Consider the following 114,403-nt stretch of genomic DNA (forward strand, 5'->3'; position numbering starts at 1 on the left):
AGCGCGGCCGATCCGGTCGCCCGCATGTCATGAACGGGTCGTTCACCTCGTCAGACGACATGAACGACCCTTTCATGACATCGCCGCGAGGCCGGGCAGACCGCGCGGCCACGACTTTGCCGGAGCAACCCCCACTCAAGCCGAGTTGTCCACAGCCCAACCCACCTGTGGACAACTCAGAGCAACTCCAGCAAGAACGGCAATTCCTGCGGCGCATACCAAGCCAATTCATGGTCCTCGGCATCCCCCAGAGTGAACTCCGCGTCCGGATCCCCCAGATCCGCCGCGTCGATCACCGCCGCGGCCGCCGCCACCGCGTCGGCCGCCTCCGCCGCGTCCACGTGGATCGCCGCCACCGCCGACAACGGGATCGGGCCGCCGATGCGGACCACCGGTGCGTCCAGATCCGGCCGCAGCGTCACCCCGGAAACGTCCGCCGAGATCACCACCCGCCGCGGCTCGCCCTTCTCCTCCGCCGCGATCAAGCGCAACGAGGCCCGGGCCGCGTCCAGCAACGCCGCGTACTCCAGCTCCTCGTCCGAACCGCTCACGTACGCCTCGCGCAACGCCGGCGTCAACGCGAACGCCGTTCCGCTGCGGGCGCGGAACTCCCCCGAGGATTCGAGGTCGCGAAGCATCGCGATGGTCGCAGGCAGATAGACCCTCACCAGTGCGCACCCTTCAGCTCTTCCAGGGACTCTTCGATCATCCCGGCCACGAGGTCCACGTCGAAGGCGGCCTTGCGGTCGCCGTTCAGTCCGAAGTAGACGCCACCGTGGTAGGACGTCACCCCGATCGCCAGCGCCTGGGTGCGCATCAGCGGCATGACCGGGAACATCTCGACCAGTCTGGCCTCTCCCGCGTACATCGGCACCTGCGGGCCCGGTGAATTCGTCACCATGACGTTGAAGATGCGCCCGGACAGCGACCCCGCCGCCCGCGCGCCGAGTGAATGGAGCGTCGCCGGGGCGAAGCCGCCCACCTTGAGCAGCCCGCGCGCCGTCACCGGACGGCCCGAGTCGAGGTGCTCGGCCATCGCGTGCCCGATGTGCTGCAGCCGCAGCACCGGGTTCGGCTCGCCGACCGGCAGGTCCACCAGGTACGCCGCCACCTGGTTGCCGACCAGCGCCGGGGTCGAGTACTCCGCCGTCTCCGCGTCGCGGACCGCCAGCGGCACCAGCGCGCGGATCGTCGTCGTCGGCGTCAGCTGCTCCTCGCGCGAAAGCAGCCACTCGCGCAGCGCGCCCGTGATCGCCGCGAGGACGACGTCGTTGACCGTGCCGCCGTGCGCCGCGCGGATCTTGCGGAAGTCCTCCAGCCGCGTGCGGACCACCGAGAACACGCGGCCGCCGGACACCCTGACGTTCAGCGGCCCGGTCGGCGCCGGCTTCACCAGCGTGCGCAGCGTCGTCGCGACCCCGCCGACGGTCTCGGCGAACTTGCCCGCCGCCGCGAACGCGTCGTTCGCCGCCGACCGGACGTTCTCCACGACCTCGCCCGGCCGCTGGACGCCCTCGCTGACCGCGTCCAGCACCAGCTGCGTGCGGCTCGGCTCGCGCCGCGGCGTCCAGATGTCCTCGAACGGCTCCGGCTCGGCCGGCGTCGGGTCGAGGATGAGCTGGCCGAGCTCGATCGTGCCGACACCGTCCACAACGGACTGGTGCGTCTTCGTCACCAGCGCGATCCGGTCGCCGGCCAGTCCCTCGATGAAGTACGCCTCCCAGAGCGGCCGCTCCGGCGCCAGCCGGCGGGACATCAGGCGCGCGACCAGGTCGAACAGCTGCTCGTCGCTGCCCGGCTGGGGCAGGGCCGAGCGCCGGACGTGGTAGTTCAGGTCGAAGTCGACGTCGTCCACCCAGACCGGCCGCGCCAGGTGACCCGGCACCTCCGCCACGCGCTGGCGGTAGCGCGGCAGGTACGCCAGCCGCGCGCCGACGAGGTCGAGCAGCTGCGCGTAGCTGAACCCGGAGCGCGGGCGCTCGAAGATCGCCACCCCGCCGACGTGCATCGGCGTCGCGTGGTCCTCGACGTAGAGGAACGAGGCGTCCAGCGCGGAAAGGCGGTCGGGCATGAGCCGATCGTCGCACAGTGCGAGACTGCCCGGTGTGGGTGATGAGTCGACGATCTCGCCGAAGGATCGCTTTCTTACGGTGTACGGCCGGAAGCCGGTGCTCGAAGCGCTGGCCGACGCCGGCCTGCGCGTGGACAAGGTGATCCTCGCCGACACCGCCCGCGGCCCCGGCGCCGCGGAGATCCAGCGCGCTGCGAAGGACGCCGGCGTGCCGGTGCAGCGCGCCAGCGCGCACCGGGTCAAGGTGCTCGCCGGCAACGGCAAGCAGGACCAGGGCGTGCTCGCCGACGTCGTCGCGCCACGGATGCGCGCGCTTTCGGCGGCGCTGGCCGACCGGCGGCCGCCGTCGCGGGTGCTGCTGCTCGACGGCATCACCACGCCCGCGAACGTCGGCATGATCCTGCGGACGGCGACCGCCGCCGGACTGGACGGCGTGATCGTGCCCCGGCGCGGGGTCGCGGCGCTGGACCCGCTGGTGGTCAAGGCTTCGGCCGGCGTCGCCTTCCGCGCGCCGGTGCTGCGGTGCGGCTCCGCGCGCGAAGCCGCCGAAATGCTCAGCGAAGCCGGCTACGGCCTTTACGCGCTGGGCGCGTCGGCCCGCACGACCGTGTTCGACGTCGACCTGCCGCAGCGCGCCGCGTTCGTGCTCGGCGGCGAGACGGCCGGGGTCGGCGCCGAAGTCGGCGAGCTCGTCACGGAATGGGTGTCGATTCCCATGCCGGGTGACGTCGAGTCGCTGAATGTCTCAGCCGCGGCGGCGGTCCTGTCGTTCGAACTGGTCCGCCGCGCCCGCTGACCCTCACCGGTCCGGGAAAAGCACGTCGAGCTCGGTGAGCGTTTCCCCGACCGACCGGTGGTGCACGCCGACCATGCCCGCCTGCACGGCGCCGCGGATGTTCGCGGCGGAGTCGTCGACGAACGCGCAGCGCACGGCGGGCAGGCCGAGCCGCTCGGCCGCGATGAGGTAGACCGCCGGATCCGGCTTGGCCACCCCGACCTCACCGGAAAACACGAGGGCGTCGAAATAGTCGAACATCGTGTTCTTGACCTCGTCCGACGCCCCGGGGGCGTTCGACAGCAGCGCGGTGCGGACGCCTCGCTCGCGCGCGGCCGCCAGGTAGTCGTAGAAGCGGCCGGCGTCGGGATCCGTGAGAACTCCGGCGAAATCGACCAATAACCCCTTCAGCACCCGGCACACCATAGCCGGGGCGGCGACGCGTTGTCTCGCATAGCGCAACAACGCGACCCGGCGCTTACCGCACGTACTCGGGCGAATCCACAGCTTCGGCGGTTCTTTGCCGAATCGGGCGATTCCCGTCGCCTTTCCGGCCGGTTCCCGCCTCTAAGCACCGGCGACGGCGAAATGCCGCGCCCGGGAGGGGAGGAAATGTCCGAGGAACACCGCGTGAGAACGCTGATCCACGCCGAAGTACCGCGCCGCGCCGAGCGGCCGCCGGCGGTGCCCCCGCACGGAAACCGCGGGGGTGACGCCCGGTGGCCGACGCCGAGGCAGTTCGAGGCGAGCGAGGTGGGCCGGCTGCTGGCCATGCTGCTGGAGGCGTACGACGGGCGCCGCCCGGTGCCGCAGATCCGCGGGCTGGTGGCCCCGGAGGTGTACGCGGGCCTGAGCGGGCCACGGGGGACGCGGCCGCGGCACCGGTTGTGCCGGGTCCACACGTGCACGCCGGCGCCGGAGGTGATCGAGGCGTGCACCCGCGTGGAGGCGGACGGCCGGTCGTTCGCACTGGCGGCCCGCTTCACGCGCACCCCGGCGGGGTGGCAGTGCGTGCGGTTCGCCCTGCTGAAGCCGAGCCGTCCGGACCGGCGGGCGAACCGCCAGGCGGCGGCGTGAGACCCGCCCGCTCGGCCCGCGCACCGCCGGACCCGAGCGCCCCAAGGCGGCCTTCGGTGCGTCTCACGCACCGAAGGCCGCCTTGGGTGCGTGAGACGCAACCAAGGCCACATTGGGGCGCTCGGGTCGTGAGTGGTGAGTGGGGGTTCCGGCCCTATTTTCCGCTCGCGACCGGCAGCGTTGCCAAGCCGCGCAGAGTCGTGGTCGCGTTCCAACTCGGGTCGCCCGCCAACCGCAACCCCGGCAACCGGTGCGCCAGCTCGCGGAACGCGATGCGGCCCTCCAGCCGCGCCAGGGGTGCGCCCAAGCAGAAGTGGATTCCCTGGCCGAACGCCAGATGCCGCCCCGGCACCCGCGCTGGGTCGAACGACTCCGGGGCCGGGCCGGTCGCCGGGTCGCGGTTGGCCGCTCCGATCAGGACGATCACCTGGCTGCCCGCCGGCACCGCGACGGACCCCAAAGACGTGTCCCGCAACGCTGTCCGGGCGGTCAGCTGGACCGGGGAGTCGTAGCGGAGCACTTCCTCCACCACCCGCGAGGGATCCGCCGCGTCGACACCGCCGTTGCGCAGCAGCGCCAGCACTCCGTTGCCGATCAGGTTCGTCGTCGTCTCGTGGCCGGCGATCAGCAGCAACGTCAACGTCACCAGCAGCTCGCCCTCGCTGAGCACGTCGCCCGCGTCCGACACCGCCACCAGCGCCGACAGCAGGTCCTCGCCGGGCTCGCGCCGCCGCTCGTCCGCCAGCTCACGGAAGTACGCGACGAACGACTGCCGCGCCTTCACCGCCGGCTCGATCGTGTCCGGGTGCTGCAGGAACGGCGGGTCCAGCGCCCGCGCCATCGCGTGCGACCACGCCGCGAACCGCTCGCGATCGTTCAACGGCACGCCCAGCAGTTCCGCGATCACCTCCACCGGCAGCGGCTTCGCCAGCGACGTCATCACGTCGAAGGACCCGCCCACGCCGTCGAGGAGCGACGCGGTGATCTGCTCGATCCGCGGTGTCAGCCGCTCGACCATCCGCGGCGTGAACGCCTTCGCCACCAGCCGCCGCAGCCGCGTGTGGTCGGGCGGGTTCAGCGACAGGAACGCCCGGACCACGCGTCCCGACTCGTCGACCGGCTGGTCCGGAAGCCGGTCCGCGGGATCCAGGTACTCCGGTTCGGGGTGGCCGAACGCCGGGTCGCGCAGCACCTGCGTCGCCTCGGCGAAGCCGCTGACCGCGAACATCCGCTCGGCCAGCTCCGCGACGGGAAAGCGTTCGCGCCAGCGCCGGTACGCCGGGTACGGGTCCGGCCGCCGCTCGGCGGCGAACAGCGCGAAGAACTCCTGCGGATCCACCAGCTTGCTCCCCGTCACACAAAGGGGCCGGGGTGCGTGCACCCCGGCCCCGGAAAACCACGTCAGCGACGCGGGCCCTTCTTGCCCTTCTTCTGGGCGTCACGCTGCGCGGCGCGACGGTCCCGGCGGGTCCCGCCGGCGCCACCGCCCGCGGCCTGCGCCCCGCCCTCGGCGTGGGACTCGACTTCGCCGTCTTCGCCCGGGCCGGACAGCGTCATGCCCGGCTGCTGGCCACCGCCGCCGAGGCCCTTGCCGCGCAGCGCTGCCGGGACGGAGTCGGTGTCGGTCGTCGGCGGCTGCGGCGGCGCCGGCCGCGCGTGCCGCCCTTCGGCCGCCTGGCCGTTGCCCGAAGCGACGCCCGTCGGCACCGCGGCCGCGGCCTCCGCCGGCGGCGCCTCCGCCCGCTCGACCTGCAGGTTGAACAGGAAGCCGACGGCCTCCTCCTTCAGCGAGTCGAGCATCGCGCGGAACATGTCGAAGCCCTCGCGCTGGTACTCGATCAGCGGGTCGCGCTGCGCCAGCGCCCGCATGCCGATGCCCTGCTTGAGGTAGTCCATCTCGTAGAGGTGCTCGCGCCACTTGCGGTCGAGGACCGTCAGCATCACCTGGTGCTCCAGGGTCCGCATGCCGTCCGGGCCGACGAGCGCGTTGATCTCCGCCTCACGCTTGTCGTAGGCGTCGCGCGCGTCCTGGACGAGCGCCTCGCGCAGCGAGTGCTCGTCGAGGTCGCCGTCCTCCATCAGGTCGTCCCACTCGATGCTGACCGGGTAGAGCTGCTTCAGCGCCGACCACAGCTTCTCGTGGTCCCAGTCCTCGGCGTACCCGTTGGCGGTCGCACCGTCCACATAGGCGTTGACGACGTCGACGAGCATGCCCTCGATCTGCTCGCGCAGGTTCTCGCCGGCGAGGACGCGGTGGCGCTCGGCGTAGATCACCTTGCGCTGCTCGTTCATGACCTCGTCGTACTTGAGGACGTCCTTGCGCTGCTCCATGTTGATCTGCTCGACCTGGGTCTGCGCGCTCTTGATGGCCTTGGAGACCATCTTGTGCTCGATCGGCACGTCGTCGGGCAGCCGCATGGTCGTCATGACGCGCTCGACCATGGTCGCGTTGAAGCGGCGCATGAGCTCGTCACCGAGCGAAAGGTAGAAGCGGGACTCGCCCGGGTCGCCCTGCCGGCCGGAACGACCGCGGAGCTGGTTGTCGATGCGGCGCGACTCGTGCCGCTCGGTGCCCAGCACGTAAAGCCCGCCCGCCTCGCGGACCTCCTCGGCCTCGGCCTTCGACTCCGCCTTGACCTGCTCCAGGACCTCCGGCCAGGCGGCCTCGTACTCCTCGGAGTGCTCGACCGGGTCCAGGCCGCGCTCGCGCAGCACCTGGTCGGCGATCAGGTCGGGGTTGCCGCCGAGCACGATGTCGGTACCGCGGCCGGCCATGTTCGTGGCGACCGTGACGGCGCCCTTCTGGCCGGCGCGCGCGACGATCAGCGCCTCGCGGTCGTGGTGCTTCGCGTTCAGCACCTCGTGCGGGACGCTCAGCTTGACCAGCAGCTTCGACAGGTGCTCGGACTTCTCGACGCTCGTGGTGCCGACGAGGACCGGCTGGCCCTTCTCGTGCCGCTCGGCGATGTCCTCGGCGACGGCCTCGAACTTGGCCTGCTCGGTCTTGTAGATCAGGTCCGCCTGGTCGACGCGGACCATCGGCCGGTTCGTCGGGATCGGCACCACACCCAGCTTGTAGGTCTGGTGGAACTCCGCGGCCTCGGTCTCGGCCGTACCGGTCATCCCGGCCAGCTTGTCGTAGAGGCGGAAGTAGTTCTGCAGCGTAATCGTGGCCAGCGTCTGGTTCTCGGCCTTGATCTCGACCTTTTCCTTGGCCTCGATCGCCTGGTGCATGCCCTCGTTGTAGCGGCGGCCGACCAGGATGCGGCCGGTGAACTCGTCGACGATCATGACTTCGCCGTTGCGGACGATGTAGTCCTTGTCGCGGTGGAAGAGCTCCTGGACCTTCAGCGCGTTGTTCAGGTACCCGACCAGCGGCGTGTTCGCGGCCTCGTACAGGTTCTCGATACCGAGCTGGTCCTCGACGAACCGGACGCCCTTCTCGGTGACGGCGACGGTGCGCTTCCGCTGGTCGACCTCGTAGTGGTACTTCGAGTTGATCAGGTTCGCCTTCTCGGTGCGCTCCCGCGACCCCATCGTGGTGGTGTCGATGCCCTGCATCAGCGGGGCGAGGCGGGCGAACTCGACGTACCAGCGCGACGACTGGTCGGCCGGGCCCGAGATGATCAGCGGCGTCCGGGCCTCGTCGATGAGGATCGAGTCGACCTCGTCGACGATGGCGAAGTTGTGCCCGCGCTGCACGCAGTCGTCGAGGCTCCACGCCATGTTGTCGCGCAGGTAGTCGAAGCCGAACTCGTTGTTCGTGCCGTAGGTGATGTCGGCGTTGTACTGGGAGCGCCGCACGTCCGGCTGCTGCTCCGACAGGATGACGCCGACCTCGAGGCCGAGGAAGCGGTGGATGCGGCCCATCCACTCCGAGTCGCGCTTGGCGAGGTAGTCGTTCGTCGTGACGACGTGGACGCCCTTGCCCGGGATGGCGTTGAGGTAGGCGGGGAGGACGCAGGTGAGCGTCTTGCCCTCACCGGTCTTCATCTCGGCCACCTGGCCGAGGTGCAGCGCCGCGCCGCCCATCAGCTGGACGTCGAAGTGGCGCTGGCCGAGCACCCGCTTGGCCGCCTCCCGGACGACCGCGAAGGCCTCCGGCAGCAGGTCGTCGAGGGATTCGCCATCGCCGTTCCGCTTGCGGAACTCGTCTGTCTTGGCCCGCAGCTCGGCGTCGGTCAGGTCCTTGACGTCGTCTTCGAGGGTGTTGATGTGATCGGCGATGTTGCGCAGCCGCTTCACCATCTTGCCCTCACCCGCGCGGAGCAGGCGGTTCAGCACCATCCGGTCGACCTCACTAGCTGAATATGAGCACGCCCAGGCCGGTCCCGGGCAGGTTCTCCCGCGGTGGCGGCCGTGTTCGGCGCCACCTTCCCACCCCCATCGTAGGGAACGGTGGCCGTCGTGTGCACACGCCGTACGTCCTGAGAACCTTATTCAGCCGTCGGCCGGCGCGAATGTCACCGCGGGCGGGCGGCCTGCGGTCCGTAGCGCCGACCTAACCAGAATAAGGTTCTGACATGCGGATGGCCCGCACGCGAGCCGCGTGCGGGCCATCCGGCGGGCCTCCTTGGACCGGCTCAGCCGAGCCGGATAACGCCGTAGTCGAAGCCTTTCCGCCGGTAGACCACGCTGGGCCGGCCCGCTTCGGAGTCGTTGAAGAGGTAGAAGTCGTGGCCGACCAGCTCCATCTCGTAGAGAGCCTGGTCCACCGTCATGGGCTCCGCGGTGTGCTGCTTCTCGCGAACGACGCGACCGGGCTGGTGACCCAGGTCGTCGTCGGCCCAGCTCTGCTGCTGGGGCAGGTGTATCTCGTCGGCGCTCGCGAAGCCGTTCGCCTGCGGTTCCGGTGCTTCGAGCACCGCGGTTCCCGCGACGGGACTGGCCGCGGCCGGGGCTGCGCCACCCGGCAGTGCCGAGGTCGCTTCGGCGACCGATTCCGGGCGGCTGCGGCCGTAGTGCACGCGCCGCCGGTCGTGTGTCCTCCGCAGCCGGTTTTCCAGCTTGGTGACTGCGGAATCGAGCGCTGCGTAGAAGTCGGCGGCACACGCTTCAGCGCGTACGGCCGGGCCCCGCCCCTTTCCGGTGATTTCGACGCGCTGGCAGCTCTTGGCCTGGCGCCGGTTGGGTTCGTGGAACAGCTCCACGTCGTACCGGATGACTTTCCTGTCGTAGCGCTCGAGCCGGGCCAGCTTTTCGCTGACAAGCGCCCGATAGTGGTCGGGCACCTCCACGTTGCGGCCCTTGACGACGATATCCATACACGACCTCCCTCGCTTCGATGACTGCGAGCTGTTGAGTTCACACACGGCGCCGGTATTGCGGGGACGTAAGCCCGATCGCGGGCTGAGAAGGAACTCGGGAGCGGTTCACGACGTCTCGTGCCGGGAGCCCGAGCGCGGACTCAGCGCACCTCCGGCGCCAGGGACATGGGCTCGTCACCTCCCTGCCTGCGGGGATTGCTGATTGCGGTGCACGTTAGCTTCCTCACGCCCGGAGCAACAGCCCCCGAGCCGGGGGATGTCGAGGAATGAGACTCCGTCACGCCACGCAGTGAGCGGAGGGTGAACACCGGAAAACACCCGCTGGTCGGAGGCGCCGCCGTTGTCGCGCTTTCACACGGACGGCGCAGCGCCGGCTGCTGGTGGACGCCGAGGGTGACGGCCAGGTTCCCGGTAGCCGCCACTCCGGTGGAGTGGTGTGGCGGCCAGGTGGTCTTGATCGACACCCTCATGCCCGGACAACGGCCGGGAGGCCGGGTGCGTTCCCGGCGGATGTCACTCGTGTAGGTGACGTGCCGGTTCACCCGGGGGCGGGTGAAGTGAGGGTTGGCCGGGCGCGGACGCGGGTGGTGGCTTCGGTTGCGGTTGTCGGGGTTGGGCGGCGGGCCGGTGAGTTCACACTGGGCAATTTCTGTTGGCGTGGGAGCACTTTTGCCGATCATGGCACGCCGGCCGAGCAGCGCGGGCCGGATGAGAACACCGCGACCAGCGCGGGCGCACTCCGCCGGACACGGCACGCCATCCGGGCCGGCACCGCGGGCAATCCGCGGCCGCAACCGCAGCCCGCCCGGAATTCACCCGGCCGCGAGCAAAGTCAAAACCGCCGCCACCTCGATCCCCTCCGCCGCCAGAGCCCGCACGCAAGCCGCGGCGGTGGCTCCCGTCGTGATCACGTCGTCCAGCACCACCACCGGCATCCCCGGCGGCGGCCGCCCCGCCTCGCGGAACCGCAGCCGCCCCGCCAAGTTCGCCGCCCGCGCCGCGCGGTCCAACCCGACCGCGTCCCGCGCGCCACCCGCCAGCTCCAACGCCGGAGCCACCGCGACCTCGAACCCCCACCCGGCCAGCACGGAAGCGGCCGCGGCAGCCAGCAGCTCGACGTGCGGACCTCCGCGCACCCGCGCCGCCGACCGGCGGCTCGGCGCCGGAACCAGACACAGCGCGGCACCCGGAACGGGCAACACCACCAAAGCCCGAGCCAACGCCAATCCCAATGGAACGGCCAAATCCCGCCGCCCGCGTTCCTTGAACGCGATCAGCAACCGGCGCCCCACCCCGCGGTACCGGGACAGCGCGAACACCCGCGCCAGCCCCGCCACCGGCACCCGCACGACTTCGGACACCGAACCCCACACCGCCGCGCACCGGTCACAGCACGGCACCCCACGGGCCCCGCAGCCGGCGCACCGGGCGGGGATCAGCAGATCGAGCAACACCACACGGACAGTGTCCCCGGCACCACCGACAGTTTCCGAAATCAGCCCGGGTAGAAGGGATCCGCGTCCTTCATCGAGTGGTTCTGCGGCCGCCACACCTCGCCCAGCACCGACGCCGTCCACAGGCCGCTCGCGTCCGCCACCACGATCGGGCGGCTCGGGGCCGCCGTCACGCCGTGGACCTGGGGCGTCAGGTTGGAGCTGTTGAACGCGTCCATCCGCTGGCCGTCCACCGTCACGCGGACCACCGGCTGGGACGTCGACTTCGTCGCCGCCACCAGCATGTCCTGGGCCAGCCAGTCCACGTCGACGACGTCCTTGAGGTCGTGCGGCTGCAGCAGCCTCGGCTCGCGCAGGGCCACCGAGTCACCACTGCCGGTCACCGACGCCACCCACAGCTGGCCGTTCACCACGGCCGCCACACGGGCGCCGTCGCGGGAAAACCGCAGCTCGGTGATGTCGCCCTGCTGGATCAGGTCCGTCGCGTTGACCGACAGCGCCGTCCACTGGTTGTTCTGGTTGACCACCATCCGGCCGATCGACGCCTGGTCGACGACCGTCCACACCTCGCCGGTGCCCGGCCGCCACGTCGGGCGGCTCAGCGTCGTCCCGCCCAGGTTGACCAGCGCCAGGTCGTGGCCCAGGTCGCCGATCCGGAGGCGGACCTTGTCGCCGTCGCGCTCCACCACCGCCAGGCGCTTGCCGTCGATCGACTGGGCCGCGCTCACGACGTCGTAGCCGCCGTTGCCCGCGGGGCCGCCGACCGGCGCGCCGTCGTCGAGCGACCGGACCCGGCCGCCGACCGTCATCAGCCCCGGCAGTTCCCGGCGCGGCGACAGCGTCGCGTCGTACGCGGGCAGCTCGTTCGCCCGCCAGTCCGGGTGGTTGGCGACCAGCGGGGCGCCGTCGGCGAGGATCCGGATCCGCGCCGACGTCACGTACTGCAGCGTGAGGACGATCTGCGCGGCGATCAGGTTCCGGATGTCGTCGGCCGCCCCGGACAGCCCGGTCAGGGGCACCACCAGCGTCCCGTCGTCCAGGCTCTTGACGTTCGTGTCGACCTCGATCGGCTCGGCGAGCAGGTTCTTCACCGACCCGGCCAGGCTCGTCGACGGCCCGCTGACCAGCAGGTTCACCACGCGGCTCGGCAACCCGGACTGCGGCTTCGCGACGACGTAGCGCCGGTCGGGGACGAACGTGGCCGACTGCTCCGAGTAGAAGTTCACCGGCACCGCGGTGTAGTTCTCGCTGAAGTCGGACTCGGTCGCGTACAGGTCGGGCGGCGGGTCCGTGATCCGCCACTGGCCGTTCGCCTGCTTGCGCACCTTGATCCGCAGCGCCGCCGCGCTGTAGTCCGGGACGAACGCGCTGCTCTGGTCCAGCGTGCCGACGTCGAACCCGCGCACGTTGACGACCAGCGTGTTCGGGTCGGGCTGCGGGGCCGGGTCGTAGACCGTGCCGAAGGTGTTCTGGATGATCGTCAAGCTGCGGTTCGGCCGCCAGGCCGCGCGGCTCTGGTCGTCCAGGTAGGCGCGGGCGGCCGCGTTGTTCTGGCCCGGTTTGAGCGTCGCGCCGATGAAGCCGCGGACCAGCGTCAGCGGGTCGATGTCCTTGTCCGGCTCGGGGACGACGTCGCCGGAGCCCTGGCCCTGACGTTCACCGGAGACGACGACGGGCTGGGATTCCAGGGGGACGTTCGCGCACCCCGCCACCAGAACCAGGCACAGCAAAGCCAGAAGAACGCGTTTCACTGCCCGATTTCCTCACGTTCCGCGAAGATCGCCTCCGGCGCCGGCGTGATCTCGATCAGCCCGAGCGGCACCTCGGCGGCGACGCGGTCGGGCGGGGGCAGCACGAGCGGCGGGTCGCCGGCCGGCACCTCCTGGCGGCGCGGCAGCACGAGCCGGAAGCAGGCGCCCTGCCCGGGCTCGCCCCACGCGTCGAGCTCGCCGCCGTGCAGGCGCGCGTCCTCCTGGCTGATCGCCAGGCCAAGTCCGGTCCCACCGGTGCGCCGGTTGCGCGACGGGTCGGCGCGCCAGAACCGGTTGAACACCAGGTCGGCCTCGCCGGGCCGCAGGCCGACGCCGTGGTCCCGCACGGTCACCGCGACCGCGGTTTCGTTGGCGGCGACGGTCAGCACCACCGGCTTGCCCTCGCTGTGGTCGACGGCGTTGCCGAGGAGGTTGCGCAGGATCCGTTCGACGCGCCGGGCGTCGACCTCGGCGACGACCTCCTCGTCCGGCAGCACGAGCTCCACGGAGCTCCCCGCGTTGCCGGCGATCACCCGCACCTGCTCGACCGCGCGGGTGGCGATCGGGCGGACGTCGATGAACTCCGCGGACAGGTCTTCGACACCGGCGTCGAGCCTGCTGATCTCCAGCAGGTCGCCGAGCAGCGCTTCGAACCGGTCGAGCTCGTCCACCAGCAGCTCGGTCGACCGGGCGAGCCCGGCCGGGAACTGCTCGCGGGACGCGTGCAGCACGTCCGCGGCCATCCGGACGGTGGTCAGCGGCGTGCGCAGCTCGTGCGAGACGTCGGAGGTGAACCGCCGCTGCAGCCCGCCGAAGTCCTCGAGCTGGCGGATCTGGCGCTGGATGCTGGCGGCCATCCCGTTGTAGGACACCGCGAGCTTCGCCAGGTCGTCCTCGCCGAGCACGGTGAGGCGCTGGTCGAGGTCGCCGCCGGCGAACTGCTCGGCCGCCGCGGCGGCCTGCCGGACCGGCCGGACCACCTGGCGCGTCACCAGGTTCGTGATGCCGGCCAGCAGGAGCAGCAGCACGAGCCCGCCGACGAGCAGCGTGTTCTGCACGGTCGCGACGGTGTTCTGCTCGGTCGTCAGCGGGAACAGCAAGTACAGCTGCAACGGGCTGGCGACGGTGTTGAGCGGCGTGCCGACGATCAGGTACGTCGTGCGGCCGCCGTCGGGGTCGGTGACCGTGTGCTCGAGCCAGCTCATCTCGTTGGCTTCGACGAACTGGCGCAGCCGCGGCGGCACGCTGTCGAACGGCCCGGCGGACGCGGGGTCCTCGCCGGACTGGTCGCGGCCGCCGCTGGCGAGCACCGGGACGAACGTGCCGGCCGCCGAGCCCGCGGCGTCCTGGCTGGTCGGGGTGATCGCGATCTTCTTCAGCGCGTTCTGCAGCCGGTTGCTCAGCGCTTCCGGCGTCTCGCCGCCGAGGCCGACCAGCTCACCGGCGGCGGTGTCCGCGGCCGCGCGGGTCTGCGCGATCGCGGCTTCGCGCTTGGTGTCCAGCAGGCGCTCGGTGATCTGGTTCTGCAGGACCATGCCCAGCACGAACACGACCGCCGAGGACAGCGCGAGCGTCGACACGGTGACGCGGAACTGCAGCGAGTGCTTCCACAGCTCGTTGAACGCGACCGCGCGGCGGCGCGCGAAAACGACGACACGCCGCACCAGGCGTGCCGTCGAACGCGCGAACGCGCGGAGCCCTCTCGGAGTCTCCGAGGTCATCGACTCATCACGGCGGGCCGGCCTTGTACCCGACACCGCGAACGGTCAACACCACCTCGGGGTGCTCCGGGTCCTTCTCCACCTTGGAACGCAGGCGCTGGACGTGCACGTTCACCAGCCGGGTGTCGGCCGCGTGCCGGTAGCCCCACACCTGCTCGAGCAGCACCTCGCGGGTGAACACCTGGCGCGGCTTGCGGGCCAGCGCCACCAGCAGGTCGAACTCCAGCGGGGTCAGCGGGATGGCCTTGCCCTCGCGCGTGACCTCGTGGCCCGGCACGTCGATCGCCAGGTCGCCGATGGTGAGCGACTCCGCGGGCTCGGCCTCGGTGCGGCGCATCCGGGCGCGGACCCGGGCGACCAGCTCCTTCGGCTTGAACGGCTTCACGACGTAGTCGTCCGCGCCGGACTCCAGGCCGAGGACGATGTCGACGGTGTCGCTCTTGGCGGTCAGCATGACGATCGGCACCCCGGACTCGGCGCGGATCGCCTTGCAGACGTCGATCCCGTTCATCCCGGGCAGCATCAGGTCGAGCAGGACGAGGTCGGGCTTCAGCTCGCGCAGCGCGGGGAGCGCGCGGGAACCGTCGGCGACCACGGCCGTGTCGAACCCCTCCCCGCGGAGCACGATGGTGAGCATCTCCGCGAGTGCGGGGTCGTCGTCGACCACGAGAACACGTGCCTTCATGTCCACATATTCGCACTAGTTCCGACGCCCGCACGCACGACCCGCGTGTTTGACCACCAGAAAGATCAAGATCGGGACGGGTGCCTGCTCCATCCGGGTGCCCCCGGACGGTCCGTGAAGGCCGCCTTCACCGGTGTCCGCGTCAAGAGATTCGCCCACTCAGCCGATAGGAACGGCGCGAAACGGATACCGTTGCGCTATGCGGAACCAGGACTCGGGCAACGCAACTCAAAGCCAGGTGCAGTCGGTCGACCGGGCGATCAGCGTGCTGGAGCTGCTCGCCCGCAACGGCGAAACCGGCATCACCGAGATCGCGGGCGAGCTGGGCGTCCACAAGTCGACGGCGTCGCGGCTGCTCAGCGTCCTGGAGGCGAGAGGCCTGGTCGAGCAGCTCGGCGAACGCGGGAAGTACGCGATCGGGTTCGGCATCGTGCGGCTGGCCGGCGCCGCGACCGGCCGGATGGACCTGGCCAAGCTGGGGCGCGCCAGCTGCCAGTCGCTCGCCGAGGAGCTGGGCGAGACGGTGAACATCGCCATCGCCGACGACGGCGTCGCGATCAACATCAGCCAGGCCCGCGGTTCGGCGGCGATCACGACGCAGAACTGGACCGGCCAGCGCACACCGCTGCACGCGACGTCCAGCGGCAAGATCTTGCTGGCGTACATGGGCGAAACCGAGCGCAAGCGGGTGCTCAAGCGGAAGCTCGAGCAGTACACGCCGCGCACGACGGTCGAGCCGGACGAGCTGATGACCGAGCTGGACCGGGTGCTCGCCGACGGGTGGGCCGCCTGCTACGAAGAACTCGAGCTCGGCATGCACGCGGTCGCGGTGCCGATCCACGGCCCGGGCGGCGACGTCGTCGCGGCGATGAGCGCGTCCGGTCCGTCGTACCGGCTTTCGAAGCAGCGGGTGAAGCAGATCGTGCGCCCGATGACCGAGGCGGCGGACGAGCTCTCCGCGCAGCTGGGCTACTTCCGGGAGTAGCCGTACATCCGGATATCCGGATATGTTGTCGGCATGCGTGTTCTCGTGGTCGGGCGCGGCCCGGTGGCCCGGGTGCTGGTGACGTCGATGGCGCCGGCCCACCGGGTGACGCTCGCGGTGCGCGAGCCGGCCGCCGATTCCCTGGTCGTCGCGACGAACCGGCTGCGTGGGTCCCGGCGCGTCGAGCGGCGGGTCGGCGTGACGCCGGTCGACGGCCCGGACCGGGACTGGGACGTGGTGATCAGCACGGCGTCGCCCGCCGAGCCCGGGGTGGCCCGGCTGCTCGGCGGGTCTTCCGCGATCGTCGCCGCGGTCACGCAGGTGCCGTCGGAGGTGACGCGGCTGCGTGAGCTGGCGGGTGGGCGGCCGTGGGGCCTGGTGGTCCCGGAGTTCTTCGCGGCGGCGGACTGGTGGTGGCAGCCGGGACGGTTCCGGTTCACGACCACCGGTCCCGCTTCGCTCCGCTCTCTGTTCGCCCGGTCGCGCGACGCGTCTTCGGCCGCACCGTTGGTCTCCGCCGCGGGCATGATGCCGGTGGTGGCCGGGCTGCAGGCCGCGGACTTCGACCTCGCGGCGGCTCGCCGGGCTGCGCGGCCGCTGGCGATCGCGGCGACCCAGGCTCGCAACGCGGTCGCGGCGGAGTTCGGAGGCCGTCGGCCGAAGGCTGTGCGCCCGGCCGCTGTCCGTGCCGCGCTGACGGTGTTGCCGCGCCTCGCTCCGTTCGACGTGCCGGAGTACCTGCGAAACCACTTCGGCGGGCACAGCGCGCAGACAGTCCGCATGCTGCGCGACTGGATCGAGCTGGGACACCGGCACGGCCTCCCGGTGGACGAACTCGAAGGACTGCTTTCCTCGACGGCGGTGGCCGGATGATCCACGACGCGCTCACGACCGCGCTGCCGGTCCTGCGGGCGATCGGCGAAGAGACGCGGGTGCGCATCATCGGCGTGTTCCTCGAACGCGGCGGCTCCGCGACGGTCGGCGAAATCCAGACGGCACTGGGGCTGCCGCAGTCCACGGTGTCGCGCCATTTGCGGATCCTCCTGGACGCGCACCTCGTGACGGTCAGCCGGGCGGGCGCGCAGCGGGTCTACCGCCTCGACGTCCCGGCCGATGCCCTCGACGCTCTCGACGACCTCGTCGCCGAAGTGCGCCGGTGCCAGGCGAAGCCGCACGCCTAGGGGTACAGCCGCATCATCGCGCGGATCGTGTTTCCCGGGAGGGAACGCACGGCACCGTCCTGCCTGAACTGTCCACAACGGACTCTTCGGCCGAGGAGACCTGTGTGGGCGCTGGCCCGGTCGCCGGCGTCGGCTTCACCAGCGAACACGACCCCTACGAGGCCGGGCTCGGGCAGCCGTCCGGCTACTGCCCCAGCAGCGTCGTCGCGAGGGCTTCCAGGTCGACGCCCGCGACGCCGTCCAGGACGTGCCACGGCGCCAGCCAGCCCGACGCCGCCAGCTCGTCGTACACCGCCGCGCACCGGCTCTGCAGGCCGTCGTCGGTCTCGAACGCGTCGCGCTCGCGGTCGGTCTCCGCCTCCGCGCGGCGCTCGGCCCGCTCGGCCGCCACCGCGGGTGCCACCCGCAGCAGCAGGTGCGCGTCCGGGCGCGGCAGGCCGAAGCGGTCGACCTCCAGCTCCCAAACCCACTTCACGACCTCGCCCGTCGCGTCCTGCCGCAGCCGCGCGGCCGCGTACGCGGCGTTGGACGCGACATAGCGGTCGAGCAGGACGACGTCGTGCGCCTCCCGCAGCGCGCGGATGTCGTCCGCCGCGCCGCTGCGGTCCAGCGCGTAGAGCACGGCCATGCCGTACACCGAGTCGGCGAGGTCACCGTGCCCGCGGTGCAGCGCCTCTTTGACGAGGTCCGCGTGCACGCTCTTGCCGTAGCGCGGGAACGCCAGCGACGCGACGCTCGCACCCTTCGCTCGCAGCTGCGCCGTCAGCCCGTCGGCGAGCGTGCGCTTGCCCGCGCCGTCGAGCCCTTCGATGACCACCAGTCGACCCACGGACGTCACAGTAACGGTGCCGTTGGTGGACCGGCGGGCTCGGTGGAAGGGGATCGACGCCGAGCCCGCCGGTTCGTCTTCAGGCGGAGACCCGCCGCAGGTGCAGCACGTAGCCGAGGCCGCTGACCGCCAGGACGCCGACGAGGATCAGCAGCGGCACCCAGCCGGTGTCGTGGCCGGCCGGGGCCGGGCCGCCGTCGCCGCGGGGCATCACCTGCGACGTCGAGTCGTAGCCGCCGGCCTCGCCTTCGCGGGCGTAGTCCGAGCCGGGGAGCTTGTCCGCGTACCGCTGCGAGACCGTGCGCTGGTAGGCGGCGACGTCGACGGTCGTTCGCTCCGACAGCGACGTGAGCCGGCCGTCCCGCACGGCGTACCACGCGTCGGCCTGCGGTTCGTGCAGCAGCTGGGCGCCCGCGGGCAGCGTGCGGGCGTAGCCGCCTTCGACGTCGCCCGAGGCGATGTTGCCGACCTGCCACGCACCGTCGTCGTCGCGGACCGACCAGAGCGTCGCGGTCCGGCCGTCGGACGCGCGGACGGGAACGGCGAAGTAGGCGAAGTCACCCGGCGCCGCGCCCGGCTTGCCCGCGACGAAGTCCGGCGACAGCTCGTAGACCGGGTACGCGTCCGGCGTGATCTCGACGGAGACCGGGCCGTGCGCGTCCGGGGCCTGCGCGAAGAACCGCACCAGCGTGTCCTGGAGACCGGGCGCGGCGGCTGCGGTGTGCGCCGCCACGGCGTCGGCGCTGCTGATGCCGGCGGCCTGGGCCGCGCCTGACACCGGAGCCGTCATCAGCAGCGCCGCGCCGGTCAGCACGGCGAGCGCCAGCACTCGCCTGCTCATCGGGCGATCCCGGTGAGCGTGTGCGTCCAGGTGAACGACGAGTTGTGGGTGTAGTAGCCGTAGGTCGACCAGTTGTAGCGCTTGGCCGGCCCCGGGTCACCCCAGAACACCCAGCTCCCGCGGGTGTCGTAGCCGTAGAGGACGTGTGCGTGGCCGCCGCCCGAGCGGTAGCCGACGCGGGTCTCGACCGGGCGGTTCGCCGCGGTCTGCGTCCGGACGTCGGCATAGGAGATGCGGCGGTCGAGGTAGCGGCCGGGCGAAGCGAACCCGAGTTCGGCGAAGGCGCGCTGCGGGCCGGCGAGGGTGCCGGGCAGGTTCGCGCAGGCTTGCCCGGTCTCACCGTGAGCAAGCTGACAGAACCGCGTCTGGTCGACGGCGACGCCGTGGACGGCCGCGATGGCGGCTCCGGCGGCGGCCCAGCACCACTGGGTCCGCTGCTGGGCCTGGATGGTGATCTGGGCCCGGTAGGTCGACGGCACTCCGGGCGCGGCTCCGGCGGTGACCGGCGCGACCAGGCACAACATCAGGCTCACGGCCAGTACGGCGTGCACCCGACTCGACTTCACCAGCACGAACGGCCTCCTGCTGAGGAGTGGGCGAACCAGCGGTGGTCACAACGGTGAACAACGCGGTCACAAGGAGCAAGAACGCCATCCGGCGGAACGGACCGTTCCGGGGCACAGCCGGAACGCGGAACAGTCACCATAACGAGGCCAACCACCCTGAACGGGGGTCGGCGTGGGCACTCTACGCTGCTAACGTGAACGTTCCGCGGTGTTCACGCCCAGCGCACACACTGGTCGGGTGAAGGGACGAGCGGTGGCACAAGACGGGAACCTCCCACTGATCATCGATGGCGCCCGCACGACCCGGGCATCGGTCGCCGAGCTGCCGAAAGAGCTGACCGAGGCACTCCGCACCGGCGAGTTCCACCACGCCCTCAGACTGGCGATCGCCTACCGCGGCCTCTCGCTCGCCCGGCTGCGCGCGCACCTCGCGCTGCGCGGGGTCCAAATCGGACAGTCCACGCTGAGTTACTGGCAACGCGGGCTGCGCCAGCCCGAGGTGCCGAAGGCGCTGCCCGCGGTCCGGGCCCTGGAATCGGTCCTCCAGCTGCCCGCGGACGCGTTGGTGGTGCTGATCGGCCCGCGACTGGTCCGCCGCGGCCACCAGCCGGCGGCGTCGTTCCACGACCTGCGTTCCGGTGACATGGGGTCGATCGTCGAGGATCTGCTGGCCGAGCTCGGCGCGTACCCGTCGTCGAACCACTACAACGCCGACCTCGAGCTGCTGTCGGTGCACGACACGATCACGTTCGACGCGGAGCACCGCCAGGTCAGCCTGCGCACGCGGCTGGTGACGCGCGCCCGGCGCCACGGGCCGGACCGGTACCTGACGGTGTACAACGGCGATCCGGGCTGCCGGATCGACGACGTCGAGCTGATCACGGACGAGGGCTGCCGCGTCGGGCGGATGCGCCGCAACCCGGACGCGGACACGATGGCGACCGAGCTGCTGTTCGACCGCAAGCTCGCCGAGGGCGACATCCACGTGTTCTGCTTCGAGGTCCGCGACGACTCCGGGTCGGCGTCGCCGGGGTACTACCGGATGCTGCGTGACCGGTGCGCGAGCTACCTGGTCCAGCTGCGGTTCGACCGCAACGCGCTGCCGGCGCGGTGCACCCGCCAGGTCCGGGCGCGCGACGACGCCCTGCCGGTGGTGGCGGAGGAGCTGGCGTGCGACATGGGCGGCGTGAGCAGCGCGTTCTTCAGCGACGCCGGACCGGGGCTGGCCGGCGTCGCCGTCGAGTGGAACTGAGTCAGCGCCCGCGGTGCTTGGCGCGCGACTGGGCGCCGACCCGGAACCGGCCGTCGTGGTACAGCGTGAACACCCCGTGCATCGGGAACCTCCAGGCGTGACGGATCAGCCTGACGCCACCGGTTTCCCTTGCCGGGACAACGAGCCCGCGCGAGAGGGCCGGCCGGACTACCTACCGGGCCGTGAGGTGCTAGAGGTCACGCGGGTCCGCCGCCGATGCCGAGTTCGTTTCCTTCGGGATCGCGGTAGATGATCTTGCGCACACCGTTGTCGTAGGTTTCGCGATCGGCGGGTTCGATGCCGCGCGCGGAGATGGCGGCGACGCGCTCGTCGAGGTCGTCGACGAAGAGGGTGTGGAAGGCGTGACCCGCCCGGTCCGGCCGCAGTTCGACGACGATCGAGCCGTGCCCGGTGACTTCCCAGAGGGCTTCGGTGTCGCTGACCACGTAGGTGGGCGGCGAGCCGAAGAGGCGTTCGTACCAGGCGAGAGCCCCGGCGTAGTCCCGGACGGCGATGCCGGCGAAGAGTTCGACGCTCACACCGAGCAGCTTATCGCCGCTGATCGGACAGTTCCGACATTCGCCGGAGGGGCCGCCCCGAACACCTTCGAGGCGGCCCCTGACCAGCGAAATCTCAGTACCGGTAGTGCTCCGGCTTGAACGGCCCTTCGACATCCACATCGATGTACTCGGCCTGCTCCTTGGTCAGCTTCGTCAGCTCACCGCCGAGCGCCTGGAGGTGGATCTTCGCGACCTTCTCGTCCAGCTTCTTGGGCAGCCGGAAGACCTCCTTGTCGTACTCCTCGTGCTTGGTGAACAGCTCGATCTGCGCGATCACCTGGTTGGAGAAGCTGTTCGACATCACGAACGACGGGTGCCCGGTCGCGTTGCCCAGGTTGAGCAGCCGGCCCTCCGACAGCACGATGATCGTGTTGCCGTTCGGGAAGATCCACTCGTCGACCTGCGGCTTGATGTTGATGCGGCGGATGCCCGGGTACCGCGCCAGCCCGGCCATGTCGAGCTCGTTGTCGAAGTGGCCGATGTTGCCCAGGATCGCCTGGTGCTTCATCTTCGCCATGTGCTCGACCAGCACGACGTCCTTGTTGCCGGTCGTCGTGATGACGATGTCGGCTTCCGGCAGCGCGTTCTCCAGCGTGCGGACCTGGTAGCCGTCCATCGCCGCCTGCAGGGCGCAGATCGGGTCGATCTCCGTGACGATCACGCGCGCGCCCTGGCCGCGCAGGGACTCCGCCGCGCCCTTGCCGACGTCGCCGTAGCCGCAGACCACCGCGACCTTGCCGCCGATCAGGACGTCCGTGCCGCGGTTGATGCCGTCGATCAGGGAGTGGCGGATGCCGTAGCGGTTGTCGAACTTCGACTTCGTCACCGCGTCGTTGACGTTGATCGCCGGGAACAGCAGCTCACCGGCCGCCGCCAGCTGGTACAGCCGCAGGACGCCGGTGGTCGTCTCCTCGGTGACGCCGCGGATGCCCTCGCCGATCTTCGTCCACTTGCCCGTGTCGGCCGCCACCGAGTCGCGCAGCAGCTCGAGGAACACGCGGAACTCGTCCGAGGTGTTCTCGTCCGGGGTCGGCACGACGCCCGACTTCTCGAACTCGGTCCCCTTGTGGACCAGCATGGTGGCGTCGCCGCCGTCGTCGAGGATCATGTTCGGGCCCTCGCCGTCCCAGGTGAGCATCCGCTCGGTGCACCACCAGTACTCCTCGAGCGACTCGCCCTTCCACGCGAAGACCGGGACGCCCTGGGGCTCCTCGGCCGTGCCGTGCGGGCCGACGACGACCGCGGCCGCCGCGTGGTCCTGCGTCGAGAAGATGTTGCAGGACGCCCAGCGCACCTCGGCACCCAGCGCGACCAGCGTCTCGATCAGGACCGCCGTCTGCACGGTCATGTGCAGCGAGCCGGAGACCCGCGCGCCGCGCAGCGGGTAGACCTCCGCGTATTCGCGCCGCAGCGCCATCAGCCCCGGCATCTCGTGCTCGGCGAGGCGGATCTCCTTGCGGCCGAACTCGGCGGCGTCGAGGTCGGCGACGGCGAACTCGATGCCGCCGCGGGTCTGGTGCCGCTTGGCAACGCTTTCGGGGGTCATAGTGGCGATTCCTCCAAGACTCGATGACGTCCGAACACTACCGTTGTCCGCTCGACCTTCCCTAGGATCGCGTAGGAGGCCTGCACCGTGCCCATGCCCGGCCCGGACACCCGCGTCGTCGAAATCCGCGTCGCCGGCCTGGTCGGCACCAGCGGGGAGACGCTGCTCGACGCGGTTTCGACCGTCGACGTCGCCGGCGACGGGCTGGGCCGCGTGATCCGCCCGGCGGACCGGCTGCGGCGGCCCGCGCCCGGGCCCGTGCTGCCGGCGCTGGGCCGGTCGATCCCGCGGACCCTCGAAGGCTACCTCTGGAGCGGCATGACGTCCGGGGGCGCCGCGAAGGCGACCTGGGCGCTCCTGTTCCCGTTCTCCCTGGCCAACGTCGCGTTCTGGATGCTGCCACCCGCCCCGCCGGACCGCCGCCTCGCGCACGTGCTCGGCGCCGTGTGCCGCGGCCTGCTGCGCGTGAGCGCGCTGCTGCTGACCATGCTGCTGATGGGCCAGCTCGCGACGATCGCGCTCGACCTGTTCGCCGCGCAGTGCCTCGCGCCCGGGTCGGGCTGCCTGCCCGCGATCCCCGACGTCCTGCGCTCGGTGCCCGCGCGGATCGCGGTCGGCGTGCTGCCCCTGCTGCTCGTGATCTTCGTCCTGCACCGGATTTCGAGTGCGACCTGGGCGGTGCACGCCGACGGCGACCTGACCGGGGGGCCGCTGCGGATGCGCGCCGACCCGGAGACGCCGGCGCTGCGCTGCCTGCACACCGTCGCGGCGCTGGCCTCGGTCGCCCTGCTGCTGCTCGGCGGGCCGTTCCGGGTGCCGGGGAACGGCTTCGACCTGGTGGTCTGGATCGTGACGCTGGCGCTGGTCGTCGCGACGGTCGTCGCCGCCGCGATCGGCGTCGACACCGGGCGGTTCGCCCGGCCCGGCGTGATCGGGCTGGCCGTGGTGCTCGTCGTCCTGGCCGCGGTCCGGTTGCGGCCCGGCACCGGCCCGCTGCCGGGCACCAACGGCGTCGTCGAAGGGCTCGGCGCGGCCCTGGTCGCCGTCACGGTCCTGTTCGCGCTGTTCCTGCTCCCGGCCGCGCTGCTGGCCCGGCCCGGCTGGGAGCACAAGCCGCGCCGGCTGCGGCCGTGGCTCGGCGGCTGGGCGGCCGCGCCGGTGCTCGCGCTGGCCGGGCTGCTCGGCGGCGGGTTCGGCGCCGGCCTCGCCGAAGCCGTCCGGCGGCTTTCCGGGGCCGAATTCCTGCGGGTGCCCGACACGTACCTGCTGGTCACCGTGCTGTGGGGCGCCGGGCTGGCGCTGGCGGCGGTGCTCGGCGTGCTGGGCTTCGCGGTCGCCGTCCCGCTGCGCCGGCTGCGGCGGGGCGTCCCGGAGATCGTCACGCTGATGGAGCACGACGAGCGGCAGGAAGCCCAGGCCGCGGCGGCGTGGGCGCGCTCGGCGTGGGAACGGCGGCACCTGCACCACCTGGCGCTGACGGTCGCCAGCGCGATGTCCGCGGGCGGCGCGGCGCTGCTGGTGCTGCGGTTCGGGTTCGGGCTGGTCCCCGGCTGGTTCGGGCCACTGTCCGCGATCGGCGTGGTCGCGCTCGGCGCGCTGGCCGCGGGCCTGCTGCGCGTCGTCTACACGGCCGCGCGGACGCCGCAGCGCAGCCGGCACCTCGGCGCGCTCGCCGACCTCGTCTGCTTCTGGCCGCGGGCCGCGCACCCGACCGTGCCGCCCTGCTACGCGCTGAAGGTCGTCCCGGAACTGGCCGCGCGGGCGCGCGAGCACCTCGCCGAACCGGGGACGCGGGTGGTGCTCTCCGGCTACAACCTCGGCAGCCTGCTGACGGTCATGGCCGCCGCGCGGCTCGCGGCCGAACTGCCGGAAGCGGACCTCGAACGCGTCGGCGTGCTCACCGCGGGCTCACCGCTGCAGTGGGGCTACCAGCGCGCCTTCCCGGCGCTGCTCCCCCAGGAAGCGCTCGAGACGCTCTTCGCCGACCTGGACGGCCGGTGGCGCGCCCTCTGCCGCGGCACCGACATCTTCGGCGGCGGCGTGACGACGTGGCGCCACGAGGTCTCCGACCGGCAGCTCTTCGGTGTCGGGTTCCAGCCCGAGGGCGGCTCCGGGCCGCTGAAGGCGCGGGCCGACGAGAACGGCGTCCTCATCCTCGGCGGCGACCACTGGCTGCCGGACCCGCTGCGCGGCCCGACCGGCCGGCACCGCTGGGCGCCGGGCGTGCTCAAGCACCAGGACTACGTGGTCGACGCGGAGTGGGACCACGCCGTCGCGATGGCGGCCGGGCTCGGCAAGCCGTCGGTCGGTGAGCAGGGCCTGCTCTTCGGGGACTTCCCCTCGAAACAGTGAAGGCCCCTCGCCGGAGCGAGGGGCCTTCGACCGCGAGCTAGCTCAGCTTCACTCGGAAGCCTTGCGACGGAACTTCAGCAGCGCGAGCAGGCCGCCGCCGCCGAGGATCAGCAGGGCCGCGATCCAGACGAGCCACATGTTGTCGAAACCGGTGTTGGCCAGGCCACCGCCGGTGCCGGACTCGTTGCCCGCCGGCACGACGGCCGCACCCGTGGTGCTGGTCGGCGCGACCGTGGTCTCCGAGGAGGCCGGAGCGCTCGGCTTCGTGGTCTCGGTCGGCTTGGTCGGCTTCGTCGTGACGGTGGACTCCGGCGGGGTCTCCGTCTTGCTGCCGCAGGCGAACCAGTGGCTGATGGCCGGCACGTTCTGGAAGTTCTTGCCGACCATCGGGGCGTGCAGCTTCTCCCACGGCGGGGTGGCCGGCAGGCCCTTCTTGCCCGGGCGGTACGTGTTGTACTCGTTGCCGCCCTTGACCACGATCGCGGCGACCGTGACGCCCTTGGGGACGCTCTTGACGGTCAGGTACTGGTCCTTGTTCGTGCCACCGGTGACCTCGAGGAGGTCGCTCACGTCGATGGCCTTGCCCAGACCGATGTCGGAGCACTTCGTGGCGTTGCCCACGGTGCCTTCGGCACGGTCGTCACCGGGGACGCACGCCAGCGCGGAGCCGGCGGTGCCGATGAGAGCAGCGGTGGTCAGCGCCATGATCGCGACGGCGCCGCGGAAGGTACGTCTGCGCATTCAGAACTCCTGTACCGGCGGGAAGAGAGCACTTGCGAAATCTGGGGGGTCGCGGCGCCACCGAACGTGCGAATCACGCTGCTGTAATTCACCCGTCAGTGGTGCGCGAAGGATCGAAAGGTATCGCACGTCACTTCCCCTGCTACACGGGGTCCCCTTATCGGCACGAACAGCAAGATCGCCTGGTGTGAAGTTCCCGCTAAAAAGCCCCGCCGACCTGCTGACCAGGTCGGCGGGGCGGTTGCGGGTTGCTACGCCTCGGGTGCCTTGACGGGCTCGTCGAGCCCTTCGGCCTGCCGCTTGCCGAGCAGCGAGTGCCGCCGGCTGTAGGCGAAGTAGATCAGCACGCCGACGACCATCCAGGCGACGAACCGCAGCCACGTCAGCACGGTCAGGTTCAGCATCAGCCACAGGCACGCGAGGATCGCCAGGATCGGGATCAGCGGCACCAGCGGCACCTTGAACGCGCGCGGCAGGTCGGGCCGCGTCCGGCGCAGGACCAGCACGCCCGCCGAGACCAGAACGAAAGCGAACAGCGTCCCGACGTTGACCATCTCTTCGAGCTTGTCCGCCGGGAAGAAGCCGGCCGCGAGGGCGACCAGGCCACCGACGATCAGCGTCGCGCGCTTCGGCGTGCCGTGCTCGCCGGTCTTGGCCAGGCCGCGCGGCATCAGGCCGTCGCGCGACATCGCGTAGATGATCCGGACCTGGCCGAGCATCAGCACCATGACGACGGTGGTCAGGCCGGCCAGCGCGCCGAAGGAGATGATGTTGGCCGCCCAGTCGACGCCGTTCGCGGCGAACGCCGTGGCGAGCGTCTTGTGGCTGCCGTCGCCCGCCGAGGTGGCCAGGTCCTTGTACGACGTCATGCCGACGACCACCAGCGACACCGCGACGTACAGCACGGTGACGATCGCCAGCGAGCCCATGATCCCGCGCGGGACGGCCTTCTGCGGGTTCTTCGTCTCTTCGGCGGTGGTCGCGACGATGTCGAAACCGATGAACGCGAAGAACACCAGCGAAGCACCGGCCAGCAGGCCGAAGACGCCGAACGAGCTGCTCGCCCCGCCCGCGATCAGCGAGAACAGCGACTGGTCGACGCCGGTCTCGCCCGAGCCGCCGGTCGAGCCCGGCGGGATGTACGGCGAGTAGTTGGCGCCCTTGATGTAGAAGATGCCGAGGATGATCACGAACAGCACGACGGCGACCTTGATGCCGGTGATCACCATCGAGACCCGCGAAGACAGCTTCGTGCCGACCGCCAGCAGCGTCGTCAGGACCGCCACGACGAGCAGCGCCCCCCAGTCGACGGTCACGCTGCCGATGTCGAACGTCGTCTTGGTGCCCTTGCCGAAGAGGTAGCCGAGCACCGTCTCGAGGTAGACCGACCAGCCCTTCGACACCGCGGCCGCGCCGACGGCGAGCTCCAGGATCAGGTCCCAGCCGATGATCCACGCCATGAACTCGCCGAAAGTGGCGTAGGAGAACGTGTACGCGCTGCCCGCGACCGGCACGGTCGACGCGAATTCCGCGTAGCACAGCGCCGCCAGTGCGCAGGCGATCGCGGCGAAGACGAAGGCCAGCGAGACCGACGGGCCGGCGTAGTCACCGGCCGTGCGCGCGGTGAGCGTGAAGATGCCGGCGCCGATGACGACCGCGACCCCGAAGACCGTGAGGTCCCACGCGCTCAGGTTCCGCCGGAGCTTGGTGTCCGGCTCATCGGTGTCCGAAATGGACTGCTCGATGGATTTAGTGCGCCACAATCCCGTTCCGGGCACCGTTGACCTCCCTGCGGCTGGCCTGCATGTATCGCGGTAGGTCACCCTATCGGGTCAGACGCGTGACGGCTCGCCGAGCGAGGAGACCTACTTGGCGAGGCTGCGGTCGAGGTCCGGTTCGAGGTAGATCAGCTTCGCGACGGGCACCTTGGCGCGGACGCGCGCTTCGGCGTCGTCGATGGCCGTGGCCAGCTCGGCGGTGTCGAGGCCGGGCACCATCGCGAGCTTCGCCGCGACGAGCAGCTCGTCCGGGCCCAGGTACTGGGTGCGGATGTGGATGACCCGCTCGACCTTGCCCGCGGCCAGTTCGTCGACGATCGTCGCGAGCATCGGCTCGTTGGCGCCTTCGCCGATGAGCAGGCTCTTCATCTCGACGATCAGGATGATCGCGATGACGCCGAGCAGCGCGCCGATGGCGAGGGTGCCGACGCCGTCCCAGACCGGGTCGCCGGTGACGACGGACAACCCGACGCCGAACAGCGCCAGTACCAGGCCGAGCAGCGCGCCGGCGTCCTCCAGGAGGACGACGGGGAGCTCGGGTTCCTTGGCCTGGCGGATGAAGCCCCACCAGGTGGCGTCGCCCTTGATCTTCTTCGACTCGCCGATGGCGGTGTAGAAGCTGTAGCCCTCGAGGCCGACGGCGACGAGGAGGATGATCACGGCGACGATCGGCGACTCGAGCGGCTCGGGGTGCCCGATCTTGTGGATGCCTTCGTAGATCGCGAACGCGGCGCCGAGCGTGAAGAGCATCAGGGCGACGATGAAGGAGTAGAAGTACCGGTCGCGGCCGTAGCCGAAGGGGTGTTCCTTGTCGGCCGCGCGCTTCGACGTCTTCTGGCCGAGCAGCAGCAGGCCCTGGTTCGTGGTGTCGGCCAGCGAGTGCACGGACTCCGCGAGCATCGACGACGACCCGGTGACGAGGAAGCCGACGAACTTCGCGGCCGCGATCCCGGCGTTCGCCCCGAGCGCGGCGATGATCGCCTTGGTTCCGCCTCCAGCTGACACGACCGCTCCCCTGGTAGGTCCTGTATGTCCGGGTGGAGCCTAATGGGGCGCGTCCGGCTTGGCCGTGCCCGCCCGGGTTACGGGCGAACCCCCCGGTTTCTGTCGGATCCCTTCGCTACGGTGACCGCTCCGGCACTGGGGAAGGTGGACATGGCTCACTTCGGCGTGCTCGGGCCGCTCGCCGTCGAGGGGCCGCCGGGGCACTGGGTCACGCTGCGCGGCGACCGGCAGCGCACGCTGCTGGCCGTGCTGCTGCTCAACGCCAACCAGCACGTCCACGTCGACGTGCTGGTCGAAGCGCTGTGGCCGGAGCAGCCGCCGAAGTCCTACGCGTCGAACCTGCACACCTACCTCTCGCGGCTGCGCGAGCGGATCGACGGCCTGCGCGTCGACCACGGGCCGCCCGGCTACCGGCTGCGCGTCGAACCGGACGAGCTCGACCTGCTCGCCTTCCGGGCGGCCGTCGCGGACGGGCAGCGGGCCGGGGACGCCGTCACCGCGTCGCGGCACTACCGGCGGGCGCTCGCGCAGTGGCGCGGGCCGGTGCTGGCCGGGCTGCACGTCCCGCGGCTCGACGCCGACGTCGCGCGGCTGGAGTCCGAGCGGCTCGCCGTGTTCGAGGACTGCGTCGACGCCGAGCTCACCGCGGGACGCCACGGCGAGCTGACCGGCGAACTGCAGGCCATGATCACCGAGCACCCGCTGCGCGAACGGCTGGCCGCGCAGCTGATGATCGCGCTGCACCGGGCCGGGCGGCAGGCCGACTCGCTGGAGATCTACCGGCGGCTGCGGACGACGCTGATCGAGGAGCTCGGCGTCGAACCGGGCGCCGAAGCCCGCCGGGTGCACGCCGCCGTCCTGCGCGGTGAGGATCCGGTGCCGCGGATGCCGCCGCCGGTCTGGCCGGTGTGCCAGCTGCCGCCGGACATCGCGGACTTCACCGGCCGCGACGCCGAACTGGCCGAGCTGACCGGCGTGCTGGGCCGCGACACCGGCGTCCCGGTGGCCGTGCTCACCGGCGAACCGGGCGCGGGCAAGAGCACCCTGGCCGTCCGCGCCGCGCACCGGCTGCGAGCGCGGTTCCCGGACGGCCAGCTGTACGTGCCGCTGAGCGGCCGCGAAATCGGCGAGGTGCTGGCCGACCTGCTGCGCGCGCTCGGCGTCCCCGGCCCGGCGGTCCCGGACGACGTCCGCGCCCGCGCGGCGGTGTTCCGCGGCAGGCTGGCCGACCGGCGGGTGCTGGTGGTGCTCGACGACGCCGGCGACCCCGAGCACGTCCGCGCCCTGCTGCCGGGTACGCCGGGCTGTGCGGTGCTGGTGACCAGCCGGCAGCGGCTGAGCGGGCTGGCGGGCGCGCACCGGCTGGCCCTCGGCCCGCTGTCCGACGACGAAGCGGCCGAGCTGCTGAACCGCCTCGCCGGGGCGCGCGTGACCCGCGAGCGCGCGGACGCGGGCCGGATCATCGCGGCGTGCGCGCGGCTGCCACTGGCCTTGCGGATCGCCGGCAGCAGGCTGGCGATCCGCCCGCACCTGCGGCTGGGCGAGCTGGCCGACCGGCTGGAGGACGAGGTCCGCCGGCTCGACGAGCTGACCGTGAGCGACCTGGCCGTCCGGAGCAGCATCGCGCTGAGCCACGAAGGGCTGCGGCCCCCGGCGCGGCGCGCGTTCCGGCTGCTGGGGCGGTGCCGGCTGGCCGACCTGCCGGCGTGGGCGGTCACGACGCTCATCGGCACCCCGGACGCCGACGAAGCGGTCGAAGAGCTCGTCGAAGCGAGTCTGCTGGAGGCGCGCGGACCGGACGCGACGGGCGAGGGCCGGTACCGGATGCACGACCTCGTCCGGCTTTACGCGGCGGAGGGGCCGGCTGTCGAAGGTGGCTCTTCGACGGTGCTGGCGGCGACCCTCGCGCTCGCCGACGCGGCCGCGGCCCGGCTGCCGCGCACGGTGCCGATGCCGGCGGTGGCGCATTCGCCGTTGCCGCAGCCGTTGCCGGACGCGTTGGTGTCACGGCTGCTGGAGCGTCCGGAGGACTGGTTTTCGGCCGAGCGCGCGAACCTCATGCGGCTGATCGGCTCGCTCGGTGCGCGGGAAGCGTTGCTGCTGCTGGACAAGCTGAGCGTGTACTTATACCTGCACGGGCACTACGCGGACATGCGCGCGGCGTGCGAAACGGTGCTGGCGGCCGCGGACGACCGCGCGACGGCGGTGATCGCGGAGGCGAACTTGGCCCTCCTGCGGCACGCGCGCGGGCAGTACCTGGAGGCGGCGTCGGCGTACCGCTCGTGCGCGAAGGAGCTCGAGGCGAGTGGCGACCGGCGTACGCACGCGTGGGTTTTGGCGAACCTGGCGCACTGCTTGATCGGGCTGGGCCGCGCCGAAGAGGCGTTGCAGACGGCGGCGGAGTCCCGCGAACTGTTCATTGTGGACGGTCAACAGGAAGCGCACCTGGTCCGGGCGGCGGAATCGGCGGCGCTGCTGCGGCTGGGCCGGGTGACGGACGCGCACGAGGTGGACGAGCTGGCGTTGGCGGCGGCCCGCGCGACGGGTGACCCGCGCCGGATCGGCATGGCACTGCACGGGTTCGCGTGGTCGTCGCTGCTGACGGGCTCGGACGTCGAGGCGGCGTCGGCGATCGCGGAGTCGGTGGAGCTGCTGCGCAGGACGGTGGCGCGGTCGGCGTTGGCGAAGTCGTTGCGGACGCTGGGAGCGATCGCGGCGGCAACGGGAGCCAGATCCCGCGCGACGGCGGCGTTCGAGGAAGCCCGGGCGCTGGCACGCGACCTCGACGAGCGTCCCCGCGAGTTGTCGTGCACGCGGGCGATCGCGGCGAGCTGGATCGGCGAAGGCCGCGCGGCGGAGGCGATCCCGGTGCTGCGAGGGTGTTTGACGGAGTTCCGTGCGATGGGCGGCCGGTCGGCGACGGGGTTGACGTGGCTGGTCCTCGCCCGGGCATGCGAAGCGGTGGGCGACACGGCTGGGGCGGTGGAGGCGACCGCGGAGGCGGACGAGCTGGCAGACCCACGAGACGCGAGCGCGGCGGCGGTGAGGCGGGCGTTGCTGGCGCTGACCGAGCCCGCTTGAGGCTTGGCTCACGGCTGCTTCGGTGAGTGCCCCTCGCCCTCACCGAACTTGGGTCTCCGCTGCCCTCCCTTTTTGACCGCCGCAGCTGCCGCCGCGTCCCTCCCAATCCACGCGCAGATCCAGTCACCGAAACGGGGTGGTGCCGCCCCCTCACGGCACCACCCCAAGCCCACGGACGCCGGGCCCCGCGACCGGCGTCACCCCCAGGGGGCCTACTGACCCTTGCGGGCCTTCGCGTACCGGTTGACCGCCGGCAGCCACGACAGCACCACGGCGACCAGCCCCGTCGCCAGCACCAGCCACGCCACTCCGCGGATCGCCGCCGTTCCGCCCTCGATGTCCGTCGCCAGCCGCAACGCCACCCCCGCGTTGGCCAGCGCCGCCAGCGTCAGCAGCACCCGCACCCACGCCGCTCCCCGCAGCGCCAGCAGTCCCCACACCAGCAGCACCACGCCGAAGAAGATGGCCAGCGCGCCGCGGACCTGGAGGGTGCTCTGCACCTCGTCCGCGGCCGCCTGCAGGAGGGCGCCGCCCTCGGCCTTCACCGAGTCCGCCGACGCTCCCGTGATCGACGCGATCGTCTGCGCCGAGACGTCCAGCGCCATGTCACGGCCGCCGACGAAGTACAGGACCCCGTCGACGATCGCCGCCAGCGCCGACAGCACGGCCACCCCCACCAGCGCCGGCAGCGCTCCGGGCCGGGACGGTGCCGCGACCGGGGCAGGCCGGGGCAGCCCGGTCGCGGCATCGGGATAGGAAGTCACAAGCTCGTTCTCCTCGAAAATCGACACGACGGGGCCTAACAACCACCCCTACGAGCGATAGTGGAGAAGAGCACCACACGGAACGCACACAGAACCGCGCGGAAGTCAGTCCTCGCAGGTTCCCGCGGTCGCCCGGAACAGCTGCGCCCGCTCGCCGCCCAGCGGGCGCACGTGGACGGGTGGGTCCGCCGCCGGCAGCCACACCGACTGACCCCGCCGCAGCTCGACCTTCTCGCCGTCGTCGGCCGTCACCAGCAGGTCGCCCGCCGTGCACAGCAGGATCTGCGGGCCCGCGCTGTCGACCGAGATCTCGTCGTCCTGGCCCGGTGCCCACTCGACGCGCGAAAGCTCGAACTCCGGCGCGTCCGTCCGGTACACCGAAAGGCGGTCGCCGCCGTCGCCGCACTGGACCGGCATCTCGCCGCACGCGAAGTCGACCACGCGCAGCAGCTCCGGCACGTCCACGTGCTTCGGCGTCAGCCCGCACCGCAGGATGTTGTCCGAGTTCGCCAGGATCTCCACGGCCGTGCCGTGCAGGTAGAGGTGCAGGTTGCCGGCCGGCAGGTAGATCGCCTCGCCCGCGCGCAGCGTCAGGCGGTTCAGCAGCAACGCCGCCAGCACGCCCGCGTCGCGCGGGTGCGCCTCGCCGAGCTCCAGGATCGTCCGGCACTCGACCGCGAATTCGCCGTGCTCCTGGACGTGCCGGACGCACGCGTCGAGCACCTCCGGCAGCAGCGAGTCCAGCGACGGCTGCGGCAGCGTGATCCACGTCGTGAACAGCGCCCGCAGCCCGTCCGGATCCGGCTGCGCCTCCAGCAGCCCCGTGTACTTCGCCAGCCCGGGCGTCTCGATCGCCTTCAGCAGCTTCACCGTGCGGTCCGGCTCGCGGAACCCGGCCAGCGCGTGGAACTCCGTCAGCGCGCAGACCAGCTCCGGCTTCGCCGTCGGGTCCGGGTAGTTGCGGTTGGCCGCGTCGCGCGGGATGCCCAGCTTCTCCTCGCGGGCGTGCCCCTCCGCGGCCTGCGCCGCCGACGGGTGCGCCTGCATCGACAGCGGCTCCTCGGCCGCGAGGATCTTCAGCAGGAACGGCAGCCGCCCGCCCCACCGCTTAGCGCACCGCTCGCCGAGCTGGGTCACCGGGTCGGCGTCCACCAGCTCGAGCAGGCTCCGCTCGGTCCCGTCGGGGCCGATGACGTGCGACGGGTCACCCGGGTGGGCGCCCATCCACAGCTCGGCCTCGGGGTGCGGCGCGGGTACCGGCCGGCCCAGCAGCTCGGGGATCGCCGTCCGCGATCCCCAGGCGTAGGGCCGCACCGCGTTGCGCAGCAGCTCCACTGTCACCTCAACTCCACTCCTTCGGCGCCGGCCGGGGCCGGTGCTCGGCGGGTCTCACGCCGTCGCGGGCGCGAAGCGGCCCGCGCCGCCGATGCTGCCCGCCGCCAGCCCGAGATAGACCGCCGCCAGTTCGAACCGCAGCGCCAGCACCGCGGCCCGCACGATTTCGTCCGCCTCGATCTCCTCAGCGGGTGCGATGACGTCCGCGCCCGGCAGCAGATCCTCGGCCTGGTAGCGCGCCGCGTCCGTGGCCGGACCGGTCCGCACCGAGAGGAGCAGCACCCGGGTCGGGATGTCACCTGATGGATCGTCCGGATCGGCGAAGATGTCACGCTCCGCGCCACTCGATTGCGCGGCCCGCCGCAACGCGGGACGCGCAAGAGCCTGACGATAGTCCTCGACGTCGCACACCGTAGCCGCATGGGCGGCGAACGCGTGCGCAGCGTGCTCGCCGACGGCGACCGCGACCGGGTCCAGGCCCCACAGCAGCGGCACGCGGTCGGCGACCCGCAGCGCGAGCGCCTTGGCCGGGTTCGCGAACGAGTCCCGGGCCAGATAGTCCTTCTCGGCCTCCAGGTCGAGCTGGTCGGCCAGCACCTGGACGTCGGAGATCAGCAGGCCCAGCGCGTTCGCGGTGAGCAGCCCGGCGGCCAGGCCACGCGGGAACGCCAGCTCCGGCGGCACCGGGATCCGCGGCGCGAGCAGCACACCCTTGCCCGCGACAGCGGCCGCGACCGGACCTTCCGCCGGCGCCGAGAGCACCACCGAGGCGCCGTAGCGCGCGGCGCGCTCCAGCGACGCGGCGAGCTCGCGGTCACCGGGGTCGTCGGTGTGCGCGAAGACGACGTCGAGCGCGCCGATCCAGCTCGGCACCACCTCGGCGACGACGACCGGGACCGGGCACGACGGCGCCAGCAGCGCCGCGAGCAGCCGGGTGAGCGTCCGGCTCACGCCCGGCCGGTCGATCAGCACGACGGCGCGCGGCCGGCCCATGTCGAGCCGCTCGGACAGCTCCAGCTCGGCGGCCAGTTCGGCGGTCGCGCGCACCTGGGCGCCCGCCATCGCGGCGGCCCGGAGCAGTCCCGCGCTGTCGGCCTCGGCCAGCCGCGCGGGGTCGTCCAGCAGGGTGTCGTCAAGCACTGTCGGCATCGGAGTTCCCGGGCACGGTGGCCTCGTCGAGGAGCAGGACCGGGATCCCGTCGCGGACCGGGTACACCCGGCCGCACTCGGTGCACGTCAGCGCGTCGGCCTCGGGGTCGTCCGGCGCTCCGGGACGCAGCGGGGCGTGATCGGGCGACGGGCACGCCAGGATCTCGAGGAGCTGGGCGTCGAGCGTGATGGCCATGGTTCCTCCATACCACGCAGAGGGGTGTGGTGAAGGGCACCTTCCGGACACGGTTGCGCCCTTCACCGTGGACGGTCAGTTGCGGATGATCGCGAGCACTTCGTCCACCAGGCCCTGCACGGCCTCGGCGTTCGCGGCTTCGACGTTCAGCCGGAGCAGCGGTTCGGTGTTCGACGGGCGCAGGTTGAACCAGGCGCCGCCCGGCAGCTGCACGGTCAGGCCGTCCAGCTCGTCGAGCTCGACGCCGGACCGGGTGCCGAAGGTGTCCTTGACGGCCATCATCTTCGCGACCTGGTCGTCGACTGTGGAGTTGATCTCACCCGAAGCCGCGTAGCGCGAGTACGCGCTGGTCAGCTCGCTCAGCGGACCGCTCTGCTCGCCGAGGGCGGCGAGCACGTGCAACGCCGCCAGCATGCCGGTGTCGGCGCGCCAGAAGTCGCGGAAGTAGTAGTGCGCGGAGTGCTCGCCGCCGAAGATGGCGCCGGTGCGGGCCATCTCGGCCTTGATGAACGAGTGGCCGACGCGGGTGCGGACCGGCTTGCCGCCGTGCTCGGCGACGATCTCCGGCACGCCCTTGGACGTGATCAGGTTGTGGATGATCGTGCCGCCCGGGTCCTTCGCCAGCTCGCGCACGGCGACCAGCGCGGTGATCGCGCTCGGCGAAACCGGCTCGCCGCGCTCGTCGACGATGAAGCAGCGGTCGGCGTCGCCGTCGAAGGCCACCCCGGCGTCGGCGCCGACCTCGCGCACCTTCGCCTGCAGGTCGACGATGTTCTTCGGGTCGAGCGGGTTGGCTTCGTGGTTCGGGAAGCTGCCGTCGAGCTCGAAGTACATCGGCACGACCTCGATCGGCAGCCCGTCGAAGACGGTCGGGACGGTGTGCCCGCCCATGCCGTTGCCGGCGTCGACGACGATCTTCAGCGGCCGGCTGCCCGACAGGTCGACGAGGTTGCGCAGGTAGGCGGCGTAGTCGGCGAGGACGTCCCGCTCGCTCACGGTGCCGCGCTGGCCTTCGAAGCTGGGCACCCCCTGCTCGACGGTGTCGCGGATCTCGGCGAGCCCGGTGTCCTGGCCGACCGGGGACGCGCCCGCGCGGCACATCTTGATGCCGTTGTACTTGGCCGGGTTGTGGCTCGCGGTGAACATCGCGCCCGGCAGGTTCAGCGAACCCGAGGCGAAGTACAGCTGGTCGGTGCTGGCCAGCCCGATGCTCACGACGTCGAGGCCCTGCGAGGTGACGCCCTCGGCGAAGGCCGCCGCCAGCCCCGGCGACGAGTCCCGCATGTCGTGCCCGATCACCACCGAGGGCGCTTCCGGCTTGATGAGCAGGGCGAACGCGGCGCCGAAGTCGCGGACGAGGTCCGCGTCGAGCTGCTCGCCGACCACGCCGCGAATGTCGTAGGCCTTCACGATGCCCGAAAGGTCTGGCACGCCGTCTCCCCGCGAATAGTCGTCCCGGCGCCCGCTGCGCCGCGCGGAAAGCCTACCGGCGGCGCAGGTGGGTTACGCGTTCAGGCGCGACCGGGGAGGACCCGCAGGTGGCCGCGGCGCCCGGACGGGCCCTCCGGCTCGGGCGCGGGGGCCGGTTTGCCGGGGCGGCCGGCCTCGCGCACGGCCTCGGCCAGCGCGGTCAGCTCGTCGGCCGACGGGTCCGGCGCGGCGAAGGCGCCTTCGTGCCGGACGACTTCCCAGCCCTTGGGGACGGTCAGCCGGAGCGCGTGGGCTTCGCAGAGGTCGTACGAGTGCGGCTCGGAAGCGGTGGCGAGGGGGCCGACGACGGCGGTGGAGTCGCTGTAGGCATACGTCAGCGTGGCCACAGCCGGCTCGAGGCAGCCGGTACGCGAACACTTCCGTACGTTCCGCACGATCCGAAACGATAGCGCGTCGCCGCAAGCTAGTAGGAGCGACACGCGCTTGGACGCGCCGACCGCATAGACTTCCGGGGTGGCGACGGCTCGTGACTACCGACAGCGGCGGCGTTCGCGACGGGACCGGCACGGCCGGGGCCTGCGCGGGACGCTGTACCCGGCGACCCTGCCCGCCGCCGCGAGCCGCGCGGAGCGGTTCGACGCGCTGGTGCTCGACGCGCTCGAGCCGATCGAAGCCCGCTGGCGCCACGAGCTGACGAAGCTGGACGTGGCGGTCGACGACGTGCCCGAGGTCCGCGAGAACGGCCGGGCGCCATCCGACGGCGTGCTGCACGACGGCGCGGTACCGCTGTCGCGCCTGGTCCCCGCCGGCGTGGACCGCACGGGGCTGCCGACGCGGGCCCGGATCGTGCTGTACCGGCGGCCGCTGGAGGCGCGCGCGAAGGACCCGTCGGAGCTGGCGGACCTGGTGCACGACGTGCTAGTGGAGCAGGTGGCCGGGTACCTCGGCGTGGAACCGGACGTCATCGAAGGCGAGTAGCACTGGGCTGCGGCTCACTGCGCACCGGAGGCCGGCAACGCAAGCCGACCAACGACGTCACCAGACCCGAACAGCCGGGTTTTCTGCCGCGGCTCAAAAGCAAAAGACTGTCCTCGCCGGACGGGCAGGCTCTGGGATGGCCACCCGTTTCGCTGCGGTCTCTCGTTTGGGACGTGGGCCGCGGGGTGGTCATCCCGTCGCCTGGACGAGGCCTATCACTTTGAGCCGGGCCCGCAAGCCTGGCATGCTCCCTCGCCTTGGGCAGTCCGTTGCGGGCCCGGCTCAAAGTGATTTGACGGCCTCAGGCGGCGGGATGACCACCTCGCTCCTCTATTGGGGCAAGCGGCGCCGGGCCGGGACCGCCGTCAGCAGCGTGAACAGCACCGCCGCCAGCTGGGCCAGCAGCAGCAGGTTCCGTTCCGTGCCCGGGAACTCCACCGTCACCTCGGACGACGTCGGGGGCACCGACACCGCCACCTGGTGCCCCCATGCCGGCACGATCGGCACGCTCTTTCCCGCCACCGAAGCCTTCCAGCCCGCTTCCTGCTCCGCCGCCAGGACCAGCAGCCGGCCGGTCGGGCCGTCGGACACCCGGACCCGCACGTCCGGCAGCCCCGCCTGGACCGGTGCCACGCCCGGCGCGTTCCCGGGCGCGCCGCCGCCCGTCACCGCCGCCTTGGCCTGCTCCGGCGAGATCAGGATCACCTGGCCGGCCGGCGGGAGCAGGCGCAGCACGCCCCGGCCGTCGGACGTCGGCGCGGCCACCGAGACCAGGTCCTTCGCCAGCGGTGGGTACGCCTGCGGGTCGACGCCCGCCGGGAGGACCACGAACTGCACCCCCGCGGCCGCGGCGGCGGCGAACGTCCGCTGGACCGCCGCCGCGTCGCCCTGGCCGAGGTCGCGGCGCCACGTCGCCAGCCGCGCCGGGGTGCCGGGGGTCGGCGCCAGTTCGTCGTCGCCGTAGTGGGGCAGGCGGCCGCCGAGCTGGCGGGTGGCGTCGGACTCCAGGTCGAGGATCGACCGGCCGGAAGCCGTGAGCTCGGCCGAAACCTCCGGCGCGAGCGAAGGCCGTTCGCCGGCGCGAAGCGGTCCCTGACCGCCGACGGCCACCGCGCCCGCCGCCAGCGCGAGGAACACCACGACCCCGGCGACCGCGAACACCTTCGGCAGCCACGGCGACGGCACCCCGGCCGAGCCGCCGCGCTGCCACGACCCGAGCACGACCCACAGCAGCCCGGCGCCGGCGATCAGCAGCGGCACGCCCGCGTAGCCGTGCGCCGCGGCGCCGCCCTGCATCGGCGTCGCCGTCACCAGCCGCACCAGGACCAGGCCGCCCGCGCCGAGCGCGGCCAGCGCGAGCCCGCCCGCGGCGAGCTTCGTCGGGCGGACGACGATCGCGATCAGCGCCGCCGCGATCACCGCGACGCCGATCGGCCACGCGCCCGGGCCGCCGGGATCGAGGCCGGCCAGGTCGGTGCCGGACACCGCCGCCGCCGCGCCGCCGAGCCCCTGCACCAACAGCTCCGGGTGCCGCAGCAGGACCGTCGGCCACGGCAGCAGCAGCGCCAGCGGCAGCAGCACCACGATGCCGACCGACGCGATGCGCCGCGCGAGCCCGGTCGGCGCCGGCAGCACGACGAAGCCGATCAGCAGCCCGGCGAGCGCGAGCCCGTGCGCGAGCGGGGAGAACGCGCCGAGCACGGCCACCCCGATCGCCGACAGCGCGGAGACGTGCAGCCAGCGCGTGTCCGCGCGGACCAGCAGCCCGGCGATGCCCGCGGCCACCAGCGGCAGCGCGAGGTGCACCACGACGACGTCGAGCCGGCCCTGCGCGACGCCGGCGGTCGCGGCGGGCAGGAGCGCGTACGTCGCGGCGACGACCGCGCGGACCCAGCGGCGCACGCGCAGCCGGCGCGTCGCCGCGTACGCGCTCAGCGCGGCCAGCGGGATGTCACCGAGGAGGAGGATCGCCACCAGCGCGGCCGGGCCGCCGATCGGCGCGAACACCGCGCCGAGCGTGCCGAGCACCGGGAGCGTCGCCGACGCGGGCGCGCCGGTGCCGCCCGCGACCGCGTGCCACGGCGCGAGGTACGACGACCACAGTTCGCCCAGCCCGCCGACCGGCAGCAGCTTGCCGCCGAAGAGGTCGAGGCCGAGCCGGGCCCGGTTGACGACCAGGCCCAGCGCGGTCATCACGACGAGCAGCACGACCGGCGGCGCGAAGACCGTCGCGGCGAGCACGCGCCGCCGGTTCACCTCGACGAAGACGAGTTCGGGTTCTTCCGCGGGCTCCTCGGTTTCGGCGGCCGCCTCGGGCGCCGGGGTTTCCGGCAGCGCGACGGCGACGAGCGTGCCGGGCTTGCGCAGCCCGGACCCGCGCGAGCTGAGCCCGCGCAGCGCGCCCGCCGGCAACGCGTCCGGCCCGACCGGCCGGGTCTCGCGCGCGTCGAGCGCCTCCGGCGTCACCCACGCGGATTCGGTTTCGACGGTCTCGGGCACGCGGCCGAGCGCGACGTCTTCCTCGACGCCCCGGCGGACCAGGCCGACGACGCCCGCGCGCACGGCGTTGCGCAAGCGCGTCCCGCGTCCGGTGAAGAGCCCGCGAACCGTGCCCGGCCGCGGATTCCGCCGTCGCCGGGCCCGGGCGGCGCGCAATCCGCCGCGTCCACTGAGGAGGTACGTCGCCGCGGCGAATTCGGCGCGGGCTTCGCCGGTGCGGCGCAGCAGGAAGAAGGCGAGCGCGCGTAAGAGGGACAGCAGCGGGAGCCGGATCATGCCCAGCCAGAAGGAAAAAGGCGAGCAGTTCACGAGGAAGACGCGCAGCCCGTGGGCGCGGTTCGCGGCCGCGAGCGGGGTGGCGACGGCGTCGGCCGCGCGCTGCCCGGTGGTGACGGCGCGCGCGTGCCGCACCCGCGCGGTCGGCACCGAGAGGACGAGCCCGCCGGCGGCGTTGGCGCGCCAGCCGAAGTCGAGATCCTCGCGCAGCAACGGGAATCCGGGGTCGAAGCCGCCGAGGTCGTCCCAGGCGTCGCGGCGCACGAGCGAGCCGGCGCTGGGCACGGCGAGCACCTCGGCGGGTTCCTCGCCGAGGGCGGCGATCTGCTGGCGGTGGCCGGAGGCGTCGGTGGAGAGGCCGGCTTCGACGATCAGCCGCGGGTCGGTCCAGTCGAGGCCCAGCGCGCCGAGCACGGTCGCCGACGGGGTTTTCGTGGCGACGCGCAGGAGTTCGTCGAGGCAGTCGGGTTCGGGGGCGCAGTCGTCGTGGAGCAGCCACAGCCATGAGCCGGGGTCGCCCCAGCGCTCGGTGGCGTGCGCGACGGCTTCGGCGACCGCGGCGGCGAAGCCGGTATCGCTCGAAAGTGTGATGACCCCGGAGAGTACGGGTGCCGAGTCCGGGCCGGGATCGGCGGCCGCTTCGGCGAGCAGCCGCGGGGTGGCGTCGGTGGATCCGGTGTCGACGGCGAGCACGTGCCGGGGCCGGACGGTGCTGCGGCGCAACGAAGAAAGCGCCAGCGGTAGCCAGTTTTCGCCGTTGTGACAGACCACAATGGCCAGAACGGGCGCGGTGCGCAGGACGGGCGGCGCGGCGGTGCGGGGCAACGAACACTCCGGTTCAGGCGGGGAGTCGGTGCGGCCACCCTACGGCCCCGGTCCGTCACCCGGTGGTGAACCCACGCGTGTTCACCTCGTGGAATCACCGGTGACGCCACGCATCACCGGTGACTCCCCCTCTAGATGGCCCGTTTCTTGAGCTTGCGGCGCTCCCGCTCGGACAGACCGCCCCAGATGCCGAAGCGCTCGTCGTGGGCCAGCGCGTACTCAAGGCACTCGTCCTTGACCTCGCAGCCCAGGCAGATCCGCTTGGCTTCGCGGGTGGAACCGCCCTTCTCGGGGAAGAACGCCTCCGGGTCCGTCTGCGCGCACAGAGCGCGTTCCTGCCAATCCTGCTCTTCTTCGGTGGCATCGATGAGCTCGGTGAGATCTCCCAGAGCCTGCTCCGGGATCTCGCCCCAACTCATGACGTGCCCCCATTCCTTACCATCGGCTTCCAACCGCACGTCCGCCTCCTCGCTCCCTAGCACTCCCCAGGCTGGCGGTGGTGAAACGACACTCGCCGTCCCCTCTAGGCGACGAATGACATCACTGTGATTACACCCGTGTAGTGCGGTCAGGTCAAGCGGAGTAGCGAGTTCGGGGGACCTTCGGGCCCGATCGCGCAAGGGGACACGCCGGTAACTTCACACCGGGCATACGGAAGACTGGAAGCGTGCAGAAGTCAGCAGTGCGCCCCAGCCCGGTCTTCCTCGGCATCCTCGCGCTCACCGTCGCCGGCGGCGCGATGGCCGCGTTCGGTGACATCAACACCGTTTTCGTCCGCGACCGCGACCCGCTGCTCATCGCCGGCGTCGTGATCTTCGTCGCCGCCGGCTGGGTGGCGTCGCTGTCGCTGCACGAGTTCGGCCACGCGATGGTCGCCTACCGCGGCGGTGACTACAGCGTCGCCCACAAGGGTTACCTGACGCTGGACGTGCGGAAGTACACCGACCCGGTCCTGTCGATCATCCTGCCGCTGATCTTCCTGATCATCGGCGGCATCCCGCTCCCCGGCGGCGCGGTCTGGATCAACCGGGGCGCGCTGCGCAACCGCGCGACGTCGTCGTGGGTGTCGCTGGCCGGGCCGCTGAGCAACCTCGCGGTCGGCGCGGCGCTGGCGCTGGTGGTGGCGCTGGTCCCGATGGCGGGCGGCCTGGTGATCGCGATGTCGTACCTGGCGCTGCTGCAGATCGTGACGTTCCTGTTGAACATCCTCCCGATCCCGGGCCTCGACGGCTGGGGCGCGATCGAGCCGTACCTGCCGCCGCAGGCGCGCGAGATCGGCGCCAAGGTCCGCCCGTGGGCGCCGATCATCCTGTTCGCGATCCTGTGGTTCTTCCGCCCGGCGAACGCGGCGTTGTGGGACGCGTCGTACTCGATCTTCGGCGCCTTCGGCGGCTATGTGGACGGTGCGCAGATCGGGTTCAGCGTCTTCCAGTTCTGGAACTGAGGTCCGCGCCGGGCACCGCGCGGGAAGATCACGTGCGGTGCTCGGTCAGCCAGGCGTGCGCCCGCTTCCAGACCACGCGCAACCCCGACCGCTCACTGAGGTAGTCACCCGCCGCACCCACGACCGGCAACATGCCGATCGCGCGATGCAGGAAGTTCCCGCGCGGCCGCTTCTCCAGCTCCTCGGTGATCCCGAGCAGTCCGCGGCCCAGCCGCCACAGCGTCCGGCCCGCCGCCTTGATCGTCGCCTTGCCGTGCTTCTTCTCCGACGCCGTCAAATCCTCGGTCAGGCGAGCCGCTTCGTCCGCCTCCGCCGCTTCGTCGTGCTCCGGGTGCTTACCCGCCGCCAGGTCCGCGTCGATGTCGCGCTCGAACAGCACCCACGCGATGAGCCGGACGCGGGTGCCGACGTCCGTCACGCCGTACTCGCCCGCGATCGCGCACAGCAGCAGCCCCTGCGACGCCGCCCCCAGCGTGTCCTGCACCGGGAGCCGGTCGGCCAGCGCGCCGCCCAAGCCCGGGATCGACGTCAGCAGCGCCGTGAAGCGCCCCACCCGGTTCATCCACCAGCTCGACCGGTCGTAGCCCGTCATCCGCGCCCACGCCGCCGTGCCCGGCACCTTCACCGACGTCACGCCGTGGATCAGCTTCGCCTTCAGACCGGACTCGACCTCGGCCAGGTCGTCGCTCGCGCGCGCCTGCAGGCCGAACGGGTCGGACTCGCGCAGCGCGTCGAGCATCGGCCCGCACGCCCGCACGAACGGCCGCAGCACCGCCACGACCTGCTTGTCGGAGATCGCCTCAGCCACGTCCCGGTTTCCTTCCCGCCGCCTGGCCCAGCCCGCCGCCGAGCACCAGCGCGCCCGGCAACGCGCTCGCGCCGAGCAGCACCAGAGCCCGCCAATCCTGGATCAGCACCAGGTCGCCGCCCGGGCCCAGCAGGCCGAGCCCGAACACGACGACCACCCACACCGCCAGGGGTACCCACGAAAGCCCGGGCCGCACCAGCTTCGCCGTCGTCGACACCAGCCACGGCGTGGTGACGGCGCCGACGACGACCGTCACCGGCAGCGGCACGACGCCGATCCGCAGCGGCAGGAAGAACAGCTCCAGCACGGCCAGCAGCACCGTGTCGAGCACGAGCAGCGACAGGAGCAGCCGCTGGTCCCAGGTCAGGGGCTCCGGCACGGTCACAGCCCGCCGAACAGGTCGTCCGCGGCGCCCTCGGCCGGGCCGTGCGCCAGGACGAACGAGTCGCGTGCCGGGATCGGCTGGGCCACCTCGTTCGTCAGCGCGAAGTACGGGACGGCGCCGTCGACCACGGCCAGCTGCGTCGCGTGCGCGCGCAGCGCCGCCAGCTTCGCCGGGACGTACGCGGCGACGTCGAGCGTCGTCGTGATCTCCTCGTCCGGCGTCGTGGGCAGCTCGTCGTCCGGCGGCACGGTGAACGCCGTGTCGCCCTGGGAACGCAGCGCGGCCAGGCCGGCCCGGACGGCGTCACGCGACGTCACCGTGTGGAACACCCGCGCGACCGACTCCGCGCGCGGCGCCGCGGCCATCGTGATCTCGTGGGCGCGGATGTGGTCGGGGTGGCCGTAGCCGCCGAAGGCGTCGTACGTGACGACGACCTGCGGCCGCACGTCGTCGAGGATCTCGGCCAGCTGTGCGGCCTGCTCCTCGGCGCTGCCGCCGGTGAACGCCCGCGGGTGCGACGCCGACGGCGTGCCCGCCATGCCCGAATCGCGCCACCGGCCGATCCCGCCCAGATAACGATGTCGTGACACCCCCAGCTCGGCGCACGCGCGCCGCAGCTCCGCGACGCGGTAGCCGCCCAGCTGGTCGGCGGCCCACGCGCCCAGCCCGGCCAGCTCGCCGAGGCCGGCCATGACCTCGCCTTCCTCACCGAGCGTGCAGGTCACCACGGTCACCTCGGCGCCTTCGGCGGCGTATCGTGCGATCGTGGCGCCGGTGGTGATGCTCTCGTCGTCGGGATGGGCGTGGACGAGCAGCAGCCTGCGCGGTACCGGGGAGATCACGGGTTGAGCGTAATTCCCGTGCTCCGACCTTAGTCGGGGACACCCTCGGTTATCCTCGCGCGAGTCGCGACCGCCGCGTCGCGATCGTCTGTACCCCCACGAAGGGCATCTTGGTGAGCACTGAAGCAACTTCGGCGGACGTCGCCGGCGTGTCCGGATCCGTTCTGTCGATCTCCGACCTCAGCGTGTCGTTCCGGACCGAAGACGGCGTCGTCGACGCGGTCAAGGGCATCGGCTTCGACGTCAAGCCCGGCGAGATCGTCGCCGTGGTCGGGGAATCGGGATCCGGCAAGTCCGTCACGTCGATGTCGGTGCTGGGCCTGCTGCCCAAGACCAGCAAGATCGCCGGCGAGCTGCGCCTCGGCGAGCGCAACCTGGCGGATCTCAAAGAGAAGGACATGCAGAAGATCCGCGGCAACCAGGTCGCGATGATCTTCCAGGAGCCGATGACCGCGCTGAACCCGGTCTACACGGTCGGCTGGCAGCTGCGCGAGGCCCTGCGCTCGCACCTGGACATCTCGAAGGCCGCCGCGGACAAGCGCGCGGTCGAGCTGCTGGACATGGTCGGCATCCCGAACCCGCCGCTGCGGTTCAAGCAGTACCCGCACCAGCTCTCCGGCGGTCTGCGCCAGCGCGTCGTCATCGCCATGGCGATCGCGTGCGACCCGAAGGTCATCATCGCCGACGAGCCGACCACCGCGCTCGACGTCACCGTCCAGGCGGAGATCCTGGGCCTGCTGCGCAAGCTGCGGGACACCCTCGACACCGCGATCGTGCTGATCACCCACGACATGGGCGTCGTCGCCGACATGGCCGACCGCGTCATCGTGATGTACCAGGGCGAGATCGTCGAAGAGGCGCCGGTGCGCGAGCTGTTCGCGTCGCCGAAGGAGGACTACACCCGGCGGCTGCTCGCCGCGGTGCCGGTGCTCGGCCAGCGTCCCGAGGGACGCCGCCTGCTCGACGACGCCGGGATCGCCTCCGACAGCACCGAGGCGGCCAAGATCGCCGAGGAGATCCGGCTGGCCGACGAGGAGCTCGAGGCCGTGATCGAGGAGGCCGCGCCGGCCCTCGAGATCAAGAACCTGGTGCTCGAGTACCCGGGCCGCCGCGGTCAGGGCAAGAACCGCGCGGTCGACGACGTCTCGCTGACCATCGCCAAGGGCGAGATCGTCGGCCTGGTGGGCGAGTCCGGCTCGGGCAAGACGACGGTCGGCCGCTGCGCCGTCGGTCTGCTCCGGGCGACCCAGGGCACGATCGCGATCGCGGGCAAGGACATCACGCAGATGTCGGCGAAGGAGCTTCGCCCGCTTCGCCGGTACTTCTCGATCGTGTTCCAGGACCCGGCGTCGACGCTGGACCCGAAGATGACGATCGGCGAGTCGATCGCCGAGCCGATGGTGCTGCACAAGGTGCTGTCCGGCAAGGAGCTGTCGGCCCGCGTGCGCTCGCTGCTCGACAAGGTCGAGCTGGGCGGGCACTACATGAACCGCTACCCGCACGAGCTGTCCGGCGGCCAGCGCCAGCGCGTGGCGATCGCCCGCGCGCTGTCGCTCGACCCGGCGCTGCTGATCGCGGACGAGCCGACGTCGGCGCTGGACGTGTCGGTGCAGGCCCGCGTGCTGGACCTGTTCCTCGACCTGCAGCAGTCGCTGCAGTTCGCGTGCCTGTTCATCAGCCACGACCTGGCGGTGGTCGACCTCCTGGCCGACCGCGTCGCGGTGATGCAGCACGGCAAGCTCGTCGAGGTCGGCACCCGCGACCAGGTGCTGCACTCGCCCCAGCAGGACTACACGCGCCGGCTCCTGTCGGCGGCGCCGGTGGCGGACCCGGTGCTGCAGGCCGAGCGCCGCGCGGCCTGGGAGGCCGGCAAGCTGGCCCCCGTGGCCGACTGAGGCACTGAAGACGCGGAAGGGCCCGCACCCGGCTGGGTGCGGGCCCTTCGCCAGTCCCGGACCGAAGCGCCCCAAGGCGGCCTTGGTTGCGTCTGACGCACCGAAGGCCACATTGGGGCGCTTCTAGCCCACGCGGATGCGGGGGTCGAGGATGCCGTACATCAGGTCCGCGACCAGGTTCGCGATCACCACGCTCGCCGCGATCACCACCAGCCAGCCCATCAGCACCTGCGGGTCGTTCTTGTTGACCGCCTCCACCAGCAGCGTGCCCATGCCGTGCCAGTTGAAGACCGTCTCCGTGATGATCGCGCCCGTCACCGTGGCGCCGAAGTTGACCGAGAACAGCGTCATCACCGGAATCAGCGCGTTGCGGAACGCGTGCCGCCAGATCACGCGGCTGTTCGAGACGCCCTTCGCCCGCGCTGTGCGGACGTAGTCCGCGCCCAGGACCTCCAGCATCGACGCCCGCTGGAACCGGCTGTACGCGGCGAACGTGATGGCCATGATCGACAGCGTCGGCAGCAGGAACGCGCCGACGTACTTCGCCAGCGCGTCGCCCACTCCGGTCGCCGAGAGGCTCTCCGGGCTCGTCGTGCGCAGCCACGGGTCGCCGAGGACGTCGGACAGGCCCAGCTGGCGCACCCAGCCGTTCAGGCGGATCGCGTAGCCCTTGAGGACGATGGCGATGCAGAAGATCGGCATCGAGAACATCAGGAACGCCAGCGTCGTCGCCAGGTAGTCCCAGATCGAGTACTGCTTGACGGCCGCGAGGACCCCGACCAGCACGCCGAAGACCAGGGCCAGGACCGACGCGGCCAGCACCAGCTCGAGCGTCACCTTGAACGCCGCCATCACCTTCGGCGCCACCGGCTGGAAGGCGTTGCCCTGCGCGATGGAGATGCCCCAGTCGCCGCTGAGGAAGTGGCCGAGCCAGGTGAAGTACCGCGCGACCACGCCCTGGTCCAGACCGAGCTTGTGCTCGGTGTCGGCGATCGCCTGGAGGTTGATCCCCGGCTTGTTGCGCAGCTCGCCGAGCGGGTCGCCGGTGTTGGCCACCATGACGAAGCAGAGGAAGGTGCCGACCAGCAGGACCGGGATGGAGATGGCCAGCCGGCGGAGCACGTAGAGCACGAGATTCATCCGAAACCCCCAGGTCCGGCGATCGTCGCGCGAAAACGGACGCGGGGGCGACCGGAACCGGTCACCCCCGCGTCGGCGTTCAGGCCTTCATTCTCCGCTGCCGCGGGTCGAAGGCGTCGCGAAGACCGTCACCGATGAAGTTGATCGTCAGTGAAATCAGCACGAGCACGATGAACGGCCCGAAGAACAACGCCGGCCGCGTCTGCAGCTGGGCGTAGTTCTCCAGGATGACGCGGCCGAGCGAGGTGTCCGGCAGCTGCACACCGAGGCCGATGAACGACAGCGCGGCTTCCGCCAGCACGGCCTGCGCGACCGCGAGGGTCGCGTTGACCGTGATGCTGCCGACCATGTTCGGCACCAGGTGCTTGAAGATGATCCGGAACGTGCCGGCACCCGAAGCGCGAGCCGCGTCGACGAACTCGCGCTGGGACAGCGACATCGCTTCGGCGCGGGTGATCCGGGCGATCTGCATCCAGCCGAACGCCGCCAGCACCAGCGCGACGATGTACCAGGAGCCGCTCCCGAACACCTTCGCCAGGATCGCCGCCGCGGCGATCTGCGGGATGATCAGGAACAGGTCCGTCACCCGTGAGACCGCCGAGTCGGTGAAGCTCCGCAGGTAGCCCGCCAGCGCACCCAGCACGACGCCGACCACGGTCGACAGGATCGACACCGTGAGCGCGATGAGCAGCGAGAACTGGGTGCCGCGCAGGATCTGCGACACCATGTCCTTGCCGACCTGCGTGGTGCCCAGCGGGAAGTCGCCACTCGGCTTGGCGAAGGACGGGAAGGAGCTGTCCTCGTAGCTGTGCTTCCAGAAGAGCGGCAGGATGATGCTGAGCAGCACGATCAGCACCAGCACCGCGGTCGACGCCATGGCCAGCTTGTGGTGCAGGAACTTCCGGAGCACCAGCTTGCCCTGGCTCCGGGGCTCGGGCAGCGCTTCCGGCGGGAGCGTGCCGTCCTTGGTGGCGGTTTCGCTCGCGAGGAGGGAGTTCAAGTCAGCCAACGCGAATCCTCGGGTCCAGGATGCCGTACACCAGGTCGGCGATCAGGTTGGCGATGATCACGCTGGTGGCGATGACCACGAGCCAGCCCATCATCACCTGAGTGTCGTTCTTGTTGACGGCTTCCACCAGCAATGTGCCCATACCGTGCCAGTTGAACACCGTCTCGGTGATGATCGCGCCGGCGAGGACCGAGCCGAAGTTCACCGAGAACAGCGTGGTCACGGGGATCAGGGCGTTGCGGAACGCGTGCCGGAAGATGACCCGGCCGTTCGCGAGACCCTTGGCGCGCGCGGTGCGCACGTAGTCCGAGCCCATCACTTCGAGCATCGAGGCCCGCTGGAACCGGCTGTACGCGGCGAAGCTGATCGCCATGATCGACAGCGTCGGGAGCAGGTAGGCGCCGATGGTGCTCGTTATGAAGTCGCCGACGCCGTCCGTTTTCAGCTGTTCCGGGCTGGTCGTGCGTAGCCACGGATTGCCGAGGACGTCCTGCAGGCCGAGGTCGCGGACCCAGCCGTTGATCTCGATCGCGTAGTTCTTCAGCACGATCGCGATGCAGAAGATCGGCATCGAGAACAGCAGGAAGGCCAGCGTGGTGGCCAGGTAGTCGACGATCGAGTACTGCTTCACCGCGGCGAGGACGCCGACGATGATGCCGATGATCAGCGCGAGGATCTCGGCTCCGACGACCAGCTTGAACGTGACGCCGAACGCCGCCATCACCTTCGGCGCGACCGGCTGCAGCGCGTTGCCCTGCGCGATGGACGTGCCCCAGTCGCCCTGGAGGAAGTCCCCGAGCCAGCTGAAGTACCGCGGCACGACACCCTGGTCCAGGCCCAGCTTGTGGGAGAGCGCGTCGATCGCGTCCTTGCTCAGCTGCGGGTTGTTGCGGAGCTCGCCCAGCGGGTCACCGGTGGCGGCGACCATCACGAACGACAAAAAGGTCCCGACCAGCAGGACGGGAATCGATATCGCCAGACGGCGAAGGATGTAGATCACCAGGTTCAACGAACTGCTCCTCATCCGGGCCTGGTCGTCAGAAGTGCGCTGGACCGCTACCCGGTTGTCTACCGTAGTGGGGGTAACCCTACGGTCAACAGCTACTTCCGGTGGGTACCGGGGCCCGGCTCGTGGCCGGGCCCCGGTACCTCCCAGGTCATCTGGAACGAGGGGAAAGAAGCCGCGGGGCTAGGCCCTGCTTACTTCTTCTCCCACTCGCCGGCGTTCCACAGGACACCGTTGTAGGACTGCATGTACACGCGGTCGATGCCCTTGAACGCCCACATGCTCGGCGTCTGGAACAGCGGGAGCGTCGCGTACTTGTCCGCGATGGCCTTGTCGGCGGCCTGGTAGCTCTGGAGCTTGACCTGCTCGTCCGTCGCCTTCACGGCCTCGGTGAAGGCCGCGTCGATCTTCGGGTCGCACAGGTTCTGGTAGTTCTGGTCGCCACCGTTGTTCGGGCAGACGTAGATCGAGCGCGACTGCGACTTGTACGGAGCCGACGACCAGCCGAACAGCGCGATGTCGTAGTCACCGGTCGAAACGCGGCCACCCTTGAGGAAGTTGGCGTCGGTCTCGTCCTTGACCTCGATACCGGCCGCCTTGGCCTGCGAGATGATGATCTCGACGGTCTGGCTGCGGCGGGCGTTCTGGTTGTGCGTGATCTTGAACGAAGCCCGCTGGCCACCCTTGGCGAAGATGCCGTCGGCACCCTTCGTCCAGCCCGCGTCGGTCAGCGTCTTCGCCGCCGCCTCGGCACCCAGGCCGGCCTTGCTGCCGTACAGGTCGGTGTAGCCCTCTTCACCCTGGAAGAACACGATCGAGTTCAGCGGGGCCGCGTCGGCCTGGACTTCCTTGAGCAGCTTGTCGGTGATCGCCTTGCGGTCGACGACCTCGAAGAACGCCTTGCGGAGCGCGTCGTCCTTGAACATGCGGTTGAACTGCAGGTCAAGGTGCTCGTAGGTCAGCTGCGGGGCCGAACCGTAGGTCACACCCTGCGCCGCGAGGCCCTTCATCGTGTTGGCCGCGGTGGCGTCCGGCTGGGTCGACGCCGCGACGTCGATCTCACCGTTCTGCAGCGCGGTCGCCATGGCCTTGGTGTCTTCCATGGCGCGGACCACGATCTTGGCCGGGCCGCCCTTGCCGCCCGCCCAGTTCGGGTTCTTCACCAGCGTGACGGACTTCTGGTTCGCGTCGAACGAGTCGATCATGTACGGCCCGGAAGCCGGCATGAGGGCCTTGTCGAAGCCCTTCCACTTGTTCGTCCAGAAGTCGCCGGCCTTGGACAGCAGGGCCGGGTCGCCGGTCGGCGCCAGCTTGGTGATGTCCGGGATGCCGGTCTGCTTCTCGAGGATGTGCGCCGGCAGGATCGAGACGCCGGAGAACAGGCCCTTGTAGTCGAGGTACGGCTCGCTGTAGTCCGTCTCGAAGGTCAGGTTGTCCTTGCAGGTGGCGGTCTTGATCTTGTCGTAACCGGTGGTCGAAGCGGCGTTGAACGGGTTCTTGCCGTCCGTGCCCTTCGCCTGGCCGCTCTGCGACAGCCAGTTCAGGTACAGGTCCTTGCAGTCGAAGGCCTCGTTGTCCGACCACTTGAGGTTCGGCCGGATCTTGTAGGTGACGACCTGCGGGTCCTTGGAGGTCACGTCGACCGAGTCGAACATGTCCTTGTTGAGCAGGATCTTGTTGTTGCCGTCGAGGACGAAGGAGTCTTCGAGGACAGCGGTCAAGATGTAGGTGTTGTACGAGCTGTTGGTGTCCGGGGTGTTGTTGTTGTACCCCGAGTACCCGTCGTCGATCCCGACCGTGACCGTGCCGTCCCAGCCCTTGACGTCCGCGAGCTTGAACGTGTCACCCTGCTCGGCCTTGCCGACCGCCATCGACTTGACGTCGGTCGACGACCCGTTCTGGTCCGTGCTGCCCGAGCCCGAGTCGCCACCGCTGCAGGCGCTCAGCAGCAGCGAGGCGCCTGCGACGAGCGACAAGGCGGAGACTGCTTTGGTTCTCCTCATGAAGTGTGCCCTCCTAGCACTGAGCCCTTGAATTGTGACAAGGACCCACACCGCTCCGGTTTGGTGCCGGAGCCTACGACACGCCAAGCGACACTCAACTGGCGCACTGCGGGAGCACGCTAGAAAGGAAAAGCACCGACAGTCACCAGTTCAGGGTCGATCGTGACCAAAGGGTGACTTCCAGCCGACATCCAGAAATACGACGGTTACCTCACGGATTCATCGGGTCCCACTCGAAGGCGTGCGTCAAGATCACCCGGTAGTACTGAATGCGTAGCCGAGCGATTACTTCGGGCCGCGAGTCCAGTTCACGGCGGACCCGAACGGGCCCACCATCGGTGGACCCGGGGTTACGCCCGAGATGCCCGAACCGATCGCCAGGGTGTCAGCCGATTGGAACAGCGGAATCACCACGTTCTGGCGCCAAAGTTCAGGCTCAAGGGTGGTGAGCGCTTCGGTGATCGGCGTCGAACCGGACAGCGCCGCGTCGATCGAGGGCTGCAGCGCCGGATCGCAGAACCCCGCGGAATTGCCCGGAACGACGGGTTTCGTCCGGTCGGCGCCCGCGGCGGTCTGCTCGGGGCGGCAGCCGAAGGTCGAGGCGAGCACCGACGCCGTGTCGCCGCCCACCGCCTGCGGCACGACCGCGATGTCGACGCCGACGATGCCCGCCGAGTCGCCGGTCGGCTGCTGGACCCCGGAGACGACCGGCATCGCGAGCAGGCCGCTGAACAGGTCCCGCGGCTGCGGCGTGATCGCGTTGACCTCGACGCCCTGCGCGGCCAGCTGGCCGGTGAGCTCCTTGGCGATCGTCGCGTACGGCTCCTGGGTGCCTGGTGAGGCGATGACCAGCGAAAGCGCCTTGCCGTTCTTGCGCCAGGTGCCCGCGGTCTTGGCGTAGCCCGCCGCCTTCAGCGACTGTTCGGCCTTCGCGACGTCGGGCGCGGTGGGCGGGCCGGGCGGGATGGTCGCCGTGTAGCCCTTCACCGACGGGGCCGTCACCTGCGCGTCCGCGTGCAGCTGCGACGACGGGCCGCCGTTGACGCCTTCGGTGATCAGCTTGGTCCGGTCGATCAGCGCGGCGATCCCGGCCCGCACCTGGGCGTCCTGCAGGGTGGCGCTGACCGGGCGCAGCAGCACGTCGGCCACCAGCGGCCGGGCCACGGTGTGCAGCTTGACGGCCGGGCCGAGGTCGCCGAGCCGCTTGAGCTGGTCGCCGGTGGTCCTGGCCAGCGCGAACTGGTCGTTGCCGCTCTGCAGCGCGGCCAGCAGCGTCTGCGGGTCCGAGCGGCGCAGCACGATCCGGTCGATCGCGGCGGGCTTCTCCCAGTAGCGCTCGTTGCGCTCGAGGATGACTTCGCCGCGTGCGGTGTCGAGGCTCTTGATCGAGAACGGGCCGGCGATGGCCGGGAAGTTCGACGCGAGCGCGCCGCGCCAGCCGTCGGGCGCGTCCTTGAGCAGGTGGGCGGGCAGCAGGTCGGAGAACAGCGTCTGCCAGCCGGGGTACGGCTTGGCGAAGGTGACCTCGACGCGCTTGCCGCCTTCGCGGGACTGCAGGTCGGTGATCTGCCGGTAGCCGGCGGGCTCGATCACGCCGGGCTGGTCGCGCATCTGGGTGCGCAGGTAGTCGAAGTCCTCGGCGGCGATGGGCGCGCCGTCGGACCAGGACGCGTCCGGCCGGATCTCGTAGGCGACCACGAACGGCTGCTGCGAGACCACCTCGGCGGACTTCATGAGGTTCTTGTCGAGCTGGGTGCTGCCGTCGTCCTTCTGGCGGAACACCGAGGGCAGCAGCAGCTGCGACAACGCCGAGGTGACCTGCGAGGAGTCGGCCAGGTTGTGCGGGTTGTACCCGCCGAGCACGTCGTCGACCCCGACGACGATCTGCGACGGCGTCTTCCCGGTGGTCGAGGCGGGGGGCACCGACGACGACACCACCGGTGGCGGCGGGGTGTTCGAGCAGGCGGTGACCAGCACGGTCGCGAGCGCCAGCACCGGCACCGCCTTGCGATTCACCCGCACGCCCCGTTCCTCCCCAGAATCTCCCCGATCGGGTCAGTCATGCTCCCACGACCGAGTCCGCCGCCGGAACCGAGATTCCCACACCCGGATCGGCCGGGTCCGGCACCCCTGGGTGCCGCTATGGGAAAGGACGCGCGGAGCACCGTCCGGGTTCCCGGACCGTTCCGGAACGGCGGAACGAACACGCGCGGGACACGGTGCGGGATTCACGCGGTGGTGCGCACCAGCCATCGACCCCTATAAAGATATAAGGAGAAGAACGGCGGAATTCGTGACGTCCCGTCGGCCTATTCTCCACCCACGGTGACGGATGGGCAACGAAAAAACCTCCCGGCGGGGAACACCGGGAGGTTTTTTCGCTATTCGCCGATCAGCCGTTGTCGCGGCTCTTCGCGCGCGAACGCTCCTTCGCGCGGGTATTGACGTCCAAAGTGACCTTCCGGACGCGGACGACGTCCGGCGCGACCTCGACGCACTCGTCGACCGAGCAGAACTCCAGCGCCTCTTCCAGGCCCATCTTGCGCGGGCGGGCCAGCGTCTCCATCACGTCGGCGGAGGACTGACGCATGTTGGTCAGCTTCTTCTCCTTGGTGATGTTGATGTCGAGGTCTTCGAAGCGCGGGTTCTCGCCCACGACCATGCCCTCGTACACCTCGGCGCCCGGCTCGACGAAGAACGTGCCGCGGTCGGCCAGCTGGATCATCGCGTACGCGGTGACCGGCCCGGTGCGGTCGGCGACCAAGGAGCCGCTGTGCCGGGTGCGGATCTCGCCCGCCCACGGAAAGTAGCCCTCGAACACGTGGTTCGCGATGCCGGTGCCGCGGGTCTCGGTGAGGAAGTCGGTGCGGAAGCTGATCAGGCCGCGCGACGGGAGCACGTACTCCAGCTTGATGCGGCCGGTGCCGTTGCCGCTCATGTCCTCCATGCGGCCCTTGCGCGCCGCCAGGAGCTGGGTGATCGCGCCGAGGTGCTCCTCGGGCGAGTCGATGTAGAGGCGCTCGAACGGCTCGTGCAGCTTGCCGTCGATCGTGCGCAGGACCACCTGCGGCTTGCCGACGGTCAGCTCGAAGCCCTCGCGGCGCATCTGCTCGACGAGGATGGCCAGCGCCAGCTCGCCACGGCCCTGGACCTCCCAGGTGTCGGGGCGCTCGGTCGGCAGCACGCGGATGCTGACGTTACCGATGAGCTCCTGGTCGAGGCGGGCCTTGACCAGCCGCGCGGTGACCTTGTCGCCGCCGTTGCGGCCGGCCAGCGGCGAGGTGTTCACGCCGATGGTCATCGAGATCGCGGGCTCGTCGACGGTGATCCGGGGCAGCGCCACCGGGTTCTCGGAGTCGGCGAGGGTGTCGCCGATCGTGATGTCCGGGATGCCGGCGATGGCGACGAGCTCGCCCGCGCTGGCCTCGGTCGCCGGGACGCGGGTGAGCGCCTCGGTGACGAGCAGCTCGGAGATGCGGACGTTCTGCGTCGTGCCGTCTTCGCGCATCCAGGCCACGGTCTGGCCCTTGCGCAGCTTGCCGGCGTGGATGCGGATCAGCGCGATGCGGCCGAGGAAGTTGGACGCGTCGAGGTTGGTGACCAGCGCCTGCAGCGGCGCGTCGAGGTCGGCGGCCGGGGGCGGCACGTGCCGGAGCAGCGTGTCGAACAGCGGGTCGAGGTTCTCGCTCTCGGGGATCTCGCCGTCGGCGGGCTGCTCCAGGCTCGCCTTGCCGGCGCGCGCGGAGGCGTAGACGACCGGGAGGTCGAGGATCGCGTCGTGGTCGGCGTCCTCGATGTCGCTGGCCAGCTCGAGCAGCAGGTCGTGGGTCTCCTCGACGACCTCGGCGATCCGGGCGTCCGGGCGGTCGGTCTTGTTGACCAGCAGGATCACCGGCAGGCCGGCTTCGAGCGTCTTGCGCAGCACGAACCGGGTCTGCGGCAGCGGGCCCTCGGACGCGTCGACGAGCAGGACGACGCCGTCGACCATGGCCAGGCCGCGCTCGACCTCGCCGCCGAAGTCGGCGTGGCCGGGGGTGTCGATGACGTTGATCGTCACCTGGCCCTCGGGCGTCTGGCGGTGGATCGAGGTGTTCTTCGCGAGGATGGTGATGCCCTTTTCCCGCTCGAGCTCACCGGAGTCCATCACGCGGTCGACGAGCTCGGCCCGCTCGGCGAAGGCGCCGGACTGGCGCAGCATCGCGTCCACGAGCGTGGTCTTGCCGTGGTCGACGTGGGCGACGATCGCGACGTTGCGCAGGTCGGGCCGGGTCTTACCGGTCGGCCGGCCGGTTTCGACGGTAGCGCTGGCTGCGGGCACGCGAGAACTCCTGAACTTCAAGGGGTGGGTGGCCGCGCAAGCCGTTCAGGCATCCCGTGACCGGCTCTGGTCACACGCGGACCTCACTCAGGATACCTGCCACCCCATTGTGAGCGGCCCCACGCCCCCTGGACGGTTAGGCTGACCTAACGTGGAAACCCGGTGAAGGTCGCCGATCCGGAAGGTGCGTGCGCGTGGGCAAGAAGCACGACGACCCGCGGAAGGTCGTGCGCAAGCTGATGAAGGCCGGCAAGGTCAAGAAGAAGTGCTGCCGGTCGAAGCCGCGCTGCAAGAAGTGCCCGGTATTGGCTCTGAAGAAGGCGAAGCTGGATCTGGCGGCCTAGTGCGGGATGGCCTCGTTGACCAGCCGGAGCTCCGGCGCGGTCTTCGTCGGCGAGAACTCGATGACCTCGTACTTCGCCAGGTGCTGCACGCAGAACGGGTCGGACGCCAGGATGGCGTCGAGCTTCCCGCGGGACATCGGCCGCGTGATGATCACGCCACCGGTGCGCGGGTTCCGCGCCCCGGACGCCAGGAAGTGGCCGTGCTCGTACTGCTTGTTCAGCCACTCGGCGTGGTCCGGGAGCGCCAGGTCGATTTCCTCGATCGGGGCCGTGTAGTTCAGCAGGACGACATACATGGCTAAGACCGTAACTCCGTTCGCGCGCCTGCGCGTCCGGACGATGCGAAGTGGTGACGGACCGGGCTATAGTCGTGCCATGCACGCGCAGACCGCCAGCTGGTGGCCGCCCTCGGCGGCCGTCCCAGTCCTGCGCTGATCACCAGCGGCCGCCCCGGACGGGCGGCCTTTTTCATGCCTTCTCCGGGGTGGCCCCACCTCGGAAGGAAGTCTCATGAGCAAGCTGTCCGGCATCACCCCGTCCGGCCACGTCCACCTCGGCAACTACCTCGGGGCCGTGCGCCGCTGGGCTCGCGAGGGCGGCGCGGACGACCTGTACTTCGTCGCCGACCTGCACGGCATGACGACGCCGCACAACCCGGCGAAACTCCGATCCCTGGCGCACGAGCAGCTGGCGGTGCTGATCGCCGCCGGCATCGATCCCGAGCGGGTGTTCGTCCAGTCCGACCTCGCCCGCGAGCTGGGCGCGCTGACGTGGGTCCTGGAGTGCACCTGCAACTACGGCGAGGCCGCGCGGATGATCCAGTTCAAGGAGAAGTCGAAGGGCCAGGCCGGGGTGCGGCTGTCGCTGCTGACCTACCCGGCGCTGATGGCTGCGGACATCCTGCTGCAGGGCGCGGACGAGGTGCCGGTCGGCGAGGACCAGCGCCAGCACGTCGAGCTGACGCGCACGCTGGCCAAGCGCTTCAACGGCACGTACGGCGACGTGTTCACCATCCCGCGGGCGGTGCTCCCGCCGGCGGGCGCGCGGGTGAAGGACCTCGCGGACCCGACGCGCAAGATGTCGAAGTCGGCGCGGGACGCGGCGGGCGTGGTGTTCGCGCTCGACGAGCCCGACCAGGTCCGCCGCAAGATCCGCCGCGCGGTCACCGACGGCGGGACGGTCCCGGTGCACGCGCCGGACACCCGCCCGGGGATGGCGAACCTGCTGGAGATCCTGGCCGCGTGCCGGGGTGGCTCGCCGGCCGACCTGGCCGACGAGTTCACGTCGTACGGCGCGGTGAAGGACGCCGTCGCCGACGCGGTGATCGAGGAGCTGCGGCCGCTGCGCTCGCGGGCGTCGGCGCTGCTCGACGACGTCGCGGAGCTGGACCGGGTCCGCAAGGCGGGCGCGGAGCGGGCTCGCGAGCGCGGCTCGCACCGGCTCGACGCGGCGTTGCGGATGATCGGCGCGAATTGAAGAGCGGCGGCCTGCTCCCGGCTCAGGAGAGCAGTTCCCGGAACGCCGGGAGCAGGATGCGGTCGGCGGGCAGCCAGTCGACCTCGTCGAGGTCGTCGGGCCCGAGCCACCGCACGGCCAGGTGCTCGACGGCCCGCGGTTCTTCACCGGGCGAAACGAGCTTCGCGGCGTAGATGCGGAGGACCTTCCCGCCGGGCAGTTCGACGTCCTCGCCGACCCGCCGCCCGACTTCGATGACGACGTCGAGCTCCTCGCTGCACTCGCGGGCGAGCGCGAAGGCCTCGGACTCCCCGGGTTCGACGCGGCCACCGGGCAGTTCCCACTGCCCCGTGTGCTTCGGCGGCCAGGCCCGCTGCTGGGCGAGCAGCTTGCCGTCCCGCACCAGGGCGGCACCCACGATCACACCGTTCACAGCCCCGGAATCTACCCGGAAGCCCCACCGCGGGCCGTCTCGCCGCCACCCGCGCCCAGCCTCGGCTGCGTTTTGCGATCGCTCCCCGCGCGCGGCCACCCAGCCAGTCCCACCCAGCCAGTCCCACCCAGCCAGTCCCACCCAGCCAGTCCCACCCAGCCAGTCCCACCCAGCCAGGCCCACCCTCCCTGGGGGTCCGCCCCGCTCCAGCGTATCGGGGCGGTCCGACGAAACCCGCTCGAAGTTCGCAGCGGGCGCCCGGTTGTCCACATCACGGCCAGGCTGTGGGCAACCCGGCTTCGATCACCGCCCCGCAGCGACTCGACGAAGCCCTCCTCCGGCAGCTGCGGCATGGCGAGCCAAGCACCCGGGCCCTCAGCCGGGCACCGGGTCTCCACCCGCGGCCGCGCGCCAGACGACCACGAACCGCGCCCCGCCGTCCGGGGACTCGCCCACCTGCACCCGGCCACCCCGGCGCCGGACCGTCTCCGCCACCATCGCCAGCCCCAGTCCCGTCCCGCCCGACGACCGCGCCCGGTCGTCCGCGATCCGGTAGAACCGGTCGAACACCTTCTCGCGGTGCTCCGGCGCGATGCCCGGGCCGTCGTCGTCGACCACCACCCGGACCGACGACCGCGACGCCAGCACCGACACCACGATCTCCCCGCGCGCGTAGCGGCACGCGTTGCGCAGCAGGTTGTCCAGCACCAGCTCGACCTCGGCGTGCGCGGCCGAGGCCCACGCCTGCGCGACCGCGTTGCTCACCCGCGTCTCCGGCGCCCCCGCCGGCAGCCGCGCGACCGCCGCGCGCACCTCGCTGACCAGCTCGACCGGTTCCGCCGCGGGCACCTCCCCCGCGTCCGACCGGGCCAGCGACAACAGCCCGTCCAGCAGCGACGACAGCCGTTCGGCCTCGGTCAGGATGTCCGACAGCGTCTCCTGGGACAGCTCCGGATCCGGGTTGGTCACCGCGACCTCGGCCTGTACTCGGATCGACGCGACCGGCGACCGCAGCTCGTGCGCCGCGTCGCCGGTGAAGCGCCGGAGCCGGTCGCTCGCCTGCTCCTGCCGCTCGAGCAGCGCGTTGAACTCCTCCGCCAGCGCGCGCAGCTCGTCGTGCGAGTCCGGCAGCGCCAGCCTCGCCCCCGGCGGCAGCGCGCGCACCGAACCCCGCATGCGCGCCACCGGCCGCAGCGACAGCCGGACCACCAGCCACGTCGCGAACCCGGCGACCAGCGCCCCGACCGAGGCGACGACCACCAGCCACACCCCGCCGTAGTGCACCGCCGCCGAGAACCCGACCAGCCCGGCCCCGGCCACGACCAGCCGTTGCGACCCGTCGGGCGCGCTGACGACCGTCCCCAGGTAGCGCGCGCCGTCGCGCTGGACCGGCTGTCCCGCCTTGAGCGTCGAGATGTCCGACGGCGCAAGGCCGGTGGGGGTACCGCGGTCCACCGGCGCGCCCGCGATGTCGAGCACCCGCAGCGTCACCGGCGCCGCGCCGGACAGCGGGCGCCCGGCGCTCACGTCGGCGCCGGCCGGGCCGAGCGCGGCCGAGAGCTCGCGGTCGACCGAGCCGATGAGCAGCGGGGAGAGGTTCGACGCGGCCAGCGCGGCCAGCCCGAGCAGGCAGGCCAGGGTGATCGTCGCGGCCAGCAGGGTGATCCGGACCTGCAGGGACCGGCCCCGCCACCAGGAGCTCACGGGGTGATGACCTCGTCGAGCTGCGCGTCGGAGGCCAGGTAGCCGTGCCCGCGCACCGTCCGCAGCAGCGCGCCGGCGCCGACGGCGTCCAGCTTGCGTCGGACGTATCCGACGTATACCTCGACGAGGTTACGCGTGACCGCCTGCTCCTCGCCCCAGACCGCGCGCAGCAGCTCGTCCTTCGTGACGACCGTGCCGGCGCGCCCGACGAGCACCTCGAGCAGCGCGAACTCGCGCGGGCTCAACCCGACTTCTTCGCCGTTCCAGTGCACCTGCCGCAGCCCGCGGTCGACTTCCAGCGCGCCCAGCCGCAGCGTGCCGCGGCCCGCTTCCGGCCCGGCGCGGCGCAGCGTCGCGCGGACTTGCGCGACCAGCACGACGAAGGAGAACGGCTTGACGAGGTAGCCGTCGGCGCCGAGGTCGAGGCCGTCGGCCTGGTCGATCTCGCCGTCCTTGGCCGAGACGAGCAGCACCGGCGTCATGACGCCGTCCTTGCGCAGGCGTTCCAGCACGCGGTAGCCGGACAGGCCCGGCAGCATGATGTCGAGCAGGATGACGTCGAACGAGCCCGTGCTCGCCAGCTGCAGCCCGGTGGGGCCGTCCGCGGCGGTGACCACGTCCATGTCCTCCGCCCGCAGCCCGCGTTGCAGTGCTTTCCGCACGCCCGGTTCGTCGTCGACCACCAGCACCCGAGGTTTCACGAGGTTCATCATGGCCGGTTTGCGCAGGTCGTGCGTCAGCTCTCAGCACGATCTCAGCCGGAGAGGGAGAACCTTCAGGGGTATCTCAGTCTCGAGAGGGAAGCGTCGGTGCCGGGAAGCCGGGCACACTCGAGCCCGGGAACACCACAGGGAGAGACGCATGAAACCGAAGACGAAGGGCATCACCGCCGCGGTCGTCGGCACCGCGCTCGGTGCGGGCGGGCTCGCGTTCATCGCGATGCCGGCCAGCGCCGACGACAAGCCGGCGCTGCCGCAGGTGAGCGCCGAGGACCTGGTGCAGTCGGTCATGAAGGCCAAGCCGGGCGCGTTCGACGGCACGGTGAAGGTCAGCAACGACCTGGGGCTGCCGTCGGTGGGGAGCGCGCTGCCGGGGGCGTCGGCGCTGAACATCGACTCGGCGCACATCTTCAGCGACGGCGCCGGCAAGAGCCGCCTGGCCGCCACGCAGGGCGCGAGCCAGGAGACCGTGGTCCACGACGGCACGACCGTCTGGGACTACAGCTCCAAGACCAACACCGCGACGAAGGTGACCATCCCGGCCGACGTCGCCAAGCAGAAGGGCGCGGGCAGCGAGAAGCTGGCCGACCCGGTCGCGGCGTCGACCGAGTTGCTGGCGAAGGTCCGCGAGAGCAGCACGGTGTCGGTCGACGGCACCGCGACCGTCGCCGACCGCCCGGCCTACGAGCTGGTCCTGACGCCGAAGCCGAGCGAGCGGACGCTGCTGCGCGAGATCCGCGTCGCGGTCGACTCGCAGACGCGGATGCCGCTGCGGGTGTCGGTGCTGAGCAACGGCACGTCGACGCCGGCGCTCGAGGTCGCGTTCAGCGAGATCCAGTTCACGCCGCAGCCGGCCGACCTCTTCACCTTCACCCCGCCGAAGGGCGCCAAGGTGCAGGAGAAGACGCCGACGATCGACGACAAGGACAAGGCCCTCGCCGAGCAGGCGAAGGACGACGTCAAGGTCGTCGGCGACGGCTGGGACACCGTCGTCACGGGCAAGGTCCCGGCGGACGCGCTGAACGCGGCGCCGAAGCAGCAGAACGGCCGCGACGGCCGGAACACGGACCCGAAGGCGCTGCTCGAGCGGTTCGCCAAGAAGGTCAACGGCGCGTGGGGCAGCGGCTACCTCGTCACCACGAAGGTGGGCAGCGCGGTGCTGACCGACGACGGCCGCTTCGCCGCCGGCGCGGTGCCGGAGCAGGTTCTGTACGAAGCGCTGGGTCAGAAGTGACCAGCACAGCTGTCGAGTCCGGGGCGGACGTCTCTTCGGAGGCGTCCGCCCCGGCGGTCCCGCTGGCCGCGCGCACGCGGGGGCTGCGCAAGGTCTACGGCAGCACCGTCGCGGTCGACCACGTCGACCTCGACATCCCGGAGGGCGCGGTCGTCGGGATGCTCGGGCCGAACGGCTCAGGCAAGACGACCACCATCCGGATGCTGCTCGGCCTGGTCCGGCCGACCGAGGGCGAGGTCGAGCTGCTCGGCCGGCCGATGCCGGACGCCGCGGCGCACGCGCTGCCGGACGTCGGCGCGCTGGTCGAGGGGCCGGGCTTCCACCCGTTCCTGTCCGGGCGCGACAACCTGCTGCGCTTCGCCGCGGCGGAACCGCGGCTGACGTCGGCCGGCATCCCGGCGGCGGTGGATTCCGCGCTGGAGCGCGTCGGGCTGACCGGCGCGGCGCGGCGCCGCTACAAGGGCTACTCGCTCGGCATGAAGCAGCGGCTCGGGCTCGCTTCGGCGTTGCTCGTGCCGCGGAAGATGGTCGTGCTCGACGAGCCGACCAACGGCCTCGATCCTGCGGGTACCAGGGAGATCCGCAGGATCGTGGCCGAGCTGCACGCCGCCGGCGTGACGGTGCTGGTGTCGTCGCACCTGCTGGCCGAGGTGGAGGCGACGTGCACGCACGTGGCCGTGCTGCAGGCCGGCAACGTCGTCGCGCAGGGCGAGCTGGCCGAGCTGCTGGAGTCCGGCAACGCGGCGCTGCTGGTCCGCACGCCGGACGCGGAGAAGGCCGTGGAAGTGCTGCGGGAGCACCGGATCGGCGCCCGGCTCACCCCGGACGGCGTCCGCGCCGACCTCACGGCGACGGAGGCACCGCGCGTGCTGCAGGTCCTGGTGGGCGCGGGGGTCGCGGTCCACGAGGCGACGCGGGCCCGCACCGGGCTGGAAGACCTGTTCGCGCGGCTGACGGAGGGGGCGGAATGACGGCGGTCCTGGAGGCACCGGCGGCCCGCACGGGCCACGACACGGTGCCGTTGCCGCGGCTGCTGGCCGCGGAACTGCGCTGGATCTTCCGGCGGCCGCGCACGCTGGCCGTGCTGGGGCTGCTGGCGCTGATCCCGATCGTGATCGGCGTCGGCCTGACGCTGGTGGACGACGCGGGTTCGCAGGGCGGCGGCCCGGACGACGGCGGCGGAGCGCTCTTGGCGTCCGCGGTGAACAACGCGTTCGTCCTGCCGATCGCGGCGATCGTGATGTCCCTGGCGTTGCTGCTGCCGCTGGCGTCGGCGATGGCGGGCGCGGACGCGATCGCGGGCGAGACGGCGCACGGCACGCTGCGCGGCTGGCTGATCGCCCCGGTCGGCCGCGGTCGCCTGCTGGCGGTCAAGGCGTTCGGCGTCGCGACGGTGTCGGTGGTCTCGGTGCTGGCGATGTGCGTGACGGGCGTGGTGACCGGCCTGATCATCAACGGCACGGATTCGCTGTTCACGCTGTCGGGCACGACGTTGTCCCTGGGCGGCGCGCTGGCCCGCATCCTGCTGGTGGCGGGCTGGGTGGTGCTGCAGCTGTGGGCGGTCGGCGCGGTGGCGCTGGCGATCTCCAGCTGGACGGAACACCCGATGCTGGTGGTGGCGTCGGTCCTGGCGGCCGACATCGTGTTCACGATCCTCGGGTTCCTGACGTCGCTGGACTGGCTGCACCCGTTCCTGTTGACGCAGAACTGGTCGATGGCGCCGGCGGAGGTGCTGCAGGACCCGATGGGCGGCCAGCTGCTGGGCGAGGGTGCGCTGCGGGCGGCGTGCTACATCGTGATCGGGCTGTCGCTGGCCTACGCCCGCCTGTCCACCCGCGACGGCTGAGCTTCTTTCCCGGACGGCGTCAGCCGACGAGCGCGACGCCGTCCGGGTCGAACTCCAGCTGCACCGCGTCCCCGGCCCGCAGGTCCGAAGCCGCTGGCGCGACTGCGTCCACAGTGGACTCTTCAAGTTTCACGACGAGCCGCACGTGTTCCCGGCGGTGCACCGCCGCCACGACCTCGCCCGGCACTCCTTCGGCCGCGACCCTTAGCGCGTGCGGCCGCAACCCCAGCCGCACCGGTCCGTCGGCGATGTCGGGTAGCACCACCTCGCCGAGGAACGTGCGCACGTGCCCGTCCGCCGCGGTGCCGTCCACGAACGTCGTCACCCCCAGGAACCGGGCCACGTCGTCGTCCGCCGGGTTGCGCCACACTCGGCGGACCGCGCCCTCCTGGCGGACCTCCCCCGCGTCCAGCACCGCCACCCGATCGGCGAGCGTGAACGCCTCCTCCTGATCGTGCGTCACCAGCAACGCCGTGATCTTGCTGCGCCGCAACAGGTCCGCCAGGTCGATCGCCAGCTGCTCGCGCAATCCGGCGTCCAAACCGGACAGTGGCTCGTCGAGCAGCAGCAGCCGCGGCTTGGGTGCCAGCGCGCGGGCCAGCGCGACCCGCTGGGCCTGCCCGCCGGACAGCTCCGTCACCCGCCGCTTCTCGAAGCCCGAGAGGCCCACCAGCTCCAGCAGCTCGGCGACGCGCGGTGCCCATTGTGTCCGCGGTATACCGTGCATCCGAAGGCCGAACGCGATGTTCGCCGCGACGTCCCGGTGGCTGAACAGCTGGCCGTCCTGGAACACCAGGCCGAAGCCGCGCCGGTGGACCGGGACCGCGCCGAGGTCGTCGCCGTCCCAGCTCACCGTTCCGCGCGCCGACTGCTCCAGGCCGGTGATCGCGCGCAGCAGCGTCGACTTGCCCGAGCCGGACGGCCCCAGCAGGGCCAGGACTTCGCCGTCGGCGATGTCCAGCCGGACGTCGCGGACCGCCGCGAACGATCCGTAGTGGACAGTCAGGTCACGCACCGACAGCGCCATCAGAACTCCCCCACCCGGCCGCGCCCGAGCCGGTCGATCAGCGCGACCGCCAGCACCGTCACGAGCATCAGCAGCGCGCACGCGGCGTACGCCATCTGGTTGTTCAGCTCCCCTGGGCGTCCCATCAGGGACGCGATCGCGACCGGCAGCGTCGGCGCGGTCGGCCGGGCGAGGAAGCTCGTCGCGCCGAACTCGCCGAGCGCGACGACGAACCCGAACCCGGCGGCCGCGACCAGCGGCCGCAGCGTCAGCGGCAGGTCGATCTCCCGCCACACCCGCAGCGGGCTCGCCCCGAGCGTCGACGCGGCCTGGCGCAATCGGACGTCGACCGAGCGCAGCACCGGCAGCACCATCCGCACGACCAGCGGGATGATCACCAGCGCTTGGGCCAGCGGGACGAGGTAGGGCGACGTCCGGAGATCGCCGGGCAGCGCGTCGAGCGTCACCAGGTAGCCGAACCCGACCGTCACCGCGGACACCCCGAGCGGCAGCATCAGGACGGCGTCCATGGTCTCGCCGAGCCCGCGCGCGGCCCGCGCCGGCGACCGGCGCAGCGCCACCAGCACCACGGACGCGAGCACGCCGACGACCATCGCGAGCAGCGTCGCGTCGATCGCCACCTTCAGCGAATTCACCGCCGCGTCCCAGCCGGACACCTGCAGCGCGCCCTTCTCACCGGTGCTCGTCAACGCTCGATAACCGGCGAAGCTCCAGCCGTCCGGAGTGGACACCGACTCGGCGAGCAGCGCGACGATCGGCGTCACGAGCAACGCCAGCACGACCCCCGCCGCACCGACGACCCACCACTCACCGCCCCGCGGCCGCCGCGCCCCGCCGGAGCCGATCCGGGCGCCGTCCTTGCGCCGGCGCGCCAGACCGCCGAGTACCAAGGCGGCGACGACGGCAGCGAACTGGATCAGTGACAGCGCGGCCGCGCCCGAAAGGTCCAGGAGGTCGACCGTCCGCAGGTAGATCTCGGTTTCCAGGGTCCGGTAGCGCGCCCCGCCGAGGATCAGGACGACGCCGAAGCTGGTGGCGCAGAACAGGAACACGACGGCCGCGGCGGACGCGATCGCCGGCGCCAGCGCGGGCAGCGTCACCGAGCGGAACGCGCGCCACGGTGACGCGCCGAGCGCGCGGGCCGCGTCGGTCGTCCTCGAGTCGAGCCGCGCCCACAGCCCGGCGACGGTCCGCGCGACGACGGCGACGTTGAAGAACGCGTTGGCCAGCACGATCGGCAGCACGCCGCCGTCCGGCCAGAGGGCCCGGAACGCCAGGCCGACGACGACGGTCGGCAGCACGAACGGCACCAGCACGAGCGTCCGCGCGAGGCCGACGCCGGGCAGCCGCACCCGCGCGAGCAGGAACGCGACCGGCAGGCCGGCCAGCACCGCGACGATGGTCGACGCGGCCGCGCTCGCGACGGTGAACCCGGCCAGCTGCCAGGTCCGCGCGTCGCCGAGGACGACGTCGAGACCGCCGTCGGCGAACCCGCGGCCGACGATCGCGAGCACCGGCCAGGCGAAGAACACCACCAGGAACCCGATCGGCGCCAATCCGAGCAGCGCCAGGCCGAGGCCTCGGGTGGTCCGGGGTGGGGCTAGGACTGGTGTTTTTCGGGGGGTCCGGGTGGCGGAGCCCCCGGCCCGGGGCGGAGCCCCGGATGTCACTGCACGAGCGTGCGCCATTCGCCGATCCACTTCTCGCGCCCGGCCTGCACTTGGTCCGCCGTGAGCGACTGCGGCTTCTGCGGCAGCGGCGCGACCTGCGCCCAGCCCGCGGGCAGGTCGACGCCCTGGCGTGCCGGGTAGACGTACATGTTCGCCGCGACCGTCGCCTGGAACTGCTGCGACAGCAGGAAGTCGACGACCTTGCGCGCGCTCTCCGCCTGCTTGCCGTTCGCCAGCACGCCGGCGTACTCGACCTGCCGGTAGCAGGTGTCGAGCAGCGCCTTGGTGCGCGGCTTGCCGTCGTCACCCACCTCGGCGGCGGGCGAAGAGGCGTACGAGACGACGATCGGGCGCGGTCCCTTGCCGGACGAGCCGGAGAAGTCCTTGGTGTAGGCCTCTTCCCAGCCGCTGACGACCTTGAGCCCGTTGGCCTTCAGCTTCGTCCAGTAGTCCTTCCAGCCGGCCTCGCCGTACTTCGCGATGGTGCCGAGGAGGAACGCCAGCCCGGGCGACGCCGTCGCCGGGTCCTCGGCGACCAGCAGATCCTTGTACTTCGGGTCGGCGAGGTCGTCGTACGACTCCGGCGCCGCGATCCCCTTGCTCGTGAAGTAGTTCGTGTCGACGTTGACGCAGACGTCACCGACGTCGACCGCGGACAGCCGGTGCTCGGGGTCGACGGCGTAGCGCTGCGGCCCGCGGTCGGCCTCCGGGCTGGTGTAGGGCTCGAAGACGCCTTCCTGCAGCGCGCGGGAGGCGAACGTCGAGTCGACGCCGTACGCGACGTCGCCGATCGGGTTGGCCTTGGTCAGCACGAGCTTGTTGGTCAGCGAACCGGCGTCGCCCTGCTTGAGCACGGAGATCTTGATGCCCGACTGCTTCTGGAAGGCGTCGAGCACCTCCTGCGGCGCCAGGAAGGAGTCGTGCGTCACGAGGGTGACGGTGGGCGTCTGCTGCGTGCCACCGTCACCGTCCGACAGCGAGCACCCCGCGGCGACGACGCTGACGGCGGCGACGGCCGTCGCGGCGCGAACAGCCCTGCTCTTCATCTACCCTCCTGCACTTCTCCGGACGAGGAGGGAAAGCCCTCCCTTCGCCGGCATGATCCGGTCAGGTGCGAACGGTCGCGGGGTGACCCGCCTCTCAGCCCGGCTGACCGGACTCCCGTGGCAACCGTGCAGCGTAGTCCAGGACGTACGACCATGGAGACATGACGGAAATCTTGAGCGACGCCGAGGCCGACGAACGGCTGGGCGCCGGCTGGACGCGGGCCGGCGCGGTGATCTCGCGCGAGGCGGAGCTGGCGAGCTTCCCGCAGGCGATCGAAGTGGTGGACCGGGTCGCGGTGCTCGCCGAGGCGGCCGACCACCACCCGGACATCGACATCCGCTGGCGCACGCTGACGTTCCGGCTCTCGACCCATTCAGCGGGCGGTCTGACGGAGAAGGACTTCGCACTGGCCGCGCAGATCGACTCGGTGCTCGAATCTCTGTGATCTCGGTAACTCTGAGTGCACCTTTTCGCGGTTTCGACGTCTCTCGGTAAACGGCATTTGCTATGGAGGGACGGTATGACGCAGGCGATCGTGGTGGGTACGGCGGCATTCGCGACGATGGTGGCAGCGGCCGGCGGGGTGCTCTGGTTCACCGCCCGGAGCCGCCGTCACCCGGATGCCCGTGAGTTCGATCACAGCCGCTAACAAAGGGCATGATCAGCGCGCTGAGCAGGGCGGAAGCATCGGTTTCGGCCCTAGGAAACGCCATGAACAGCACCGCCACCCTCACCCCCGCCCAGCGCGCTTGGATCAACGCCCTCGCCCCCGCGGTCGTGCTGATCACGATCGCGTTGCTGGGCCTCCTCGGCTGAGCTGGTCGCCGGCCTGGCTTTCGAGCCAGGCCGGCTGCCGCGCCGATCAGTAGCGCGGCATGTTCGGGATCGCCTTTTCGGCCACTTCGATGAGCGCCAGCACCTTCGGCACGTCGGCCGCCACGTCCTCGGCGGTCATCGACGGAGCCTCCGAAGACCGGTAGGCGACTTCGTTGCGCCGGGCCCGCATCCGGTTGAAGGGCCGCAAAACCGGCCCCAGTGGCGGGTCCAGCTGAGCGAGGACGGCCTCGTAGACGGTCACGTGGCCACCCCGGCTCGTCACCCGCAGGCCCTGGTTCTGCAGCACGGCCGCCAGCGCCCGGCGCGCGCTGTCGTAGGCCAGCGTGTAAGCGCCTTCCGGATCGGTGTCCTGCAGCTGCCGCGCCGAAGCGAGGTGGGTACGGGCCCGGACCAGCTCGGCCTCGGCCGCCTCCCGCGACGCCGGGACGTGCTCGATGGCGCCGCGCGCGATGAAGGCGTCGATCCGTTCGCGCCCTTGGTTCCACTGGGGCATCAAGCCTCCTGGTCGAGGTTCAGCCGGGTCAGCGGCCGGTCACGAACGCTGGTGACGAACGGGTCCGTCGTGTCCGCCGCCCACGACTGCGGCGAGATCCGGTGCACGTTGACTTCGCGGCCCAGCCGGCGCGACACGCCTTCGGCCACGTCGAACAGCTCGTCCGGATCGGGCGAGCCGACGACGAGGACGTCGACGTCGCCGGGCGGCGGCCCAGGTTCTCCGCTGTAGCGCGCTGCCCAGGACCCGTAGATGTAGGCCTCGGTGACGCCCGCGAGCCCGGACAACGCCTCGGTCAGCAACGGCATCGGCCCGAAGGTGACTGCCATGAGGTCGCTCAGCGGCCGGTAGATCGGCGTGTCCGTGCGGGCTTTGACGAGCCGGCTCCGGCCCACCCGCCGGTCTTCCAGGATGCCGCCGTCCACCAGCCGCCCGACCTCGCGCAGCGCGGCCGTCGGTGTGACGCCGGAAGCGTCGGCGAGCTCGGTGATGCTGTACTCGCGGTCCGGGTGCAGCAGGACCAGCGCGAGCAGCTCACCTTGCGTGCGCGACCGCAGCAGCGGCAGCAGACTCGGCGACACTTTCATCGGACGCAGCATATCCTGCGCTCAATGAAAGTAACAACCAGTGATCAGACGTTGAAGCGGAACTCCACCACGTCGCCGTCGGCCATGACGTAGTCCTTGCCCTCCATGCGGACCTTGCCCGCCGCCCGGGCCGCGGCCATCGTGCCCGCCTCCATCAGGTCGTCGTAGGAGACGATCTCCGCCTTGATGAAGCCGCGCTCGAAGTCCGTGTGGATCACGCCCGCCGCCTGGGGAGCCGTCGCGCCCTGCGGGATCGTCCAGGCGCGGGACTCCTTGGGGCCCGCCGTCAGGTACGTCTGCAGGCCGAGCGTGTGGAAGCCCGCGCGGGCCAGGGAGTACAGGCCCGGCTCCGGCTGGCCGACCGACTCGAGCAGCTCGCGCACCGACTCCTCGTCGTCCAGCTCCAGCAGCTCAGCCTCGACCTTCGCGTCGAGGAACACCGCGTCCGCCGGCGCGACCAGCTTGGTCAGCTCCTCGCGGCGGGCCTCGTCGGTGAGCACCGACTCATCGGCGTTGAAGACGTAGAGGAACGGCTTCGTGGTGAGCAGGCTCAGCTCCCGCAGCGCCTCGAAGTCGACCTCCTTCTGCGCCTGGAAGAGCGTGCGCCCGGCGTCGAGGATCTCCTTCGCCTTCTGGGCGTTGTCGAGCGCGGGCTTGTTCTCCTTCTTCGTCCGCGCTTCCTTCTCCAGCCGCGGCAGCGCCTTGTCCAGGGTCTGCAGGTCGGCGAGGATCAGCTCGGTGTTGATCGTCTCGATGTCGCTCGACGGGTCGATCCGGCCGTCGACGTGCACCACGTCGGGGTCGTCGAACACGCGGATGACCTGGCAGATCGCGTTGGCCTCACGGATGTTCGCCAGGAACTTGTTGCCCAGTCCGGCACCCTCGGACGCGCCCTTCACGATGCCCGCGATGTCCACAAAGGACACCACGGCGGGGACGGTCTTCTCCGACTTGTACAGCTCGGCCAGCTTGTCCAGCCGCGGGTCCGGCAGCGGCACGACGCCGACGTTCGGCTCGATCGTCGCGAACGGGTAGTTCGCGGCGAGCACGTCGTTGCGGGTCAGCGCGTTGAACAGGGTGGACTTGCCGACGTTGGGCAGGCCGACGATACCGAGGGTGAGGCTCACGACCCCGCAGTCTACGTGGCTGTTCCGCCCCGGCCCCACGCACCCAACGCCGCGTCGGATTTCCGCCAGCGGGCGCGCCGACCTGCTGACATGCTCGGATCCATGGTCACATCGACGGAGGCGCCGGCGCTCTGGCGCGACGCCGAGCGCTGCTACCGCGTGGTCACCGCCCGCGACTCGCGCTTCGACGGCCAGTTCATCATGGCGGTCCGCACCACCGGCATCTACTGCCGGCCGTCGTGCCCGGCGTCGACGCCGAAGGAGCGGAACGTCCGCTTCTTCCCGACGTCGGCGGCCGCGCAGGCCAACGGTTTCCGCGCCTGCCGCCGCTGCCTGCCCGACGCGGTGCCCGGCTCGCCGGACTGGAACGTGCGCGCCGACCTCGCCGCGCGGGCGATGCGCCTGATCTCCGACGGGACGGTGGAGCGCGAAGGCGTCCCGGGCCTGGCGCGGCGGCTCGGCTATTCGGAACGCCAGCTCGGCCGGGTGCTCACCGCCGAGCTGGGCGCGGGGCCGCTCGCGCTGGCCCGGGCGCACCGCGCGCATTCGGCCCGGCTGCTGATCGAGATGTCGGGGCTGCCGCTGACGGACGTCGCCTTCGCGGCGGGCTTCTCCAGCGTGCGGCAGTTCAACGAGACGATCCGCGAGGTGTTCGCGACGACGCCGTCGCAGCTTCGCGCCTTCGCCGCGTCACGGCGTCGACACGACGTGAGCGGAACCCGGCTCAGCCTCCGGTTGCCGTTCCGGCCACCCTTCGACGCTGTCGGGTTGCTTCGCTTCTTCGCGGCTCACGCGCTGCCGGGCGTCGAAGAGGTGACTTCGACGTCTTACGCGCGGACGCTGCGGCTCGCGCACGGCACCGGCGTCGTCCGGCTGACACCTTCGTCCGACCACGTCCGCTGCGAGCTGACGCTCACCGACCTGCGCGACCTCGGCAGCGCGGTCAGCCGCGTGCGCCGGCTGCTCGACCTCGACGCCGACCCGGCGGCGGTCACCCGGGTCCTGGGTGCGGACCCGGCGCTGGCCCCGGCGGTGGCGGCCGCGCCGGGGATCCGGGTGCCGGGCACGGTGGACGGCGAGGAGCTGATGCTCCGGGCGTTGCCCGAGGTCCCGCTGCCGCCCGGCGAGGAGGTCCCGGGCGAGTGGGGCGTGACGCGGCTGTTCCCGACGGCGGCCCAGATCGCCGCGACGGGTCACCCGGTGGCAGAGGCGCTGGCTTCGGGGCAGCTGGACGTGCACGTGGGCCGGGACGCGGCCGAGCTACGGGCGGAGTTGCTGGAGTGCCCGGGCATCGACGCGGGGACGGCGGACTACGTGGTGATGCGCGTCCTCGGGGCGCCGGACGTCCTGCTGACCGGCGACCCCGCGATCCGGCGTGGCGCCGAGGCGCTGGGCATCCCGCCGGACTCGCTGCCGGTCCGTGCGCGCGCCTGGACCCCGTGGTGCTCGTACGCCGGGATGTACCTCCGGCGCGCGGCGAAGGACTGCTGAGTTCGCGCCCCGGCTGGGGTGCACGCCTCCGGCTTCAGCGCGTGCGGTCGCCGCCTGGCCGCCCGAACCCGCCCGCCGGCCGACCCCGAGCCCGGCGTCAGCCTTGTTCGCCTCGCCACAGCAGCGCCTGGGCCACGATCACCTGGTTGCCGTCGAACGTCGCGGCCGGGGAGCCGTGCAGCCGGTAGCCCAGCTCCAAAGCCTCGCTGACCCGGTGGCAGAACTTCGCGTCGTCCGGGCCGGTGAGCAGGCGGTAGCGGGGCAGGCCGTTCGGGGGCACGTCGGTCATGGCTTCATCTTGTCCGAGTCGTCAACCGGCGCGCACCTCCACCGTCGAGCCCGTGCGGGACTTCCGGACCCGCAGCCGCGTCGGGATGCGCTGCCGCAGCTCCTCGACGTGGGACACCAGGCCCACCACCCGGCCGCCCGCGCGGAGCTCGTCGAGGATGTTCATCACCACGTCCAGGGTTTCGGCGTCCAGCGTGCCGAACCCCTCGTCGACGAACAGCGTGTCCAGCAACGCGCCGCCCGTCTCGCCCGCCACGACGTCGGCCAGGCCCAGCGCCAGGGCCAGCGACGCCAGGAACGACTCGCCGCCGGACAGGGTCTTCGCCGGGCGGATCGTGCCCGAGTAGTCGTCCAGCACGTCGATGCCCAGCCCGCCGCGGGTGCCGCGCGCCCCCGCCGCGTCCGAGTGCACGAACGAGTACCGCCCCTGGCTCATCGTGCGCAGCCGGTGGGTGGCGGCGACCGCCACCTCTTCGAGCCGCGCCGCCAGCACGTACGAGCGCAGCGACATCTTCCGGCTGTTCTGCCCGCGCCCGTTGACGACGTCCGCGAGCGCGCGTAGCTCCGCGTACGCCGCTTCGGCCGGTGCGAGGCCGGCGAGCGCGTCGCGCAGCAAGCCGGCCAGCCGCGTCAATTCTTCGTGCTGGGCGGTCGCCACCCGCAGCGCCGCGTACGCGGAGTCGGCGCGCGCCCGCGCCAGCTGGGCCGCGTCGGCCGCGCGGTCGACGTCCGCGACGTCGTCCGGCGAGATCCCGAACAGGTCCGGCTCGGACAGCAGGGCCCGCGCCCCCGCCGCGGCGGCTTCGGCCTCGGCGATGCCCTGTTCCAGCTTCTCGATCTGTTCGTCCGGCAGCATCGCGGCCCGCGCCTTCTTCAGCGACGTGAACCCCTTCGCCTTGACCGCGGCCTCGACCAGCGCGCGCTGCTGGGCGACGCGCTCCCGGGCGCCCGCGACGGCCGTCCGGGCCTCGGCGACCCCTTCGAGGGCCTCGGCCAGCCCGACCAGGTGCTCCCGCCGGGCCGTGACGTCCGCGAACTCGCCTCGCCCGGCGACGAGCCGGCGTTCGCGCTCGGCCAGCCGTTCCTCGAGGGCCCGGACGTCGGTCGTGGCCTCGGTCGCCGCCTGTTCGGCCTTTCGGCGGCGTTCGGTCCGCAGCTCCAGATCGCGTTCCAGGAGGACGACCTGCTCGCCGAGCTTCGCCTTCCCGGCCGCCCGCTCGGTCAGGCCGGCGACCGTGGACCGCGCTTCGGCCAGCTCCGCGGTGATCGACTCGGGCGTGCGCCCGGCCAGCCGTTCGACCAACCCGGCCAGCCGGGCCTTCGCCTCCTCCAGCGCGACGACCACCCGCTGCCGCACCGCGTCCGCCGCCTGCTCGGCTTCCTCGGCGGCTCGTTCCTCGGCCGGGTCGACCAGTTCGGCGTCCCGGTTCGCCGGCGCCGGGTGCTCGGCCGACCCGCAGACCGGGCAGGGCGCGCCGGCCGGCAGCGCGGCGGCCAGCTCGGCCGCCATTCCGTCGAGCCGCCGCTCGCGCAGGTCGAGCCGCCGCTGCCGGGCCGCCTGGTGCGCGTCGACGACCTCGCGCAGTTTCGCTTCGCCTCGCCCGACTTTCGCCTGTGCTTCGGGGAGTTCCGCCGCGTCACGCGCGAACCCCCGCAGCTCGTCCACCCGGGCACGCGCGCCGTCGAGCTTCGCTTCGGCTTCGGCCGCCGCGAGAGCGTCCGCGCGCAGCTTGGCCAGCTGCCCCGGGATGGCGGCCAGCTCGGTGGTCAGCGCTTCGACCTGCTGCCGAGCCGTGACGGCGGCCAGCTTCCGGTCGTCCCGCCGCATGACGTCGAGCTGCTGCTGCTCGGCTTCGGCGACCAGCTCCGCGACCGCGCCGGCCTCTTCCCGCGCGGCGGCCGCCCGCGCCTTGAGGTCGCCGGTCGCCCGGGTGCCGAACTCCCGCAGCCGGGCGCCACGCTCTTTCTCCGCCTGCTCGGCTTCGGTCAGTTCCGCGGCCCGCCGGTCCAGCAGGTCGGCCTCCACGGCGACCCCGGCCGCCCGCCGCGCGGCCGCGACTTCCTGCGCCCACTCGGCGCGTTGCGGCGCCTGCTCGGTGATCTCGACGAGCCGCAGGTGGGCGGTGCGCACCCGGCGGATCTTCTCCGCGCCCGCGCGTTCTTCCTGCAGGTAGACATCGGCGCGCCGCGCGGCCGACCGCGTCCGCTCCTCCTCGGCGGTGACCTGCCCGACGCGTTCGGCGGACGCCGCCAGCACGACATCGACCCACTCCGCCACGTCGGCCTCGGGCGGATCCTGCTGTGCTTCCTGCGCGTACCGGGCCAGCAGCTCGCGTACCTTTCCCTGCCGCTGCTCGAGTTCCCGGCCGCGCTCGACCCGCAGGTCCGCGAACCAGCGTTCGACGTCGGCGAAGCGTTCGGTGCCGAACAGCCGCTCCAGCAGCTTCTCGCGCTCGGCGGTGTCGGACCGCAGGAACCGCGCGAACTCGCCCTGCGGCAGCAGCACCACCTGGAAGAACTGGGCCGCCGTCATCCCCAGCAGCCGCTCGACGGTGCGCGCGACCTCCTCGATCCGGATCAGGCCCTCCGGCGGCAGGCCGGCGGGCGCGGCGCCGACCCAGCTCAGCGACACCTTCGCCTGCTGCGTGGTCGTGCCCGCGCCGCGCCGCTTCGGCCGCTGGTACTCCGGGTTGCGCAGGATCTTCAGCCGGTGGCCCTGCACGGTCAGCTCCAGCGCGACCTCGGTGACCTGGTCGGGCTCGGCCAAGTCGCAACGCAGCCGCTTGGCCTCGTTGCGGGCGCCGGGAACCACGCCGAACAGGGCGAACGCGATCGCGTCGAGCAACGTGGTCTTGCCCGCGCCGGTTTCGCCGTGCAGGAGGAAGAGACCATCGGCGCCGAGCACGTCGAAGTCGACCACTTCGCGTGCGCAGTACGGCCCGAAGGCTTCGACCTCCAGCCTGTGCAGCCTCATTTCGCGAGCGCCCCCCGGTCGGCCGCTTCCAGGGCCCGGTAGAGGAGCTGCTCTTCGCTTTCGGTGGGCGGGGCGCCGCGGCAGTCGTCGAGGAAGCTGCGCGAGACCTCGATGTCCGACCGGCCGCGGACGGCGTCGGAGTACCGCAGCGGGGCGCCGCTGTGCCCGCCTTCGGGTTCCCACTCCAGGTGCACCGCGAACGGGAACCGCTCGCGCAGCCGCCGCATCGCGTCCACCGGGCGCACCCGGTCGGTGACCGTGACCGAGAGGAAGTGCTCGAGGAACTGGTCGTGTTCCGGCGCCACGAGCAGGTCTTCGAGCTCGCCGCGCAGGGTGGCGAGTGCCCTCGGCACCGGCAGCTCGTGCCGGCGGACGTCGGCGAGCCCGCCCGCGTCGAAGTCGACCAGCCAGACCGATTTCCGTTGCCGCGCTTCGGAAAACGAGTACGCCAGGGGGCTGCCGGAATACCGCAGCTGCTCGGCGAGCGTCTGCGGGCCGTGGAGGTGGCCGAGCGCCACGTAGTCGACGCCGTCGAAGACGGAGCCGGGCACCTGCTCGACACCGCCCACCGCGATCGTGCGCTCGGAGTCGGTCGGCTCGCCACCGGTGACGAACGCGTGCGCCAGCACGACGGACCGGACCCCGGGGCGGGTCTCGAGATCCGCGCGAATGCGTCGCATGGCCTCGGTGAGCACGCCGGTGTGGCCGCGCGCGTCCGGCACGCCCAGCGCGTGGCGCGCCGGTTCCGGTTCCAGGTAGGGGATTCCGTAGACGGCTACCGGGCCGTGGGCGTCGTCCAGCAGCACCGGCTCGGCCAGCCCGCCGACGGTGGTGCGCAGGTGCAGCCCGCCCGCCGCGGCGAACTCCGCGAAGGCGCCGAGCCGCGGCGCGGAGTCGTGGTTCCCGGGCGTGACGATCAATTGCGCGCCCGCGGCGCGGATCCGCGCGACCGCCGCGGTGGCCACCCTGACCGCCTCGGCAGACGGCACCGCGCGGTCGTAGATGTCGCCTGCCACCAGGACGGCGTCGATCGCCTCACCGGCCACGAGGCCGGCGAGGTGCCCGAGCACCGCTTCTTGTTCCGCGAGCAGATCGGCGCCGTGGAACGTGCGGCCGACGTGCCAGTCGGAGGTGTGCAGGAATCTCACGAGGGCCAAGGTACGACCCGGCCCCGACGAAATGGCGGCGACTCGCCGCGGACTCACTCGAACGTGTGTACGAACACTAGCAGGTACCCAGTTCGAAGGCGAGGTCCTCGAAGGCCGCCAGCTGCTCGTCCACGCCCAGGCCCGCGACGTTGAGGTCCCAGATCACCTCCGTGACGCCGAGATCCGCCGCGCGGCCGAGGTCCTTGACGATCGTCGGCTCCACGAACGCCGTGCCCGGCGGCCCCGCGCGCAGGACGATCCGGCCGGCGCCGCCCGCGTCGCGGTAGATCCGCAGCTGCTCTTCCGTGCCCTCCCAGGAAAGGAAGGCGACGATCAGGCCGTCGGCGAGCCGCGCGGCGCGTTCGACGGCTTCGGGCGCGACGGCGCCCAGCAGGATCGGCAGCGGCCGCTCGGGCTTCGGCCCGATGCGCGCCCGCGCGACCGGGTAGCGCGGGCCGTCGTGCTCAACGGGGTCGGGCGCCCAGCAGGCGCGGAGGACTTCGAGGTACTCCTCGAAGCCGCGGCCCCGGCGCGCCGGGGGCACGCCGCTGACCGCGAACTCCTCCGGCAGCCAGCCCTGGCCGAGCCCGGCGGAGACGCGGCCGCCGGAAAGCCGGTCGAGGGTCGCCAGCCGCCGCGCGAGCAGCACGGGCGGCTGGAACAGCGCGTTGACCACGCCCGGGACGAGCCGGACGTGCTCGGTGACCGCCGCAACGAAGGTCAGCGTTTCCAGGGCGTCGAAGGCCGCGTGCTCGGGCAGGCCGGCGTCGTTGCGCCAGCCGGGCGTCGCGGGCACGAGGAGACGGTCGTAGGTGCCGACGCTGTGGAAGCCGAAGCGGTCGGCGGCGAGCGCGATGCGCCGGATCGCATCAGGTCCCGCGAGCGGTTCGATGATCGGTAGGCCGACGCCGACGAGGGGGAACGTCATGGCGTGCTCCGTTCTCTTCTTCGAGTGGTGCCGAAGGGGTCGGAGCGGTCCGGCCGGACCGGACACGCCCTGCCGGAATTTCATTTGTTCGCAGGTCAGCTACCCAGAGCGACGGTTCGGCTGCGGTTTTTGTCGGTGCCGTCCGCCATGATGTCTGCGCGGTCCGAACCAGGCGGCCCGGAGGGAGGAGGCGGAAGTGGCGACGGTGCTGACCACCGCGGCGATCGTGCTCGCGGTCCTGTTGCTGTTCGCCGTCGCGGTGCTGTGGCGGCTGTACAACGACGGGATGCGCCGGGCGGACGCGGCGGCCCGGCAGGTGGCGGCCGAGCGGGCGAAGTCGGACCAGCAGCAGCTGGCGCTGCGGCGCTACGAGGTCGCGTTCGCCTCGATCAGCGGGCGCGGCGAACTGGGCGAGCAGGTGCTGGTGGAGACCGCACGGGCGTTGGGGCTGCGGGAGAACCTGCACTTCACGCTGCAGACGGACGTGGGCGGCGGCGGCTCGGCGAAACCGGACATGGTGCTGCGGGTGGGCGGCGACCGCACGGTGCCGGTGGACGCGAAGGCGAGCATGGCGATCTGGGCGGAGGCGGTGGAGACCGACGACCCGGCCGAACGGATCGACGCGTTGCGCGCGCACGTCCGGCAGATCCGGTCCCGGGCGGCCGAGCTGGCGGGCAAGGGCTACCAGCGCTGGGCCGACGCGATCTACGGGACGATCATGTTCGTCCCGTCCGACGCCGCCGTGGTCGCGGCGCTGGACACCGACCCGGAGCTGCTGCGCTGGCTCATCGACCGGCGGGTGTTCCTGTGCGGCCCGACTGGGTTCGGGGTGCTGGCCTCGGCGGCGCTGTTCGCGGCGAGCGACCGGACGCTGGAGGCCGACGTCGAGCAGGTGCGCGCCGGGGCGGCGGCCGCGCACCGGGCGGCGGGCGGCGCGGTGGAGGCGCTGAACCTGTCGAGCACGCACCTGCAGCGGTTCCTGTCGGCGCGCCGGCGGGAACTGGAGGCGCTGGAGGTGTTCCGGGCGACGGTGGCACCGCTGACGGACGCGGCGGGGAGTCCGTCCGCGGTCGCTCAGGTGCGAAAGGGGGACGAGCTGGCGGCCAGCTGAGTGCGCCGGTTTCGGCGGTGAAGGGTGAGCCGGCCGGGCCGCTGCCGACCTGAGACGACTGAACCTCGGCTCGACGGGTATCCCGGCGCGTCGGTGACGTCGGCCGCGTCGGCTTCGCGAGTCGGCGCAGATCTTGCGTCGCCCGTCGTCGGTGCCGGTTGTCCGATATGTCCCGGCGGCCGGCCGGCCCGCCGGCACCGGGCGGCTGACCTGGTCGTAGACCTCTCACCTGCGACGACCCGAACGTCACGGCGACGAAAAGGAGACAAACCGGCAGCGCGAGCAAGGGGACCGGACCACATCACGGCAGCACCCGGCGGGGCCACTCGCGTCACGCCGCCGGGTGGCGGTACGCCCACGTCGGCGGCGGTGCTGGCAAGATCTTCACAACCACGAGATACGGTGTTGTCTCGTGACCGCGATTCGCGATCGCCAGAGCGATCCAGATGCCGACGACGCCCCCGTACCGTGGGACGAGCGTCCTGTCGTCGGTTCGAGGCGTGGGTTGCCGTGGTGGGCCGCGGTGCTCGTCGGCTTCGGCCTGGCGATCGTGGGCGCGCTCATCGGCAAGCCGAGCCAGGGCAGCATCCCGGTGATCTTCACCGTCTGCTACATCGCCGGGGCCGTCATCGCGGTCTGCGCGGTGCGGCGGCGCGGGCTGTTCGGGCCGATGGTGATGCCGCCGCTCGTGCTGGCCGTGGTCGTGCCCGGCGTGATCCTGCTGACCTCGGGCTCCCAGGGCGACGACATGCTGTCGAAGGCCCTGAACATCGGCACGCCGCTGATCAACGGCTTCCCCACCATGGCGATCACCACCGGCATCACGCTGCTGATCGGGTTCGTCCGGATCTTCCGCGAACGCGACCCGGACGCCCCGAAGAAGGCCAAGGGCAAGGTGGCCGAGCGCCGGCGGGCGGACGAAGACGACGAGAAGCCGTCGAAGCGGGCCGCGGCCACGTCGGCCGGGGGCCGGCCGCGGCCGCCCGGGTCGAGCCGCACCGGCCAGACCCCGGTGCCCCCGCGCCGCCCCCGCGACGGCGAACCGCCGCGACGCCCCCGCCCGCCCGCGGACGGCGAACGCCGCGCCCCGGCCGACGGCGAACGCCGAGCGTCCCGCGGTGGCGCGCCCGCCGAGCGTGATCGTGGTGCGCGCAAGCCGCCGCCGGCGGGCCGCCGGACGCCGCCCCCGGCGGACAGGCGCGGCGACGCGCCTCGACGGCGTCCGCGTCCACCCGCGGAAGACAGCCGTGACACGCCACCGCCTCGCCGCCCCTCCGGCGGGCGAGGTGCGCCGCCGCGCCGGAACCGTCCCTGGGACGAAGAAGAGCGCTGACGACCAGCGAAAAGGCCGGTCACCATCCGCGATGGTGACCGGCCTTTCGCATGCGCGAGTGCGGGCGGCCGATGCGCACCGGCCGCACGGCACGGAGGGCATGCCAGCGGCACCGGCAGCCGGCTGAACAACCGCGCTGCCGGGCCGTACCGGTGGACAGTACTGGCGACCCCGAGCACGGGAGCGAACCATCCCTTTGGCGTTCGGCAAGCTCGCCGGCACCGCGCCGCCGGGCATGCTGCCCAGCACNCAGCCGGCTGAACAACCGCGCTGCCGGGCCGTACCGGTGGACAGTACTGGCGACCCCGAGCACGGGAGCGAACCATCCCTTTGGCGTTCGGCAAGCTCGCCGGCACCGCGCCGCCGGGCATGCTGCCCAGCACCGGCGCCGGGTCGGCAGCACCGAGGCTGCGGCTATGCCGGCAGCTCAGCGGCATCGCCGGCGGGAGCACCCGCCACACCGCACGGAGGCGAGACCGCAGCATCGACGGCTCGGTAGGCACCGCCCACTCGGCAGGTTGCCCATCACCGGCGGCGAGCCGCACCGGCCCGCGACGCAGTTCGGCGGCGAGCCGCACCCGCGGCCCGCCGCCGAACCGACCTGAAACCGTCAGACCTTCCGCAGCTCCTTGGGCGGCGCGAAGGTGATCTTCTCGTTGGCCGTCGTCACCTCGTTGACGTCGCCGTAGCCGCGCTCGGCCAGCCAGGCCAGCAAATCCATGACCAGCTCGTCCGGCACCGACGCGCCCGACGTCACCCCGACCGTCGTCACCCCGGACAGCCACGCCTCGTCGACCTCGTGCGCGAAGTCGACCAGGTACGACGCCCGCGCGCCCGCCTTCAGGGCCACCTCCACCAGGCGCTTCGAGTTGGACGAGTTCGTCGACCCGACGACCAGCACCAGGTCGCACTCCGCGGCCATCGCCTTGACCGCGACCTGGCGGTTCGTCGTCGCATAACAAATGTCGTCGCTCGGCGGGTCCGCCAAACCCGGGAAGCGCTCGCGGAGCTGGTCGACGCGTTCCATCGTCTCGTCGACCGACAGCGTCGTCTGGGACAGCCAGATCACCTTCGACGGGTCGCGGACCTGAACCTTGTCGACGTCCTCGGCCTTGTCGACCAGTTGGACCTTGTCCGGTGCCTCGCCGGCCGTGCCCTCGACCTCCTCGTGGCCCTCGTGGCCGATCAGGAGGATGTCGTAGTCGTCCTTCGCGAAGCGGTTGACCTCCTTGTGCACCTTCGTCACCAGGGGGCAGGTCGCGTCGATCGTGCGCAGGTTCCGGTCGGCCGCCTCCGCGTGCACCATCGGCGAGACGCCGTGGGCGGAGAACACCACCAGCGCGCCCTCGGGTACCTCGGACGTCTCGTCGACGAAGATCGCGCCGCGCTCGCGCAGCGTCTCGACCACGTGCTTGTTGTGGACGATCTCCTTGCGGACGTACACCGGGGCGCCGTAGACCTCGAGGGCCTTCTCGACGGCGATCACCGCGCGGTCGACGCCGGCGCAGTAACCACGGGGTTTGGCGAGCAGCACCCGCTTGCCGGAAGCGGTTCCGGTGATCGTCGGGGTACCCGCGGGCTCGATTCCGGGACTCGCTGAACTCATGCCACCCAGGGTACGGGCAGGTCCGAGACGAACTCGAAGTCCCTTTCGGGTGAGCTTCGTCCCTCTACGGAAGTGTGCCGGCCGTCACGCGCTGCGCACTTCCGGTTGGGCAGGGACGGCGGTCATACGGCAGGCTGGACGCATGAAGCCATTCCCGCTCCCCCTCCGGGTCGCCGCGGGCCTCGCCGTCTCCACCGCCGAGCGGGTTCGCGAGCTTCCCCGGCAGCTCGCCGGGCTTCCGGTGACCGTGGTCAGCCAGGTGCTGCAGGCCTCCATGCGCGTCCAGCAGCACGTCACCGAGCTGGCGATCAAGGGCGACAACGCCCTCTCCAGCCTGCGGCCCGTCGAGGACACGCCCAGCTGGGCGACCTTCGACGAGGACGTCGAACCGGACGTCCGCCCGAACCTCGCGCCGGTCGCCGAAGTGCCCGAGCCACGATCGGAGATCAACGGTCACGTTCCGTCAGTGGCCGAACTCGAAGCGGAACTGGGCGATCCCTGGGCCGAAGAGGAGCGCGCGCTCGCCGAGGACCACGCCGACGGCGAGAACGACGCTCCGGAGGACAACAAGCCCAAGCCCGGCACGCCCGCGATCGACAAGAAGGCCAAGACCGAGGCACCCCGGACCAGCGCCGCCGGGTACGAGGGTCCCGCCGGGCTGACCGGCTACGACCAGCTCACCCTCCCGCAGCTGCGCGCCCGGCTGCGCCAGCTCTCGATCGAGCAGCTCGAGACCATCCTCGAGTACGAGCGCGCGAACGCCGACCGCTCGTCCTTCACCGGGATGCTCTCGCGCCGGATCGCCAACGCCCGCAAGGCCGAACGGGCCGGGGAAGACGGCCAAGAGAACGGCCAGTGACCGAGACCGAAACGAGTACCGCCGAGAAGCCCTGGCCGGTCCGCACGGTCGCGCGCAAGATCGGCGACTGGATCCACCGGCTCGGCAGCGTCTGGGTCGAAGGTCAGGTCACCCAGGTCAGCTCGCGGCCGAACACGCAGACCGCGTTCCTGACGCTGCGTGACCCGTCGGCGGACGTCTCGATGTCGGTGACCTGCCCGAACTGGCTGATCCGCGAGATGGAACCGCCGCTTCGCGAGGGCGCCAGCGTCGTCGTGCACGCGAAGCCGTCGTTCTTCTTCGGCCGCGGCACGATCAGCCTGCGTGCCGACCAGATCCGCGCCGTCGGCATCGGTGAGCTGCTGGCCCGGATCGAGCGGCTCAAGAAGCTGCTGACCGCCGAAGGCCTGTTCTCGGCCCAGCGGAAGCGGCCGATCCCGTTCCTGCCGAAGGGCGTCGGGCTGATCACCGGCCGCGCGTCTGCGGCCGAGCGGGACGTCCTGGCCAACGCGCAGGGGCGGTGGCCACACGTCCGGATCAAGGTGCTCAACACGGCCGTGCAGGGCTCGCAGGCGGTACCGCAGGTCATGCGGGCGCTGCGGATCTTCGACGCCGACCCCGACATCGACGTCATCGTCATCGCCCGCGGCGGCGGCAGCGTCGAGGACCTGCTGCCGTTCTCCGACGAAGCGCTTTGCCGCGCGGTGTCGGCCGCGGGCACGCCGGTCGTCAGCGCGATCGGGCACGAGCCGGACACCCCGCTGCTCGACTACGTCGCCGACCTGCGGTGTTCGACGCCGACCGACGCCGGCAAGCGGATCGTCCCGGACCTGCGCGAGGAGACCGAGCGCGTCCGGCAGATGCGCGACCGCGGCCGCCGCGCCCTGCACGGCTGGGTCGACACCCAGACGCGGCTGCTGACGCAGCTCCGCAGCCGCCCGTCGCTGGCCGACCCGCTCGGCCCGGTCCAGCGGCGCCAGGACGACGTCGACGTCCACCGCGAACGCGCGCGCCGCGCCATGCTGACGCTGCTCGCCAAGGACCAGGCCGAGCTCGCGAGCTCACGGGCCCGGCTGACCGCGCTCGGCCCGGCCGCGACGCTGGCCCGCGGGTACGCGGTCGTGCAGTTCCTCGATCCCGAAGGCAACCTCCAGGTACTCCGCTCCGTCTCCGAAGTCGAGGCCGGTGCCCAGCTGCGCGTGCGCGTGGGCGACGGCGCGATCGGCGCGGTGGCGGAAGGAGAGCAGGGGTGAGAGCGACGTTCCTCCCGCTCACCGTGGACGCGGCCCGGCGACTGGGCGCGCGGCCGCTGCTGGACCAGGCGGTGCGCACCGACCGGGCGGCCGCCGAGTGCTGGACGGCGCTGCTCGCCGGCTGCGGCAGCGCCGCGCGGCGCGACCTGGGCCCGCAGCTGCGGCGGCTGTCCGAAGAGACGTCGATGCAGGTCGGCTCGCGCTGGTGGTTCGCCGAGGGCGCCGGGCACCGGAAGCGGGTCGCCGGGGCGCAGGAGAACCTCGAAGAGGCGATCGCGGACGGTGACGGCCAGGAGTTCGCCCTCGCGTTCGTCGGGTACGACCACGCGATGGCCAGCGCGGTAGTGTGCGCGAACAGCGTGGAAGCCCGGAAGGTCGGAGAACACCGAGCGTGAGTGAAGCAGCCGCCGAGGAACTCGGCTACGAGCAGGCCCGCGACCGTCTCGTCGAGGTCGTCCGGGAGCTCGAGGCCGGCGGTCTGTCCCTCGAACAGTCGCTGGCGTTGTGGGAGAAGGGCGAGAAGCTCGCGAAGGTCTGTGAGCGCCATCTCGAAGGTGCGCGCGAGCGCATCGAGGCTGCCTTGGCGTCCGTGGAGGACGACTCCGAGCAGTGAGGTTCGCCATGCCGACGGTATCTGGAAACACGGCGGGTATCTGACAGACTGGCTACCCGCCAGTTCCACGATCCGGGAGGCAATGATGTCCGCCGCAGAGAGTCGTCGTGAAGCGCCCGACCGCAACCTCGCGATGGAGCTGGTCCGGGTCACCGAAGCCGCCGCGATGGCCGCCGGTCGCTGGGTCGGCCGCGGCGACAAGATCGGCGGCGACGGCGCGGCCGTCGACGCGATGCGCCAGCTCGTCTCGACGGTGTCGATGCGCGGGGTCGTGGTGATCGGCGAGGGCGAAAAGGACGAAGCGCCCATGCTGTTCAACGGCGAAGAGGTCGGCAACGGCGACGGGCCGGACTGCGACGTCGCGGTCGACCCGGTCGACGGCACCACGCTGATGGCCAAGGGCATGCCGAACGCGCTCGCCGTGCTCGCGGTCGCCGAGCGCGGCGCGATGTTCGACCCGTCCGCGGTGTTCTACATGGAGAAGCTGGCCGTCGGGCCGGAGGCGGCGGGCAAGGTGGAGCTCGGCGCGCCGATCGCGGAGAACATCCGCCGGGTCGCCAAGGCGAAGAACAGCAGCGTCGGCGACGTCACCGTGTGCATCCTCGACCGCCCGCGCCACGAGCGGATCATCAAGGAGGTCCGCGACGCAGGCGCGCGGATCCGGTTCATCTCCGACGGCGACGTCGCGGGCGCGATCGCCGCGGCCCGCCCGACCACCGGCGTCGACATGCTGATCGGCATCGGCGGCACCCCCGAGGGCATCATCGCGGCCTGCGCGATGAAGTGCCTCGGCGGCGAACTGCAGGGCCGGCTGTGGCCGAAGGACGACGCCGAGCGCGAGAAGGCCCTCGCCGCCGGCCACGACCTCGACCGCGTCCTGCTCAACGACGACCTCGTGCGCGGCGACAACGTCTTCTTCTGCGCCACCGGCGTCACCGACGGCGACCTGCTGCGCGGCGTCCACTACCGCGAGGGCGGCGCGACGACGCAGTCCATCGTGATGCGGTCCAAGTCCGGGACCGTCAGAATGATCGACGGCTACCACCGGCTCAACAAGCTGCGGGCGTACTCCTCGGTCAACTTCGACGGCCACCTGGACGCGCCCGCCGACGACGTCGTTCCCCCGCTGCCGTAAGGAGTTCCGTGTCCAGGCGACTGCTGGTCCTGCTGGTCCTGGTGTTCGCCCTGGTCCCCGGCACGGCGTCGGCCGGCCCCGTCATCGTCGGGGGTGGCGACGCCGACCAGCCGTACCCGTTCACGGTCTCGCTGCACACCTCGACGGGCAAGCTGTTCTGCGCCGGCGCGCTGATCGCCCCCGCCTGGGTGGTCACCGCGGCGCACTGCGCGTTCGACAAGACCCCGCCCGCGATCTCCGTGCGGTCGGGGACCAACGACGTCGGCCAGGGCGGCGAGGTCGGCCAGGTCGCGGACATCATCGTCAACCCGGCCTTCGACACGCAGAAACCGGCGGGTGACATCGCGCTGCTGCGGCTGGCGACGCCGGCCAAGGCGGCCCCGATCGCGCTCGCGACGGCCGCGTCGCCGGGCACCGCGACCCGGATCCTCGGCTGGGGCCAGACCTGCCCGAAGGTCGGCTGCGGCGACATCCCGGCGAACCTGCAGCAGCTCGACACGCACATCGTCGAGGGCGCGAAGTGCACGTCGGGGTTCGACGGCACGGCCGAGCTGTGCACCGACAACCCCGGCGGCAAGTCCGGGGCGTGCTTCGGCGACTCCGGCGGTCCGGAGATCGTCCGCGACGGCGACCACTGGCTGCTCGTCGGCGTCACGAGCCGGCCGGGCAACAACGACCCGCAGTGCGCGACTGCGCCGTCGATCTACACGTCCGTCGTCGCGTACGCGCCGTGGATCACGGAGAAGACGAAAGCCTGACCTATTCGGCGTTGCTCGAGTGGCCCGGGAACAGGTGCGCGTCCGGGTCGAGCGCGACGGCGATGTTGTTGACGGCCGTCGCCGCCTCGCCGAAGCCGGTCGCGATCAGCTTCACCTTGCCCGGGTACGCGGCGACGTCGCCCGCGGCGTAGACGCGTTCGCGCGCGGTCGCCATGGTCGAGTCGACGGCGATGGCGCGGTGGTCGATCTCCAGGCCCCAGCTTTCGATCGGGCCGAGGTCGGCGGTGAACCCGAGCGCCGCGACGACGGCGTTGGCCGGCAGCCGCTCGTCACCGGCGCCCTTGATCGAGACGTCGACCGCTTCGAGCGAGCCGTCGGGTGCTTCGACGAACCGCGTCACCTCCGCGTCGGTGATGATCCGGGTGCCGAGCTCCCGCGCCTGCCGCACGATCGACTCCGCGGCGCGGAACTTGGCGCGGCGGTGCACGAGCGTCACGCTCGCCGCGACCGGGTGCAGGGCGAGGATCCAGTCGAACGCCGAGTCGCCGCCGCCCACGACCACGACGTGCTGCCCCGCGTGCGCCTGCAGCGACGGGACGAAGTGGACCATGCCGCGCCCGAGCCAGCCGTCGCCGGCGGGCAGCGGGCGCGGCGTGAACTCGCCGATGCCCGCGGTGATCAGCACGGCGCCCGCGCGCAGGGTTTCGCCGCCGTCGAGGGTCAGCTCGACCTGCTCGCCGACGGTCTCCAGCTTTTCGGCCTTGCGCCCCAGCAGGTACTTCGGCTGCCACGGCGCGGCCTGCTTCACCAGGCCGTCGACGAGGTCGCGGCCGCGGACCTCGGCGAACCCGCCGACGTCGTAGATCATCTTCTCGGGGTACATCGCGGTGACCTGGCCGCCGGGCTCGGGCAGCGAGTCGACCACCGCCATCGAAAGGCCGCGGAACCCGGCGTAGTAGGCGGCGAACAGGCCGGTCGGGCCCGCGCCGATGATCACGAGGTCGTAGGAGTCCCCAGGAACTTCAGTCATGCTCGCTCCAGCCAGTGGTGGATGGCGGTGATCGAGAACACAGCCGATCCTAGCCCGGCCGGGCGGCTCAAGCGGGGATGTTCCGGTGCCCGAGCAGGCCGAGCAGCCAGGTGTGCCGGATCGCTTCGCGAGCCCGGTCGTAGGCCTCGTCGGTGGCGAGCCAGATGGCCTGGGTGAGCAGCTCGATCGTCGCGGCGACGACGGTGCGCGCGGTGAACGGCGGCGGCAACGGCACCGTTGGATCCGTTGTGTGCAACCACGCGGCCGTCCGGTCGAACACCGCTTCACTCGCGCGCAGCACCTCTTCGCGCGCTTCGAGGCCGGCGTCGCCGAGGGCGTAGATCTCCAGGAGGACCGCCCGGGTGGTCACCGGACGGCGGCGCACGTAGCCGACGACGAAGCCGCCGCACGCCGCGACCGCGTCCAGCGGGGCCGGTGCCTCGGCCGCCACCGCGACACCCTGCTCGAGGAACTGCCCGGTCACCGCCCGATAGGCGGCCAGGAACGCGGCCTCCTTGCCGGTGAACTGCTCGTAGAACGACGTGCGGGACACACCGGCCGACCCCGTGATGTGGCCGACCGTCGTGGCGGCGTAACCGCGTTCACCGACGTTGACCAGCACCGCTTCGACGAGCCGGGCGCGCTGCGCCGCGGCCACTTCTTCCCGGCTGAGGCTGTGCGGCCCCTTGGGGAGCCGGCGGTCCTGGGTCCTCATCCGCGGCACCGTACCCGGCGGACCGGTCGCGGTGACCGGTCCGCCGGAGTGCGTCAGGCCGGCTGCTCCGGAGCCAGCGAGTTGCCCGCCGGGATGCGCCCGCAGCTCGACGGCGCCGACCGGCCCGCGAACCGGTCGGCCAGCCAGCCGATCGCCGCCGGCGCCCACGCCGCCGCGCCGCCGACGTGGCTCAGCAGGTCGTACTGCTGGTACTCGATCGACCCGTTGCCGGTGGCGCAGTACTGGCGGGCCAGCGCCCGGACGTCACCGGCCACCATCACGCCGTCCCCGGTGCCGATGCCCGGGAGGTTGCTCGTGGTGCCTTCGAGGAACCCGGCGTTGCCCTGGGCGATGAACCCGGGGACCGACGGGGTCGGCGCGGATCCGATGTTGACCTTGTTCACCGCGTCGACGAAGGGCGGTACCGAGTTCGGGTTCGCGTACTCGGGTTTCGCGATCTTCTGCCACGTCAGCCCCGGGTACCGGCCGAGGGCGTTGATGATCGACGCGTGCTCCAGCTCGTCGAGCACCTTCAGCCCGTACTCGCTCGCGTACGGCCGCAGGTCGATGCCGAAGCCGCGCGCGACGCCGATCAGCGCCATCGGGATGACGCCGGACCAGACCGGGCTGCCGCTGACGTACTTGAGGTTGTGCGCGGGGTCGACGAGCACGCCGCCTTCGGTGAAGCCGACGAGGTTCGCGTTGACGTCCGGGGCGTAGCCCGGTGCCAGCGCGGCCGCCCAGCCGGTCGCGATCGCGCCGCCCGAGTAGCCGAGGAGCCCGAACTTCGTGCTCGTGGTCATCCCCGTCGCGGGCGAACTCGTCGCGGCGCGGATCGAGTCGAGGGTGTTCGTGCCGTACTCCGGCCCGGCGGCGAAGTTCGCGGTCTGCCCTTCGGTGTCGGGCACGACGACGTTGTAGCCCAGCAGCAGCGACGGCAGGAGCAGCAGCGACTCGCCGTTGGGCAGGAGGCCGCCGAGGGTGACGTCGCCGGCGATCGCGCGCGACGGCGCGTCCGCGGGGTCGAGCGAGTCGTAGGCCGACTGGTACGACACGGCTTTCGTGCTGTCGCCGGTGATGCTGCGGACGACCGAGGTGACGTTGGCGGCCGGGCGGCCCTGCGCGTCGGTCGTCCGGTAGAGCAGCTGGACGGCTTTCACCGGCGTCGCGAGCCCGACGACGTGGTAGTTCAGCGTCCGGGTCTTGAGGACCGTCCCGGGCGCGTAGGACGACAGGGGTTCGCTGCCGTCGTAGCTGTAGAAGGAATCGGACGACGCGGCGGCGGCCGGGCTCGCCGGAGTGGCGGCGAGGGTCAGGGCCAATGCGGCGGCGAGCGCGGCTGAGCGAGCGATCATGACTCCCCTTTGAATCATGAAGTGGATCACGCGGATCGCCGTAACCTACCAGCGAGTAGGTGTGGTGTACAGCCGCGTACACGATCGGCGGGTCACCGCACGACGGGCTCGTGGCGCACGGGGAAGTTCACCGAATTCGCGATGAAGCACTGGTCGTGGGCATCGTGGTGCAGCGCGGCCGCCTTCTCGCGCATGCTCTCCTCCGCCACCGTCACCTCCGGACGCAGGACGACTTCGGTGAAGCGGCCGCCGTGAGCGCCGTCCTCCCGCATGGTGCCGCTCGCGTGGTCGGCGTACCCGGTCACCACCACGCCGGAGCGGGCGCACACCGACAGGTACGTGAGCATGTGGCACTGCGACAGCGTCGCGACCAGCAGGTCTTCGGGGTTCCAGCGGTCGGCGCTGCCCAGGAACGCGGGGTCGGCGCTCGCCGTCAGCGTCGGCTTGCCCGCCGCTTCGACGTCGTGGTCGCGGGCGTAGCCGCGGTAGCTCACGGTTTCGCCGGTCCAGCGAACCGTGACTTCGTAGCGGTGTTCCCGGCTCACTTTCCGGCTCCTTCCAGTGCGGACATCGTCGACAAGACGTGCTGCCGGGCGAGCGCGGCGGCGTCTTCGGGCCGCCCGTCGGCGATGGCCGCGACGAGGCGCCGGTGCTCGTCGTCGACTTGGCCGGTCCGGGCGGGCGCGGCCAGTGATGCCCGGGTGGAGACGATGATCCGGTCCCACAACCGCTCCAAGGCCTCGGCCGCGGGAGGGTTGTCGGCGAGCCGCGCGATGTGCCCGTGGAAAGCCCGGTTACGCCGGACGCCTTCGGCGAGATCGCCGCTTCGGGTCGCGCGGTCGGCTTCGGCCGCGAGGTCCTTCAAGCGCGCGAGATCGGCCGGCGCGAGTTCTCCGGAGAGCTGGCGGGTCGCCGCCAGTTCGGCGGTCAGCGCCTCCAGCGCGGCGCGGACGAGGTAGGCGTCCTGCAGGGCTTTCGGGTCCAGCTCGACGACCGTCACACCGCGGCGGGCGGCCTCGACCAGGCCGTCGCTTTCCAGCCGCCGCAACGCTTCCCGCACCGGCGTGCGGCTGACGCCGAGCCGGTCGCACAGCTCCTGCTCCGTCACCGCCCGTCCCGCCGGGTAGGCGCCGAGCACGATCAGGCCGCGCACGTCTTCGTAGACCGAACTCACGTATCCAATGTATACAAAGCTCTCCGGGGTGCGCAACGCCACCACGCGATGACCGCCGAAGAGGTCCAGAATCGGGGTATGGCTGACGAGGAATACCGGATCGAACACGACACCATGGGCGAGGTCCGCGTGCCGGCCGCCGCGCTCTACCGCGCGCAGACCCAGCGGGCCGTCGAGAACTTCCCCATCTCCGGCCGGGGCCTGGAACGCGCCCAGATCCGCGCGCTCGGCCTGCTCAAGGCCGCCGCCGCGCGGGTCAACCTCAAGCTGGGCGTGCTCGACGCCGACGTCGCGAACGCCATCGCGGCCGCCGCCGACGAGGTCGCCGAGGGCGCCCACGACGCGCACTTCCCCATCGACGTCTTCCAGACCGGCTCCGGGACGTCGTCGAACATGAACGCCAACGAGGTCATCGCGACCCTCGCCAGCCGCGCGCTCGGCACGGACGTGCACCCGAACGACCACGTCAACGCGTCGCAGTCGTCGAACGACACGTTCCCGACGACCATCCACGTCGCCGCGACCGAGGCCGTGACCAAGGACGTCATCCCCGCGCTCGAGTACCTGGCCGGCGCGATCGAGGTCCGTGCCGCGGAGTGGGCCGACGTCGTGAAATCCGGCCGCACGCACCTGATGGACGCCGTGCCGATCACGCTCGGCCAGGAGGCCGGCGCGTGGGCGTCGCAGATCCGCTTCGGCATCGAGCGGCTGAAGTCGGGCCTGCCGCGCCTCGGCGAACTGCCGATCGGCGGCACCGCCGTCGGGTCGGGCCTCAACGCGCCGGACGGCTTCGGCTCGTCGGTCGCCGCGGAGCTCGCCACCGTGACCGGCCTGCCGCTGACCGAGGCCCGCGACCACTTCGAGGCGCAGGCAACGCAGGACAGCGTCGTCGAGACGTCCGGGCACCTGCGCACGGTCGCCGTGTCGCTCAACAAGATCGCCAACGACCTGCGCTGGCTGGGCTCCGGCCCGCGCACCGGCCTCGCCGAGCTGGCGCTGCCGGACCTGCAGCCCGGCTCGTCGATCATGCCGGGCAAGGTGAACCCGGTGATCCCGGAGGCGACGCTGCAGGTCGTCGCGCAGGTGATCGGCAACGACGCGGCCGTCGCCTTCGCCGGCGCGGCCGGCAACTTCCAGCTCAACGTCAACCTGCCGGTGATCGCGCGGAACGTCCTCGAGTCGGCGCGTCTGCTCGCCGCGGTGTCGCGCCTGCTGGCGGACAAGGTGTTCGCGGGCATCACGGTCAACACCGAGCGCACGCGCACCTACGCCGAGGGCTCGCCGTCGATCGTGACGCCGTTGAACAAGTACATCGGCTACGAAGAGGCCGCCGCGGTCGCGAAGCAGGCGCTCAAGGAGCTGAAGACGATCCGCGAGGTCGTCATCGAACGCGGGTACGTTCGCGACGGAAAGCTCACGGAAGAGCAGCTCGACGAAGCGCTCGACGTCCTCCGCATGGCCCGCGGCGGCAAGTGAAATCCGCGTGAGGTGCCGCATCTTTCGTAGGGAAAGTGACGCTTCGGGCGTGACCCGCTACCGCCGGCGCAGGCGCTTGTCCGCCAGCGCCGGCGGGGTGTAGTCCTTCTCGGCCGGGTTCAGGTCCGTGCCCGGCGGGACGATCTCGTCGATCCGGTCGAGCACGTCGCCGTCCAGTACCAGGTCCGCGCCCGCCAGGAGGTCGTCGAGCTGCTGCGGGGTCCGCGGGCCGATGATCGCCGACGTCACGCCCGGGTGCGCGCGGACGAACGCCGTCGCGAGGTGGGTCATCGGCCGGCCCAGGTCGTCGGCGATCTTCTTCAGCCGCGCGATCGCCTCGAACTTGACGGCGTTCTCCGGCAGCGCCGGGTCGAACTTGTGCGCCTGCAGCGTCCGGCGGCCGTCCGAAAGGTCCACATCGGACGGTTTCGTGTACTTGCCCGACAGCCAGCCGCTGGCCAGCGGGCTCCACGTCAGCACGCCCATGCCGTACTTCCGCGCCGTCGGCAGCACCGCCGCCTCGATCGCCCGGTTGAAGATCGAGTACGGCGGCTGCTCCGCGCGGAACCGCGTCAGGCCGCGCTTTTCGGCCACCCACTGGGCTTCCACGATCTGCTCGGCCGGGAAGTCCGACGACCCGATCGCGCGGACCTTGCCGGCGCGCACGAAGTCCGTGAGCGCCGAAAGCGTTTCCTCGATGTCGGTCGTGGGGTCCGGCCGGTGGACCTGGTAGAGGTCGACGTAGTCGGTGCCGAGCCGGCGCAGGCTGTCGTCCAGCGCGCGGGTCAGCCAGCGCCGGGACAGCCCGCCCTGGTTGGGATCGGCCCCCATCGGGAAGAAGGCCTTGGTGGCCAGCACGACCTCGTCGCGGCGGCCCTTCAGGGCCTTGCCGACGATCTGCTCGTTCTCGCCGTCGGAGTACATGTCCGCGGTGTCCCAGAAGTTGACGCCGGCGTCGAGCGCCGTGTGCAGCATCCGGACACCCTCTTCGTGATCGGGGTTGCCCCACTTGCCCAGCATCATCGCGCCGAACGCGTACTCGCTGACCGAGATGCCCGTACCGCCAAGAATTCGTCGTTCCATGGGCTCCACCCTGCTGGCGGGAAAAGCACCGGACCAGGTCACGCTCGACCTGGGTCTGCCAGTACCAGGCGGGGGATACTGGAGGCATGAGTGACGCAGCCGAGCTGGGCGCCTTCCTGAAGGCGCGCCGCGCCGCCCTGGACCCCGCGGACCTGGGCCTGCCGCCCGGGATCACGCAGCGGCGGGTCAAGGGCCTGCGCCGCGAGGAGCTGGCGCAGCTGTCCGGGATCAGCGTCGACTACTACACGCGGCTGGAGCAGGGCCGCGCGAAGAACGTCTCGGACGCGGTCCTCGACGCGCTGGCCCGCGCGCTGCGGCTCACCGCCGGTGAGGAGTCCTACCTGCGCAACCTCGCCGCGCCGAAGCGGCGGGACGAGCGCGCGCCGCAGCGGGTCCGGCCCGAGCTGCAGCAGCTGCTCGACGCGATCCAGGCGCCCGCGTTCGTCTTCGGGCGGTACCTGGACGTACTCGCCTGGAACGCCCTCGGCGGCGCGGTCGCGTTCGCCTTCGCCGACCTCGAAGAGCGCAACATGCCGAAGCTCGTCTTCACCGACGAACGCGCGAAGGAGCTGCACCCGGAGTACGACGCCGTGTGCCGCGAGCTCGTCGCGAACCTGCGCGCGGAAAGCGGACGGCACCCCGGTGACCCGCGGTTCGCGCAGCTGATCGGCGAGCTTTCACTGGCCAGCGAGCAGTTCCGGAAGCTGTGGGCCGAGCACGCGGTGCGGGAGAAGGCGCAGGGGTGGAAGGTGCTGCGCAACCCCGTCGTCGGCGAGCTGCGGCTGCGCTACGAGACGCTGCGGCTGCCCCAGGACCCCGACCAGGGCATGGTCGTCTACCACGCCGAACCGGGGTCGGATACCGAACGCGCGCTCGGCCTGCTGGCCAGCTGGATCGCCGCCGATGAACGGCCGGTGAACACTCGGTCGTCGCAACCCCACGCCGGGTGAGCGCTGCCTAGGCTGCTTCACCTGGGGAGTCAGGGGTAGAGGAGCAGCACGGTGGGCGTCGGCGCGACGATGCAGTCCCTCGCCGAGATCCTCAGCTCGGACTCGGGCAGCCTCGTCCTCGGGCTCGCCGCGCTGGTCGCGATCGCCGCGCCGTTCATCGACCGCTACTTCATCCGCCGGCGGCGGCTGACGTTCCGCGTCCTCTACAACTCCAAGATCGGGCTCTCCCCGATCGACCTGGACGACGGCGAAAACGGCTCCGCGCAGGCGGCCCCGCAGCTCGAACAGGTCGCGCGGCTGCTCGACCGGATGAGCATCGTCGTCATCCGCGTGCACAACACCGGCAGCTTCGACATCGCGCCGGGCGACTTCGAGATCCCGCTTTCGTTCACCTTCGGCAGCCGGATCGTCTGGGACGCTCGCGTGTCGGACGCGACCGACGACGGCCTGCGCCAGCACGTCCGCGACGGCCTCGAGTTCTTCACGCGCGAGACGCCGCAGAAGCCGGTCGAAGGCGTGAAGCTCTCTCGCGTGCGCGCGCTGCTGCCGAAGCGGTTCGCCGGGCTCGCCGCGGCCGAAGCACCACCCGAGGCCCCGGAGTGGCACGGCGTGCGGTTCGCGCGGCTTTCGTTGAAGCGCAAGGAGAAGTTCAAGCTGGTCGTCGTGCTGCGCGAGTCCGACGGCCACGACGGCGAGATCAGCAAGGAGATCGACCACCACGCGCGGCTCGCCGCCGGCCGGATCAAGGACGACCGCAAGCAGCGCCGGTTCGGCTGGCCGGTCATCACGACGGCCGTCGGGGTGCTGCTCACCGGCGCCCTGCTGGCGACGCTGCTCGTCTCGTGGTCGCGGCCGAGCGACTCCGCGCAGTGCGCCACCGGGAAGCTGTCGGTCGAGGGGTCGAGCGCGTTCGTGCCGATCATCGGCAGCATCGCCGCCGAGTACCACGGCCAGTGCGACGGCGCCGCCATCACGACCCGCGCGACCGGCAGCGTCACCGGCGTCCGCGCGCTCGCACCGGTCGACGCGGCGGGCAAGGACGAGCTGGCGGTGCTCTCCGACGGCCGGTCCGGCGAAGCGGGCCCCGACCTGGAGGCGAAGGCCGTCGCGGTGGTCGTGTACAGCCTGGTCGTCAACCGGGCCGCCGGCGTCGACAAGCTGACGACCCAGCAGGTCAAGGACATCTTCAGCGGCCGGGTGCGGAACTGGGACCAGCTGCGGCCGGGGCCGTCGGTGCCGATCGGGATCGTCGGGCGCGGGCAGGAGTCGGGCACGCGCAAGACGTTCGAGCAGAAGGTCCTCGGCGGCGCGGAAGACCGGCTGACGTCGGATTCCTGCCGCAAGCCCGAGCGTGACCCGGCCGCGGCGACCACGCGCTGCGAGCGCGGCACGACCGCCGAGGTGCTCACCGAGGTCGGCGCGGTGCCGGGCGCGATCGGGTACGCCGACGTCCCGGCGGCGAAGACGGCCGCGGCCCGCGACCAGCAGGTGACGGTCGTGCAGCTCGACGGGCACTACCCCGACGTCACGACCGTCGGCGCCGGGTACCGGTTCTGGACCGTCGAGTACCTCTACACGAAGGGCGTGCCGTCGAACGGGAGCGTGCTGAAGCGGTTCCTCGACTACCTGGCCAGCCCGACTGCGCGGGCGGAGCTGCAGGACGCCGGGTACACGCCGTGCGTGGCCAAGGACGGCCTGCTCGACCCCCTCTGCACCAGGCCGGACATCTGACCGACGAGAAATTGTCGGTGGTCCGGGTCATGATGTCCGGGTGTTGCTGAGCGAGTTGGTCCGGGCGTCCGCCGAGCTGGCGGCGACGAGGTCCAGGAAGGCGAAGATCGCCCTCCTGGCCGAAGTGCTGCGCGCCGCCGGGGTCGGTGAGCTGCCCGTGGTGATCGCGTACCTGACCGGGCAGACGGCGCAGGACCGGCTGGGTGCGGGCTGGCGCACCCTGGCCGGGCTGGGCGCCGGTTCGGTGCCGGAACCCGTCGTCACGGTGGCCGAGGTCGACGCGGCGCTCACCGCGGCGGCCGGCGTCGCGGCGGGCACGGGCTCCGCGACGCGGCGGCAGGAGGTCCTGCGGGCGCTGTTCGAGCGGCTCACGAAGGACGAGCAGCAGTTCCTGTTCCGGCTGGTCACCGGCGAGCTGCGGCAGGGTGCGCTGGAAGGCGTGATGGTCGACGCCGTCGCGGCGGCGGCCGAGGTGCCGGCCGAGGACGTGCGGCGGGCGTTCATGCTGTCCGGGAAGCTGGGCGTCACCGGGGTCGCGGCGATGACCGGCGGGCAGGCGGCGCTGGCCGAGTTCCGGCTCACGCTGGGCACGCCGGTCAAGCCGATGCTGGCGTCGCCGGCGGAATCGCTGGACGAAGCGGTCGCCGAGCACGCCGAGGCGATCGTCGAGTACAAGATGGACGGTGCGCGGATCCAGGTGCACCGGCAGGGCGACGAGGTGCACGTCTGGACGCGGACGCTGCGCGAGATCACCGGGAGCGTCCAGGAGCTGGTCGAGCTCGTGCGGGCGCTGCCGTGCGAGTCGGTGGTGCTGGACGGCGAAACGCTCGCCCTGACCGACGCGGGGCGGCCGCGGCCGTTCCAGGACACGATGAGCCGGTTCGGCAGCACACGCGAGGAGCAGGTCAAGGCGCTGCTGCTGCGGCCGTACTTCTTCGACTGCCTGCACCTCGACGGCGTCGACCTGCTGGACGCGCCGCTGTCCGAACGCAACGAGGCGCTGCGCAAGGTCGCCGGGGCGCACGTGATCCCCGGTGAAGTGGGGGTGGCGGGGGCGGCCGCCGTGCTGGAGGCGGCGATGGAGGCCGGCCACGAAGGGGTGATGGTCAAGGACCTGGCGTCGCCGTACGCGGCGGGGCGGCGCGGACGGGCGTGGCTGAAGGTCAAGCCGGTGCACACGATCGACCTGGTGGTACTCGCGGCGGAGTGGGGCCACGGCCGGCGCACGGGCACGCTGTCGAACCTGCACCTGGGCGCGCGCGACCCGGACGGCGGCCCGCCGATCATGGTGGGCAAGACGTTCAAGGGCATGACCGACGAGCTGCTGGCGTGGCAGACGAGGACGTTCCAGGAGATCGAGACCCACCGCGACGACTGGACGGTGTACGTCCGGCCGGAGGTGGTGGTCGAGATCGAGCTGGACAGCGCCCAGGTTTCGACGCGCTATCCCGGTGGCCTGGCGCTGCGGTTCGCGCGGGTGGTCCGCTACCGGCCGGACAAGGACCCGGCGGAGGCCGACACGATCGACACGGTCCGCGGCCTGCTGCACGGCGACCGTTCGGAAGGGAGCTGAAAGCGCTTCGCTGGCAATTCACCGGAACCGGCGGAGTTCGGTTTGTTCGACGCATGATCATGTCGAGATTTTTCCCCACAGAACGGGAAGCCCGCCGCCGCTACGATGCTGCTCCTCGGAAGCCCCGCTCACCTCCCCGAGCGGTCATGGAGGAGTACAAGTGGCAAGCAAGGAACAGATGAAGGCGGCCATCCACGCCGCTTTCGACGCGGCCGTCGCCGACGGGACGAGCTACACGAAGGTGTACGCCGCGGAAATCAAGCAAAAGAACTTCATCGTTTTCCGCACCACCACCGTCAGCAATTTCGCGGTGGGTTTCCGGCCGGGGCAGACCGACCTCGTCATCGTCCCGCTCGACGAAAAGAACGGCGCGATCACCGCGGGCACCCCGCTGACGATCACGGACGCGAACCGGGCGTCGGTCAAGAAGCGCGACCTGCAGGGCCGGTTCGTCATCAAGACGACCGACGGCCAGACCTTCCGGCTCAGCATCATCCCCTCCGTGCCGAAGCTGCTCGCGGCCAGTTACCAGCTGCCCGTCGACCAGAAGGAAGAGTACGAGGCGTTCACCACCCTCCGGGACGCCCTCATCTCGGCCTGACGTTTCGCGTGCCCCGGTGCGGACAGCACCGGGGCACCCCGGTGGAGCGACGCCGGGCCGGGCGTCCACAGTGGAGCTAAGCTCCGGAAATGCGCAGCGAGATGCTCCCCCGCGCCTGGTTCGCGGTCACCGCCGTGGTCGCGCTGACCGGTCTCGTCAGCCAGGTCGTCGCCACCGCCACCGACGCGGACGGCCGGGTCGCGAACCTGCTCTGCTTCTTCACCATCGACTCGAACCTGCTGGTCGCCATCACGTCCGCGCTGGTCGCGCTGGGCCTCGCCCGCGGCCGGGTGTTCACCGTGCTCTGGCTCGACGCGCTCGTCGGCATCATCGTGACCGGCATCGTCTACCAGGTCGCCCTCGCCGGGCTGTACGACCTGCACGGCCTCTCGCTGTTCTCCGACACCATGCTGCACAAGGTCACGCCGATCCTGTTCGTGCTCGGCTGGCTCCTCGCCGCCCCGCGCGGCGTGCTGACCTGGTCCACCGTCGGGTGGTCGCTGCTCTACCCGCTGGCCTGGCTTGCCTTCACCCTGCCGCGCGGCGCGCTCACCGGCTTCTACCCCTACCCGTTCGTCGACGCCGGCGCGCTCGGCTACGGCCAGGTCGCGCTCAACTGCGTCTTCATCGGGCTGTTCTTCACCGCGCTCGCCGCGGGGGCGTTCCTCTACGACCGCCGGCTCACGCCCGCACCCGACGGAACGCGTTGAGCCCGTCGCTGAGCCCGGCCTGGACCAGCGTCGGCAGCGCGCCGCGCCGGTCGACCGGCTTGCCCGCCGCGATCCGGTGCATCTGGCGGGTGTGCCACTGGATCTCCAGCAGGCTGTCGGCCAGCCGCACGCCGGTCTTCGGGCAACGCCGCTCCGCGCGGACGTCCTCGCCGTCGAGCAGCCGCGCCGGCAGCCCCGGGTCGACGATCAACGGCCGCCCGAGCCCGACGACGTCCAGCGCGCCCGAGCGCAGGGCTTCCTCCATCCCGTCCCGCGTCGCGAAGCCACCGGTGACCATCAACGCCACGTCGGACACTGAACGCGCCTTCGCCGCGTAGTCCAGGAAGTACGCTTCGCGCGCCTGCGTGCTCGCCCGTCCGGAGCCCATCATCGCGGCCTCCTCGTACGTACCACCGGAGACTTCCAGCAGGTCGACACCGGTTTCGCCGAGTTCGCGCACGACTTCCAGGGACTCCTCCTCGGTGAAGCCGCCGCGCTGGAAGTCCGCGCTGTTCAGCTTCACCGCCACCGGGACGTCGTCGCCCACGGCCGACCGCACCCGTCGCACGACCTCCAGCAGGAACCGGCGCCGGCGCACCGCGTCGCCGCCCCAGGCGTCCGTGCGCAGGTTCGTCAGTGGCGAGAGGAACTGCGACACGAGGTAGCCGTGAGCGCCGTGGATCTGGACGCCGTGGAAGCCGGCGTCGACGAACGTCCGTGCCGCGACGGCGAAGCGCTCGATGATCGCTTCGATCTCTTCGTCGGTCAACGCGCGCGGAGCGGCGAAGGCGGTCCGGATGCCGCGGTTGCCGAACGGCACGGCGGACGGCGCCATGGGCTCGCGCGAGAGGTACCGCGGGCTCTGGCGCCCGGGGTGGTTGAGCTGCACCCACAGCCGCGCGTCCGTGCCTTCGACCGCGCGCGCCCAGGCACGGAAGCCGGCCGGGTCCGCGGTCGCCGTGACGTTGCGCGGCTCGCCGAGCGCGGCCGGGTCGACCATGACGTTGCCCGTGACCAGCGTCCCGGCGCCGCCGCGAGCCCAGGTGCGGTACAGCTCGTGCAGCTCGCGCGTCGGGGCGTTGCGCCGGTCGCCGAGCTGCTCGCTCAGGGCCGACTTGGCCAGGCGGTTCGGCAGCACGGCGCCGCAGCGCAGCTTCAGCGGTTCGGCCAGGAGCGTCATCGCGTCCCCTCTCGAACTTACTCGAAGTAAGGTGACGCGAGAGTAGCATACCGTCGGTATGTCATCTACCCGCCGAATGACCGTTAGGGTCGCCCCCATGACGGCGATCGTGCAGAACCTGGTGACGTCCGGAACCTTCCAGCTCGACGGAGGCAGCTGGGACGTCGACAACAACGTGTGGATCGTCGGCGACGACACGACGGTGATCGTCATCGACGCGGCGCACGACGCGAAGGCGATCGAGAACGTCGTCGGCGACCGGAAACTGGCCGCGATCGTCTGCACCCACGCGCACAACGACCACGTCAACGCGGCCCCGGAGCTCGCCGCGGCCACCGGCGCGCCGATCCTGCTGCACCCCGACGACCGCGTCCTCTGGGACCAGACCCACCCGGACCGCGCGCCGGACGGCGAACTGAAGGACGGCCAGACGATCACGATCGCGGGCACGGCGCTGCGGGTCGTCCACACGCCGGGGCACGCGCCCGGCGCGGTGTGCCTGTACGCGGAGGAGCTGGGCGTGCTGTTCACCGGTGACACGCTGTTCCACGGCGGTCCCGGCGCCACCGGACGGTCCTATTCGGACTACCCGACCATCGTGAAGTCCATCCGCGAGAAGCTGTTCACGCTCCCGGAGGCGACGAAGGTCCACACGGGCCACGGCGAAGGCACGACGCTCGGCGCGGAGAAGACGGCCTCGAGTGGCTGGGACGCAGCTTAGGAAAGCCGCACTTTCACGTGAAAGTGCCGCTCAGGAGGTGTGCTTACGGGCGACGAGGGCGAACTGCTCGATCGCCCGGTCCAGCTCGACCACGGCGTCCCGGACGGCCGTCGGCAGCACGACCCGGGTGAACTTGCCGCCGTCGTCCGGCTGGTGCCGCACGTGGTGCAGGTCCATGTCCTTCCGGCGCACTTCCCTCGCCGCCTCCACGAGTTCTTCCGGCCCGCTCATCACCAGGAGCCCGAGCAGGGACCGCATCTCCGCCCGCACCGTGTAGTACTCGTCTTCGTAGCCCGTGACCCGCTCGGCATCGGCGTCTTGGCGGTGGCTGACGTTGATGCTGACCAGGTGCTGCCGCGCCCGGGCGGCGGCTTCGATGTACTTGCCACAGCGTTCGGCGCGGTCGTGACGCAGCTTCGCGCGCCGCGCCGCGTTGAGCTTCAGCGGTTCGAGCAGCGCGCCGAGCGTCACGCCGATCAGCGACGCCACCGCGGCGATGCCCGCGGCCCCGACCGCCGTCAGCACGTCAGCCGTGGCGCGCTCGGCGACACCCTTACGCGCTGCTTCGCCTCTTCGGCCAGCGCGAGCGCCCACTGCTGCAGGCCGGCGACGTCGATGCCGTGCGGCGGCTCGCTCCGGAACGGCTCGATGTTCGCCGCCCCGCGCTCCAGCAGGGACACCGCGCCGACGTTGTTGCCGCGCGCCGCGTGCGTCAGCCCCACCGCGAGCTGGGCCAGCCCGCGCCACAGTTCGCGGTCGGGGCCGTCGGTCGTCTTCCACGCGTCCTCGAAGACCTCGTGCGCGTGGAACGGCTTGCCGTCGTCGAGCAGCCGCTGCGCCTCCGCAAGCGTTTGCGACGGCGTTCTCTCGATGCCTTCGGGCTGGCGCTCGACGCCGTCGGCGCCGTACGGCAGCGGCCGGCCGAGGCCGTCGCGCGGCCGTGCGTTGCGTGCCCGTCCCTCGGTGTCCCGGTCGCGGCGGCTCATACCCTGAGATCCTGCCACGGGCCCGGCAGGTAGTCTGGGGACTCGTGCGTTTCCTCGACGGCCACCGGCCCGCCCACGACCTGACCTACGACGACGTGTTCCTGCTGCCGAACCGTTCGGACGTGGAGTCCCGCTTCGACGTCGACCTCGCCACCGCGGACGGCACCGGCGCCACCATCCCGATCGTCGTCGCCAACATGACCGCGGTCGCCGGCCGGCGGATGGCCGAGACCGTCGCCCGCCGCGGCGGGCTGGTCGTGCTTCCCCAAGATGTGGACAGTCACGCCGTCGCGGAGATCGTCGGCTGGGTGAAGAGCCGGCACACCGTCTGGGACACCCCGCTGGTGCTGACCGGCGGTGACGCCGTCGCCGACGCGCTCAACCTGGTCCACAAGCGCGCCCACGGCGCCGTCGTGGTCGTCGACGGCGAAGGCCGCCCGGTCGGCATCGTCGACGAAGCGGCCTGCGCGGGCGTCGACCGCTTCGCGCGCCTCGCCGACGTCGCGCAGCCCGCGACCGTGGCGGTGCCGCTGACCACGCCGTCGCGCGAGGTCTTCGAGCAGCTGCACAGCCACGGCGCTTCGCTCGCGCTGGGTCTCGACGCCGACGGCCGCCTCGCGGGCGTGCTGACCGCCGTCGGGGCACTGCGCGCGGACATCTACACCCCGGCGGTCGACGACGCGGGCAAGCTGCGCGTGGCGGCCGCGATCGGCGTCAACGGCGACGTCGCGGCGAAGGCCGAAGCCGTGCTCGGCTCCGGCGTCGACGTGCTGGTCGTCGACACCGCGCACGGTCACCAGGAGAAGATGATCGCCGCGCTGAAGGCCGTCCGGTCGGTGTCGCCGAAGGTCCCGGTGGTCGCCGGGAACGTCGTCACCGCGGAAGGCACGCGCGACCTGATCCAGGCGGGCGCCGACGTCGTCAAGGTCGGTGTCGGGCCGGGCGCGATGTGCACGACCCGGATGATGACCGGCGTGGGCCGCCCGCAGTTCTCCGCGGTCGCCGACTGCGCGGCCGCCGCGCGCGAGCTGGGCAAGCACGTCTGGGCCGACGGCGGCGTGCGCCACCCCCGCGACGTCGCGCTGGCGCTGGCCGCGGGCGCGTCCGCGGCGATGGTCGGCTCGTGGTTCGCCGGCACCTACGAATCCCCCGGTGACCTGCGGTTCGACGAGCAGGGCCGGCCGTACAAGGAGTCGTTCGGGATGGCGTCGAAGCGCGCGGTGGGCGCGCGGACGCGGACGGACAACGTCTTCGACCGCGCCCGGAAGGCGCTGTTCGAGGAGGGCATCTCGTCGTCGCGGATGGCGCTCGACCCGCAGCGCCCGGGCGTCGAGGACCTGCTGGACTCGATCGGCTCGGGTGTCCGCTCGTCCTGCACCTACGCGGGCGCGCGCACGCTCGAGGAGTTCCACGAGCGCGCGCTGCTGGGCGTCCAGTCGGCGGCCGGCTTCGCCGAGGGCCGCCCGCTCCCCTCGGGCTGGTGACGAGCCGGGGCGGCGCGAGTGCGCCGCCCCGGAGTCGCCTCAGCCGTGGTCTTCCAGCATTTCGGTGACCAGGGCGGCGATCGGCGACCGCTCCGAGCGCGTCAGCGTGACGTGCGCGAACAGCGGGTGGCCCTTCAGCTTCTCGATCACCGCCGAGACGCCGTCGTGGCGGCCGACGCGCAGGTTGTCGCGCTGGGCGACGTCGTGCGTGAGCACCACCCGGGACGCCGTGCCGAGCCGCGAGAGCACCGTCAGCAGGACGTTGCGTTCCAGTGACTGCGCCTCGTCGACGATGACGAACGTGTCGTGCAGCGAGCGGCCGCGGATGTGGGTCAGCGGGAGCACCTCGAGCATGCCGCGGTCGAAGACCTCGTCGAGGACGTCCTGGCTGACCAGCGCGCCGAGGGTGTCGAACACCGCCTGCGCCCACGGCTGCATCTTCTCGCTCTCGGACCCGGGCAGGTAGCCGAGGTCCTGGCCGCCGACCGCGTAGACCGGCCGGAACACCACGACCTTGCGGTGCTGGCGGCGTTCCATCACCGCCTCGAGGCCGGCGCAGAGCGCGAGCGCCGACTTGCCGGTGCCGGCCCGGCCGCCCAGCGACACGATGCCGACGTCGGAGTCGAGCAGCAGGTCGAGCGCGACGCGCTGCTCGGCGCTGCGGCCGTGCAGGCCGAACGCCTCGCGGTCGCCGCGCACCAGCCGGATGCGCTTGTCCGCCGTGATCCGCCCGAGCGCGCTGGAGGTGCCCGCGAGCAGCCGCAGCCCGGTGTGGCAGGGCAGCTCGGCGAGCTCGTCCATGCCCCACTCGACGGGGTCGACGGTGCTGCCGCCGAACAGCGCGTCCAGCACTTCCTGCTGGACGTCGACGTCCGCCATGCCGGTCCAGCCGGACGGCGTCACCTCCTGCGCGCGGTACTCGTCCGCCTCGAGACCGACGGCCCCGGCCTTGACCCGCAGCGGGATGTCCTTCGTCACCAGCGTGACCGCCGCGTTCTCCGCCGCCAGGTTGAGCGCGCAGGCGAGGATGCGGTGGTCGTTGGAGTCGGTCCGGAACCCGGACGGGAGCACCGACGGGTCCGAGTGGTTCAGCTCCACCTGCAGCGTGCCGCCGTGGTCCCCGATGGGGAGCGGCGAGTCGAGCCTGCCGTACTGCCGGCGCAGGTCGTCGAGCATGCGCAGGGATTCCCGGGCGAACCAGCCGAGCTCCGGGTGGTGGCGCTTCGCCTCCAGTTCACTGATGACGACCAGCGGAAGCACGACGGCGTGCTCGGCGAACCGAGTGACCGCCCACGGGTCCGAAAGGAGGACCGACGTGTCGAGCACGTACATGTGCTGCTGGGATTCGGGCGAGGTCGAGGCTTTCTCCGGGCCAGGAACGGCACCGGTCGAAGAGTGGCCAGAGGCCTTACGGGGCAAACGCTGCGCAGTCACGACGGCATCTCCCTCGAGGGCGTGTGCACCTCACGCCCGCACTCGCTGGGCCGGGCACCTCCCTGGCTGGACCACTCCCTCTGACCGGTGGGTCAGGTGGCGCGGCCACGAGGGCCGGGTGCCGGCCCCCTCGTGCGTCTCGTGGGCGGCTGCGCCGCCCCCTCGATCACCGTCACGACCAGGGCCTCCCGCGAGGACCCGCACGGAACGCGTGCCCTCTCCTCGGAAGGTACCCACGAATGCGGGATCGCGCAGGGAGCCAACACGGTGATTCGCCAGATCGTCACCTCACTGTCGGTCGCCCGACATCGACGCCTCGTGACGACTACCCTGCGTCATCAGCCTCTCGAACGGTGCACACTCGTCGGAATGATCTTGGGAAAATTGCTGACCCGTCGTATTCACAAGATCGATTGACGAGCTTCTACCACGTTCGGTCGAGTGGCGCATTTCACGTGGCCAATAGAGAACCGGTCCGAGTGAAAGCGCCTGCTCCAGGCTCACACAATGGGCGTACAACCCGGACGAGACGCCAGTTCGACAGGTAATTTTCTCACTGCGGGACACACCACCGGACCCCCGGTGCCCCAATCCCAACAGTTCTACCTAGGAGTGTGCGAAGTGCTGAAGAAGGCTGGTTTCGTCGCGGCCACCGCTGCGGGCCTCATGATGATCGGCAGCACCGCGTTCGCCGCGACGGGCGACACGACGGGCACCCCGGACCCGACGTTCGGCGACGCCTACGCCACGTTCATCGAGGGCGGCGGCGCCCTGGGCTACGGTGCGGCCTCCCTGGTCGCGGGTGCCTACACGGGCATCGCCACCACCCCGGCGCTGATCCTCCACTCGCTGGAGCACCACCACCACTGAGTGTGGCTTGCGAAGGGGCCCCGGAGTTCGCTCCGGGGCCCCTTCGGCGTCTTCAAGAACGTCAGGGACCTCAGGAACCGAAGCGGCGGTGGCGCCAGGCGTAGTCGCGCATCGCGCGCAGGAAGTCGACGCGGCGGAATGCCGGCCAATACGCTTCGGTGAACCAGAATTCCGAATGCGCGGACTGCCAGAGCAGGAATCCGGAAAGCCGTTGTTCACCCGAAGTCCGGATGATGAGGTCCGGATCCGGCTGCCCCGACGTGTAGAGGTGCTCGGAGATGTGGTCGACGTCGAGGATCTTCGCGAGTTCGTGAATGGTCCGGCCCTCGTCGGCGTGCTGGAGCAGCAGCTTGCGCACGGCGTCCGCGATTTCCTGGCGCCCGCCGTAACCGACCGCGACGTTGACCTCCATCCCGGTCCGCCCCTCGGTGCGCGCGGCGGCTTCGCTGAGTCGCTTGGCGACGTCGCTGGGTAGCAGGTCGAGCGCGCCGACGATCCGCAGCCGCCAGCTCTTGCCGGGCGCGGCCAGCTCGTCGGTGACGCCGGTGATGATCTTCAGCAGCGGGGTGAGCTCGTCCGGGTCGCGGTTGAGGTTGTCGGTCGAGAGCAGCCACATGGTGACGACCTCGACGTCGGCCTCCTGGCACCAGCTCAGGAAGTCCGCGATCTTCTTCGCCCCGGCGCGATGGCCGTCCGAAACGTCCGTGAAACCCGCTTCACGGGCCCACCGGCGGTTGCCGTCGAGCATGATGGCGATGTGCCGGGGATGCCGGCCGGCGGCCTGCTGGATGAGGCGTCGGCCGTAGACGCTGTAGACGACGTCGGACAAGAAGGAACGCACGCTCACGTGGAGGAAGCCTACGCACCCGGTGTGAGGCGCGTGACTCGACCGCTGCCGGGGAACCTACGGTCCCGTAACCTGGAGGGGTGAGCGTGAAGACGGAACCACCCGAGCCCGTAGTGGACCTCCGCCCGCGGTTGCGAGGCCACATCCACTTCTGGACGTTCTTCGGTGCCTTGGCCGCGGTGGCGGCACTGGTCGTCCTCGCGGCGTCCACTGTGTCCCCGCTCGCGACGCTTTCGACGTCGGTCTACGGGTTGACGATCCTCGGCTTGTTCGGGGTCAGTGCGTTGTACCACCGGCGGTTTTGGAGCCCGCGGGCTTACAAGTGGATGAAGCGTGCCGACCACTCGATGATTTTTCTTTTCATCGCGGGGACTTATACGCCGTTCACGTTGTTGGCCATGTCTCAGCCGACTGGGTATGTGATCTTGTCGATCGTCTGGGGTGGGGCTGTTCTCGGGGTTGCCCTCAAGATGCTTTGGCCGCATGCTCCGCGGTGGGTTGGGGTGCCGATCTACATCGCCTTGGGGTGGGTTGCCGTTTTCGTCTTCCCTGAGTTGCTGGCGCATGCTGGGGTGGCCGCGCTTGTGTTGCTTTGCGTTGGTGGGTTGTTTTATACGCTTGGTGCCGTTTTTTACGCTGTCAAGTGGCCTAACCACTGGCCGGATACCTTTGGGTACCACGAGTTCTTCCATGCCTGCACCGTTTTGGCTGCCGTTTCGCATTACATTGCCATTTGGCTGGCCATGTACGCCTAGCGGCTTGCCTTGGCATGCCCTTCATCCCGATCTCCTTATTGTGACTACGGCCGGCGGCACCGCGTCAAGGCGGGAAAGCGTGCCTTGACCCGGCGTCGCCGGCCGTGTTCGGGCTTTGGATCGGGATGCAGGGGCGGGTCTGGATTCCTGGTGCCCCCTTTTTGCTGCCGGCTGCCCGTTTTCCTGCTGCTCTTCTTCTCAGCCGAACATGCCTGGCTGGTACTCGCCTGCCGGATTCTTGGCGATCACGTTCAGGCGGTTCCACGTGTTGATCTCCGCCACCAGGCACACCAGCGCGCCGATCTGCTCTTCGTCGTAGTGCTTGCGGATCTGCTCCCACGTCTCGTCCGATACGCCCTCGTGGTTGTCCGCCAGGCGCGTTCCCTCCTCCGCCAGGGCCAGGGCCGCGCGCTCTGCTTCCGTGAACACCACCGCTTCGCGCCACGCCGCCACCATTGCCAGGCGGACCGCCGTTTCGCCGGCCGCCGCCGCGTCCTTCGTGTGCATGTCGAGGCACATTCCGCAGCCGTTGATCTGGCTCGCGCGGATCTTCACCAGCTCCTGCGTCGCCTTCGGGAGGGAGGACTCCTCGATCGGGCGGGAGGCCGCGATCAGGCGCTTGAAGAACTTGCTCGTGACCTCGTTCTCGAACATGTTGAACCGCGGTTCCATGACCGTTTCCCTTCGTCGTTGCCTACCCCCTTGACGAGGTCCGCGACCACGTTGTGACAACGCTGGAAGTGGCGCCGGTCACATCCACACCTTCGCGCCATCACCCACCGTCTTGATCACCGCTTACACACCCCGCCCGACCTGCGGAGATTCCCCGGAACTTGCCAGCGGACGGCGTCTCAAACCACCACTTTCCGGGGTCACCCACGGGAACACCACGACGGTTGCCGTGATCACCCGCGCGTCCCACCGTGGCTCCTACAGACACCGACGCGCGAAAGGAGCAGCACCGCGATGGCCAAGACCATGCAGCCCCAGGAGCTCATCGACAGTGCCGTGGTCGACCCGGCCGGGAACAAGCTCGGGAAGGTCGGCAACGTCTACCTCGCCGACGCCACGCACCAGCCGGAGTGGATCACCGTCAAGACCGGCCTCTTCGGCACCAAGGAGAGCTTCGTCCCGCTCTCCGGCGCGCACACCGACAAGGACGGCGTGCACGTCCAGGTCGACAAGGACGCCGTCTCGGACGCGCCGCGCATCGACGCCGACGGGCACCTCTCGCCCGAGGAGAGCACCCAGCTCTACCAGCACTACGGCCTGCCCGTGCCGCGGACGTCGCCGGACGGGCGGATGGGCGACCGGACGCAGGGCCGGGATCCCGCCATGGGTGGCCGCGGCCGGGCCGGCATGGACGCCGGGACGACCCGCGGGAAGTCCGACCAGGACGCCATGACGAGGTCGGAGGAACGGCTGAACGTCGGCACCGAGCAGGTCGAGACCGGGCACGTGCGGCTGCGCAAGTACGTCGTCACCGAAGAGCAGCAGGTCACCGTCCCCGTGCGGCACGAAGAGGTGCGCATCGAGCGCGAGCCGATCAAGGACGGCCGGGCCGGGGGCGACATCGGTGAGGCCGAACAGGACGTCGTCCTGCACTCCGAGAAACCCGTCGTGCGCAAGGAAACCGTGCCGGTCGAACGGGCGCGGCTGCGCAAGGAGACCGTCACCGACGAGCAGACCGTCTCCGGCAAGGTCCGCAAGGAACAGTTCGAAGTGACCGACGACGAGGGCAAGAAGCACCGCCGGTCCTGACGAACGCGCGGGGGTGGCCGGTTCCCGACACCGGCCACCCCCGTCGTCATGCCCGCAGCATCGGCGCCGCCAGGAACTGGTCCGGGATGGCGAACGCGTCCACCAGCGCCCGCGCGTGGGGGCGCAGCTGGGCGCACAGGCCGTTCACCGCCGCGGTCACGGCCTTTCCGCGCGACGCCGTCAGGCGGCCGTGACCCAGGAACCAGGCCAGATCCTCCTCGATCGCCGACAGGGCGTAGAGGTCGCAGACGCGCTCCAGCAGCGCTCGGGCGTCCGGATCTTCGCAGCGCTCCACCGCCGCCGCGAACGCCTCCAGCACCAGGCGCTCGACGTGGACACGGCCCGCGCGCAGCACGTGATCCTGGGCCGCGTTGAACACCCCGAACGGGTCCGACGCGGCCTTGCGCAGGCGCTTCGCCACGCCCTCCACAACGTGCTCCTCGCGGTCTTCGAACAGCCTCAGCTGCCACTCGCGGCGGAAGAAGACGTCCGAGTCGGACCCTTCCGTGAGCGACTCGAGCGCCTTGCGCACCGACGTCCGCTCCAGGAGCGTGTGGACCACCTGGTCGGTGAAGAACCGGGCCGTCGCCAGCGGCGAGAGGTCCTCGAAGTCCTGCTTGTAGCTGGTCAGCAGGCCTTTCGCGACGAGCTGCAGCAGCACTGTGTTGTCGCCTTCGAACGTCGTGAAGACGTCCGTGTCGGCTTTCAGGCCCGGGAGGATGTTCTCCGCGAGGTAACCCGCGCCGCCGCACGCCTCGCGCGCCGCCTGGATCGTCGCCGTCGCGTGCCACGTGTTCAGCGCCTTCAGGCCGGCCGCGCGCGACTCCAGCTCGCGCTGCTCCTCCTCCGGTGCCGACGAGTCGATGTCGTGCAGCTTCGACACCAGCTCTTCCTGCGCGAAGTGCAACGCGTACGTCTTCGCCAGCGCCGGCAGCAGCTTCCGCTGGTGCCCGAGGTAGTCGAGGATGACGACCTCGTCGCCGTCCGGCGTCGTGAACTGGCGACGCTGCTCGCCGTAGCGGATCGCCACGGCCAGCGCGCGCTTCGTCGCGCTCCCCGCGCTGCCGCCGACGCTCACCCGGCCGCGGATCAGCGTGCCCAGCATCGTGAAGAACCGGCGGCTGTCGCTCTCGATCGGGCTCGAGTACGTCCCGTCCTCGGCGACGTCGCCGAAGCGGTTCAGCAGCGCCTCCCGGGGCACCCGGACGTTGTCGAAGCTCAACCGTCCATTGTCGACACCGTTCAGGCCCGCCTTCGGGCCGCAGTCCTCGATGGACACTCCCGGCATCGGCGCACCGGACTCGTCGCGGATCGGCACCATGAACGCGTGCACGCCCCGCGATTCCCCGCCGGTGACCAGCTGCGCGAACACCACCGCCATCCGGCCGTCGCGAGCCGCGTTGCCGATGTACTCCTTCTGCGCCATGGCGTCCGGCGTGTGCACGACGAACCCGCCGTCGGTGAAGGTCGCCGTCGTGCGCAGGTGCTGGACGTCGGAACCGTGGCCGTGCTCGGTCATCGCGAAGCAGCCGAGCAGGCGGAGGTCCATGATCTCGCGCAGGTACCGCGCGTGGTGGCGCTCGGTGCCGAGCAGCTGGACGGCGCCGCCGAACAGTCCCCATTGGACGCCGGCCTTCACCATCAGCGACAGGTCGCCGTAGCCGAGCAGCTCGAACGACGTCACCGAGCCGCCGACGTCGCCACCGCCTCCGTACGCCGGGTCGAAACCCAGGCCGGGCCGGTCGGTCTCGGCGAGCGCGCGCAGCTGGTCGAGCACCTGGGCGCGGTGCGCTTCGACGCCGAGGTCCACCGGGTCCCGGAACTCCGCGCCGGCCATCTGCGCGCGGACCCCGCGGCGCAGCTCGGCCCAGCGGCCGTCGAGGACGGTGGTCAGCGCGTCCGGATCCACCTTCGAGGGCACTTCGGGAACGTCCACGGCTACCTCCGGAAAGGACTGACGGCAGGCTTCCTACTCGTTGGTAGTAAGCCTGCCGCAGCCGCGCCGATCGCGCAGGTTCAGATCGGCTTGCCGTTGACCGTCACGTTGGTGAACTTGGCGTTGTCCACGTACTTCAGCGTGTTCGAGGTGTCGGACACGCCCTCAAACGTGGAGTTCGCCACGGTGAACCCGTGCACGTGGGCGTTCGGCAACCCGCTGACGTCGAACGTCTTCCCGGCGATCTTCGTGCTCGCGCAGTTGCTAATCGTGAACGGCCCGAACGACGGGACGTGGTCGCCGGTCTGGCTGTTGTAGGTCGACGTCACGAACACGAAGTTCCGCGCGAAGGTGCCCGAGACGCTGTCGAGGTTGATGTTCTCCGAGAACCCGCCACGCAGCGTGTTCGACTTCACGTACAGCGCGAACTTCGTGTCACCCTTCACGGTGAGCCGGTACGCGTAGACGTTGCGGATCCCGCCGGTCTGCTCGCTGCCGCAGGTGATCGCACCCCAGTTGCCGTTCATCACGCAGTTCACGACGACGAGGTTCTGGCACGGGACGTTCACCCGCCGCCCGTCGGCGTCGCGGCCGGACTTGATCGCGATGTTGTCGTCGTGCGCGCCGAGGGCGCAGTTCGCGATCACGACGTGGTCGCACGACTCGGGGTCGCAGCCGTCGGTGTTGGAGTGGGCGGTGCTGGGGTCGGTGCTGACGCCGTCCACGGTGACGTTGCGGCACAGCGTCGGGTGCAGCTGCCAGAACATGGAGTTCTTCAGCGTGACGCCCTGGATCAGCACGTTCTCGCAGGCGTACGGCTCGACGAACGCCGAGCGCATGGTGTGCCCGGACCCCGGCACGACGCGCTTCTCCGGCGCGGTTCCCTTGGCCACCAGCGTTTCCAGGTAGGCGCGGTCGCTGCCCTTGTTCCACGACGACGTGGCGGCGGCGTCGAGCGTGCCGCTGCCGGTCAGCCCGATGTTCTGCTGCCCGTAGGCGTAGATCATCGGCGACCGGTTGACGCATTCGATGCCCTCGTAGCGCGTCAGCACGTTCGGGAACTTCGAGGCGTCGCCGCTGAACTTGAGCACCGCGCCCTTTTCCAGGTGCAGGTCGACGTTGCTCTTCAGGTGGATCGCGCCGGTGAGGAAAGTGCCGCCGGGCACGACCACGTGGCCGCCGCCGGCCGCGGCGCACGCGTCGATCGCCTTTTTGATCGCCGCGGTGTTGTCGGTCTTGCCGTCGTTCTTCGCGCCGTAACCGGTGATCGGGAAGCTCCGGTCCGGGAATGTCGGGATGGTGGTGGCCGCGACGATGTCGTTCGCGGCGGGCCACGGGAGGGTGGGAACGTCGACGCGGTAGCGGCGCTCGAGCGGGATCGCCGGTACGAGGGAAACCGCGAGCGTGCCCTTGATCAGCTGCCGCCGGGTGAACCTGCCGTCCATGGACGCCTTCCTTCACGGGAAAGACCTGGTGCGACGGCGGAACCACGGCACGGACCGTGGACACGACGAACTCTAGGCGCGAACACGGGTGCGGGTCCAGGCTTGCGTGGCCGGCGAAGAAGCCGGCTCGCCCGGCCCGGATGACCTGAATGACTCATTCATGTCATCAGGCGACATGAATGAGTCATTCACGTCACTTCAGGCCAGGTCGGGACCCTTGGAACGCAGGTCGTCGACCTTGCTCATCGCTTCCCGCAGCTCGCCCAGCCAGCTGTCCGCGTGCTCGCCCACCAGCCGGACCGCCCACGCCAGCGCGTCCGAGCGGGAACGGGCCACGCCCGCGTCCACCAGCGTGTCCAGCACCAGCCGCTCCGGCTGGCGAAGCCGGGTCATCACCGGTGCCGAATGCGTCGTGAACAGCGCCTTCGTGCCGCCCAGCTTCGCGCCCCACGCCACCTTGCGCTGATAGCGGTGCTCGGCCTGCCTCGCGATCTCGATGCGCTCGTCGCGCGTCTCCTCGCGGTAGCGGCTGATGCGGCCCTCCTCCGCCGCCGCGCGGGCCGCGTCGTCCGCGTACTCCTCCGTCAGCGCTGGGAGCTCGCCGACCACGATGATCTCTTCGCGGTCGACCGTCACCTCCGGGGCACCGGTGAACCAGCCGTCGGGCAGGCGCCCGCCGAACCAGGCCGCCGCGTCGTCCGCCGGGGGCACTTCCGCCTGCTGCCAGCCTCGGCTCCCTCGCCAGCCTCGTCCCATGTTCGCCACCTCCGCGATTACATGATTACAACGCTACTGACGCTACGCCGAAGACAGGTGAAAGAGCAGGTCGTTCACTCAGAGCTGAGCGGTCAACGCCTCCGCCGACGTCACCGGCCGGTCGCACACGTACCCCCGGCAGACGTACGCCGCGGGCGCGCCGGCCACCAGCGGCCGGTCCGCCAGCAGCGGGACGCCCGGCGCGTCCGGCTCGCCGGCCAGCACGATGCCGCCGCCGTGCACGCCCCGCGCCGCGGCCAGCCGCAACGCCGGGTCCGCGCCGACCACCGCCACCTGCACCGGGCCGGCGTGGGCCGCCTCGGCCACCGACAGCCAGTGCCCGGCGAACCGCGGCACCCGCGCGGCCAGCACGCCGACCCGCCGCAGCGCCTGCTCGGCCGCCTCCCGGTACCGCGACGAATCGTGCCCGGCCAGCGCCGACGCCGTCAGCAGCGCCCCCGCCAGCGCGGACGCCCCGGCCGGGCTCGCGTTGTCGCCCGGGTCGGCCGGCCGCTGGACCAGCGCCTCGGCGTCGTCGGCGGTGTCGAAGTACGCGCCCGGGACGTCCGGCGACGCGAAGTGCGCCAGCGCCAGGTCCAGCAGCCGGGTCGCCTCGGTGAGCCACTTCGCCTCGCCGGTCGCCTGGTGCAGGGCCAGGAACCCGTCGGCGACGCAGGCGTAGTCCTCCAGCACCCCCGCCGACTCGCCGACGACGCCGTCGCGCGAACTGCGTCGCAACCGGCCGTCGACGACGTGGACACGCAGCAGCAGCTCGGCCGCGGCGACCGCCCATTCGATCCACTGTGGACGATCGCGCGCGACGCCCGCCTCGGCCAGCGCCGTGATCGCCAGGCCGTTCCAGGACGCGATCACCTTGTCGTCGCGCCCGGGCTGCGGCCGCTTCGCGCGCGCCTCCAGGAGCTTGACGCGCAGGGGTTCGGGCAGGTCGCCGAACAGGCGCAACGTCGAGGCGCCCTCCTCGAACGTCCCCTCCTCGGTGACCCCGAACAACGAAGCCGCGGAGTCGTCGCCGACCACCTCGCGCAGCTGTTCCGGCGTCCAGACGTACGTCAGGCCTTCGACGCCGTCGGTGTCCGCGTCCAGCGATGACGCGAAGCCACCCTCGGGCGTCCGCAAAGCGTCGAAGAGGAACTGAGCCGTCCCGGACGTGACGCGCAACGCCGTCGCCGAGCCGGTGCGCCGCCACAGGTGAGCGTAGAACCGCAGGAGCAACGCGTTGTCGTACAACATCTTCTCGAAGTGCGGCACGATCCACTCGGCGTCCACGGAGTACCGCGCGAAGCCACCCGCCAGCTGGTCGTACAGCCCGCCGCGGGCCATCGCCTCGGCCGTCTGGTCCACAAGGGACAGCGCGACGGCGGATCCCGTGCGCTCGTGGTGGCGCAGCAGGAACTCGAGCACCATCGACGGCGGGAACTTCGGCGCGCGGCCGAACCCGCCGTTGACCGGGTCCGCCTCCTGCTGCAGCTTCGCGACCGCGCCGGCGAGCACGGCTTCGTCCACAACGGACTCCTTGAGCGGCCCGGTCTGCTCGGCAAGGTGCGCGACGATCTGCTTCGCGCCGTCCAGGAGCTCGTCCGGCCGCTCGCCCCACGCCTCGGCGACGGCGGCCAGGAGCTGCCGGAACGACGGCATGCCCGGCCGCGGCGACGGCGGGTAGTAGGTGCCGCAGTGGAACGGCTCGCCGTCCGGGGTCAGGAAGCACGTCATCGGCCAGCCGCCCTGCCCGGTCATCGCCTGCGTGGCGGCCATGTACACGGCGTCGATGTCCGGCCGCTCTTCGCGGTCGACCTTGATGTTGACGAAGTGCTCGTTCATCACCGCGGCGGTTTCGGCGTCTTCGAACGACTCGTGCGCCATGACGTGGCACCAGTGGCACGCCGCGTATCCCACGGAAAGCAGGATCGGCACGTTCCGCCGGCGTGCCTCGGCCAGCGCGTCGGGACCCCACTGCCACCACTCGACCGGGTTGTCCGCGTGCTGGAGCAGGTACGGGCTGGTCGCGCTCGCGAGACGGTTCATGCCCTC

At 71.4% G+C, this 114,403-nt stretch carries 104 protein-coding genes and 1 riboswitch; of the genes, 38 read left to right on the forward strand and 66 right to left on the reverse strand.

The features are described 5' to 3' along the window. Positions 1-176 precede the first annotated feature (176 nt). Entirely contained in the window at positions 177-668 is a 492-nt protein-coding gene (locus ABFJ78_RS43860) for a DUF6912 family protein (protein WP_329055469.1), read from the reverse strand. Continuing rightward, positions 665-2,071, reverse strand: a complete 1,407-nt coding sequence (locus ABFJ78_RS43865; protein ID WP_436393373.1) for a WS/DGAT/MGAT family O-acyltransferase — start codon at positions 2,069-2,071, stop codon at positions 665-667. Before ABFJ78_RS43865 ends, ABFJ78_RS43860 begins: the two co-directional genes overlap by 4 nt. A 34-nt stretch (positions 2,072-2,105) precedes the next feature. Here ABFJ78_RS43865 and ABFJ78_RS43870 point away from each other — a divergent pair, with 34 nt between their 5' ends. After that, entirely contained in the window at positions 2,106-2,867 is a 762-nt protein-coding gene (locus ABFJ78_RS43870; RefSeq protein ID WP_364453216.1) for a TrmH family RNA methyltransferase, read from the forward strand. A 3-nt stretch (positions 2,868-2,870) separates the two neighbouring features. On the opposite strand, the gene ABFJ78_RS43875 is transcribed toward ABFJ78_RS43870, so the two are convergent. Next, positions 2,871-3,245 (reverse strand): HAD-IA family hydrolase, encoded by a 375-nt coding sequence (locus ABFJ78_RS43875; RefSeq protein ID WP_372664591.1) that lies wholly within the window; start codon positions 3,243-3,245, stop codon positions 2,871-2,873. A 231-nt stretch (positions 3,246-3,476) separates the two neighbouring features. Between ABFJ78_RS43875 and ABFJ78_RS43880 the strand changes: the two genes are divergently transcribed. After that, positions 3,477-3,923, forward strand: coding sequence for an Rv3235 family protein (locus ABFJ78_RS43880; RefSeq protein WP_436393374.1), 447 nt, complete (start codon positions 3,477-3,479; stop codon positions 3,921-3,923). A 154-nt stretch (positions 3,924-4,077) separates the two neighbouring features. On the opposite strand, the gene ABFJ78_RS43885 is transcribed toward ABFJ78_RS43880, so the two are convergent. The 7 genes from ABFJ78_RS43885 to mtrA form a co-directional block, all read right to left on the reverse strand. Next, positions 4,078-5,262, reverse strand: coding sequence for a cytochrome P450 (locus ABFJ78_RS43885; RefSeq protein WP_436393375.1), 1,185 nt, complete (start codon positions 5,260-5,262; stop codon positions 4,078-4,080). Positions 5,263-5,324: 62 nt separating this feature from the next. Beyond that, complete coding sequence (secA, locus tag ABFJ78_RS43890; protein WP_436393376.1) at positions 5,325-8,210, reverse strand: preprotein translocase subunit SecA; 2,886 nt, start codon at positions 8,208-8,210, stop codon at positions 5,325-5,327. A 296-nt stretch (positions 8,211-8,506) separates the two neighbouring features. After that, on the reverse strand, positions 8,507-9,187 hold the full coding sequence (gene hpf, locus ABFJ78_RS43895; protein ID WP_436393377.1) for a ribosome hibernation-promoting factor, HPF/YfiA family: 681 nt from the start codon (positions 9,185-9,187) through the stop codon (positions 8,507-8,509). An 815-nt stretch (positions 9,188-10,002) separates the two neighbouring features. Next, positions 10,003-10,644, reverse strand: coding sequence for a ComF family protein (locus ABFJ78_RS43900; protein ID WP_436393491.1), 642 nt, complete (start codon positions 10,642-10,644; stop codon positions 10,003-10,005). A gap of 41 nt (positions 10,645-10,685) precedes the next feature. Further along, positions 10,686-12,395 (reverse strand): LpqB family beta-propeller domain-containing protein, encoded by a 1,710-nt coding sequence (locus ABFJ78_RS43905; RefSeq protein ID WP_436393378.1) that lies wholly within the window; start codon positions 12,393-12,395, stop codon positions 10,686-10,688. Beyond that, positions 12,392-14,116, reverse strand: coding sequence for an MtrAB system histidine kinase MtrB (gene mtrB, locus ABFJ78_RS43910; protein ID WP_436393379.1), 1,725 nt, complete (start codon positions 14,114-14,116; stop codon positions 12,392-12,394). Before mtrB ends, ABFJ78_RS43905 begins: the two co-directional genes overlap by 4 nt. Positions 14,117-14,123: 7 nt before the next feature. After that, positions 14,124-14,801, reverse strand: a complete 678-nt coding sequence (mtrA, locus tag ABFJ78_RS43915) for an MtrAB system response regulator MtrA (RefSeq protein WP_005150760.1) — start codon at positions 14,799-14,801, stop codon at positions 14,124-14,126. 199 nt (positions 14,802-15,000) lie between these two features. On the opposite strand from mtrA, the gene ABFJ78_RS43920 reads away from it, so the two are divergent. Genes ABFJ78_RS43920 through ABFJ78_RS43930 form a run of 3 tightly spaced genes read left to right on the forward strand, consistent with a single transcriptional unit; the run spans position 15,001 to position 16,967 of the window. Beyond that, the gene (locus ABFJ78_RS43920; protein ID WP_436393380.1) at positions 15,001-15,786 is read left to right on the forward strand and encodes an IclR family transcriptional regulator; all 786 of its coding nucleotides are present in this window, start codon (positions 15,001-15,003) and stop codon (positions 15,784-15,786) included. Positions 15,787-15,819: 33 nt separating this feature from the next. Then, positions 15,820-16,659 (forward strand): hypothetical protein, encoded by an 840-nt coding sequence (locus ABFJ78_RS43925; RefSeq protein WP_436393381.1) that lies wholly within the window; start codon positions 15,820-15,822, stop codon positions 16,657-16,659. Beyond that, entirely contained in the window at positions 16,656-16,967 is a 312-nt protein-coding gene (locus ABFJ78_RS43930; RefSeq protein ID WP_436393382.1) for an ArsR/SmtB family transcription factor, read from the forward strand. Before ABFJ78_RS43925 ends, ABFJ78_RS43930 begins: the two co-directional genes overlap by 4 nt. 184 nt (positions 16,968-17,151) lie before the next feature. On the opposite strand, the gene ABFJ78_RS43935 is transcribed toward ABFJ78_RS43930, so the two are convergent. The 3 genes from ABFJ78_RS43935 to ABFJ78_RS43945 all read right to left on the reverse strand — a co-directional run bounded on the left by ABFJ78_RS43935 (position 17,152) and on the right by ABFJ78_RS43945 (position 19,209). After that, positions 17,152-17,805, reverse strand: coding sequence for a dTMP kinase (locus ABFJ78_RS43935; protein WP_436393383.1), 654 nt, complete (start codon positions 17,803-17,805; stop codon positions 17,152-17,154). A 70-nt stretch (positions 17,806-17,875) separates the two neighbouring features. Continuing rightward, positions 17,876-18,637 carry a hypothetical protein gene (locus ABFJ78_RS43940; protein ID WP_436393384.1) on the reverse strand — a complete coding sequence of 254 codons (762 nt, stop codon included), beginning with the start codon at positions 18,635-18,637 and terminating at the stop codon, positions 17,876-17,878. Then, complete coding sequence (locus ABFJ78_RS43945; protein ID WP_436393385.1) at positions 18,634-19,209, reverse strand: papain-like cysteine protease family protein; 576 nt, start codon at positions 19,207-19,209, stop codon at positions 18,634-18,636. The genes ABFJ78_RS43940 and ABFJ78_RS43945 overlap by 4 nt, the downstream gene beginning before the upstream one ends. Before the next feature lie 247 nt (positions 19,210-19,456). Here ABFJ78_RS43945 and ABFJ78_RS43950 point away from each other — a divergent pair, with 247 nt between their 5' ends. Next, positions 19,457-20,455 (forward strand): hypothetical protein, encoded by a 999-nt coding sequence (locus ABFJ78_RS43950; RefSeq protein WP_003085563.1) that lies wholly within the window; start codon positions 19,457-19,459, stop codon positions 20,453-20,455. Between the two features lie 197 nt (positions 20,456-20,652). On the opposite strand, the gene ABFJ78_RS43955 is transcribed toward ABFJ78_RS43950, so the two are convergent. Both ABFJ78_RS43955 and ahcY read right to left on the reverse strand, forming a co-directional pair. Further along, positions 20,653-20,994: a VOC family protein gene (locus tag ABFJ78_RS43955; RefSeq protein ID WP_436393386.1), complete on the reverse strand. Its 342-nt coding sequence runs from the start codon at positions 20,992-20,994 to the stop codon at positions 20,653-20,655. A gap of 94 nt (positions 20,995-21,088) precedes the next feature. Continuing rightward, positions 21,089-22,561, reverse strand: a complete 1,473-nt coding sequence (gene ahcY, locus ABFJ78_RS43960) for an adenosylhomocysteinase (RefSeq protein ID WP_436393387.1) — start codon at positions 22,559-22,561, stop codon at positions 21,089-21,091. Between the two features lie 93 nt (positions 22,562-22,654). Here ahcY and ABFJ78_RS43965 point away from each other — a divergent pair, with 93 nt between their 5' ends. Then, on the forward strand, positions 22,655-24,913 hold the full coding sequence (locus ABFJ78_RS43965; RefSeq protein ID WP_436393492.1) for a hypothetical protein: 2,259 nt from the start codon (positions 22,655-22,657) through the stop codon (positions 24,911-24,913). Between the two features lie 48 nt (positions 24,914-24,961). Here ABFJ78_RS43965 and ABFJ78_RS43970 read toward each other — a convergent pair whose 3' ends face one another. From ABFJ78_RS43970 to ABFJ78_RS43980, 3 genes are all read right to left on the reverse strand, one after another. Then, on the reverse strand, positions 24,962-25,654 hold the full coding sequence (locus tag ABFJ78_RS43970) for an LPXTG cell wall anchor domain-containing protein (RefSeq protein ID WP_436393388.1): 693 nt from the start codon (positions 25,652-25,654) through the stop codon (positions 24,962-24,964). Between the two features lie 251 nt (positions 25,655-25,905). Then, positions 25,906-27,432, reverse strand: coding sequence for an amino acid permease (locus tag ABFJ78_RS43975; RefSeq protein WP_436393389.1), 1,527 nt, complete (start codon positions 27,430-27,432; stop codon positions 25,906-25,908). A gap of 87 nt (positions 27,433-27,519) precedes the next feature. Then, positions 27,520-28,437 carry a cation diffusion facilitator family transporter gene (locus ABFJ78_RS43980; RefSeq protein WP_436393390.1) on the reverse strand — a complete coding sequence of 306 codons (918 nt, stop codon included), beginning with the start codon at positions 28,435-28,437 and terminating at the stop codon, positions 27,520-27,522. A 150-nt stretch (positions 28,438-28,587) separates the two neighbouring features. On the opposite strand from ABFJ78_RS43980, the gene ABFJ78_RS43985 reads away from it, so the two are divergent. Next, the gene (locus ABFJ78_RS43985; RefSeq protein WP_436393391.1) at positions 28,588-31,518 is read left to right on the forward strand and encodes a BTAD domain-containing putative transcriptional regulator; all 2,931 of its coding nucleotides are present in this window, start codon (positions 28,588-28,590) and stop codon (positions 31,516-31,518) included. A 212-nt stretch (positions 31,519-31,730) separates the two neighbouring features. On the opposite strand, the gene ABFJ78_RS43990 is transcribed toward ABFJ78_RS43985, so the two are convergent. The 6 genes from ABFJ78_RS43990 to ABFJ78_RS44015 form a co-directional block, all read right to left on the reverse strand. Continuing rightward, positions 31,731-32,282 carry a hypothetical protein gene (locus tag ABFJ78_RS43990; RefSeq protein ID WP_436393392.1) on the reverse strand — a complete coding sequence of 184 codons (552 nt, stop codon included), beginning with the start codon at positions 32,280-32,282 and terminating at the stop codon, positions 31,731-31,733. A gap of 105 nt (positions 32,283-32,387) precedes the next feature. Then, the gene (manA, locus tag ABFJ78_RS43995) at positions 32,388-33,617 is read right to left on the reverse strand and encodes a mannose-6-phosphate isomerase, class I (RefSeq protein ID WP_436393493.1); all 1,230 of its coding nucleotides are present in this window, start codon (positions 33,615-33,617) and stop codon (positions 32,388-32,390) included. A 54-nt stretch (positions 33,618-33,671) separates the two neighbouring features. Continuing rightward, entirely contained in the window at positions 33,672-34,766 is a 1,095-nt protein-coding gene (locus ABFJ78_RS44000; RefSeq protein WP_436393393.1) for a hypothetical protein, read from the reverse strand. Beyond that, a complete protein-coding gene (locus ABFJ78_RS44005) occupies positions 34,750-34,962 on the reverse strand; it encodes a Trm112 family protein (protein ID WP_285458791.1) in 213 nt (70 codons plus the stop codon). The genes ABFJ78_RS44000 and ABFJ78_RS44005 overlap by 17 nt, the downstream gene beginning before the upstream one ends. Before the next feature lie 75 nt (positions 34,963-35,037). Then, the gene (locus ABFJ78_RS44010) at positions 35,038-36,393 is read right to left on the reverse strand and encodes a phosphomannomutase/phosphoglucomutase (RefSeq protein ID WP_436393394.1); all 1,356 of its coding nucleotides are present in this window, start codon (positions 36,391-36,393) and stop codon (positions 35,038-35,040) included. Positions 36,394-36,473: 80 nt separating this feature from the next. Then, positions 36,474-36,827, reverse strand: coding sequence for a DUF3499 domain-containing protein (locus tag ABFJ78_RS44015; RefSeq protein ID WP_086677666.1), 354 nt, complete (start codon positions 36,825-36,827; stop codon positions 36,474-36,476). Between the two features lie 79 nt (positions 36,828-36,906). Here ABFJ78_RS44015 and ABFJ78_RS44020 point away from each other — a divergent pair, with 79 nt between their 5' ends. Further along, positions 36,907-37,371 (forward strand): metallopeptidase family protein, encoded by a 465-nt coding sequence (locus tag ABFJ78_RS44020; protein WP_364384953.1) that lies wholly within the window; start codon positions 36,907-36,909, stop codon positions 37,369-37,371. Between the two features lie 330 nt (positions 37,372-37,701). On the opposite strand, the gene ABFJ78_RS44025 is transcribed toward ABFJ78_RS44020, so the two are convergent. Beyond that, positions 37,702-40,971, reverse strand: a complete 3,270-nt coding sequence (locus ABFJ78_RS44025; protein ID WP_436393395.1) for a glycosyltransferase — start codon at positions 40,969-40,971, stop codon at positions 37,702-37,704. 131 nt (positions 40,972-41,102) lie between these two features. After that, complete coding sequence (locus ABFJ78_RS44030) at positions 41,103-41,390, reverse strand: WhiB family transcriptional regulator (protein WP_167379630.1); 288 nt, start codon at positions 41,388-41,390, stop codon at positions 41,103-41,105. A 263-nt stretch (positions 41,391-41,653) separates the two neighbouring features. Between ABFJ78_RS44030 and ABFJ78_RS44035 the strand changes: the two genes are divergently transcribed. Continuing rightward, positions 41,654-42,415: a site-2 protease family protein gene (locus ABFJ78_RS44035; protein WP_436393494.1), complete on the forward strand. Its 762-nt coding sequence runs from the start codon at positions 41,654-41,656 to the stop codon at positions 42,413-42,415. 28 nt (positions 42,416-42,443) lie between these two features. Here the strand turns inward: ABFJ78_RS44035 and ABFJ78_RS44040 are convergent, their stop codons facing one another. The 3 genes from ABFJ78_RS44040 to mshB are packed head-to-tail and all read right to left on the reverse strand — an operon-like array spanning position 42,444 to position 44,450. After that, on the reverse strand, positions 42,444-43,223 hold the full coding sequence (locus tag ABFJ78_RS44040; protein ID WP_436393396.1) for a hypothetical protein: 780 nt from the start codon (positions 43,221-43,223) through the stop codon (positions 42,444-42,446). Then, complete coding sequence (locus tag ABFJ78_RS44045; protein WP_436393397.1) at positions 43,216-43,608, reverse strand: hypothetical protein; 393 nt, start codon at positions 43,606-43,608, stop codon at positions 43,216-43,218. Before ABFJ78_RS44045 ends, ABFJ78_RS44040 begins: the two co-directional genes overlap by 8 nt. Then, positions 43,605-44,450, reverse strand: coding sequence for an N-acetyl-1-D-myo-inositol-2-amino-2-deoxy-alpha-D-glucopyranoside deacetylase (gene mshB, locus ABFJ78_RS44050; RefSeq protein ID WP_436393398.1), 846 nt, complete (start codon positions 44,448-44,450; stop codon positions 43,605-43,607). The genes ABFJ78_RS44045 and mshB overlap by 4 nt, the downstream gene beginning before the upstream one ends. Positions 44,451-44,563: 113 nt before the next feature. Between mshB and ABFJ78_RS44055 the strand changes: the two genes are divergently transcribed. Further along, on the forward strand, positions 44,564-46,345 hold the full coding sequence (locus ABFJ78_RS44055) for an ABC transporter ATP-binding protein (protein ID WP_436393399.1): 1,782 nt from the start codon (positions 44,564-44,566) through the stop codon (positions 46,343-46,345). Positions 46,346-46,468: 123 nt separating this feature from the next. Here ABFJ78_RS44055 and ABFJ78_RS44060 read toward each other — a convergent pair whose 3' ends face one another. The 6 genes from ABFJ78_RS44060 to typA all read right to left on the reverse strand — a co-directional run bounded on the left by ABFJ78_RS44060 (position 46,469) and on the right by typA (position 55,821). Further along, complete coding sequence (locus ABFJ78_RS44060; RefSeq protein WP_436393400.1) at positions 46,469-47,485, reverse strand: ABC transporter permease; 1,017 nt, start codon at positions 47,483-47,485, stop codon at positions 46,469-46,471. Between the two features lie 79 nt (positions 47,486-47,564). Beyond that, a complete protein-coding gene (locus ABFJ78_RS44065) occupies positions 47,565-48,494 on the reverse strand; it encodes an ABC transporter permease (protein WP_372663883.1) in 930 nt (309 codons plus the stop codon). Beyond that, complete coding sequence (locus ABFJ78_RS44070; protein ID WP_400868728.1) at positions 48,487-49,503, reverse strand: ABC transporter permease; 1,017 nt, start codon at positions 49,501-49,503, stop codon at positions 48,487-48,489. The genes ABFJ78_RS44065 and ABFJ78_RS44070 overlap by 8 nt, the downstream gene beginning before the upstream one ends. A 191-nt stretch (positions 49,504-49,694) precedes the next feature. Further along, positions 49,695-51,503, reverse strand: coding sequence for an ABC transporter family substrate-binding protein (locus ABFJ78_RS44075; protein WP_436393401.1), 1,809 nt, complete (start codon positions 51,501-51,503; stop codon positions 49,695-49,697). A gap of 285 nt (positions 51,504-51,788) precedes the next feature. Further along, complete coding sequence (locus tag ABFJ78_RS44080) at positions 51,789-53,525, reverse strand: ABC transporter family substrate-binding protein (protein WP_436393402.1); 1,737 nt, start codon at positions 53,523-53,525, stop codon at positions 51,789-51,791. Positions 53,526-53,895: 370 nt separating this feature from the next. Next, positions 53,896-55,821, reverse strand: coding sequence for a translational GTPase TypA (gene typA / locus ABFJ78_RS44085; RefSeq protein WP_436393403.1), 1,926 nt, complete (start codon positions 55,819-55,821; stop codon positions 53,896-53,898). Between the two features lie 194 nt (positions 55,822-56,015). On the opposite strand from typA, the gene ABFJ78_RS44090 reads away from it, so the two are divergent. Further along, positions 56,016-56,165, forward strand: coding sequence for a hypothetical protein (locus ABFJ78_RS44090; protein ID WP_166641800.1), 150 nt, complete (start codon positions 56,016-56,018; stop codon positions 56,163-56,165). Here the strand turns inward: ABFJ78_RS44090 and ABFJ78_RS44095 are convergent. Next, the gene (locus tag ABFJ78_RS44095; RefSeq protein WP_436393404.1) at positions 56,162-56,461 is read right to left on the reverse strand and encodes a YciI family protein; all 300 of its coding nucleotides are present in this window, start codon (positions 56,459-56,461) and stop codon (positions 56,162-56,164) included. The two genes, ABFJ78_RS44090 and ABFJ78_RS44095, sit on opposite strands and share 4 nt — an antisense overlap. A gap of 214 nt (positions 56,462-56,675) precedes the next feature. On the opposite strand from ABFJ78_RS44095, the gene trpS reads away from it, so the two are divergent. Further along, entirely contained in the window at positions 56,676-57,641 is a 966-nt protein-coding gene (gene trpS / locus ABFJ78_RS44100; protein WP_436393405.1) for a tryptophan--tRNA ligase, read from the forward strand. Between the two features lie 22 nt (positions 57,642-57,663). On the opposite strand, the gene ABFJ78_RS44105 is transcribed toward trpS, so the two are convergent. The 3 genes from ABFJ78_RS44105 to ABFJ78_RS44115 form a co-directional block, all read right to left on the reverse strand. Then, entirely contained in the window at positions 57,664-58,053 is a 390-nt protein-coding gene (locus ABFJ78_RS44105; RefSeq protein WP_436393406.1) for a (deoxy)nucleoside triphosphate pyrophosphohydrolase, read from the reverse strand. Between the two features lie 375 nt (positions 58,054-58,428). Continuing rightward, a complete protein-coding gene (locus ABFJ78_RS44110) occupies positions 58,429-59,757 on the reverse strand; it encodes a sensor histidine kinase (protein ID WP_436393407.1) in 1,329 nt (442 codons plus the stop codon). Further along, positions 59,754-60,470, reverse strand: coding sequence for a response regulator transcription factor (locus ABFJ78_RS44115; RefSeq protein WP_285476454.1), 717 nt, complete (start codon positions 60,468-60,470; stop codon positions 59,754-59,756). Before ABFJ78_RS44115 ends, ABFJ78_RS44110 begins: the two co-directional genes overlap by 4 nt. Positions 60,471-60,618: 148 nt before the next feature. On the opposite strand from ABFJ78_RS44115, the gene ABFJ78_RS44120 reads away from it, so the two are divergent. The 3 genes from ABFJ78_RS44120 to ABFJ78_RS44130 are packed head-to-tail and all read left to right on the forward strand — an operon-like array spanning position 60,619 to position 63,556. After that, positions 60,619-61,710, forward strand: coding sequence for a LolA family protein (locus ABFJ78_RS44120; protein ID WP_436393408.1), 1,092 nt, complete (start codon positions 60,619-60,621; stop codon positions 61,708-61,710). After that, positions 61,707-62,681 carry an ABC transporter ATP-binding protein gene (locus ABFJ78_RS44125; RefSeq protein WP_436393409.1) on the forward strand — a complete coding sequence of 325 codons (975 nt, stop codon included), beginning with the start codon at positions 61,707-61,709 and terminating at the stop codon, positions 62,679-62,681. The genes ABFJ78_RS44120 and ABFJ78_RS44125 overlap by 4 nt, the downstream gene beginning before the upstream one ends. Continuing rightward, positions 62,678-63,556, forward strand: a complete 879-nt coding sequence (locus tag ABFJ78_RS44130) for an ABC transporter permease (protein WP_436393410.1) — start codon at positions 62,678-62,680, stop codon at positions 63,554-63,556. Before ABFJ78_RS44125 ends, ABFJ78_RS44130 begins: the two co-directional genes overlap by 4 nt. A gap of 19 nt (positions 63,557-63,575) precedes the next feature. Here the strand turns inward: ABFJ78_RS44130 and ABFJ78_RS44135 are convergent, their stop codons facing one another. From ABFJ78_RS44135 to ABFJ78_RS44145, 3 genes are all read right to left on the reverse strand, one after another. Continuing rightward, positions 63,576-64,583, reverse strand: a complete 1,008-nt coding sequence (locus tag ABFJ78_RS44135; RefSeq protein ID WP_436393411.1) for an ABC transporter ATP-binding protein — start codon at positions 64,581-64,583, stop codon at positions 63,576-63,578. Beyond that, on the reverse strand, positions 64,583-66,139 hold the full coding sequence (locus ABFJ78_RS44140) for an ABC transporter permease (protein WP_436393412.1): 1,557 nt from the start codon (positions 66,137-66,139) through the stop codon (positions 64,583-64,585). Before ABFJ78_RS44140 ends, ABFJ78_RS44135 begins: the two co-directional genes overlap by 1 nt. 110 nt (positions 66,140-66,249) lie before the next feature. Then, positions 66,250-67,299, reverse strand: coding sequence for a thiamine ABC transporter substrate-binding protein (locus ABFJ78_RS44145; protein WP_436393413.1), 1,050 nt, complete (start codon positions 67,297-67,299; stop codon positions 66,250-66,252). 21 nt (positions 67,300-67,320) lie between these two features. After that, a riboswitch (TPP riboswitch) is annotated at positions 67,321-67,428 on the reverse strand. 32 nt (positions 67,429-67,460) lie between these two features. Here ABFJ78_RS44145 and ABFJ78_RS44150 point away from each other — a divergent pair. Beyond that, positions 67,461-67,745 (forward strand): 4a-hydroxytetrahydrobiopterin dehydratase, encoded by a 285-nt coding sequence (locus tag ABFJ78_RS44150; RefSeq protein WP_436393414.1) that lies wholly within the window; start codon positions 67,461-67,463, stop codon positions 67,743-67,745. Between the two features lie 75 nt (positions 67,746-67,820). Further along, positions 67,821-67,949: a hypothetical protein gene (locus tag ABFJ78_RS44155; protein ID WP_436393415.1), complete on the forward strand. Its 129-nt coding sequence runs from the start codon at positions 67,821-67,823 to the stop codon at positions 67,947-67,949. A 213-nt stretch (positions 67,950-68,162) separates the two neighbouring features. Here ABFJ78_RS44155 and ABFJ78_RS44160 read toward each other — a convergent pair whose 3' ends face one another. Genes ABFJ78_RS44160 through ychF form a run of 3 tightly spaced genes read right to left on the reverse strand, consistent with a single transcriptional unit; the run spans position 68,163 to position 70,344 of the window. After that, entirely contained in the window at positions 68,163-68,630 is a 468-nt protein-coding gene (locus tag ABFJ78_RS44160; protein WP_436393416.1) for a hypothetical protein, read from the reverse strand. Further along, positions 68,630-69,217, reverse strand: a complete 588-nt coding sequence (locus ABFJ78_RS44165) for an ArsR family transcriptional regulator (RefSeq protein WP_436393417.1) — start codon at positions 69,215-69,217, stop codon at positions 68,630-68,632. Before ABFJ78_RS44165 ends, ABFJ78_RS44160 begins: the two co-directional genes overlap by 1 nt. Before the next feature lie 44 nt (positions 69,218-69,261). Beyond that, a complete protein-coding gene (gene ychF / locus ABFJ78_RS44170) occupies positions 69,262-70,344 on the reverse strand; it encodes a redox-regulated ATPase YchF (protein WP_436393418.1) in 1,083 nt (360 codons plus the stop codon). 102 nt (positions 70,345-70,446) lie between these two features. Here ychF and ABFJ78_RS44175 point away from each other — a divergent pair, with 102 nt between their 5' ends. Beyond that, positions 70,447-71,835, forward strand: coding sequence for a DNA-3-methyladenine glycosylase 2 family protein (locus ABFJ78_RS44175; protein WP_436393419.1), 1,389 nt, complete (start codon positions 70,447-70,449; stop codon positions 71,833-71,835). Positions 71,836-71,932: 97 nt separating this feature from the next. On the opposite strand, the gene ABFJ78_RS44180 is transcribed toward ABFJ78_RS44175, so the two are convergent. The 4 genes from ABFJ78_RS44180 to ABFJ78_RS44195 all read right to left on the reverse strand — a co-directional run bounded on the left by ABFJ78_RS44180 (position 71,933) and on the right by ABFJ78_RS44195 (position 77,173). Then, positions 71,933-72,124 (reverse strand): DUF1737 domain-containing protein, encoded by a 192-nt coding sequence (locus tag ABFJ78_RS44180; RefSeq protein ID WP_372663839.1) that lies wholly within the window; start codon positions 72,122-72,124, stop codon positions 71,933-71,935. Positions 72,125-72,145: 21 nt separating this feature from the next. Beyond that, entirely contained in the window at positions 72,146-75,097 is a 2,952-nt protein-coding gene (locus tag ABFJ78_RS44185) for an AAA family ATPase (protein WP_436393420.1), read from the reverse strand. After that, positions 75,094-76,245 carry an exonuclease SbcCD subunit D gene (locus tag ABFJ78_RS44190; RefSeq protein WP_436393421.1) on the reverse strand — a complete coding sequence of 384 codons (1,152 nt, stop codon included), beginning with the start codon at positions 76,243-76,245 and terminating at the stop codon, positions 75,094-75,096. The genes ABFJ78_RS44185 and ABFJ78_RS44190 overlap by 4 nt, the downstream gene beginning before the upstream one ends. A gap of 76 nt (positions 76,246-76,321) precedes the next feature. Beyond that, on the reverse strand, positions 76,322-77,173 hold the full coding sequence (locus ABFJ78_RS44195) for a TIGR03619 family F420-dependent LLM class oxidoreductase (protein WP_436393422.1): 852 nt from the start codon (positions 77,171-77,173) through the stop codon (positions 76,322-76,324). Positions 77,174-77,369: 196 nt separating this feature from the next. Here ABFJ78_RS44195 and rmuC point away from each other — a divergent pair, with 196 nt between their 5' ends. Both rmuC and ABFJ78_RS44205 read left to right on the forward strand, forming a co-directional pair. Then, positions 77,370-78,284 (forward strand): DNA recombination protein RmuC, encoded by a 915-nt coding sequence (gene rmuC / locus ABFJ78_RS44200; RefSeq protein ID WP_436393423.1) that lies wholly within the window; start codon positions 77,370-77,372, stop codon positions 78,282-78,284. Positions 78,285-78,696: 412 nt separating this feature from the next. Further along, positions 78,697-79,617: a DUF6542 domain-containing protein gene (locus ABFJ78_RS44205; RefSeq protein WP_436393424.1), complete on the forward strand. Its 921-nt coding sequence runs from the start codon at positions 78,697-78,699 to the stop codon at positions 79,615-79,617. Between the two features lie 610 nt (positions 79,618-80,227). Here the strand turns inward: ABFJ78_RS44205 and ABFJ78_RS44210 are convergent. Next, positions 80,228-81,223 (reverse strand): 4-hydroxy-3-methylbut-2-enyl diphosphate reductase, encoded by a 996-nt coding sequence (locus ABFJ78_RS44210; protein ID WP_436393425.1) that lies wholly within the window; start codon positions 81,221-81,223, stop codon positions 80,228-80,230. Positions 81,224-81,365: 142 nt separating this feature from the next. Between ABFJ78_RS44210 and ABFJ78_RS44215 the strand changes: the two genes are divergently transcribed. The 6 genes from ABFJ78_RS44215 to ABFJ78_RS44240 all read left to right on the forward strand — a co-directional run bounded on the left by ABFJ78_RS44215 (position 81,366) and on the right by ABFJ78_RS44240 (position 85,820). Beyond that, positions 81,366-82,082 carry a lipid droplet-associated protein gene (locus tag ABFJ78_RS44215; protein ID WP_436393426.1) on the forward strand — a complete coding sequence of 239 codons (717 nt, stop codon included), beginning with the start codon at positions 81,366-81,368 and terminating at the stop codon, positions 82,080-82,082. After that, entirely contained in the window at positions 82,079-83,314 is a 1,236-nt protein-coding gene (xseA, locus tag ABFJ78_RS44220; protein ID WP_436393427.1) for an exodeoxyribonuclease VII large subunit, read from the forward strand. Before ABFJ78_RS44215 ends, xseA begins: the two co-directional genes overlap by 4 nt. After that, complete coding sequence (locus ABFJ78_RS44225; RefSeq protein WP_436393428.1) at positions 83,311-83,709, forward strand: hypothetical protein; 399 nt, start codon at positions 83,311-83,313, stop codon at positions 83,707-83,709. Before xseA ends, ABFJ78_RS44225 begins: the two co-directional genes overlap by 4 nt. After that, positions 83,706-83,927: an exodeoxyribonuclease VII small subunit gene (locus ABFJ78_RS44230; RefSeq protein ID WP_436393429.1), complete on the forward strand. Its 222-nt coding sequence runs from the start codon at positions 83,706-83,708 to the stop codon at positions 83,925-83,927. The genes ABFJ78_RS44225 and ABFJ78_RS44230 overlap by 4 nt, the downstream gene beginning before the upstream one ends. A gap of 82 nt (positions 83,928-84,009) precedes the next feature. Continuing rightward, positions 84,010-85,062 (forward strand): class II fructose-bisphosphatase, encoded by a 1,053-nt coding sequence (gene glpX, locus ABFJ78_RS44235; RefSeq protein ID WP_436393430.1) that lies wholly within the window; start codon positions 84,010-84,012, stop codon positions 85,060-85,062. 8 nt (positions 85,063-85,070) lie between these two features. Beyond that, complete coding sequence (locus ABFJ78_RS44240; RefSeq protein WP_436393431.1) at positions 85,071-85,820, forward strand: S1 family peptidase; 750 nt, start codon at positions 85,071-85,073, stop codon at positions 85,818-85,820. 1 nt (position 85,821) lies between these two features. Here ABFJ78_RS44240 and ABFJ78_RS44245 read toward each other — a convergent pair whose 3' ends face one another. The 5 genes from ABFJ78_RS44245 to ABFJ78_RS44265 all read right to left on the reverse strand — a co-directional run bounded on the left by ABFJ78_RS44245 (position 85,822) and on the right by ABFJ78_RS44265 (position 90,055). Next, positions 85,822-86,811: an NAD(P)/FAD-dependent oxidoreductase gene (locus ABFJ78_RS44245; RefSeq protein WP_436393432.1), complete on the reverse strand. Its 990-nt coding sequence runs from the start codon at positions 86,809-86,811 to the stop codon at positions 85,822-85,824. A gap of 67 nt (positions 86,812-86,878) precedes the next feature. After that, the gene (locus ABFJ78_RS44250) at positions 86,879-87,526 is read right to left on the reverse strand and encodes a TetR/AcrR family transcriptional regulator (RefSeq protein ID WP_436393433.1); all 648 of its coding nucleotides are present in this window, start codon (positions 87,524-87,526) and stop codon (positions 86,879-86,881) included. A 53-nt stretch (positions 87,527-87,579) separates the two neighbouring features. Next, complete coding sequence (locus tag ABFJ78_RS44255) at positions 87,580-88,881, reverse strand: lipase family protein (protein ID WP_436393434.1); 1,302 nt, start codon at positions 88,879-88,881, stop codon at positions 87,580-87,582. 92 nt (positions 88,882-88,973) lie between these two features. Beyond that, positions 88,974-89,426 (reverse strand): OsmC family protein, encoded by a 453-nt coding sequence (locus ABFJ78_RS44260; protein ID WP_436393435.1) that lies wholly within the window; start codon positions 89,424-89,426, stop codon positions 88,974-88,976. Further along, positions 89,423-90,055 carry a GntR family transcriptional regulator gene (locus ABFJ78_RS44265; protein ID WP_436393436.1) on the reverse strand — a complete coding sequence of 211 codons (633 nt, stop codon included), beginning with the start codon at positions 90,053-90,055 and terminating at the stop codon, positions 89,423-89,425. The genes ABFJ78_RS44260 and ABFJ78_RS44265 overlap by 4 nt, the downstream gene beginning before the upstream one ends. A gap of 78 nt (positions 90,056-90,133) precedes the next feature. Here ABFJ78_RS44265 and ABFJ78_RS44270 point away from each other — a divergent pair, with 78 nt between their 5' ends. Then, positions 90,134-91,531, forward strand: a complete 1,398-nt coding sequence (locus ABFJ78_RS44270; protein WP_372663804.1) for a class II fumarate hydratase — start codon at positions 90,134-90,136, stop codon at positions 91,529-91,531. A gap of 57 nt (positions 91,532-91,588) precedes the next feature. Here ABFJ78_RS44270 and ABFJ78_RS44275 read toward each other — a convergent pair whose 3' ends face one another. After that, positions 91,589-92,614: an aldo/keto reductase gene (locus ABFJ78_RS44275; RefSeq protein WP_436393437.1), complete on the reverse strand. Its 1,026-nt coding sequence runs from the start codon at positions 92,612-92,614 to the stop codon at positions 91,589-91,591. An 86-nt stretch (positions 92,615-92,700) separates the two neighbouring features. Between ABFJ78_RS44275 and ABFJ78_RS44280 the strand changes: the two genes are divergently transcribed. From ABFJ78_RS44280 to ABFJ78_RS44300, 5 genes are all read left to right on the forward strand, one after another. Beyond that, on the forward strand, positions 92,701-93,564 hold the full coding sequence (locus ABFJ78_RS44280) for a helix-turn-helix domain-containing protein (RefSeq protein ID WP_436393438.1): 864 nt from the start codon (positions 92,701-92,703) through the stop codon (positions 93,562-93,564). A gap of 51 nt (positions 93,565-93,615) precedes the next feature. Beyond that, a complete protein-coding gene (locus ABFJ78_RS44285) occupies positions 93,616-95,295 on the forward strand; it encodes a PstS family phosphate ABC transporter substrate-binding protein (protein ID WP_436393439.1) in 1,680 nt (559 codons plus the stop codon). A gap of 40 nt (positions 95,296-95,335) precedes the next feature. Further along, positions 95,336-96,868, forward strand: a complete 1,533-nt coding sequence (locus ABFJ78_RS44290) for an ATP-dependent DNA ligase (RefSeq protein WP_436393440.1) — start codon at positions 95,336-95,338, stop codon at positions 96,866-96,868. Between the two features lie 160 nt (positions 96,869-97,028). Further along, entirely contained in the window at positions 97,029-97,469 is a 441-nt protein-coding gene (locus tag ABFJ78_RS44295; protein WP_436393441.1) for a hypothetical protein, read from the forward strand. Positions 97,470-97,558: 89 nt separating this feature from the next. Beyond that, on the forward strand, positions 97,559-98,179 hold the full coding sequence (locus ABFJ78_RS44300) for a Pr6Pr family membrane protein (RefSeq protein ID WP_436393442.1): 621 nt from the start codon (positions 97,559-97,561) through the stop codon (positions 98,177-98,179). On the opposite strand, the gene ABFJ78_RS44305 is transcribed toward ABFJ78_RS44300, so the two are convergent. Beyond that, positions 98,151-99,359 (reverse strand): NADH:flavin oxidoreductase/NADH oxidase family protein, encoded by a 1,209-nt coding sequence (locus ABFJ78_RS44305; protein ID WP_436393443.1) that lies wholly within the window; start codon positions 99,357-99,359, stop codon positions 98,151-98,153. The two genes, ABFJ78_RS44300 and ABFJ78_RS44305, sit on opposite strands and share 29 nt — an antisense overlap. A gap of 97 nt (positions 99,360-99,456) precedes the next feature. On the opposite strand from ABFJ78_RS44305, the gene ABFJ78_RS44310 reads away from it, so the two are divergent. Beyond that, positions 99,457-100,080: an MBL fold metallo-hydrolase gene (locus tag ABFJ78_RS44310; RefSeq protein WP_436393444.1), complete on the forward strand. Its 624-nt coding sequence runs from the start codon at positions 99,457-99,459 to the stop codon at positions 100,078-100,080. A 30-nt stretch (positions 100,081-100,110) separates the two neighbouring features. Here the strand turns inward: ABFJ78_RS44310 and ABFJ78_RS44315 are convergent, their stop codons facing one another. Continuing rightward, positions 100,111-100,605, reverse strand: a complete 495-nt coding sequence (locus ABFJ78_RS44315; protein WP_436393445.1) for a hypothetical protein — start codon at positions 100,603-100,605, stop codon at positions 100,111-100,113. Then, a complete protein-coding gene (locus tag ABFJ78_RS44320) occupies positions 100,599-101,066 on the reverse strand; it encodes a DUF309 domain-containing protein (protein WP_436393446.1) in 468 nt (155 codons plus the stop codon). Before ABFJ78_RS44320 ends, ABFJ78_RS44315 begins: the two co-directional genes overlap by 7 nt. 44 nt (positions 101,067-101,110) lie before the next feature. Here ABFJ78_RS44320 and ABFJ78_RS44325 point away from each other — a divergent pair, with 44 nt between their 5' ends. After that, positions 101,111-102,550, forward strand: a complete 1,440-nt coding sequence (locus ABFJ78_RS44325; RefSeq protein ID WP_436393447.1) for a GuaB1 family IMP dehydrogenase-related protein — start codon at positions 101,111-101,113, stop codon at positions 102,548-102,550. A 39-nt stretch (positions 102,551-102,589) separates the two neighbouring features. Here the strand turns inward: ABFJ78_RS44325 and ABFJ78_RS44330 are convergent, their stop codons facing one another. Then, positions 102,590-103,882 (reverse strand): PhoH family protein, encoded by a 1,293-nt coding sequence (locus ABFJ78_RS44330; RefSeq protein WP_436393448.1) that lies wholly within the window; start codon positions 103,880-103,882, stop codon positions 102,590-102,592. A 723-nt stretch (positions 103,883-104,605) separates the two neighbouring features. On the opposite strand from ABFJ78_RS44330, the gene ABFJ78_RS44335 reads away from it, so the two are divergent. Further along, positions 104,606-104,854, forward strand: a complete 249-nt coding sequence (locus ABFJ78_RS44335; protein ID WP_086683841.1) for a hypothetical protein — start codon at positions 104,606-104,608, stop codon at positions 104,852-104,854. Between the two features lie 70 nt (positions 104,855-104,924). Here the strand turns inward: ABFJ78_RS44335 and ABFJ78_RS44340 are convergent, their stop codons facing one another. Continuing rightward, positions 104,925-105,701: an isoprenyl transferase gene (locus ABFJ78_RS44340; protein WP_436393449.1), complete on the reverse strand. Its 777-nt coding sequence runs from the start codon at positions 105,699-105,701 to the stop codon at positions 104,925-104,927. A 113-nt stretch (positions 105,702-105,814) separates the two neighbouring features. Here ABFJ78_RS44340 and trhA point away from each other — a divergent pair, with 113 nt between their 5' ends. Continuing rightward, positions 105,815-106,456: a PAQR family membrane homeostasis protein TrhA gene (gene trhA, locus ABFJ78_RS44345; RefSeq protein ID WP_436393495.1), complete on the forward strand. Its 642-nt coding sequence runs from the start codon at positions 105,815-105,817 to the stop codon at positions 106,454-106,456. A 198-nt stretch (positions 106,457-106,654) separates the two neighbouring features. Here the strand turns inward: trhA and ABFJ78_RS44350 are convergent, their stop codons facing one another. Further along, a complete protein-coding gene (locus ABFJ78_RS44350; RefSeq protein ID WP_436393450.1) occupies positions 106,655-107,128 on the reverse strand; it encodes a carboxymuconolactone decarboxylase family protein in 474 nt (157 codons plus the stop codon). A 294-nt stretch (positions 107,129-107,422) separates the two neighbouring features. On the opposite strand from ABFJ78_RS44350, the gene ABFJ78_RS44355 reads away from it, so the two are divergent. Beyond that, positions 107,423-108,217 (forward strand): DUF2382 domain-containing protein, encoded by a 795-nt coding sequence (locus ABFJ78_RS44355; RefSeq protein ID WP_436393451.1) that lies wholly within the window; start codon positions 107,423-107,425, stop codon positions 108,215-108,217. A 46-nt stretch (positions 108,218-108,263) separates the two neighbouring features. Here the strand turns inward: ABFJ78_RS44355 and ABFJ78_RS44360 are convergent, their stop codons facing one another. The 4 genes from ABFJ78_RS44360 to ABFJ78_RS44375 all read right to left on the reverse strand — a co-directional run bounded on the left by ABFJ78_RS44360 (position 108,264) and on the right by ABFJ78_RS44375 (position 114,397). Next, positions 108,264-110,153, reverse strand: coding sequence for an acyl-CoA dehydrogenase family protein (locus tag ABFJ78_RS44360; RefSeq protein WP_436393452.1), 1,890 nt, complete (start codon positions 110,151-110,153; stop codon positions 108,264-108,266). 80 nt (positions 110,154-110,233) lie between these two features. After that, a complete protein-coding gene (locus ABFJ78_RS44365) occupies positions 110,234-111,598 on the reverse strand; it encodes a glycoside hydrolase family 28 protein (protein ID WP_436393453.1) in 1,365 nt (454 codons plus the stop codon). 198 nt (positions 111,599-111,796) lie between these two features. Then, on the reverse strand, positions 111,797-112,354 hold the full coding sequence (locus tag ABFJ78_RS44370) for a hypothetical protein (protein WP_436393454.1): 558 nt from the start codon (positions 112,352-112,354) through the stop codon (positions 111,797-111,799). Between the two features lie 78 nt (positions 112,355-112,432). Then, on the reverse strand, positions 112,433-114,397 hold the full coding sequence (locus ABFJ78_RS44375; protein ID WP_436393455.1) for a thioredoxin domain-containing protein: 1,965 nt from the start codon (positions 114,395-114,397) through the stop codon (positions 112,433-112,435). Between the last annotated feature and the right edge of the window lie 6 nt (positions 114,398-114,403).

It is taken from the genome of Amycolatopsis sp. MEPSY49, from assembly GCF_051337345.1.
In the GTDB taxonomy this organism is placed as follows: domain Bacteria; phylum Actinomycetota; class Actinomycetes; order Mycobacteriales; family Pseudonocardiaceae; genus Amycolatopsis.

Bases quoted from the DNA above. Each gene is read 5' to 3' on its own strand.
- ABFJ78_RS43925 (WP_436393381.1), top strand. From the start codon at position 15,820: ATGCGTGTTCTCGTGGTCGGGCGCGGCCCGGTGGCCCGGGTGCTGGTG.
- ABFJ78_RS44060 (WP_436393400.1), bottom strand. From the start codon at position 47,485: ATGAATCTCGTGCTCTACGTGCTCCGCCGGCTGGCCATCTCCATCCCG.
- ABFJ78_RS44000 (WP_436393393.1), bottom strand. From the start codon at position 34,766: ATGCCGACAGTGCTTGACGACACCCTGCTGGACGACCCCGCGCGGCTG.
- ABFJ78_RS43965 (WP_436393492.1), top strand. From the start codon at position 22,655: ATGCCCGGCCCGGACACCCGCGTCGTCGAAATCCGCGTCGCCGGCCTG.
- mtrA (WP_005150760.1), bottom strand. From the start codon at position 14,801: ATGAAGGCACGTGTTCTCGTGGTCGACGACGACCCCGCACTCGCGGAG.
- ABFJ78_RS43930 (WP_436393382.1), top strand. From the start codon at position 16,656: ATGATCCACGACGCGCTCACGACCGCGCTGCCGGTCCTGCGGGCGATC.
- ABFJ78_RS44210 (WP_436393425.1), bottom strand. From the start codon at position 81,223: ATGAGTTCAGCGAGTCCCGGAATCGAGCCCGCGGGTACCCCGACGATC.
- ABFJ78_RS44310 (WP_436393444.1), top strand. From the start codon at position 99,457: ATGACGGCGATCGTGCAGAACCTGGTGACGTCCGGAACCTTCCAGCTC.
- ABFJ78_RS44135 (WP_436393411.1), bottom strand. From the start codon at position 64,583: ATGGCGCTGTCGGTGCGTGACCTGACTGTCCACTACGGATCGTTCGCG.
- ABFJ78_RS44175 (WP_436393419.1), top strand. From the start codon at position 70,447: ATGGTCACATCGACGGAGGCGCCGGCGCTCTGGCGCGACGCCGAGCGC.
- ABFJ78_RS44305 (WP_436393443.1), bottom strand. From the start codon at position 99,359: ATGACGCTCCTGGCCGAACCGCTGAAGCTGCGCTGCGGCGCCGTGCTG.
- ABFJ78_RS43970 (WP_436393388.1), bottom strand. From the start codon at position 25,654: ATGCGCAGACGTACCTTCCGCGGCGCCGTCGCGATCATGGCGCTGACC.
- ABFJ78_RS44145 (WP_436393413.1), bottom strand. From the start codon at position 67,299: ATGAAGAGCAGGGCTGTTCGCGCCGCGACGGCCGTCGCCGCCGTCAGC.
- ABFJ78_RS44280 (WP_436393438.1), top strand. From the start codon at position 92,701: ATGAGTGACGCAGCCGAGCTGGGCGCCTTCCTGAAGGCGCGCCGCGCC.
- ABFJ78_RS44165 (WP_436393417.1), bottom strand. From the start codon at position 69,217: ATGAAAGTGTCGCCGAGTCTGCTGCCGCTGCTGCGGTCGCGCACGCAA.
- ABFJ78_RS44270 (WP_372663804.1), top strand. From the start codon at position 90,134: ATGGCTGACGAGGAATACCGGATCGAACACGACACCATGGGCGAGGTC.
- ABFJ78_RS43920 (WP_436393380.1), top strand. From the start codon at position 15,001: ATGCGGAACCAGGACTCGGGCAACGCAACTCAAAGCCAGGTGCAGTCG.
- ahcY (WP_436393387.1), bottom strand. From the start codon at position 22,561: ATGACCCCCGAAAGCGTTGCCAAGCGGCACCAGACCCGCGGCGGCATC.
- ABFJ78_RS44075 (WP_436393401.1), bottom strand. From the start codon at position 51,503: ATGAGGAGAACCAAAGCAGTCTCCGCCTTGTCGCTCGTCGCAGGCGCC.
- ABFJ78_RS44115 (WP_285476454.1), bottom strand. From the start codon at position 60,470: ATGATGAACCTCGTGAAACCTCGGGTGCTGGTGGTCGACGACGAACCG.
- ABFJ78_RS44365 (WP_436393453.1), bottom strand. From the start codon at position 111,598: ATGGACGGCAGGTTCACCCGGCGGCAGCTGATCAAGGGCACGCTCGCG.
- ABFJ78_RS43985 (WP_436393391.1), top strand. From the start codon at position 28,588: ATGGCTCACTTCGGCGTGCTCGGGCCGCTCGCCGTCGAGGGGCCGCCG.
- ABFJ78_RS44320 (WP_436393446.1), bottom strand. From the start codon at position 101,066: ATGAGCCGCCGCGACCGGGACACCGAGGGACGGGCACGCAACGCACGG.
- ABFJ78_RS44155 (WP_436393415.1), top strand. From the start codon at position 67,821: ATGACGCAGGCGATCGTGGTGGGTACGGCGGCATTCGCGACGATGGTG.
- ABFJ78_RS44330 (WP_436393448.1), bottom strand. From the start codon at position 103,882: ATGTACGTGCTCGACACGTCGGTCCTCCTTTCGGACCCGTGGGCGGTC.
- ABFJ78_RS44355 (WP_436393451.1), top strand. From the start codon at position 107,423: ATGGCCAAGACCATGCAGCCCCAGGAGCTCATCGACAGTGCCGTGGTC.
- ABFJ78_RS44250 (WP_436393433.1), bottom strand. From the start codon at position 87,526: ATGAGGACCCAGGACCGCCGGCTCCCCAAGGGGCCGCACAGCCTCAGC.
- ABFJ78_RS44005 (WP_285458791.1), bottom strand. From the start codon at position 34,962: ATGGCCATCACGCTCGACGCCCAGCTCCTCGAGATCCTGGCGTGCCCG.
- secA (WP_436393376.1), bottom strand. From the start codon at position 8,210: ATGGTGCTGAACCGCCTGCTCCGCGCGGGTGAGGGCAAGATGGTGAAG.
- hpf (WP_436393377.1), bottom strand. From the start codon at position 9,187: ATGGATATCGTCGTCAAGGGCCGCAACGTGGAGGTGCCCGACCACTAT.
- trpS (WP_436393405.1), top strand. From the start codon at position 56,676: ATGAGCAAGCTGTCCGGCATCACCCCGTCCGGCCACGTCCACCTCGGC.
- ABFJ78_RS44350 (WP_436393450.1), bottom strand. From the start codon at position 107,128: ATGGAACCGCGGTTCAACATGTTCGAGAACGAGGTCACGAGCAAGTTC.
- glpX (WP_436393430.1), top strand. From the start codon at position 84,010: ATGATGTCCGCCGCAGAGAGTCGTCGTGAAGCGCCCGACCGCAACCTC.
- ABFJ78_RS44180 (WP_372663839.1), bottom strand. From the start codon at position 72,124: ATGACCGACGTGCCCCCGAACGGCCTGCCCCGCTACCGCCTGCTCACC.
- ABFJ78_RS44185 (WP_436393420.1), bottom strand. From the start codon at position 75,097: ATGAGGCTGCACAGGCTGGAGGTCGAAGCCTTCGGGCCGTACTGCGCA.
- ABFJ78_RS44195 (WP_436393422.1), bottom strand. From the start codon at position 77,173: ATGACGTTCCCCCTCGTCGGCGTCGGCCTACCGATCATCGAACCGCTC.
- ABFJ78_RS44375 (WP_436393455.1), bottom strand. From the start codon at position 114,397: ATGAACCGTCTCGCGAGCGCGACCAGCCCGTACCTGCTCCAGCACGCG.
- ABFJ78_RS43940 (WP_436393384.1), bottom strand. From the start codon at position 18,637: ATGAGCAGGCGAGTGCTGGCGCTCGCCGTGCTGACCGGCGCGGCGCTG.
- ABFJ78_RS43865 (WP_436393373.1), bottom strand. From the start codon at position 2,071: ATGCCCGACCGCCTTTCCGCGCTGGACGCCTCGTTCCTCTACGTCGAG.
- ABFJ78_RS44245 (WP_436393432.1), bottom strand. From the start codon at position 86,811: ATGACTGAAGTTCCTGGGGACTCCTACGACCTCGTGATCATCGGCGCG.
- ABFJ78_RS44255 (WP_436393434.1), bottom strand. From the start codon at position 88,881: ATGATCGCTCGCTCAGCCGCGCTCGCCGCCGCATTGGCCCTGACCCTC.
- ABFJ78_RS44120 (WP_436393408.1), top strand. From the start codon at position 60,619: ATGAAACCGAAGACGAAGGGCATCACCGCCGCGGTCGTCGGCACCGCG.
- ABFJ78_RS44160 (WP_436393416.1), bottom strand. From the start codon at position 68,630: ATGCCCCAGTGGAACCAAGGGCGCGAACGGATCGACGCCTTCATCGCG.
- ABFJ78_RS44030 (WP_167379630.1), bottom strand. From the start codon at position 41,390: ATGAGTTGGGGCGAGATCCCGGAGCAGGCTCTGGGAGATCTCACCGAG.
- mtrB (WP_436393379.1), bottom strand. From the start codon at position 14,116: ATGACCTCGGAGACTCCGAGAGGGCTCCGCGCGTTCGCGCGTTCGACG.
- ABFJ78_RS44300 (WP_436393442.1), top strand. From the start codon at position 97,559: ATGCGCAGCGAGATGCTCCCCCGCGCCTGGTTCGCGGTCACCGCCGTG.
- ABFJ78_RS44150 (WP_436393414.1), top strand. From the start codon at position 67,461: ATGACGGAAATCTTGAGCGACGCCGAGGCCGACGAACGGCTGGGCGCC.
- ABFJ78_RS44370 (WP_436393454.1), bottom strand. From the start codon at position 112,354: ATGGGACGAGGCTGGCGAGGGAGCCGAGGCTGGCAGCAGGCGGAAGTG.
- ABFJ78_RS44275 (WP_436393437.1), bottom strand. From the start codon at position 92,614: ATGGAACGACGAATTCTTGGCGGTACGGGCATCTCGGTCAGCGAGTAC.
- ABFJ78_RS44095 (WP_436393404.1), bottom strand. From the start codon at position 56,461: ATGTATGTCGTCCTGCTGAACTACACGGCCCCGATCGAGGAAATCGAC.
- ABFJ78_RS44130 (WP_436393410.1), top strand. From the start codon at position 62,678: ATGACGGCGGTCCTGGAGGCACCGGCGGCCCGCACGGGCCACGACACG.
- ABFJ78_RS44215 (WP_436393426.1), top strand. From the start codon at position 81,366: ATGAAGCCATTCCCGCTCCCCCTCCGGGTCGCCGCGGGCCTCGCCGTC.